Consider the following 85597-nt stretch of genomic DNA (forward strand, 5'->3'; position numbering starts at 1 on the left):
GGGACGCAACAGATTCTTAACATAACCCCCATCCAGGAACTTTTCAAGCTCAAAATCAAACTTTTTTACAACTTTTCAGAGATAATGACACCACGCTTCAACGTCCAATCCGAGTACAGTATGTGGAAACTTTCATCCGGATGTTTTCCGTGTTTTTCCATCACCAGAACCCGATCCGACGGATATTCCGAATATTTTCCGCCGCCGTAATACACGTAATCACAAGGGAATTTGCCCTCTTTTAAGGGAATTTGCCCTCTTTTTCCGAATGTGGCGGAAAAGTGGCGGAAAATGGGCAGATCAATCCGGAATCATCCGTCAGATATCCGGCAGACCGCAGAAAATCGAAGCCGTCCGCTCCGCGTGCCGGCGGCAGCCATCCGTCGTTTTCATCCGCATAATATGCGAGTAACAAGCCGAGCGATTTCATCCGGGCTGCGCATTCCATCATTCGCACATGATCCGGATCACAGAAAAAGAAAATTCTCATCATGCCCCACCCCAGAAGGACAAGCACTACCCATCCGGCAAACAATACCCACAGTCGTTTCTGCAAAAAAAGCATCGGCAGGGCAACCGCCATTCCTGCCGGAATCCCGAACACAAACCATTGCAGGCAATTCGCCTGAACCAGCATTCCGATCCATGTCAGTCCGAAACATGCACAGGAAAACCCCAGCGACACCGATAACAGCAGCAGCGTGTAACTCTTTTTGGACGCCATGGTTCATTCCTCCCTTCTTCTTTCCATAATATTCCATGAGCGGATATCAAATTCAAATATCTTCCGGAAAGAGAATTTTTTTAATTATTTTTGATAATCATTCTTGATTTTTATAAAAGCAGACGTATAGTAATGGAAAATGAAACAGGTAGGAGCCTGAATTCGAATCAACGCAAGGAGGAGTAATTATGTCACTCGTCACCAAAGCCGCCCCGGACTTCCGGGCCAATGCCGTCATGCCGGACAATACGATTGAGCCGTTCCAGCTCTCGAGTCTGCGCGGGAAATATGTCGTTCTCTTTTTCTACCCGATGGACTTCACTTTCGTCTGCCCGACTGAGCTCATCGCGTTCGACAATGCAATCAACCGTTTCAAGGAGCTGAACACCGAACTGGTTTCAGTCTCTGTCGACTCCGAGTACAGCCACTACGCATGGAAGCAGACCGAACGCAGCAAGGGCGGCGTCGGCAATCTGCGCTTCCCGATGGTCGCGGACTTCACGAAGCAGATTTCGCGTGATTACGGCGTCCTCGTCGACGAGGCGGTCGCTCTGCGCGGCCTCTTCCTGATCGACAAGGAGGGAATCGTCCGTCACGAGACGATCAACGATCTTCCGCTCGGCCGCAACGTCGAAGAGGCGCTCCGCATCGTCAAGGCGCTGCAGTTTACCGAGAAATACGGCGAGGTCTGCCCCGCCAACTGGAGCGACGGGGCTGAGGGGCTCAAGCCCACCGCGGAAGGGATCTCCGCTTATCTCTCGCGGCACGAAAAGTAGGAAACTCCCAGGGACGCTTCCGGCATCTTCGAGGTGTCGAAGGCGTTTTTTTTGCAGTAGGAACTCTGGAACGCTTGTAAATCCGGGCAAAATATGATACCGTATTTGAGGATTTTACCTGGAAAAACACAAGGAGTGATCTCATGCCAATGAATTTCATATCCTCCGGCCTGCAGGCGATCCGGAATTTGAAGCTGCAAAACGGGGAATTTCTCCTGATTAAGGAAATTCCCTCTTCCTCTCCCGGCCGGGCAGACGCTCCGCCCCGCCATATCCTCGTCAAAATCCGGCTGAATCCGGTGGCGCGATCCAATATTTTCATTGAAATCCGACTGCCGGAACCGGAACTGTGGAATGGGCGTTTCCTCGGGCTCGGAAACGGCGGCGCGGCCGGCAGCATCAATCCCGCCATCTTCACTCAACCGCTCTGGGACGGTTACGCAGCGGCATCGACCGATCTTGGAACTTCGCCCGACCCGGATTCCGGAATCGGCAATCCGGAAGTATGGCGGGATTTCGGTTATCGGGCGACTCATTTCATGACTGTGACGGCGAAAGAAATTATACAGGCCTATTATGGACGCGGCCCGGAGTTTTCCTATTTCAGCGGCTGCTCCACGGGCGGGCAGCAGGCGCTTCAGGAAGCACAACGCTATCCGGAGGATTATGATGGAATCCTCGCCCGGCTCCCCGCCCACTGCCGTACGCCGCTGCACGCCTATTTTCTCTGGAACTTCCAGATTCTTCAGAAATGTCCATTCTCCGCAGAACAGGAAGCGAACGTAATCGCCGCCGGAAATGAATACATGGCTCCCCGGGAAATTCCCATGGTCGCGGGAAAAATCATCTCCGATCCGCGCTGTACGCCGGCAGACATCGAGGCGGTCGTTGCGCTTGCGATGAAAAAGGATGCCTCTTTGACCCCCGAACACGCGGAGGCGCTGCGCCTTCTCTTCGGCGGCCCCGTCCATGCGGCGACCGGGGAGCGCATCTTCGACGGCATCCCGTTCGGAAGCTCGTTCGACATCGCCCGCGGAAACCTCTATTTGTTCCGCTGGGTATTCGGGAAAGAACGGGATTTGATGACCATCAACTTCGCAGGAGACATCGACACCTACACCGCCGAACTCGGCCCCCTGCTGAACGCCGAAAATCCCGACCTGAGCCGCTTTGAACAGCATGGCGGGAAACTCATCATCACTTCCGGCTCCGCAGACTCCTGCGTCCCCTATCATGCGACACTCGACTATTATGAACGGGCCGCGGAAGCCGTCGGCTCACTCGAACATTTGCGGGAATTCTGCCTTTTCTACCTCATTCCGGGTATGAGTCACGGCCCCGGACCGGGCGTCAACCAATTGCCGGACCTGCTGAATCTCCTGACTCGCTGGCGGGAAAATGCGGAATTTCCCGGCACACTGGCCGGAGAACGGCTCGAAGATGACCGACTGATTTTTCAGCTGCCCATCGCTCCCTACCCGGAAAAAATCGTGCTGGACGAAAAAAACGGAGAACCGAAAGCCATTTCCGGCCCGCGCGGCGGCGTGAACCGCATCGCCCAACGCTTCCTCCCCCCGGCCGGAGAGTAGCACGGCTCCCCCCCGGAAACGTTCTACTCCGGGGCCGTCAACCGGGGGACGTCCGCCGGTTTCCCGGCATGAAGCGGCTCATCGAGTTTAAACATCCAGCCGTCCGGACATTCAAATACCGGAACGTACCCGTACAGGTAGAGCCGCTGGGCCGCGATCTCCCCCTCGCGGGAAATCCAGAGCCAGCGGCTGCCGATCAGCCGTTGCAGTTTATCCGGCGAAGTGAATTTCACGCCGCGCCGCAGATCCTCGAGAACCAGCATCGGTTCCCGATACCTCCCCGCGGCAAACATCGGATCAAGCCCACATAAAAAACGATACTCCGGCAGCGTGTAGATCAGCTGCGGAAAATCTCCCCAGCTCAAGTGTCCAATCACACTGCCGGGCGGAATTCCCCGTGCATGCACCCACTCCGCGAGATCCCGGTAAGGATTCCAGACCTCTTTTGCCGCCTGCCGGAAATAACCGGCGCTCCACAATACCGCCGCAACCGCATAAGCCGTGCAGACGCGGCGTACCACTGTCCGCCGATCAAGCGGTCGCTCCCATGCCGCCAATGCCACAGTCAGCGCCAGCACCCCATACTCCGCCATCCGGAAATAGAGGCACAACCCGATCCCCGTCCCGATCCCGAGAATCGAAAGAAACAACAATTCACGGCCGATCCTGCGGCAACTCTTCAGCCGCATCGCCACAATCCACGCCGCCAACAGCGGCAGCGCCAGCAGAAACGGCGCACATTTGAGCGTATCCCATCCTCCGCTCGTGAGCTCACTGCCGCCAATCGGACCGGAGCCGGGCGAAAGCATCCCCCATACCACTTCCAATCCCTGAATCTTCCAGATCAGAAAACTGTTCGGAAACTGCGGATGCAGTGTAAGAGCCACAGCAACCCCGACCAGAGAAACCACGGGAAGCAGCAACGCACGCCACTCCCGATCCGCGATCACCGCTGCCAGCGCAAACGCACCCGCCGGCATCAGCACAAAATGCGGATTGCTGTAACAGTAGCCGAACGCCAGACCCGCGAGGAAAAATGTCAGCCATTTTCTCCAGCCGCGCATCAACGCCGGCGTGCAGAACGCAGCCGTCGTCAACGCAAACAACGTAATGGCAAGCACATGCGGACGGAGTGCCATAAGCCGTTCCGTCAGCGGCGGCGACAATACCGCAAAAAGCATCGTCCAACGCCAGACTCCCCGCACCCCCAGGCGCAACAGCAGGACCGCAACCGCCACCAACAGCAGAAGCATCAGAAATGCGCTCTGAAGATGAAAGGGGGGCACGTTGTCCACCCCCAAAAGCCCGCCGCACCGAAAAACACTCCACAACAGCAGATGAAATCCGAGCTCCTTATCGCTGAAATTCTCCTGCCACACCGACATCGTCGTTGACGGAAACTGTTTTGCCGCAAAAACTTCCGGTCCAGATTCCGCCATGATCGCATGATAGAACGAATCCCGGTCGGATTCGCCGCCGCAACAGACGGAATAAATCCGCACGGCCAACAGAAACGCCAGCGGCAGAAGAATTGCCGCAACCGCCTCCCGCAGCCGGAATCGTCGAAACTTCATCCTGTTCAACATGCGCCCTCCGGCATTGTCCTCAATCAGTATCCACCCGCGCGCGAGAGCAAATCGCTGACATGGCTGATATCGTTCCAGGTTCCGAGCTGCCAGCAGCCGTCCGTGTGCAGAATCCGACTCAACGAGACATTCCCGACCTGGGGCTGGCGCGGCAGCGGCGCTGTGATGCCGAGGATGTGTTTGAACATCCCGCGCATCACCCCGCAGTGCGTCACAACCAGAATCCTTTTCCCGCACTCCCGCACGACCAGTTCATCGAGAAAACGATTGACCCGCTCATAAGCCTCCTCTTTCGACTCTCCACCCGTGATCGGACAGGGCGAGTGGTCGTGCAGAAATGCGTCGACCTCACCCGGGTAGAGCCGCTTCACCTCATCGAACGGCCTGCCGACCCAATCCCCGAGATCCCACTCCCGAAGCTCTTTCGACGGAATCACCTCCGCATACGGTGCGGCAATCCGCGCCGTCCGCATCGCCCGGTCCAGATCGCTTGCGTAAACCGCGTCAAACCGCATCTCTTTCAGCCGCTCCGCGAGCCGTGCCGCCTGTGCCAACCCCTTTTCATTCAGGGGAACATTGCTCTGCCCCTGCACGATATTCCGACTGTTCGCCGCCGTCTCTCCATGACGGACCAGATAAATTTCCGTCGTAGCCATCCTGCCCCTCTCCAAAGAAAAAAGCACCCCCGGCGGGAAAAACCGCCCGGAGGGTGCTCACCGTTTACACCGGTATCGATTACATCGCCATGATCGAGAAGACCAGCGCGAAGATTGCACAGGTCTCAATCACACCGAGGATCATCAGGTCATTCGCAAATCCCTGGTTCGTTTCAGCGAATGAATTGCAGCCGCCCGCCGCCGCTTTCCCCTGGAAAGTCGCCGAGACCATCTGCGCAAGTCCACCGAAGATGCCGATCGTCAGGTAAAGCGGCCAGTTCTGCGGGTTGTCCGCCGCCGCACCGTTGATCAGAATCATCATGATCATGCCGTAAATCGTCTGCGAAAGCGGCGCACCCGCCATCGCAAGCAGCAGAAACGGGGCGGGCTTATCCTGCTGATAGCACTTCTTCCAGGCGCCGATCGCCGCGGCGCCGGCCATACCGGTTCCCATCGACGAACCGATCGCGGCAAGACCGACCGCCGCATATCCACCGGCCTTCGCCAGCGCCATCATCAATTCCTGTTCCATGCCTAATTTTCCTCCATTTTCTTGCTGTTACAAAAAGGTTTGAATTTTGATCCGGCCCAGGTCAGCCCCACGTGGTTGGAAAACTCCAGCGTATTCAACCGCACCCCGTGAACCATCACGCTCATCAGGCAGAGCGCAATGTTGAGGACATGACCGAAAAGTATCACAACCGCCGCGGCCCACACTGTCAACCATGCCGGCCCAAGCTCAAACACACTCTTCCCCATATCGTTGAAACTCGATGCGATGTAGTAACCCGCCAGACCCACCGCAAACAGACGGATGTACGACAAGACATCCACAAAACTGTTGATGATGCTGAACGGGAACTGAAACACCTGCGCGACATCTTTCCAGTTCACATCCGCAACGGCCACCATCACAAGACCGATCCCGTAGAACCAGAACATGATCTGCGGAAACGCCGCGGGAAATACCAGCAGCCGGATCGTCAGAATAAAATTGCCCAGCAGGAAAAACACCCAGCCGAGATTCCCGACCACACTGCGCACCGTCCCGTCGTGCAGCGCTTTCCAGATCCGCCCCAGTGAGAGCTGAACGAGCGCCAGCGTAAAACAGATCAGCTGCGTGTACTGATTCTTGACCGCCTCATCCGTCAGCTGCGGAACTTCCGCCCACTTCAGCCACGAGGGGTTCGCCATGCCGAAGATGTTCGAAGTCATCAATCCCCACACTATCGTCGCGACCGACAACAGCGTAAACAGCCGCACAGGCAGCACTGCCGCCGGATTGCCGCGGAACTTCCAGGCGGCAAACAGCGTCCCGAGCAGGAAAACCAGCCCGTAACCAGCGTCTCCGACGATCATCGCGTAGAAAATCGTAAAGAAAATCAACACCCCGGCCGATACGTCGATCTCGTCATATCCCGGTTCAATTCCGAGAAATCCAAACAGCGGCTCGATCGTCCGCACCCATTTCGGAGTTTTGATGAGCGTCGGCACCCGGTCACCCGGCTCCGGATCCTCAATGAGGAGTCCCCACCCATTCGTATCCGCCGCTTTCTCGAGCGCCGGAATCGACGGAGCCGGAACATAACCGAAGAGCGACACGATTTCGCCATGCTCCGCGAGCGAATCGCTCACGCGCGAAAACTCAAGCTCGCTCGAAAGCTGCGAAACCCGTTTCGATATCGACGGAATCGACGCGAACAGTTCGCTGATTTCCTCTTCCACCACCCGCAGCTCATCTCCGAGCTCGGTTTCGCGACGGCGCAACGACGGCGGATTGTCTTCGCCGCCGAGACGCACCTCCGGCAGAACCCCGTCCGCAATCGGTTCAGTTGAAAACACCACAAAATAGCAGCGCCCGTTCTCCTCGGCAATCAGCTGCGTATCGGCATTCTCCAACGCCTCGGCCGCCTCAAACGCCGTATCCCGCCCGCAGCAGAGATAGACGTAAATCCCTTTTGCACGCAGCGCGTCGATCTCAGTCCGGTCAAAATCTCCCCAGACGGCAAGACTCTTCAGCCGCTGCTGCACGGAAGCAAGTTCCGCAGAAATCTTCTCCCGCGAATCGAACAGCTGCGCAGTTTGCTCGACCGCTTCGGCTCCTGAACGCACTTTTGCGTTCGGGCTCTCCTCCGCACCGCTCTTCTCGCGCTCTTTCCGGTACTTCTCCAGCGCGGACAGAACCCGGCGGGCCGTGTCGTGGCACTCCGAAAGCTGCTGACTCCGACCCGATTCGCTCCCTTTCGTCACTTCAACCTGCATCACGCCGAGAGAACGCAGCGCGGTCAAGACCGAGCTCTCCTCGGAACTCAACGCCAGCAACGTGACCTTTTTCATCGGAACAATCATAATTACCCTCTCTCTCCGCCTCAGATCACGAGCGGATCTGCCCGTCACCGCGAACGAGATATTTGTAACTGGTCAGCTCGTCGGCCCCCATCGGACCGCGCGCATGCAGCTTGTCCGTGCTGATGCCGATCTCGGCACCCATTCCGAACTCGCCGCCATCTGTAAAACGTGTCGAAGCGTTGCTGTACAGCGTCGCCGAATCCACGTTTGCAAAGAAATAATCGATATCCGCCTGAATCGAACTTATGATTCCGTCGCTGTGACGGGACCCGTAATGGTTGATGTGCGCAACCGCCTCCTCAACCGAGCCGACCATCTTCACCGCCAGAATCAGATCCAGATACTCCGCGAACCAGTCCTCCTCCGTCGCCGGAACCGCCGACGGATCAAATTTGCGGAATTCCGCATCTCCGCGCAGTTCGACCCCGTGCTCTTTCATCGCCGCAAGAAACGGCGGGATGAACCTCTCCGCAATCCGGCGGTCGATCAGCAGCGTTTCAAGCGCATTGCAGGCACTCGGACGCTGGCACTTCGCGTTCACCACAATCGCGACCGCTTTCTCAACATCGCACTCGGCGTCGATGTACAAGTGACAGACCCCCTTGTAATGCTTGAGCACCGGCATCGTCGCCTCGGCGCAGACCAGCCGGATCAGACGCTCGCCGCCGCGCGGAATGATAAGATCGAGATATTTGTCCATCTTCAGCAGAATCGGCACCGCCGCGTGGTCGGTCCAAGGCACAAGCTGAACGGTGCCGTCCGGCAGACCGCAACCGACCGCGGCCTCGTCCAGCAGCCGGGCGAGCGCCATGTTCGAGTGAAACGCCTCGCTGCCGCCGCGCAGAATCACCGCGTTGCCCGCTTTCAGGCAGATTCCGGCCGCATCGACCGTCACATTCGGGCGCGACTCGTAGATGATGCCGATCACACCGAGCGGAACGCTGACCTTTTCGATGAACAGCCCGTTCGGGCGGGTCGTGCCGGAAAGCACCCGCCCGACCGGATCGGCCTGAGACGCGACCACCCGGAGTCCTTCTGCCATCTCCGCAATGCGCCGATCGGTCAGCGTAAGCCGATCGATCATCGCCGCGGAGAGCCCCGCGGCTTTCGCCGCTTTCAGATCCTCCTCATTGGCCGCCTTGATCGCCGGGACCGCCGCCTCAATCGTCTCGGCCATGCGCCGCAGACAGCGATTCTTCTCCTCGGCCGGGAGCACGGCAAGTGCGCGGGACGCAACAACCGCTTTCTCCCCCATCTCCCGCAGGACCTGCGTCATCATTCCGGTATCGATCGAATCGCCCACTTGAACACTTTCCCTGGTATTCGTCCCGTTTATCCACAAATCATGTATTAAAATACCCCGCTTTTCGTCAACTTGCAAATTCCCTCACCCGATTTTTTGGAGATCAGACGCAAGATTCCATGAAAAAACCGGATTTTTCCGTCATTTGCGGCCTGAAATCCGATCCGGCGGCAAAAATTGTCTTGCGAAAACAGCTCCCGCAATTTGAAATTCCGCTAAAAGGCGCTATGTTATTACCTTTGTTTCATAGAGTATCAACACCTTGAGTCAGGGGGGAAAATATGCCGGTTGACATTTTGGTCGGAACCCAGTGGGGCGATGAAGGAAAGGGCAAACTCATCGACGTGCTCACCCGCGACGTCGACATGGTCGTCCGTTTCCAGGGCGGCAACAATGCGGGTCACACCGTCGAGATCGGCGATGAACATTATGTGCTTCACCTCGTCCCCTCCGGCATCTTCCGGCCGAACGTGGTCAACGTCATCGGCAACGGTCTTGTCGTCGATGTCCTCGGACTCGTCGAGGAGATGAAAGGAATCGCGGCAAAAGGATTCTCGATCGACAACATCCGCCTGTCGAACCGCGCCCAGCTCATCTTCGAATACCACAAACGCGCCGACGCGCTCAAGGAATCCAATGCCGGGACCAGGAAGATCGGAACCACCAAACGCGGCATCGGTCCGGCTTATGCCGACAAGATGAACCGCACCGGAATCCGCGGCATCGACCTGAAGAATCCCATCCGGCTCGAGGAGCAGTTCCGCGCCGAGGCCGAGCGGTACAACAAAATGTTCGCGGAACACAACATCGCTCCGCTCAATATCGATGAGGAGTGGGCGCTCGTCCGCGAAGCGGCCGCGTTTCTCAGCCCCTACGTCTGCGACACGGTCTACCTTGTGAATGACGCGATCAAAGCCGGCAAGAACGTTCTCTGCGAAGGAGCCCAGGCCGCTCTGCTCGACATCGACCACGGCACCTATCCGTTTGTCACGAGCAGCAACACCGTCTCCGGCGGCGCCTGCACCGGCGCAGGCATCGCCCCGCAGAAGATCCGCGACACCTGGGGCGTCATCAAGGCGTACACGACCCGCGTCGGCGAGGGACCGTTCCCGACTGAACTCTTCGATGAAAACGGTGAAACGCTGCGCAAGATCGGCCATGAATTCGGCGCCACGACCGGTCGTCCGCGCCGCTGCGGCTGGTTCGATGCGGTCGCGAGCCGTTACGCCTGCATGGTCGACGGCGTCAATAAGCTCGCCGTCACGAAACTCGATGTGCTCGACCAGTTCGAGCAGATCGGCGTCTGTGTCGCCTACGAGATCAACGGCCGGGTCACGAAAGAGTTCCCCGCGTCCGCCGAAGAGCTCGCCGCCGTCAAGCCCGTACTCGAGTGGCTGCCCGGATGGAAAGAGGATATCAGCGCTGTCACGAGCTATGACAAGCTCCCCGAGAACGCGAAGAAGTACCTTGCGCGAATCGCCGAACTCGTCGACTCCGAACTCGCGATCATCTCCGTCGGCCCCCGCCGCGATCAGACGTTCGAGGTCTGACCCGAACACGTTGAACGGCAGCGGCCCGGGGCGGGGGGAGAAGAGAAGTTCACTTCTTTTCACCCCCCGTTTTCGTCAAAGCGGCAGGTGGTTTGAACAATGCGAAAGGCAAAAAAAAAGAGTGAAAGCTGGTGGCCGGTCCGGCTTCTGCGCTATCTCGGCGGATATGACTTCATCCAGATCACCGCGCTGCTGTTCCTGATCTGCACGGGACTGGTTTTCATCTACTCCACCGGCGTGCAAATCGGCACCGCACTTTCGCTCCAGGCGTTCGACCGTCAGCTTCTCTGGGCCGGCGGAGGGTTCGTCCTCTGGATCGCGGCATCGTCGATCAACCTGCGCCGCACCGAATACAAGGTTTTCTCACTGATCTTCTATCTGGCCACACTGGTTCTGCTGCTGCTTCTGCCGTTCGTCGGCCAGAAAGTCAACGGTGCGGTCAGCTGGCTGAACATCCCCGGCGTCGGCTTCCGTCTCCAGCCCTCGGAATTCGCGAAGCTCGCGCTCATCATGCTGCTTGCGGCGATGTTCTCCACCGCGATGTTCTCGGTGAATAAATTCTTCTGCCTGCTGCTCTCGGGTGTCACCGTCGCGATTCCGCTCGTGCTGATTCTGAAAGAGCCGGACTTCGGCAGCGCCCTGATCCTGATTCCGATCTATCTGGCGATCGTCTTCTGCGCCGGGCTCAAATGGCGGTTCATCATTACCGTAAGCATCACCTCCATTTGCGCGCTCGCCCTGGTCGTGGCCAACGAAGTTCTGCGCATTCATCCGTTTCTGAAAGGGTATCAGCTGAACCGCATTCTCGCGTTTCTCCACCCGGAGGATTTCCTCGCCTCGGCCGGATACCAGCCTTATCAGGCGGGACTCGCGGTCGCCTCAGGCGGTCTCTTCGGCAAAGGCATCGGCGCCGGAACCCAGAACTCCCTCGGATTCCTCCCCCAGATGGCCGCCAACAACGACTTCATCTTCGCGATCATCGCCGAAGAGACCGGATTCATTGGCTGTCTGCTGATCTTCCTCGCCTATCTGCTGCTGCTCTACTCGATCCTCCGAACCGCGTTCCTGACCGATGACCCGTTCGGCCGCTATCTCTGTATCGGCGTCGGATCGATCATCTTCGCCCACTGTTTCATCAACATCGGCATGAGCATCGGCATCACCCCTGTCACCGGACTCTCGCTGCCTTTCATCAGCTACGGCGGCTCTTTCTTCCTCATGCTCATGACCGCATGCGGCCTCATGCAGTCCGTCTACCGTCATCGCGACGACGGGAAAGTGTGACCGTTCCCCTTGTCGACCGGGCAAGAGAAAAATTTTTTAAAAAAAGTTAGATTTATCTAATTCCCGGGCTTGCATTCTTTTTTTCGGGTGATATAGTAATGGTGTTCTCCGGAAAAGAAGCGGGCACTCTTTTCCACCGGCCCTCCTGCGCGTGCTTTTTTCTGCATTTTCGGCATCCGCGGGAGGGCCACTCTTTTTGATGGGATCAGCGCTCGTCCGGCAGTTCGACGAACCGGACAGCAGGAGCGGCTTCGTAAGTTACGCCACGATATGGAAAAGAGATCGTCTCGTCGGAAGTGCTCCAGAACACAAGCACCCGCCCGCCATCCTCTCGATCGAACAGCAGCACCTGCACTGGGGACGGAACGTCGGCAACCCGTCCCGAGAACCGGGGGGCACGGCCGAGGGCGGCACTCATTTCCCGGTAGGCGAAATAAGCGGGTTTCGGTTCATAATTCCAGCGTACGATGCCGAAGTTGTCCTCTCGTTCAGACGGGTTGTCGCCATCGCTGTGGAAATCGTAGAAGTAGACTCTCTCAACTCCAGCGGCGAGGTAGGAGAGATAGAGCGTCTGCAGCAGATGTGCCTGCTCCGCCTCGGCAAATCCGCCCGCAAACTGGATGGTGCAGCCGAGGATCGCGCCGCGTCGTTCTCGAAACGTATAGAGTGCGATTCCGTCACCGACGGCTTTTCCGGTGTGATCGAGAACCTGAACCAGCGGGGTGTATTCATCCCCTTCCGCGACATTCGCGGCGTTGAGAAACCGGGTGACATAGACATTTTTGAGATCCCTGATTCCGGCCTCTTTCCCGGTGGCGGTCGTAAGGGTTCGACTGGCGGATTTCGGGATGTCGGGTTTCGTCCACCACGCCTGATAACCGATCCCGTAATAAGGGTGGAGTTCTCCGGCCGCACTGCGGCTTGACCAGTTCCCCTGCTCATTGCGATAGCGGACGTAATAGAACGGCACTTCGCCGAAGGCGAGCAGAATCCCGCCTTTTTTCACATATTCCAGCATCGGCTCTTTGTAAGACTCCTCGATGGCGGTGTGTTCGCAGCCGAGAAAAACCGGCAGTTTCTCCGGATCGGCTTCTGCCAGTTCCTCCGGTGTGACCGGAATAAGTTTCGCCCCCGGCAGCCAGTTGCGGGACGGCTCGAAATCGCGATCCGGATGCTCCCGGGAAACCGGCGCCCCGACGACCAGCTGCTGCGGCAGCTTCCGCCCGATCTTCCGCGCCGCCGCGCCGATCGCCCTGATGAGCACATCGGGCTGTTGCGCAATCAGATTGCTGCGGTTGGTTGCGCCGCCGCACTCCGTGATCCAGAGCGCACACGCCCCATCGCCATGGTCGGCCAGAACCGTCTTGAACTCCTCCATGCGTTTCCGCTGAAACGCGCTGCGGTCGACTCCCCATCCGTAGGGGTGAACCGCGATCGCATCGAAATACCCCTTTGCGCCGGCGGCATACATATCGCGCAGATATCCAACGTTCCACCCGCACAGGCCGCCGACCATCACGACGTTCTCAGGATCAGCCGCCTTGAGCTCCTCGTATGCGATTTTCAGCAGCGGTACGAACTGCGCGGCGTTCGGATCGGGTTTCCAGAATCCGCCGTCCGGTTCGTTCCAGATCTCCCAGACTTTCAACTTCCCTCTGTAATGCCGGGCGCAGGCGCGGACGAAAGCACGCCACTCTTCCGGATGCCGGTAAAGCGGAACCACATCCGGGCGGATTTTGTCGACTTCCCAGTCATACCCCTCGAGGATCGGCAGATATTCTATCCCATATTGATCGAGTTTTTCCAGAAGCTCATCGTAGCTGCTGAAATCGTACTGTCCCTTTTTCGCGGCAATTCGCGAAAATTTCATGTCGTGCCGCAGCGAAGTCATCCCTGCGTCCCGCATCATCCCGAGCTGGCGGTCGATGTTCTCCCACTCTTTCGCGGCATGCGGATGGGCGGCGATCCCCCACGGAGAATCCGTCCCGGCGCAAATCACAGCCGTGCCCAGCAAAACCGCAGCGGCTAATGTCTTCCATGTTTTCATTCGAAAATTTCTCCCGGAATTCTGCCGTCACAAACTGCGCAGCTCAAGCTGCTGCGTAACCACCTTCCGGACCTGCATGACGCTGTCGCGCAATTCCGTCGAATTCATCGATGCGGTATGTCCGTCCATGAACGAGAGGTTCGCCCGGTTACGGTGCCCGAGCCAGATTCCGGAATTCTGACCGCCGCTCGGCACCCCGACTCCATTGCTGGTGTGACTGTACTGATTGATCCCGCGCGGAACCTTGAACCAGTCCCCCGAACCGTACTGTGCGGTGTCGGCATACACATGCAGCTGGCTCGGGCAGCGCGCCTTGTTCAACATGTAAAACAGGTTTGAGGAATTGATGAAATTCATATAGACTCCTGTGCGGTCCGTATTGTTCGTATAACTCGAATCCCAGGTGCCCACGTACATGCCGTTGGTCTGCCATGCGTCAAAGTGGCCGCTGTCCGCTCCATTATGAAACGGACAGACGAAAATCTTCTTGCTGCCGGGTGAAATGTAACTCGCAAACTTGCTGTCCAGCGTATAATCCCAGTTCGGTGACGCATTCAACTTCACCCCCATGAGCGCCTCCGAGAAAGGACGTCCCATCGTATTGACCACCATCCGCCCGTTGTTGTCGTTCGAGTACATGAGCTGTGCGGCGATCACCTGCTTGTGATTGCCTACGCATTTCGCCTCTTTCGCCCGGTCACGCGCCTGGTTCAATGCTGGCAGCAGCATCGAGGCCAGAATCGCGATGATCGCAATCACCACGAGGAGCTCGATAAGCGTAAATGCCGCTTTTCTCGTCGCAGAGCCGTGGGCTTTGACCGTTGCATGGTCGTGGGAGGCAGGGGGCGTGTCCGCCGCCCCCCGCACCCCCGGCGTCCGGCAAGGTGCCGGTGCCGCGTACGGGTCGGAGTCGGACTCGGCTGCGGTCGGCCGGCACGGGGAGAAAGAGCCGCAAAAACACGAAGCAATCTTCCCGCTTTTCTGCGGAAAGATTGCTTCGCGTTTTTGCTCCACTTCGCCGCTTGCCGAGCGGAAACTCTGTTGCGGGGCGATGATCGGCCGATGAGAAGTTTGACAGGTGTTCGGTACGGGGCGAGACGCGGCTTCCCCGACCGCTTTCTCTCCCCCGAACCCCTCTCTTGACTGCCCGGTGCAAGCGTGGAAGGAACGGTACATTTGACAAGCTTTTACCATAAGAAATTCAATCAATGTGCAATAACGTCTCATTTCTCCTCCCTCGTTTTATTGTGGGAAGCCGATGTTTTTTACGGTATTGCCCTGGTGGATCTCTGTCGGAACAATATGGAACATCGGAGTGTTTTCTTTATGCTCAAAATAATCTTTCACCAGACGCACCGCATAAGAAACCACAAGATCGCGGCGGGTATTGATTCTGGTAATGTCCTCACCGGCTTTATGCCCCGCCCGACCGAGCGAAATCAAACTGAAATCACGGGGAATCTCAAGACCACACTCATTCGCTGCCCGGATGACCTCCCGTGCCGGAAACATCGACACCACGAACAATCCCGTAAAACCAGGCTTCGGATGTTCTGAGAGATATTGTTTGAAGAACTCGTAACTGCGCAATGGCGAGGACTCCCCGATCTCAATATGTGGATGCAGCACTTCCACTTCCACACCGCACGCCCGGGCACATTTCAGAAAACCATCGAGCCGCTGCCGGATCACCGTCACTTCCGGTTCAGACACCAGGATCCCCAACTTCCGGTGGCCGTTCATCAGCAGATACGTTGCGGCCAGTACCCCGCTGAACTCGTTGTCGCCATCCACGTAACGGCAACCTCCCACACTCACTGTCCCGTAAGTGATGATAACCGGCATCGGCTGCGCCATAATCCGGTTGAGCTGTTCCGGGGTAATCTTCTCGTGCGCGTAAGGAATGAACAATACCGCGTCGGCTTTGAGCTTCGGAAGCATTGCCACTCCCGACGCATTGTCCGGCATATCCACCAGCGACGATTCAAAACCGGCCTTCTCCGCCTCTTCTTTCAGAAGAGAAGAGAGCTCTTCCGAATAATCTGCAATATCGGACGGAGTCAGGCAGACTATTTTCCGGTAACGCGGCTCCCGCCGGACAAAATAACCGCGACGCTCCTGCGCTTCCAGCACCCCCGTCTCACAAAGCCGCTCCATCGCCTGCTTGACCGTGATCTGGCTGACATTGAATTCATCCATAATCTGACGGACGGAAAGAAATCTCTCCCCGGCACGAAATTGCAGGCAGCGTGCCGTCAAATGCTGCGTCAACTGATCCGCACGATTGAAGCGTATATTGTTCTGTACCATGATGTCTTTTCTGTATTCATTTTAAATACAGTATATATTATGACACAAATCGGTCACCATGTCAAGACTGTATTGAAAAAAAATGCATCTTTTTTTACCGGTCGTCATGGCGACGCGGCGACCGGAAATTCTTCACCGCAGTTTTTTCCAGATTTTTCCGGCTCCGGGATTGAATATTAATTTTATTGGAGTAAATTTATTAATGAACAGGAGGCATCGACATGAACCCGACGGATGTGATCGCGGATCTGAGGAAAAAGTTATTGTTCTTCAAGGAGTTGACCAGGGAAGAACTCTCTGCTCTGACCGGACTTTCGCCCGCGTCGATCACCAACTATTCCAGAATCATGCGCACGGCCGGAATGATCGCGGGGGAGAGTTTTCGCGCCCCCGGCGTAAAACGGCCGATCGAACGACTGCGGCTGCTGCCGGGAGAAGAGCGGGCGCTGGCCGTCATGGCTGCGTCCGACCGGGTCGAAGCGGAACTTCTCGGCTGTGACGGGAGGGTCCTCGAACGGCACAATTCTACCGTTCCGGAACGAAATCAGGCCGCCCTCCTGCAAACCATCGACCGGACGATCCGTGAGGGTATCACCGGAAAATCGGTTCAGGTGGCGACCCTCTGCATCGACGGACTCGTGGCGCCGGATCCCGGCATGATCTTTCACATCTCGGGAATCGAAACCTGGGAACCCTGCGAAACCGTCGGCCTGCTGGAGGCCTGGCGCGAGATCCCGATCCGGCGGGTATTCACGCAGATCGCCGCCGCCACCCGGGGATTCGCCGCCGCGGCGAAACAGCCGGACCACATCGGTCTCCTGGTCTGTCAGAACGCGCATCTGAAGATCGGCACACTGGAGCGGGGAGAGATCGCCCTCGGACATTGCGGAACGCCCGGTAACGCCGTACACCGCTCCTGCGGTGTCGCCGCCCCCCTCTGTTTCTGCGGTCGAGAGGACTGCTTTGCGGCTGCTCTTGCCGCCAGACAGAAGCGACTGCCCGCCACCGTCATTGCCGGGGTGCTCACCGGACTTTTCTCCGAGCTCGGGCTCCGGGTCGTCGGCCTCGACTGGCCGGAATGCGGAGAAGCAGTCATCCGCACACTCTCCGGCACGGGAATCGATCTCCGGCAGGTCGAGGATCCCGAACACTTCGCCCGGCAGGGCCTGCGCGAACTTACTGCGGAACTCATTCCCATTTCAGAAAGGATCATGGAAAAATGAATCACAACCATTATGACGTCGCAATCATCGGCGGCGGAATCGGCGGAGTAGCGGCAGCCGTCTCCGCCGCGGAATCGGGCGCACAAACTCTGCTGGTCGAATCGAGCTGGCGATTCGGCGGCGTTCCGGTCAATTCGCTCATCGCGAGCTTCTCCCAGCCGATTCCGCCCGGAAAAACGGCTCCGACGTTTCAGGACATCCTGATGAACCGCCTCGCCGCCCGCGGCGCTCTCAGCTGCGATGAATTCGATGACGTCGCCCTCTCGCTGATCCTCGACGAACTCCTCACGCAATCCGGTGCGGAACTGCTGCTCGGAACCGAGATGATCGAGGTGGAAGCCGATGCCGGAAACGTCTCATCCGTCACGCTGTACAACGCTTCCGGCCGCAGGAAAGTCTCCGCTGATATCTTCATCGATGGAACCGGAGACGGCAACCTCTGCGTCGCCGCCGGCGCCGAATTTGAGCTCGGCAACCGGAAAAACGGTCTGTGCCAGCCGATGACGCTGCCGTTTTTCATGAGCGGCGTCGATTTCGACCGCATACCTCCAATGAAAGAAATCAATCACCGCTACAACATCGCCAAAGCGCGGGGTCTGCTTCACAATCCGCGGGAGGATGTGCTCTTCTTCCGGCTTCCGGTTCCCGGCACGCTGCTCTTCAACAGCACCCGACTCAACGGATACGATCCGACCGATGCCGCCTCCCTGACCCGGGCCATGATCGAAGCCCGCCGCCAGGTCGCGGAAATGAGCCTCTTCCTGAAAACGCTGCCCGGATTCGAGCACGCTTTTCTCAGCCGGATCGGATCGAAAATCGGCGTCCGTGAGAGCCGCAGAATCCGTTGCGATTACATGTTCTCCGAGGAAGATATGAATCGCGCCGCGCACTTTGAGGACAGCATCCTGCGCAGCACCTCGCATGTCGACATTCACAGCCCCACCGGCAGCGGGACCCGGTTTGAGCCGCTTCCGCCCGGCGTGGAGGGTTATGAAGTTCCGTTCCGCTCGCTGCTGCCGGTCGGGTTGTCGAACGTCATCATCGGTTCGCGCTGCATCGGCGCGACCCACGAGGCATTCAGCGCCATCCGCATGATCGGCCACGTCGGAGAGTACGGACGGGCCGCCGGATTCGCCGCAGCCGAGTGCATCAGACAAAAGCGCAATCCGCGCGAAATCGATCTTACTCCGGTACGGAAAAAACTAGGCATGATCTGAACGGCTTTCCAGCGCGGCTAGTTCGCGCTGCAGCCGCCCGAGCGGCAGCCCGATCACATTGTCGAGATCTCCGTCGATCGAGGCGACAAGCAGTTCTCCATGCTCCTGAATCGCATAGGCTCCCGCCTTGTCCAGCACGGGAACAAGAGAGAGATAACGCTTCGCCGTCTCCACATCGAACGGCAGGAAAGTCACGCGCGTCGTTTCGCTCCAGACGCGACGCAACTCCGGTTCGGACCGCAACAGTGCCAGCCCGGTCACCACTTCATGAGTCCGGCCGGAGAGTTCCATTAAAATCGCAAGCGCATCGGCCGGATCGCGCGGCTTGCCGATCACCCGGCCCTCAAACAGAATCACCGTATCTGCTCCGAGTACCGGGTCGGCCGGATGATTCACTGCGACCGCCGCCGCCTTGAGCTCGGCATTGTACAACGGCACCTGCCGCGGATCAGGCAGGACCGCCACTTCACCCGCATCCGCGGGCTCTATCCGGAACGGAATTCCGAGCCGCAACAGAAGCTCCCGGCGACGCGGGGAACCGGAAGCGAGAATCAACATTCGCCCGACACCGGAGAGGCAGGCTTCGACACCGGAACGGCCGGGGGCTGAATCTCCGGAGCCGCCCCCGCCTCGAGCGCGTCAATCCGGAACTGCACCTTGCGCAGCGACCGGATTCCAAACATCTTCTCGAGCGTCTCAATCAACCGCGGGCGAATCTCTCCGGAGGTCTCCGGCAGCCCTTTGCCGCCCCCGACAAACGCACAATGCAACAGCAGCTGATAACTCTTACCCTGCCGGTAGAGCCGAATCCGATGCACTGCGAGCTCCGGGAAATCCTCAAGGACGGAGCGCGCCGCCGTCTCCACCGCCTCACTCGAGATAATCAACTCCCCTCCCGCATCCGGCACGACGATGGATCCGCAACGATGCCGGCGGAACAGAAGCCGCAACACGACCCGCACCACCAGCAGCAGAATCAGCAGTCCGATGACCAGACCCGCCCCCATCGCATAGCCGATGTTGAAATCGTTGTTGAACAACTCCCGGTAAAGCTCGGCCGAAAAAAGCTCTTCAAGCACCATCCCGGCACCTCCTCCAGAAAAAAACCGGGCGCGCCGCACTCCCGCACGCACCCGGTCGATGGTTAATTCATCGGGATCGAATCGATCTCCGCCTCTTCTTCCTCGCCGTTGCCCTCCTCCGAGGCCGTATCGTCGATGTCCTGGAAGAGTACGCTGACTTTCGTGACGGTCATACCGGTCACTTTCTCAACCTCCTCGATCACCGCTTTCTGCACCTGCGGCGCGACCTCCGGAATGTTGTAGCCGCTCTTTAAAACCAGCTTGATCTCGAGCATCACGCGATTGTTGTCATCCATCTCGATCGTGATCGCCCGCGCCATCCGGCGATTCCCGACAAACTCCGCGATGTTGTCCACCAGCGAACTGCCCGCCAGACGCGAAACCCCTTCAACCGAAAGTGCCGCCTTGCGCACAAGCGAAGCAATCACGTTCTCATGAACTTTCACCTCGCCGAGTTCGGAACTTTCCAACGCCGCCGCGCTGCCGGTTGCGGCCTGAGAAGCCGCCGCTTTCTTGTTGTTTGCTGCCGCCTTCATTTTCCGTCCTCCTTATGCTGCGAGCTCTCCTGCATGAAGCGCTCGACAAATCCCGTGTCGTACTTCCCCAGATTGAAACTCTTGTGGGAAACGATCTGCTTCTGAAACGGAATCGTGGTCTTGACCCCCTCGATCGTCATCTCGTCAAGCGCACGGCGCATGGTCGCAATCGCCTCTTCACGATTGTGCCCCCAGACAATCAACTTCCCGATCATGCTGTCATAGTAGGGGGGGATCAGATAACCGGTGTAGGCATGCGAATCAACCCGCACATTCGGACCGCCGGCCGGAATGAACAGCTCAAGCCGCCCCGGACTCGGCGTGAAGTTGTTGTACGGATCCTCCGCATTGATCCGGCACTCGATCGCATGCCCGCTGATCTGCACATCTTTCTGCCGGAAACTCAGCCGTTCGCCCGCAGCCACCCGGATCTGTTCCTTGATCAGATCGATCCGGGTCACCGCCTCCGTCACCGGATGCTCGACCTGAATGCGCGTATTCATCTCCATGAAGTAGAAGTTGCCGTCGTCCGTGTAGAGGAATTCGATCGTCCCGGCGCTCGTGTAGCCGGCCGCTTTCGCCGCCTTGACCGCCGCCGCGCCGATCCGCTCCCGCAACCGCGCCGAAAGCGCCGGCGAGGGCGCCTCCTCGATCAACTTCTGATTACGGCGCTGCACGCTGCAGTCACGTTCGCCCAGATGCACGACGTTCCCGTAGTTGTCGGCGATGATCTGAATCTCGATGTGGCGCGGATTCTCGAGATATTTTTCCATGTAGAGCGCCCCGTTGGCAAACGCGCTCTCCGCCTCGGTCCGGGCCGCATGATACCCCTGCACCAAGCTCGCATCGTTGCGCGCAATGCGCATGCCGCGGCCGCCGCCGCCAGCCACCGCCTTGATGATGACCGGATATTTGAGCTGGTGCGCCATCTTCAACGCCTCCTGCTCCGAGAGCAGTACCCCGTCACTGCCCGGCGTAGTCGGCACACCGGCTTTCTTCATCGTGTCACGCGCGACCGCCTTGTCGCCGAGCGCGCGCATCGCTTCGGGCGTCGGCCCGATGAAAGTGATGCCGTGCTTGCGGCACGCCTCCGCAAAATAGGCGTTCTCCGACAGAAATCCGTATCCCGGATGAATCGCATCCACGTCGCAGATCGCCGCCACCGAAAGAATCCGGTCGATCAGCAGATAACTCTGGTTCGAGCGGGCGGGCCCGATGCAGACCGCCTCATCCGCCATCCGCACCGGGAGGCTGTCGGCGTCCGCCTGAGAATAAACCGCAACGGTCCGGATGCCGAGTTCCCGGCACGCACGGATCACGCGAAGCGCAATCTCGCCGCGGTTGGCTATCAGGATTTTATTGAACATGATTGTATACCGTCACCTTGTTATCCGATTACGAACAGCGCTTCCCCGTACTCGACCGGCTGACCGTTCTCCACGACGATCTCCTTGATCACTCCGCTCTTTTCGGCCTTGATCTCATTCATGACTTTCATCGCTTCGATGATGCCGACGACCGTATCCGGCGTAACCTTGTCGCCGACTTTCACGAACGGCTGAGCCTCCGGGGAGGAGGCGCGGTAAAACGTTCCCACCAGAGGAGAGTCGATCGTCTCCACCGGCGCGGCAGCTTCCGCAGCCGCCGGAGCGGCCGGAGTCTGAGCAGCAGCCGCCGGAGCCGGCATCGCCGCAACGGCGGGCACTGCGGCCGGAGCAACTTGAGTCACAATCTGGGCAGGAGCATTCCCGCCGCGACGGATACAGAGGTTGTACTCCTCGGCTTCGATCTTGAACTCCGTCAGATCATGCTCGCTCATCAGTTTGACTATCGTCTTGATTTCTTCGATTTTCATTGCAGAAGATCTCCCTGGAATTTGGGTTTCATTTCTATTGATGTTAATTCCGCTTTTTCAAATGGGAACACAGGGCGCGAAGCGCAAGCTCATAAGAGTCGGCTCCGAATCCCGCGATTACGCCGATGCAGACCGGAGCGGTCAGAGAACGGTTGCGAAACTCCTCGCGGGCATGCACATTGCTCAAGTGCACTTCGACAGCCGGAAGTTTTACGGCCGCGATCGCATCGCGGATCGCCACCGAGGTGTGCGTATAAGCCGCCGGGTTCATCACAATCCCGGAAATCCCCTCCGTTACGCTCTCTCCAATCCGGTCGACAATCGCTCCCTCGTGGTTGGATTGAAAATCAATCAGCTCGCAGCCGAGTTCGGCGGCAAGCTCACGCAGATGTGACACAATCGACTCGAGTGTGTCGTGACCATAGATCCCCGGCTCCCGGAATCCCAGAAGCTGCAGGTTCGGTCCGTTGATCAGTAATATTTTCATAACCAATTACTATAACACCGTCTTCCGGCTTTTTCCAGTTTTCCGGAGATTTTCTCCGCAGAAAACGATCTTTTCACCTCAACTCCTGTAACTCGATCTGCGGCTCCGGCTGCAAATCGATCAGACGGCTCTCGTCGAACGGCATCCCCGAAACCTCCACCGAGGAACCGCCGCGAAGCCCGGCAAGCACCAGAATCCCCGCCACCAGCAACGCCACCACCAGCAGAACCAGAACTCCCACGATCAACAACAGAAGCTGCCGCTGTTTGCGCTCATCCTCTTCGCTGCCCTCGCGATCCACCACCGTCTTGGTGATATCCTCCGGCAGTTCGTACTGCAAGCGCTCACGCAGTCCCGCAGTCAGGGCATCGGCATCCTCCCGGCTGACCCCGTAGAGGTTGCAGAGTTTGCGGATATAGCCCATGACATAAACGAGCTGCGGCAGATTCTTGTAATCCTCCGCTTCCAGCGCCTCCAGATAGGTTTCTCGAATTTTGGTCTCCTCCGCCAGTTGCCGAATCGTAAGATTGTGGCGGTGACGCAGCTCCGCCAGACATTCTCCGAACGAACCGTCTCCGGCAATCCGGCAGACGGTTTTCGGACGAACCTGCGCGCCCGGAATTTCACGGATTTCCGAGTCGATCGGCCCGACCGGCTCTTCCAGCTCCTCCCGCGTCTCCGTACGCGATTCCTCGGGGAACAGACCGGGTTCTTCCTCGCTTTTCCGGCCGGGCAGCAGCCCGTGTTTCAACTCTTCCATATCATGACCCTTACCGTGTTGGGTTGTTTTTCCACTCTATCAATATAGCGCACATCCGCACATTCTGCAATGATTCCGGCGCTACTCTTCGTCCATTCCGTCGAAAATCAGAATCTCGCGCTTGTTGCCGCTGCCCGACGCCGGTCCGACGATGCCGCGCTCCTCGAAGAGATCCATGATCTCCGCCGCACGGTTGTAGCCGATCTTCAGCCGCCGCTGCAGGTAACTCGTACTCGCTTTGCGGTCGAGAACCACCACCTCGAGCGCGCGCCGGATGTTGTCGTCATCCCCCGGACGCATGTACTTTTTAATGACCGGGGCAATATCACGATAATCGTCGTCATCATAATCGGTCGCATTCTCGTCGATCTCCTCCTCCATCGCCTCCTCTTCGGCGACGACCTGCGCATTGAAGCTCTGCGGCACCTGGTCGGAGACGAACTTCACCACCTGCTTGATGTCCTCATCCTTGACCCAGGCGCCCTGCACGCGCTCGAGATCCATGCCGCCCGGCGCCAGGAAAAGCATGTCACCCGAACCGAGCAGTTTCTCCGCCCCGTTCTGATCGAGAATGACCCGGCTGTCGATCATCTGCCCGACCCGGAACGCGATCCGCGTCGGCAGATTCGCCTTGATGACACCCGTGATGATCTGCGTCGACGGCCGCTGCGTCGCAACCACGATGTGAACCCCCGCCGCACGTCCGAGCTGGGCGATCCGCGTGATGTACGCCTCGGAATCTTTCCGCGCATCGGTCATCATCAACTCCGCAAGCTCGTCGATGATCACGATCAGCACCGGCATCTTCGCAGGAGCTTCGACCCCGTTTTCGTCGATCACCGGCACCGGATTCGGGCGGTTGTTGTACTCCGCAAGCTTTTTGACGCCCGCTTTGGCGAGGATGTGGTAACGTTTTTCCATTTCAGTCACGGCCCAGCGCAGCGCGATCGGCACTTTCTTGGAGTCGTTGATGACCGGCGTAATCAGGTGCGGCAGCCGCTTGTAATCTTCAAATTCCACGATCTTCGGGTCGACCATGATGAGTCGCAACTCATCCGGCGAAAACTTGAAGAGCAAACTCATGATGAGCGTATTCATGCAGACCGATTTGCCCGATCCGGTCGAACCCGCAATCAGCAGGTGCGGCGCCTTGGCCAGATCGAGAATCACCGGATTTCCCGCCACGTCCTTGCCGAGCACGATCGGAATCGCCGCATGTCCTTTCTGCCACGCATCGGACTCCATCACCGCGCGCATGAACACCGCCTCGGTCTTTGTATTCGGAACTTCGACCCCGACCACCGGGCGCCCCGGAATCGGCGCAAGCACCCGAACCGTCTTAGCGGAGAGATTCATCGCGATGTTGTCGGCAATCGCCTCGACTTTCTTCACGTTGACCCCCTCGTCGAGGGAGATCTCGTAACGGGTGATCCGCGGACCGGAAATGTATCCCGACACCCGGCCGGAAACCTTGAAACTGTCGAGCGTCCGCTGCAGGATCTCGCGCGCCCGTGCGATCGCCTCCGGCGCTTCACCGACCAGATCGGAACCCTTGCTCAACATCGGAACCTGAGGCAGAATATATTCGCGCTCCCTGCCGCCGACGGTCGCTTTCGTTCCCTGTTCCACCACTCGCGTGCTGACCGCGGGAACCCCGGCGGCGGGGGACGCCTGCGGACGGGCGGCGGCAGGAACGGGAGAAGCGGAAAGACGCTGCCGTTCCGGCTCAGGAGCCGGATCCGCGGGAGCGACAGCGGCAAGCAGTTCCGGCTGAGAAACTTCCTCGTCCGTTTCTTCGAAAGTCGACTTCGTCGCGGCGGAACCGCGTTTTTCCCGCCGGGCATCCAGAACGCCGCGTATCCGGCTGAACACTTTATCGCCCCAGGAAAGGCGCTCGTCCGGTTCGCCCTCGTCCTCCTCATCGAGCTCATCTTCTCCGGCGGCTTCGGGTTCCGGTTCAGCTGGCGGCGCGGCGAGAGCGGCCGTCCGACGGCTGCGGGGCGTTTCAGCCGGATCCTCTTCCCATGAGCGCGGCGCAAAAACCCGGTCGCGCAGCAGCGCGTGCCAGTCGGAAAAATAGATGACGATCGCACCGCCCATCACGAGAGCCCATCCCAAAATCGTACTGCCGACCGCACCGATCAACTGCCGCAGAACGCCCTCCGGAAGATCCAGCGATTCGACCGCAGGAGCCGCAAGCACCTGACCGATCACCCCTCCGGTGAGCGCAAGTTCAGGGATGCCGCTGCGGCCGATCCCGAGCCGATCAGTCAACGATACGAACGGATAGGGCGAGAGCGCCAGCAGCAGAACCGCGCCGACGAGAATCATCGCCTCCCCGGCAAAAAAGAGTCCCGGCCGGCCCCTCCCTGGCAGAACCGCCCGCAGCAGCCGCAACAGCGTGACAAAGACCAGCACGTAGGTCGCCAGCCCGAAAAGATTGAAAAGCCAGAACGCAAAATAGGCTCCGGCGCTGCCGATCCAGTTCGACGGGGGAGCATCGATTCCCCCCGAAATCGACGCGCCGTCCGTCGGCGAGTACGAGAAGATCGCCAGCAAAGCCAGCAGCAGAAGCGCAACATAAAAAATAGATTGAACCCGGAATCCGGACCCCCCGTCCCCCCGGGATGGAACCGCTGAATCAGCCATCTTGCACCGTCACCTTGAAATCACACTACTCCAGACGGAGTAATATAGACCGCAGGTTTCGCAAATGCAACCGTTTAGAACTGAAAACCACGAAAAAACCTCCTCCCGTCCGGGAGGAAACCGGCTCAACCGAGGATCCGGTTCATCTCCTCGGCGGAGACGAAGCGGTGCGCATTCCAGCCGTGCCTGAGCGCCCCCTCGATCAGTTCGGCGCGATCGTCGAAGTAAAACGCCGGCACTCCGAACCGCGCTTCAAACGCCTCGAACATCGCTTTTTCCGGTTTTTTTGCGTGGACCTCGTAACTGTAGATCCCGTCCGGAACTGCCGGAGCAGCGGGAAACTTCCGCCGAACCTCGTCAAGATGCGTGACCGAGGTGTCTGAAAAGAACACCGGTCGGAAACCGCGGGCGTCCAGCCCCGCCACCAACTCCGCCATCCCCGGAACCGCCGGTCCGATAATCGAGCGGAACGCCCGCTCAAGCTCCGCATCGGAGAGCGATGTGCCGGTCAGACGCCGGAATCCCGAGAGAAATTCCGCAGGAGTCACTTCGCCGCGCTCAAACCGTTCGCTTGCGAGAAACAACGCCTCAGGCGGAATCTCCTGCGCACTCCGGTAGCCGAGCGCAGCAAAACAGCGCTCCGGATGAATCTCCAGACACACATTCCCGATATCCAGCGCAATGACTCTTTTCCGCATCCGCTCACCCTCCGCAAACGTCAATTCCCTCACCATCGATCCGACCATCCATAAAAAAAACGACGGAAAAATAACGGAACATCCCGTCATTTTCGCAAATTTCCCCCTCAGGGCTGGCAGAAAAACGCTCCGAAAATAGCGGAGAGCAACAGCAGCCAGAGAAATGGAAATTTCGTCTTCATCAGCACCGGAACCGTCACTGCCGCGAGAACCACGCATCCCCAGTTCAGCCCGAACCCGCCGAGCGAACCGCCCGCGCCCGTCACCATTTTCCAGAATTCGCCCCACGGAATCTCCGTGCGAAACACCGACAGCTCCGCGAAAACCAACGCCGCCGATAGAACCAGCCCGAACGACGCGGGACGCATCCCCGCCAGAAACCCCTGCACCGGAACGCTCTTTTCATACCGCTTCAGCAATTTGATCGCGAGAATCACCAGAAACAGCGCGGGCGTCACAATCCCGAGCGTACCGAGGCACGCCCCGAGAATCCCCTGCTGCGTAAAACCCACGTAAGTCGCCGTGTTGATCCCGATCGGCCCCGGCGTCACCTGCGCGATCGACACCAGATTCGCAAACGCCTCCGGCGTCAGCGGCGCACCCGGCGCACTCCCGACCAGATCCGCCGAAAGCAGCGGCACAAGCATGTACCCCCCGCCGAAACAGAGCAGCCCGAACTTGAAAAACGTGATGTAGAGCTCCCAGAGCGTCATTTCTTCGCCTCCGCCCCCTCACGCTTTTTCAGCCGCAGAACCGTCACCTGCGAGATCCCGAGCACGATCGCTCCGACGATCAGCCACGCCGGATTCACCCCGAATACGCTCATCCCGACGAGACAGCCCGCCGCAATCACCCAGCCGAACCATCCTTTCACCGCCTTTTTGCGCATTTTGAGCGCTGTCACAATCACCATGCCCACGATGCAGGCGATCACGCCGCGGAATGCCCCTTGAATATACGCATTCTGAATCACCTCCGCCACCGACGAAATCGCCGCCGCAATGCAGACGATGGTGACCAGCGACGGCAGAATCGAGCCGAGCAGCGCCGCGAGCGATCCCGGCAAACCGTTGATCCGCCAGCCGATGTAGATCGCCGAATTGCAGGCGAGAATCCCGGGGACGGTCTGCGTGATCGTGATCATCTCCAGCACATCGTCGTCCGTCAGCCAGCCGCGCCGGTGCACAAACTCCTCCTGCGCGGCCGCAATGATCGCATATCCACCGCCGATCACGAGACTCGTGATCTTGATGTACGACCAGAAGAGCACCCAGCTCCGCTCCCAGACGCCGATCTCCGAATAGTGGCGGGAATGGCCGCTCATCACGCCTCCTTGTCAAGCAGAAAACGCAACCCGTCCTGAATGTAGTGATCCCAGAACTCCCAGGTGTGGCTGCCGGCATCCTCGATGTAGCAGTAACCGGGGAAGTGAATCTTCTCCATGTGGTTGCGGAATCGATGATTCTCCTGCAGCAGCCCATCCTCCGTGCCGCAGATCTGCAAAATCCGCGGTTTCGGTTTTCCCGAACCAAGCAGATCGTCCGCGAGCGTGAAAAGATCGTCGCCATTCGCGACAATCCGCTCCTCCGAACCGAAGATCCGGGTCAGCTCCTCGCGCATTCCGGGACGTTCCCCGTTGGCAAACCAGCTGCGCGGATCGGTCACCGGAGAGAGCGCCACCGCTCCCGCAAACCGCTCCGGGCAGCGCAGCGCAAGCTTCAGCGCGCCGTAGCCGCCCATCGAAAGTCCCGCCGCAAACGTCTCCTCACGCTTCGTGCTGACCGGAAACAGATTCCGGACAATCTGCGGCAGCTCTTCCGACAGCATCGTCCAGTAACGATATCCCTCTGCCATGTCCGTGTAGAAACCGCGCTCTCCGGCCGGCATCACCACCACCAGTCCGTAAGCGGCCGCATACCGTTCAATCGAAGTCCGCCGCATCCAGATCGTGTGATTGTCGGAGAGCCCGTGCAGCAGGTAGAGCACCGGGTATTCCGCCCGTCCATCCTCCCCCGAGGAGACCATGCCGATCTGCGTCGCCGCTTTCTGCGGGACAAGTACGTTCATGCTGCAGGCGCGTCCGAGCACATCCGAATGAAATTCACATTGAAGAAAAGCCATTTGTCATCTCCTTGACCATCGTTGAAGATTTCTGCCGAACCTCAGAATCCAAATTCAGACTGCACCATTCCAAACTCGTCTTCCTCGTCGGGAGCGGGTTTTTCAGGAGCTTTCTCCACTTTCGCCGCCGGTTTCGGGCGCGGACGGGAACGCTTCGTCCTGGCCGGAGGAAGTCCGTCATCCTCCAGCACAAGCGTTTCGACAGCCTCCTCCGTCGCGGGGGAGGCCAACTCCGGTGCGGACTCCGCCTTTTTCCCCTCTTCCGCCGGATTCGCCTCCTCCGGAATCTCTTCCGCCGGGGATGTCGCCACCGGCTCCGGCACTGCTGTCTCCGGTTCCGTGATTTCCGGATCGGGCCGGGATTCCGCCGGCGACTCCTCCGGCTTTTTTCCCTCGGAAGCCGGATGTTCCGCCGCAGTTTCCACCGGTTTTTCCGCAGAAACGACGGACTGATCCGTCACTTCATCCGTCATCTGCCCGTCAGTTTCCGGAGTCTCCTCCTTGTCCGAGGCGGCAAGTTTCAGCGCTTCGAGTTCCTCTTCGGACAAATAGCGCTTGTGCGTGATCTTCGCAAGCTGCCGGGAGGAGATCAGGATTCCGCGCGCTTTCGGCGTGCGCATCGGCAGCTCCATCAGATTCAGTTCCCGCGCCGTGGTTTTCCCGCGGGCATTCATCTCCAGAAGCGTGTAAACCGCATCCGAACGTGGAGTCAGAAGTTCGAGCTTGCATTTCTCCGGGCAGATCATATACTCCTTGTCGAGGATGAATCCCCCGATCGATGTCCGCTTGCCGTAATATTTCCCCGAGGCAGTTTCCCGGTAGATCACCCCGAACTCCGTCGAGGCATCATATTTGCGGAAATCATAAAGTTTGCCGACGAACAGTTTTTCCGGCGGCAGCGCAATGACTTTGTAGCTGCCGTTCTTGCTCACGCAGACGAATCGATCGAACTCATTGCAGGCGATCGTGTCATCGCTCTTGATCGCAGTGCCGATGTAACCGTTCCGGCGATCCCAGCCGACTTTGATGTTGTTCAGCGCCGCCGCCGTCCGGTCGATCTTTTCGAGATGTTCGATCTCGGTCCGACGCGGATACTGATCCCCATATTTTTCCAGCAGTTTTTTCAGGTAGCGGATCGCGTACTGCTTGAGGCTGCCGAGATTTTTATTGATCTCATCCATCTTCGCAAGCACTTCGGCGATTTCGCGCTGGTTCTTCTCGATGTCGAACCGGGAGATCCGGCGCACAGGCAGCGCGAGCAGCTTGTCGACATCCTCATCGGTCACGTCCCGCCGCAGCAGATGGCGGAACGGGGCGAGTCCTGCATGGACCTCCGCGTACTCCTCCTCCTGGCTGCCGCACTCCTCGATCCGCTTGTAGATGCGGTTCTCGAAAAAGATCTGCGCCAGCGTCTTGGCATGAAACAGATCCTCCTGCTTGCCGAGCTCAATTTCGAGCTCCCGCTTCAAATATTCGAGCAGTTTACTCGTATTGCGCCGGATGACGTCCGTCACGCTCATCACCGCCGGTCGGCTCTCACAGATCACCGTCAAATTCACTGAAATCGACACCGAACAGTCGGTGTACATGTACAGCGCCTGGCGCGTCCGCTCCGGGTCATAACCGCGGGTCGGGACGATTTCGATCTCCACATGTTCGGTCGTGTAGTCGTTCACGCTCGCGATCTTGATCTTGTTCTTCTCGGCGGCCTTTTCGATCGATGCGATGAGGCTCTCGGTCGTGGTCGTCGCCGGAATTTCGCGGATGATGAGTTTCCTCCCCTCGATATCGATCTTCGCGCGCAGCGTGATCTTGCCGTTCCCATCCTGGTAGTCGCTCACGTCCATGAGCCCGCCCTGCTGAAAATCGGGATAGAGCTCGAACGATTCGCCACGCAGTTCGCTGATCTGCGCCTTGAGCAGCTCATTGAAGTTGTGCGGCATGACCTTCGTCGCCATGCCGACCGCAATCCCGTCGCTGCCGAGCATCAGAAGCGACGGGATCTTCACCGGCAGCACGACCGGCTCCTGGCTGCGCCCGTCGTAGGAGTCGACGAACTCCGTGATGTCGTTGTTGAACAGCACCTCACGCCCCATCGGCGAAAGACTGCACTCGATGTATCGCGGCGCCGCAGCGGGACTCCCGGTCAGAATGTTGCCGAAATTCCCCTGCTTCGTGATGAAATACTCCTTGTTTGCGAGCACCACGAGCGCATCCCCGATCGAGGCATCCCCGTGCGGATGGTAGTGCATCGTGTTGCCGATCACGTTCGCCGCCTTGTGCGTGCGGCCGTCATCGATCTTGTAGAGCGACCAGAGAATCCGCCGCTGCACGGGTTTCAAACCGTCGTCCACATCCGGAATCGCGCGGTCTTTCACGACATAGCTCGCGTACTCCAGGAAGTTCTGGTCCATCATCTGCCGGAAATACTCGTTGTTCCCGCGATGACGCACCGCCGTGACGGCCGACTCGTCAGGGACATCCAGTTCCACGGCTTCATTCACTTCCGGTTTTTCCGGCTCGATCTCCCCGGTCTCGGGCTTCTCCGGTTCGTCACTCATATTTCGACACTTCCAGATTGTTCATGATATATTCGCGCCGCTTCGGGGTGTTGTTGCCCATGAAGAATCCGAGCAGCTCCGGAATGTTCTTCATATTGTCAAGCGTTACGGGCTGAATGCGCATCTCCTCGCCGATGAACCGCCCGAACTCTTTCGGCGAAATCTCGCCGAGCCCCTTGAACCGGGTGATCTCCGCTTTTTTGCCGAGCTTCCGCGCCGCCGCGTCACGCTCGGCCTCATTGTAGCAGTAAACCGGCGGCTGCTTCGGCGCCTGCACCCGGAAGAGCGGCGTCTCAAGCACATACAAATGCCCCGACAGCACAAGCTGGTCGAAGAACATCAGAAAAAACGTGATCAGCAGATTCCGGATATGCAGTCCGTCCACATCCGCATCAGTCGCAAGCACGACCTTGTCGTACCGCAGATTGTCGACGGAGTCCTCGATCCCGAGCGCCTGCATGAGGAACGTCAGCTCCTCGTTCGTATAGATCTTCTCGAACTTCTCGCCGTAGCTGTTCATCGGCTTGCCGCGTAATGCGAAGATCGCCTGGCAGTTCACGTCGCGGCACACCTCGAGCGAACCGGCGGCAGAATCGCCCTCGGTCAGGAAAATCATCGTCTCGGAGGGAGTCACGCCGCGCGGCCATTTGTCGCCCGGATGGAATTTGCAATCCTTGAGTTTCGGAATCCGCAGCTTGCTCTTGACCGCCGCCGCCGCTCCTTTCTTCCTCAGCGCCTGAACCTGCCGGTGCATCTGCTCATTGCGCGAGACCTTGTCCAGAACGATCTCGGCGACCTCCTTGTTCTTGTGCAGGAAGTCGACGATCGCGTCGCGCACCGCCGAAACCACCGGTCCGCGCACGTCGGTGTTGCCGAGCTTGTTCTTGGTCTGCGACTCGAAGATCGGGTCGCGCAGCTTGATCGCGATCGCCCCGGCCATGCCGTCACGCACGTCATCGGCCTTGTAACTCTTGCCGGAAAACTCGTTGATCGCTTTGAGCACCCCCTCCTTGAATGCCGAAAGATGAGTGCCGCCGTCGTTCGTATACTGGCCGTTCACAAAACTGAACGCGGTCTCCCCGTAGTTGTCGCTGTGAGTGAGCGCAAATTCCAACGTCGGCGTCTTCAGCGCGATGATCGGATAGATCTTGTCCTCGCCGATCTCGACCTCGAGCAGATCCTCCAGACCGTGGCGCGACAGATAGAGCTGCCCATTCAGATAAATCGAGAGCCCGCTGTTCAAATAGGCGTACATCCAGAGCCGTTTTTCCAGATATTCCGGCTTGAATGCGTAACCGGGAAACAACTCCGGATCCGGCGTGAATGCCACAAACGTCCCATTGCGCTCAGTGGTTTCGCCCTCCTCCTCGCCCTGCAGGACGCCGCGCTCGAACCGCGCCTCGTGAAACTTCCCGTCCCGGTGCGACCGCACGGTGAATTTTTCCGACAGGGCGTTCACCGCCTTGGTTCCGACGCCGTTAAGTCCGATGGAGAAAGCGAACGCATCCCCCTCATACTTGCCGCCCGTGTTCATCTCGGAGACGCACGCCACAACTTTGTCGAGCGGAATCCCGCGCCCGTAATCGCGCACGGAAACGCTCCCCGCATCCAGCGTGATGTCGATCCTTTTGCCGACTCCCATCGTGAATTCATCGATGCAGTTGTCGATGATCTCCTTGACGAGAACGTAGATCCCGTCCTCGGGATGGGATCCGTCGCCGAGGCGGCCGATGTACATGCCCGGCCGGTGGCGGATGTGCATCAGCGGCGACAACGTCTTGATCGAATCGCTGTCATACTTCACCGCCGCTTCCGCCATCTCCTGTTTTCCTCCGTTTGTCCGTTCAACCATAACGGGATAATATACCATTTTTCCCTGAAAATGCAAGCGGAAACCCGAATTTTGCAGGCGGCGGGAAAGAGGAAAAACCGGCCCGGTCAGCGTGTTCCGGCAGCCACCGGAACGCTCTCCCGCCAGACCGTCGCCCCCGTGGTCGAATCGGTCAGCGAAAAGCGGAGAAGATTCTGTTCCATGCGGGCCCGGAGCAGATAACGCCCCTCCGGCGAAAAGCGGATCCCGCTGATCGCCCCGGTCCGTTCGATCACCCGGCGAGCGAGCGACCGGAGCGGTTCCTCCGCATCGACCGCCACCGCCGCCCCCGGGCAGTTCTGCAGCGTGTATGCAAAAAGCGAGGTGACCAGATCATTCTCGGCGCCGCGCAGATCGCGGAACGCGGGCGCCTCCTCCGTCACAATCGCCCCCTCCGGCGGCGTTCCGGGCGGCAGAATCCAGCATCCACCCGCCAGCAGCAGCGGAATCGACAGCAATACGGCAGCAGGTTTCATCATCCTCTCCCTCTTATTCCAGATCCCGCCGTTTCCGGCAGATGCAGATCGAATTGCAACGCGGACAGCGCGTGAGGTTCACCGACTCCTTGATGATGAACGAGTGATGACAGTTGTCGCAGTGAAACAGCGTGCTGTTGCTCAGATTCCAACTGTATCGCTTGACCCGATAGAGCTCACGACACCAGAGAATGCCGATGAAAATCAGCCAGAGCGCAAAAAATCCGAACAACGCATCGGCATAAGAGATTCCAATCACGGCGCCACCTCCTCCGACTCCATTTCCGGCCAGTAAACAACGATCGTCCCGTGCAACGCCTCCCGCTCCCCGGCAATCGCCTCAAGCGCGGCCTGGTCGAGCGCAGCGACCCCGCAGGATTGCGCCAGATGCTGCCGCATCATACCGCCCCCTCCTCGAACCGTGATGACTGTGGGGCATACAACCGCGTTCCGATCCACCTCCCCGGGCAGTCGCAGTCGCCTGAGCTCCAGCCGCTTTCCGTCGCCGTCCGTGATGAACGGCGCTCTCACCGCCGGAACCGGAACGGGCTTCCGTTCGTCGAAGAGCCCGCCGCAATACGGCTCCGGCTCTTCCGCCGGGATCAGCGCCAGTTTCGCATAACCGGGAAGCTCCGGCAGCTGCGGGGTCGGAATCCCGGCCTCATCGTCCGCTTCCCGCGCGACTGCACGCTCCCGGTGCTTCTCCAGCAACGCCGTATAACCCGAACCCGCATCCGAACGGGAAATCTGAGCCGGATCATGGACCAGCGTCCAGGCGAGCAGCTTGCGCCACTCCTCCTCCGGCAGTCCGGACTGCGTCAGAAGCGTCACTCCCGGACTCTTCCGCGCCGGCGGAGTCCGCTTCTCAGGCTGATAACCGGCGAGAAAAAACAGCGCCCCATGCACCAGCAGCGCCAGCACCAGGGCCTCGACCGTATACACCCAGCCGGGCGTAATCGGCCGCGTCAGCAGATAGTTTGGAATCTTCGCCATAGATCTCGTCTCGCCTCCTCCGCCGCAGCGGACTCACTGTCCGAATACCGTCTCCGGCCGCTCCCCGGGCGGAACCGTCACCAGAAAACTCGGCAATTCCGCGGCTTCCGCCAGCGCCATCACTTCGGCACTCTGTTCGAGAGAGACTCCCCGGTCCGCCAGAATGATGATCGTGGCGTTGCGACTGCGGCCGTGCACCTCGTTGAACTGCTGCTTGAGCATCTCCGGCGTCACCGGACGGTCGTTGAAATAGAGCAGCCGCCCGCCGTCCTCACCGCGCGTGATCGTCACCACAAACCGCTCCAGATCCGCAAAGCTCGAAGGACGCACCCGGGGCGGATTCACCCGGATTCCCGTCACCCGCACAAATGAGCTCGACAGAAACAGGAACAACAGCACGAGAAACAGCACATCGATCAGAGCGGTCAGCTCCGGCCAACCGCTCTTCGGCTTGAGCCCCGGCTTGTAACGCCGCGCTCCGATTGAGGGGGAATTATTCACGTCCCGCCTCCGTCTTCGCTTTCGACTCCCGACGGCGGCGCTCCATGAATCCGAGCATCTCAAGCGACGCCTTCTCCATATCCAGCGTGATGGAGTCCACCCGCGCCACCAGATAGTTGTAGGCCAGATAACACGGAATCGCCACCGCCAGCGCCGATGCCGTCGTCAACAACGCCATCTTCACCGCGCCGGCGATGTCCGTCGCCGTGAACGACTCACTCCCCTGCGCCGCGTCAAACACCTGCATCATCCCGAGCACCGTCCCGAGAAAACCGATCAACGGCAGCACAAACCCGAGCGTTCCGAGCAGATTGATGTGCCGTTCCAGTTTTGGAATCTCCTCCAGCGCCGCATCATCCACCGCCTTGCGGATATCCTCGTCACCGCGTTCATAGGCGCGAATCGCGGCCGCCAGCAGCCGCGCCGCCGGCCCCGGCGTGTGGTCGCAGAGCGTCAGCGCCTCGACAAATCCATCCCGCCGCAGCACGTTGAACAATCCCCGCAGCACCTCCCCGATGTTGATCTCCTCCCGGTGGAACTGAAACACTTTCTTCAGGAAAATGAACAGCGCCACCACGCTGCAGAAGAGAATCACCCACATGATCGGACCACCGTCCTCCATCAACTTCAAGACCAATGACATTTCACGGTTTCCTCTGTAAATTGTATTTTCGCCGAATCTCCTGCCGGATCCGGTCGAAATCCTCGCCGGTCGGCAGTTGCAGCTCCTCCAGTATCCCGATCACCCGGAGCGCGTCGCGCGCCCCCGCCGGCGTCCCACGCTTCAAACCCGCCAGCGCGGCCGAATATCCGGCCTTGCCGGTCCAGACCGGATCCGGCATCACCCCGCCGCGTTTCTGGTCGAGCGCCAGATAAAGAACCCGGCTGTACGCATCGAGCGCCCGGCCCGGCTCCCCCAGAAGTTCCCGGCATTTCCCGAGTTTGTAGAGACTCTGAAGCTGCAGCCGCGGATCGCCCGGCTCCTCCGCCAGCTTCCCGTAAAGTTCCGCAGCGGCTTTCAAATCGGCCGGGTCGAGCGTCTCGGCATAAATGCAGTAACGCGCATCGGCAATCCGCCCGGACGCAATCCGCCCGAACAACCCGTCGGGACGCAGTTCATGCGCCTGCCGGAAAAATTTCAACGCCCCGGCGTACCGCCCCGCATCCATCTCCAGATTCCCCGCCAGAAGTGCCGCATCCGCAGCAAACGAACTCTCCGCCCGGGTCGAAAGCAGCGTCTCAAGCAGCTCTTTCGCCCGCGACGGATTCTGCTGAGAACGGGCGATCTGCGCCCGACGGTAAAGCAGCTCGGCCGCCACTTCCGGCTCTTCTGCCGCCCCCCGCTTCTCGAGTTCAACAAGCTGCTGCTCCGCGCCCGCCGGATCACCGCCCGCAAGCAGATAATCCGCCAGCTGCAGCCGCGCTTCCACACTCCCGGCCGATCCGGGAAATCTCTCATCGAGCTCGTTCAAAGCGCGGGCGACATCTTCACTTCGCCCGCCGAAATATCCCGCCTGCATCGCCAGATAGAGCGCCCGCGCCGCATCAGGAGGCACTGGTTTCAGCCCGGCATAACGGAACAATCCCTCCGCCGCCGCCGGATAATCGCGCAACTCCAGCGCCAGCTCCGCCGCCGCCAGCTGCGCCGCCGGCACATAATCCGACTCGGGATGCAGGATCAGAAACCGTTCGTACTCGCTGCGCGCCGCTCCGGTCTGCCCCCGCTTCTCCAACAGAAACGCACGATAATATTCCGCAGCCACCCGGTATTCCGGATTCTTCGCGTCACGCAGCTTCTCCGCAACCGGCATCGCCTCAGCATAGGCCCCCAGCGGAATCAGCGACCGCAGCAGCCAGAAACGAGCGGCCTCCGCATGCGTACCGTTCACGTCCGCAACCGATTTCATCCGCTGCGCGGCCCGGGCAAAATCCCCGCACCGGAAATAGTGTTCCCCCAGCAGCAGCTCCCCCTCCTCTTTCTGTGCCGGGGTCTCCGCCTGCTCGACCAGGTAACGGAACATCGGTTCGGCCAGATCGTACAGTTTCGCATCCGAAGCCGCCACCGCCGCCTCCCGCGCCGCCGTCAGCCGGTCTCCCGCCGGAATCCGGTTGTCGCCCGTCACCCGGGAGTAGAGATCCAGCGCCTGTTTCACGTCGCCCGCACCGGCCAGCAGACGGGCTCCGCGCAGCAGCAGACCCGCACGGTCCGGCGAATCCGGATAAAACGTCAGATAGCGCCGCAGCGTCGCCGCCGCCTGCGCCGGATCGTGTCCCGCCTGCAGATTGATGAGTTCACGCAGCGCATTCTGCCGCTCGACATCGGTATCGGCCAGCTTGAACGCATCGGACCAGAGCGATTCCGCCGCCGCAGTCTGCTTCTTCTCCATCGCCAGACGGGCCCCGCCGACCGCGAGCTCATAGAGAATCGGAGCGGGCTGCTTCCCGGGATTCCCGCTCAAGCTCCCCCAATCCGTCAGAAAACGGTCAAATGCACCGCGCCGCAGAGCCACCAGCAGATCCAGCGTCCGCCAGTGCGCCGGATTCATCTTGCGAAACTTCCCCGCCGCCAGCAACTCTTCCGCAGTCTTGTAGTCGCCGGACTCGATCAGCGCGTAAATCCTCGCTTCGAGTGCGCGCTGCGCCCAGCGCGGCAAATCCGCATTTTCGTTTTCGATCTGTGCAAACTTTTCGACCGCGCCTTTGAAATTCTTCTGCCCGAGCCGGGCCTCCCCGACTCCGAGCGCCGCTTCGCAGGCCGTCTCCGGATCCGACGCTCCGGAGGCGAGTGCCGAAAAAAACTCTTCAGCCTCCGCATACCGCTTCTCCGCCATCAGGATCTGCCCGGGCAGCATCCCGGCACCGTGGGCCGGCAGGCGGGAGCGATATTCCGCCAGCAGACGTTTCGCCGCCTCGACATCGCCGTCCCTCAATTTCGCATCGGCCATCGAGAGCGTATTCGCCCCCCATTTCTCCACATCCTGTGCGGAAATCTGCCGGGCGTTGTCGAAGTATTGCGCCGCATTTTTGTAATCGCCCTGCGCACAGGCTTCTTCGCCGAGACGGCGTTCCGCCGCCTCGTCAGCGCAAAGCGGCAGCAGAAACGCCCCAAAAAGCGCCCCCGCCGCCGCAATGATTCGAGCTGTTTTCAAACCGTCACCACCCCGATCACTCCCCGGTTCCGGCGGCTTCCGCCTCCGGCTCGCCCGAGAGATTTTCGGGCACGGGATCGCCGCCCCGAACTTTCGCGTAAATCCTCTCCATGAGCTTCTGCTGCAGCTCCGGAGATCCCGCGATCAGCGCCTTGGTCTGATCGCGCCCCTGGCCGAGCTGTTCGCCGTCAAGGCTGAACCAGCTCCCGCGTTTCTCGAGAATCCCCATGTCGGCCGCGACGTCAAGCATCGAACCGGCTTTTGAAATTCCCTCGTTGTACATGATATCGAACTCGGCCTGCCGGAACGGAGGCGCCATCTTATTCTTGATGACTTTCACCCGCGCCCGGTTGCCGATGATGTTCCCCGCCGGATCCTTGATCCCCGTCGTCTTCCGGATGTCCATGCGGATCGACGCATAGAACTTCAACGCATTGCCTCCCGTCGTGGTCTCCGGATTCCCGAACATCACGCCGATCTTCTCGCGAATCTGGTTCGTGAAAATGATGCAGGTCCCGGTCCTCGCCACCACACCGGTCAGCTTCCGCAGCGCCTGCGACATCAGCCGCGCCTGCAGTCCGACGTGCGATTCGCCCATCTGCCCCTCGATCTCCGCTTTCGGCACCAGCGCCGCCACGGAATCGACTACGAGCACATCGATCGCTTCGCTGCGCACGAGCATGTCAGCGATATTCAGCGCATCCTCGCCGCAGTCCGGCTGCGAGATCAGCAGATTGTCGATGTCCACGCCGATCTTTTTCGCATAGCCAGGGTCGATCGCATGTTCCGCATCGATGATCGCGCACTTGCCCCCTTTCGCCTGCGCATTCGCGATCACGTGCAGGCAGACCGTGGTTTTGCCGCTCGATTCCGGCCCGAAAATCTCCACGATCCGCCCCGCCGGCACCCCGCCGATCCCGAGCGCCAGATCCAGCGCCAGAGATCCCGTGCTGATGACGGGAACATCCCGCTGCGCCGCCCCGGTGTCTCCGAGACGCATGATCGACCCCTTGCCGAAACTCTTCTCAATCTGCCCGATCGCGATCTGAAGATTCTTCTCTCTGCCGGTATCCTTATCGGCGGCTTTCGCCTTGTCGGCCGCCTTCGCCTCTTTCTCCGCCATTTTCCGTTCTCCCAGTGAAAATAGATTACTGTTCAGATATCGAGATCTTTCACGCCCGCGGCGTACTTCTCGATGTACTCCCGGCGCGGTTCGACCACATCGCCCATCAGCAGCGTGAACATCTGATCCGCCACAATGGCATCCTCCATCGTGACCCGGATCATCTTGCGCGTCTCGGGATCCATCGTGGTCTCCCAGAGCTGCTCGGCGTTCATTTCACCGAGACCTTTGTAACGCTGAATGCGCAACCCCGTCTGCCCGTTCGCCCGAACCTGGCTGAAAAGCTCCTCGAGCGACTCGGCCGGACTCTCCGGCGATCCCTCTCCCGCCGATACGAAAAAGAGCGCCCCGTCCTTGTCGAACACGTTCTTCGGTTTCAGGTTGTGTTCCGCCAGAGCGGATACGAGCTCCTCGCAGTTCGCCGCCTCGAAGATGTCGATGATATCGAAATGGCGCGCAAGTTCCGTCGCGCGCTCGGCCGCAGCCGCCTCCGACTCCGCATCTCCCGGAGCCGCCTCCGGAGCCGGACCGGCAAGCCGCTCTTCCGCATCATGCAGAAATGCGTGCTGCTCCTCGGGCGAATAGAGATATTTCTGCGTATTCGTCCCGTCCGCCTCGCGCACCGTAATGTGGCTGATCGGACACTTGCCGTCCTCGCGGATCGCGTCGAAATACTCGTGCGGATCGATGCCGCAGCGACGCAACCCCTGCGACACGTGCGAGGCGCGGGTGTAGAGCTCAATGAGCGCGGAGAGTTCCTCCCGCGCCAGCTGCGCCCCGGCGGCACTCTTCACGGTCAGATCCTCTTCGCCGAGCTGAACCAGATAGCGGTCGAGCTGCTCCTCGGTGTCGATGTACTGCTCTTTCTTCTTGCGCGTGACCTTGAAGAGCGGCGGCTTGGCGATATAAACATAGCCCGCTTCGATGAGCGGCTTCATCTGCCGGAAGAAGAACGTCAGCAGCAGCGTCCGGATGTGTGAACCGTCAACGTCGGCATCGGTCATGATGACCACGCGGTGATAACGCGCTTTCGAGACATCGAACTCCTCGCCGATCCCGCACCCGATCGCGTAGATCAGCGACTGGATCTCCTTGTTCGCAAACACTTTGTCGATCCGCACCTTTTCGACGTTCAGCAGTTTGCCGCGGATCGGCAGAATCGCCTGGATCTTGCTGTCGCGCCCCGATTTCGCCGAGCCGCCCGCCGAGTCACCCTCGACGATGTAGAGTTCACACTTCGAGGGATCGCGATTCGAGCAGTCCGCGAGTTTTCCGGGCAGCCCGAGCCCCTCGAGCGCCCCCTTGCGGCGGACGCTCTCACGCGCTTTCTTGGCCGCCTCACGCGCCCGGGCCGCAAGCATCGCGCTGTTGCCGATGTTCTGGGCGATCTGCGGATTCTCCTCAAGATAGTCGCCGAGCTCCTCGTTGATGACCGAGGTCACGATCCCCTGCACTTCGGAGTTGCCGAGCTTCGTCTTGGTCTGCCCCTCGAACTGCGGATCCGGAACTTTCACGCTCACGACCGCCGACAGCCCCTCGCGCACATCCGTGCCGGAGAGCGTCGTGTCGTTTTTCATGCGCTCTTTGGTGTAGTTGTTGATCGTGCGCGTCAGCGCCATCTGGAATCCGGTCAGATGGGTGCCGCCCTCGACCGTGTTGATGTTGTTCGCGTAGCTGTAGACATTCTCGGTGTTGCCGTCGTTGTACTGCATGGCGACTTCGACGTCGATACCGTTGCGTTCGCGATGGAAGTAGATCACCTCCGGATTGATGACCGTCTTGTTCGCGTTCAGCATCGCGACAAACTCCCGGATGCCGCCCTCGTAGTGAAACACCTCGCTGCGCTGCGGATTGTCGGGCTCGAGCCGCTCGTCGGTGAAGAGAATCCGGATTCCGCTGTTCAGAAACGCAAGTTCGCGCAGCCGCCGCGCGAGAATGTCGCGCACATAGACCGTGTCGGAGAAAATCGTCCCGTCCGGCTTGAACGAGACTTTCGTTCCGCGCTTCGCGGTCGGACCGAGCACCTTGAGCGGCATGGTCGTCACTCCGCGTTCAAACCGGATCTGATAGGCGACGCCGCCACGGTAAACCTCCACCTCCATCCAGTCCGACAGCGCGTTCACGCAGGAGACGCCGACACCGTGCAGACCGCCGGAAACCTTGTAGGAGTTGTGGTCGAACTTGCCGCCCGCATGCAGAATCGTCAGCACGACTTCCACCGCCGGTTTTCCCTCTTTCTCATGGAGATCCACCGGGATGCCGCGCCCGTCGTCCTCGACCGTGATCGAGTTGTCCGGGTGAATCGTCACGGCGATATGGCTCGCATATCCGGCCAGCGCCTCGTCGATCGAGTTGTCCACCACCTCGTACACCAGATGGTGCAGACCGCGCTGACCCGTGTCGCCGATGTACATCGATGGCCGCACCCGTACCGCTTCGAGCCCCTCCAGAACGGTGATCTTACTGGCACTGTAATCGGATGCGGAACTGTTTATGTCAACGGTATTTTCGCTCATGTCTCCCACTCTCTTTCCCTGGTTGCATCAACAGGGGAACAATATACAGCCAACCCCGCGCAATTTCAAGGAAAAAGCGGAGCGGCGGTTGCATATTTTCCATTCGCATGTTATTTTTACCGGAAAGAAGAAATCTCTGGAGGAGAATCGCGTTGTCCGCCGCTGAAATCACCTATGTTGAGGAGCTCAAACGCAAGCTCATTCACCTCTCGTCGCTCTGGATGGTGTTTGCAGTCGTGCTGATCCCGAGCCGCCCCGTCGCGGCGGGGCTTTTCGCGTTTCTGCTCGTCGCGACGCTCATCGCCGAACACGCCTACGCCTGCAACTGGCCGGTCCTGGCGCCGCTCTACGGTTTCTTCTTCGGCCGCATGCTGCGCAAAAAACCAGAACCCGGCGCCTGGATCGTCTCCGGCGGCAGCTACGTTCTCATGGCCGCGCTGCTCGTGACCGTGCTCTACGAGCGCGAAGCCGCCGGCGGCGCCATGACCGTCATGCTCACGGGCGATGCGGCCGCCGCGCTCATCGGCCGCCGTTTCGGACGGCACAAGGCACCGAACAACAAGAGCTGGGAGGGAGTCGCGGCTTTTCTCATCTTCGGCGGCGCCGCTCTCGGAATCTATCTCGCGCTGACCGGCGCCGGAGTCGCCCTCTATCTCGGCGGAGCGATCGCACTTCTGCCGGCGTGCGCGGCGGAACTCTTTGAAAAACAGCTCCATATCGACGACAACTTCTCGATCCCGGTCATCGTCGGCGCGGGATTGCAGCTCGCGCTGCTGCTTTCACGCGCAGACGGGATCACAGCTTGAGGTTGTCGAGGGCAGACCAGCGGTCATCGGCCTCGTCGTCGTCCGTGCAGGAGCAGCTCCCCCGATTTAGGTTTTTCCCGCAGTGCGGGCAGAGTCCCCGGCACTCTTCCGAGCAGAGCAGATTCATCGGCAGCTCGAGCAGCATCTCGCCCCGGACATCTTCGGTGATATCGAGCTCATCCTCCTGCGGCTGCTCGTAAAAGAGGCAGACGCCCGGATTTTCGATCGTCTCAGCCACGGGTTCGAGGCAGCGGCCGCAGAGCCCGGCGACGCCGGTCCGGACCTTTCCCTCGACGAGGACGCCGCCCGAGACCGCTTTCGCCAGCAGATCGTAATGGACCGGAGAGGTCACCCGCAACAAGTCGGATGGCTCGATCTCGAGCCACTCCGCCGGCTCATCGCCGACGAGTTCGACCGGTTCCTTTTCCACCCGTGCAACGGAAAAACGAATCATTTTCCGGCCTCCCTGAGCTCTTTGACTTTCGCGGCGATCACCGGGACCGCCGCCGGGGGGACGTAGGCGCTGAAATCCGCCCCGAGCATCGCGACCTCCTTGACCATGTGGGAACTTACAAACGAATTCTCCTGGGTCGGAGTCATGAAGATCGTCTCGCACGAATGACGCAGACTGCGGTTCATGAGCGCCATCTGAAGTTCGTACTCGAAGTCGGAGAACGCCCGCAGCCCGCGCAGCACCGCGTTCGCCCCGAACTCCTCGATCGCGTCGACGAGCAGCCCGCGGAACGCCACGACCTGAACATGCGGAATCTCCCGGCAGCAGAGCTCGATCAGCGCCTTGCGCTCCTCCATCGTGAACATCGGAGACTTCTGGGAGTTGACGGCGATCGCGACGATCACCCGATCGAACAGCCGCCCCGCACGGACCACCAGATCGAGATGGCCGTTCGTGAACGGATCGAAAGAACCGGGGTACAATACGGTTTTCATCGGAATTTCCTGTCGTAGAGTTGTTGACGAGCGGTTATAGTCAGTGTATCTTAATATACGCCGCAGTTTGACATTATGCAAGGGAAAACCGGATTTTACTTCCGGATTCGATTCAGTTTATGACGGACAATCTGTTGAAATTCACCGAGGTCGGACACCTCGGACTGCCCGGGGAAAGCCGGGAGAAACGAAAACTGTCCCTCGGGATCGGCGTCTTCGACGGCGTCCACCTCGGTCATCGCCTGATCCTGGCCGAAGTGCTGGCCGCCGCCGGCGAAACCGGGTCGATCCCGGCAGCCATGACGTTCGACCCGCACCCGCGGGCCGTGCTCCGCCCCGACGAGTCCCCGATGCTGCTCGTGCCGCTCAAGGAGCGCGTCCGGCTGCTGCGCGAGGCGGGCGCGGAACTGGTCTGGGTCGTGCCGTTCACGCCGGAGTTCGCCCGGCTTGAACCGCGGCAGTTCCTCGACCGGCTGCTCGGCTGCCCCGAAGTGGAAGTCTCGGGGATCTGCGTGGGGCGGCACTGGCGCTTCGGCCGCAACGGAACGGGCGACAGCACGTTTCTCGAACACTACGCCGTCGAACGGGGCATCCGTTTCCGCGGCTGCCCGGAACTCGAACTCGCCGGAGAGACCGTCAGCTCAAGTGCAATCCGCCGCGCCGTAGCGGCCGGCAAACTCGACCGGGCCGCCGAGATGCTCGGACGTTCCTACCGACTCATCGGCACGGTTGAGCGCGGATACCACGCCGCGAGTGACCGGCTCGACTGCCCGACCGCGAATCTCGCGTTCACCGCGGGAGTTCTGCCGCCGGACGGGGTCTATGCCGCCGCCGCCTGGCGCGACGGGGTGCCGTATGCGGCCGCGGTCAACATCGGATTTGCTCCGACTTTCGGCTGGGAAAACTCCGTCCGGCGCGTCGAAGTCCATCTGCTCGGATTCTCCGGCAACCTTTACGGCTGCGAACTCGGCGTGGAGTTTCTGAGCTATCTGCGTGAAGAGCGCACGTTTCCGGACCCGGAGGCCCTGAAACAGCAGATCGATCAGGATATGGCGCAGATCCGCCATTACTTTGAACAACATTCATCCAACCCAAAAAGGTGATTTTCGATATGGAGAGCAGAACCTATCTGGCCAGCGACCTGGCGGGAGAACTCGGGCTGCCGCGCAGCACCATCAACGACTGGCTCGTGCGCTACGCCGATTATCTCGAAGTCGAAACGCGGGGAAAACGCAAAGTTTATTCGGAAAAATCGCTGCGGATTCTCAAAGAGATCTCCGGCATGCGCAACGAGGGAAAAAGTTCGTTTGAAATCGAGCAGCTTCTCGCCTCGCGTTACGGCATCCGCCCCGAACTTACTGCGCACCCTCCGGCCTCTTCCGGCTTACCCGCCGCCCCCGAGGGGGGCGAGACGCTCCCCGCCCCGGCCTCTTCCGCCGGAGAAAACGGCGAGACGCTCCCCGCCCTGCGCCCTGCGTTCGAGCAGATGAGCGTACAGATCAACACCGAGTTTCTGAAACTCGCGGATCGGCTTGAGGAGGCGGAACACCAGCGCCGCCGTCTGGTGCAGCGCATGCGGATCATCATGACCGTGCTGCTGCTCGGGCTGGTCGCATTCGTCCTCGTGCTCGCATTCGTGATGTATCAGGCGTTCAGCCGCATCGAACAGCGCAACCGCGAAGCCGCCCTGGAGGCGACCCGCGAATCGGGGGCGAAACTCAACGAGATGACCGTCATCCTCGACAAGTCGCGGGAGGATTTCTCCGCGAATCTCGCCCGGCTCCGGGAGGAGATGGGCAGGCAGCGCGAAAGCTTTGAAGCGAGAATCCGCGAGATGGAGAAAGACGCCGCCACCCGCACCGAGGCGCAGATCATCAAACTCAAGGAGGAGTTCGCCCGCAAACAGCAGCAGGAACTCCAGAAACTCGTCGACGCCCACGAAAAGAAACTCAAAGAGGCGCAGGCCGCCACCGCCAGATCCGACTCCCTCCGGCAGCAGGCCGAAAGCGAAGCGAAAAACGCCCGAGAAAAACTCTCTCAGGGCGAACGCGAACTAGAAGAGCTCCGCCGCGTCCTGAAAGAGTTTGAGGCAAAACGGCTCGAAGCGGAAAAAGCGCGGCAGTCACAGCAGCAGCAATCACCGGAGTCGAAGTCGGAGTCGGCGCCGGAAACCGCCGCTCCCGCGCAGGAGACGGAAAAATGATCGCCGGAGTCGGAACCGATATCGTCGAAATCGCGCGCATCGAAACAATGCTCACGAAATTCGGCGAAGCGTTCCGGCAGCGGATCTGCGCCCCGGCGGAATTGACCGAGGGAGCCCGCCGGAAACACGCCGCGACCTACTACGCCGGCCGCTGGGCCGCCAAGGAAGCCGCGGCCAAGGCGCTCGGGTGCGGAATCGGAGAACACTGCGCGTTCACCGAACTGGTCATCGAGAACACCCCCTCGGGCGCTCCGCGCCTGAAACTCGAGGGGAAAGCCGCCGAATTCGCCGCGCGGCGCGGCGGCGGCACATTTCATCTGTCGCTCAGCCACGAAACCGCCTATGCCACGGCGGTCGTCATCTGGGAAATCAGCTGAAGAGGCAGTGCGCATGAGGGAGGAGTTCATCTTTTCCGGAACGCCTCAGGCCGATTCCCCGGTGACGGTGCAGCTGGCCGGGAGCAGCTGGTGCGACGGCTCCTATGTCATCGAACGGAACGGGGCGGACCTCTGGGTTGCCGAGTTCATCGAGTCCGGCACCGGCACCCTGACCATCGAGGGGGTCACCTGCCATCCCGCAGCTGGGGATCTCTACCTCGTCCCGCCGATGAGCCGCCACCGCTACTCCTCCAGCGCGGAAACCCCGTGGATCAAGCACTGGATCAACTTCTCCGGCCCGTTGATGGCGGAACTCGTGCGACTCTATGGACTTGAGGGGGTCTTTTATGTCCCGGCGTTTTCGCGGCCAGAACTCTTCAAAAACGCCCTTCACCAGCTCCGGCTTCATCCGCAGGAGGCGCATACCCGGATCGGTCCGGAATTTCTGATGGGGCTGATCGTGACCATGGCGGCCGATCTGCACGCCGCCGCCCGCAAACACCAGCCGTCGCCCGAGGCTGCGGCATTGCGGGAGTGGCTCGATACGCTGATCTTCGCCCCAGCCCCCTCCCTCCTCGAAATGGCCGCAAAAATCTCGCGGTCACGCGGCCAGACGATCCGCATCTTCAAAAACGAATACGGAGAAACGCCCACGCAGTACCTGATCGAGCGCAAACTCGAAACCGCGCGCATGCTGCTGCGCGGTTCCCCCATGGCGATCAAGAAGATCGCCGAACAGCTCTGTTTCTCGGACGAATACTATTTCGCCGCGATGTTCAAACGGAAAACCGGCATCGCGCCCGGACGATACCGGGCGGCACATATGAAGTAAATTCCGCCGGAATGACGGAAAAATCACGGGAGAACCCGCCGTTCCACCTCAAAAAGCGGCGGAAAAACGACGGAGAAACGGCGAAAAAAATACGGAATATCAGGCGTTCCCGCCCGAATTCCCCTCCTGTTCAAGCTGCCGGAGCAGCATCTCGGCGGGGGTGAGAAACTTCTTCGCCTGGTTGCAGGCTCGGCAGCAGACCACAAGATTGCCCCGGGTGCTTCTCCCGCCGCGCGCCACCGGAACGATATGATCGAGCGTCAGCTCTTCCGGAGGGAATTTCTTCCGGCAGTAGTGACAGATTCCCTGTTGGAACAGATTCCGGAAATAGGGGGTGTTCCGCAGTTCGCGTGCTTTTGCGCGCTCGCGTTTGATGTGCCGCTCATCGCGGTTGATTTCGACCCAGTCGTCCATGCAAACCCCACACTCCGGAAAGGTTGTCCGTCATCCCGCGATCCGGCCCGTGTCGAGGACCTCGCGGATCGCTTTCGCCACGGTCGGCAGCCGGTGCGGCTTCGGCAGAAATCCGCATGCGCCCTGGTTGAGAAGATCATGCACCTCCGCCTCCGAAACGAATCCGCTCGACAGCAGGATTTTCGCATTCGGATCGATCGCGCGGATCCGGAAGAACGTCTGATGTCCTCCCTGCTTCGGCATGATCATGTCGAGCAGCACCAGGTCGATCTCCGATGGATTCGCCTCATAAATCTCCACGGCATCCAGGCCGTTTTCCGCCAGGAGCACGGAGTAGCCGAGTTTCTGGAGCGCTTCGATCAGGAAATCCCAGATCGTCTCGTGGTCGTCGACGATCAGGATCGTCTCGGTTCCACCCGGCAGGGCATTCGTCTTCTTATCCATAAATTCCATCGTCTCCTCATCCTCTGCATACCGCTCCGGGCTTCAGGAACAGATCCACGCCTTTCTCCCATGCGTGCAGACCCGGAAAAATCTTCTTTCTTTCCGGTTCCCGTTGGCGATACGACAAATTCATGTATATATTATACTCGATTTCCCGATGAATGGCAAGCACTGGAACCATAATTTGATCGAAAATGGCATTGACGTACTACCAGATTCTCGGCGTCGACAGCCGGGCCGGTTTCGCCGAACTCAGGCGGGCCTACTACCGCCAGGCGAAGCGGTGTCATCCGGACCTCTTCCGGAATGCGCCGGACAAGACCCGGGAGTTCCAGGCGCTCGCACTCGCGTTCGATACGCTTTCCGACGCGGAAAAACGACGCAGATATGACCGTTCGCTGCTCACCGACACCGAGCTGATCCGCCGCGATCGCACCCGGCCCGAAGAGCCGATGATGGATTCCGAGGCGGACGACATCCTCGAGGAACTGATCGTCGGCAACCGCACGCCGCCGGAGAGCTCGCTCGCGACGCTGCTGGCCGATCTGCGTAAAACCGAGATCTTCATGACCTACCGCGAGGGACGCGACCACTTCCGTCACAACCGGTTCGAGAACGCGGAAACATGTTTTGCGCAGGTCGTTGCCGCGGCGCCGCAGAATATCGTATTCCGGATCAATCTTGCGCGCACGCTCGCCGCACGGAAGAAATTCGGCGCGGCCGCCCGCCACTACCGAGCCGCGATCGGAATCGGAAAACGACGCGTGCCGTGCCAGCGGCTTCTCCGCGTCCGCCGCGAACTCGAGGAGATCGAGCGCAGGCGACTTTCGCTCTTCGGATTCTTCCGGAGACTGTTTCATGAAACACCGGCACAGCTCGGCCCCGACGAAGCCGACTTGATGATCGATGAGCTGAACCGCTCCCTCACGCGCGCGGCTCGAAATCTGCAACTGGAGAACCGCGATGAAAAATGATCCCGACCGCACTCCCGCTTTCCGGGAACTCTGCCGCCTCGCCGGACAGGCCGTCGCCCGCTACCGCATGATCGGGGAGGGCGACCGGATTCTCGTCGGACTCTCGGGCGGCAAAGACAGTTTTCTGCTGCTGCATGTGCTGCATGCGCTGCGACGCCGGGCGCCGATCCGTTTTGAGATCGTTGCTGCGACGTTCGACCCCGGCTTCCCGGAATTCAATACGGCCGCCATCGCGCGATATTGCCGGGAACGGGAATGGGAACACCGTGTTGTCCGGCTCGACATCGCCGCCCTGCTTGAAGAGAAGCAGTTCAAGGCGACGCCCTGTATCCTCTGTTCCCGACTCCGGCGCGGGAAACTCTACGGCCTCGCCGGAGAAGAGCATTGCGGGAAACTCGCGCTCGGTCAGCACTTCGACGATATCGCCGTCTCGTTTCTGATGAGTCTCTGCCGCGGGCAGGGACTCACCACGATGGGGCCGAACGTCGCAACCGGAACCGGAGAGCAGATCCGGGTTATCCGGCCGCTCGCACTCGCACCCGAGTCGCTGATTATCCGCTGCCGCGATGAACGCACCCTGCCCGACGCCGGAAAGTGCCGCTATGAGGAAGAGCTCGCCGACGGCGACCGCGCCTATTTCCGCCGGCTCCTCGACGAACTCGCCGAAAGAATCCCGAATCTGCGCAGCCAGATGTTGCGTTCCCTCGGCAACGTCCGGGCAGAGCATCTGCTCGACCCCGCATTTCTCAACCTCGAAAAAACAGAAAAAAGGAAGCCGGATGCAGGGAAAACATCCGGCTCGGGAAAAAGGGAATAGGGAAAGAAGTTTCCGGAAGTTCCGGACTTCTGTTATTCAACATAATTCGCCGGAATCAGAAATCAAGCCACTTTGATAAAAAAACATCTATATTTTTATACTTTTTTTCGTTTTTGCGAAAAAACCGGTTGTCCGCGGACTCTTTCGGGCTATATTAACCGGAAAAGAGGAGGTTGGAAATGGCGGGAGAAAAAGGTGGAATGATCTTTCTCGGTTCGCGGCTCGTGAAAGTGCTCGATCTGGGCATAGGCGGGAATCTCTACGGGGGGCGGCTGCTCGAGATGGCGGCGGAACAGGGGGCGATTCACGCGGCGCGGAGCACGGGGGAGGCGCATCTGGTCGGCTACCGTTTTTCGGAGTTTTACCTCACGCGCCCGGTCGTGGCGGGGGAGGTTCTCGACTTCTACGCGGAGGAGGTTCGCCGCGGAACATGCAGCGTGACGTTCTGGCTCGAGGCGCGGGTCGGAGACGAACGGGCGCTGCGGGGAGAATGTACGTTCGTCGCGGTCGACGGGGAGGGGAAAAAGAAACCGCTCCGGAAAAGAGGAATATAACCACCGGAGAAAGAACTGGATTTTTCCCGGAAAAGCGTTATATTGTAGAAGAACGAAAGGAGTTTTCCCAGATGACCGATGAAACGAACAACAATCCGGCGCTGCTGCTCGGGTTGGGGCTGGACGGCAAAGACGGCCACCGCCGCATCACGAAAGGGGATAACTTCTGTCTGGTCGGCGGCTCCGAGGAGACGCACGAAAAGATGACTGAAACCGTCGTCAAATTCAACGAAAAGCTCTCGCGGCGCGGCAAGACGCTCGGCGAACTCTCCGGCGACGAATTCACCGACATGATCCGCGAAGCCTCCGGCAAGTGACCCATACGGACTCCGCCCCCTCAATTCTCTTCACTGCGCGGCATGAATGAGAGCGTGGAACGCCAGTAAATTCCTCCCCGGGCGGCGGCGGAGTCGTCCGCCGTTGCCGCGCGCGCCTGAATCCGGGACGTTTTGCACGTTTCCTGATATTCGATCCACGCCACGGACACCGGATGAATCCGCCCGTCACCCCCCGAAAACAGAGACGAATTCGGAGCGCGGCACCCCGCGGAATCCGAGCGCGGTAATGAATGCGGAGGTGGTTCCATCCGCGTGAAACTCCTGCCACTGCGCCTTGAGGATGCCCTCTATGACGCAATCAGAGGCCCGGTAAAAGGCGCTGCCGTGATGATTGGCGATGCTCTCCACCTCCCAGATTGAAATCCATCCGGCTCCGCACGCCTCCGGATCGGACGAAACAGGACGGGGCTTCTGGTAAGCGGGGATCGCAAACAGCGGAGCCGGAGAAAAGTGAACGGAACGGAAAAACTCCTTACCGGCGAATTTCGCAAACGAAAATTCCGGAGCACGAAAGCCCCGGAGTCCCGGCGCACCATCGAGTCCGGAGAGCGAAAACCGGGGGAGGCAGCCGCATGGACAAGCGGTCCGCCCCCCTTCGCATCCGGAAATCCGTTTCACCGCGGACGCAATGCCTGTCACTGAAGAAAGTTCCGAATAAAGAGCTTCATCCCCTCCTTTGAGACGCAGCCCTTGTGGAGCACGGGCAGATCTTTCAGCCCGGCCAACGGTTTCGGAACGGGGACTCCGGTCACTTCCGAGAGTTTCGCGACCATGCCAAATTCGTCCGCAGGCAGTTCGCCGGGCTGAATTGCGGGCAGCACCGCCGCCGCGAATTTGAACGGCGAAGCGGTCGAGGCGAGCACGCACGGGGTCGCATCTCCGGTTTCACGGCGATACTGCTTGTAAACGTTCAGCGCCACGGCGGTGTGCGGGTCGCAGAGATAGTGGTATTTCCGGTAAATTTCACCGATGGTTGCGGCAGTTCCGGCATCGTCGCAGAAGCCGCCGAAGAACTCCGACTGAAGTTTTTCACGCGCCGCGTCGGAGATGGAGTAACGTCCGTTCCGCGCGAGCTCCTCCATCAATCCGGCGACGGCGGAAGTGTCTCCGCCGTAGAGCAGAGAAAGCATCCGTTCGAGGTTCGACGAGATGAGGATGTCCATCGACGGGCTGGTCGTCGTGTAGAACGGCCGGTTGCGGTCGTAGACGCCGGTGCGGATGAAATCCGTGAGGATGTTGTTCCGGTTCGAGGCGCAGATCAGCCGCGCGATCGGGATGCCCATTTCGCGCGCGTAGACCGCCGCGAGGATGTTGCCGAAGTTGCCGGTCGGAACTGCGACATTGAAAGCCTCTCCCTTGCGCAGTTTCCCCTGCCGGATCAGGTCGCAGTAAGCCGACACGTAGTAGACGATCTGCGGCACGAGCCGCCCGAAGTTGATGGAGTTCGCCGAGGAGAACTCCATATTGTGCGCGTTCAGATACTCTTTCATCTCACGGTCGGCGAAGATTTTCTTGACGCCGTTCTGGGCGTCATCGAAATTCCCCTCGATCGCGCAGACGGCGACGTTGCCGCCCTGTTGCGTGACCATCTGGAGTTTTTGCATGGCGCTCACGCCGTTCTGCGGGTAAAAGACGATGATCTTCGTGCCGGGCACGTCGGCGAATCCGTCGAGCGCGGCCTTGCCGGTGTCGCCGGAGGTGGCAGTGAGGATCACCATCGTGCGGCCGGGGGCGGCTTTCCGGGCGGAGATCGTCAGGAGATGCGGCAGAAGCTGCAGCGCCATGTCCTTGAAAGCGCAGGTTGGTCCGTGCCAGAGTTCGAGGACGTTCAACCCCGGGGCGACTTCGACGATCGGCGCGGGATTTTCCGAATCGAACGTGCCGGTGTAGGCGGCCTCGACGCCGCGGGCGATCTCGTCGGCGGAGAAGTCGGTCAGATAAAGTGCGAGCACTTCGCGGGCGCGCGCCTTGTAATCCATATCGATCATCCGGTCGATGAGTTCGCCGGAGATCTTCGGGAACTCGGACGGGATGAAGAGCCCGCCGTCCTCGGCGAGCCCTCTGGCGATGGCCTGGGCGGAAGTGACGTTCCGCGGGCTTCTGGTGCTGGTGAAATACATGATAGGATGCTCCATCCGTTCTAAATGGTTTTCAATTAGTTCCACTCAGAGTATAATGTACACCGGAACGTCCGTTTTTTCCAGTGGCTTCGGCGTTTTGCCGAAGAACGAGCTTGATGGAGCGGTGTTGCACTCAGACGATGTCAAACATCAGTCTGCCGAGTTCGAGAGCGTACTTCAACTTCAGCTTCCGGATTGCGGGAGTCGGACAGTTGCGCTCCCCGGGAACTTCAAAGTTGAAGAGACCGCGATAGGAGGAACTTTTGAGTTTTCTCATGAACGCGATCCAGTTCACGCTGCCGCGGCCGCAGGGGAACATGTGGTGATCGGCATTGCCGAGGTTGTCGGCGATATGGAGGGCGATGAGTTTGTCGCCCGCCTGGTCGATAAAGGCGGCGGGATCCCCCTGAACCAGATTCAGATGGCCGGTATCGAGGCAAATGCCCAGCTCCGGACGGTCCACTTTCGCGATGATTCGCAGGAGATCTGCGGCAGACTGCGTCAGACGGGAGAGATTTTCGATGGCGATCCGGATTCTGCTTCCGGCGATAGAGCGACACAGCGTGGAGAGGGATTCCACATTCAGCGTCTCTGCCGCCTCCGGGGTCATCTCCCCCGTAAAAACGGCCTTGCCGCCGCAATGGAGGACCGCCGCCCGGACGCCGATGCGTTCGTAGACTTCGAGTTCTTTTTTCAGGAAGTCGAGGAAAGCGCGCCGCGTGGCCGGGTCGGGATGGGCGATGTCGGCGGTCAAATGGAGATGGCCCTGCTCCAGTGCAATGCCGTGATCGGCGGTGAATCTCGCGAATTCGTCCGCGGCGTAGAGCGGATCGGGCTGATCCATCAAAATCTTGCCGTGTTCATCGGAAAACTCCGCATACCGGTAGCCGCACTCGGCCAGCGTTGCAATCGCATTTTCGGGGGTCTCCTCCACAAGGAAAGCGGTCCACATCGAGATTTTCATAGTCGCACCTTTCGGAAAGCCGCGGAGAAGCAGTCGCGGCTTGCTGTTTTTCCGGGATAAATCTACCTTTTTGATTACGGTATCGCCGTTCCCGGAATTTTCAAGAAAACCGGCGACGATTTTCCGGAATTCCCCCGGTTGCGCTCCCCTCTATCGGATTTTACACGGCGGGGAACGCGGCGGGATCACTGCTCGGCTGCGCTTTCCGATATACGCCCTTTGCCGGTGGTGAAGGTGTAGTGATAGGCCTTCAGCACGCCCCCCGCCTCGGAAGTGAATCCCCAATATGGCGGGGAGTTCAAATAGAGATTATAAGTACACTCCGGGCGCAGGCGAACCGGTACGGTGATGACGGTCTGTTCCTTGTTGTACGAGGGCCTGCCGACGAATTCCGGGAAATCAACATCGCTTTTCTGGCAGAAAGACCAGCTGGTCGGATTCATCCGGCGGTCGAAAGTCACTTTGATCTCCTTGAGATTCGGATCGACATTCGTCGCGCCGTTGGCGGGTTCGACCGAGACGACGTGCGGGGCATTCGCGGCTTGCTTCTCATCGCGGAGCTGACGCAGAAGCTCTCCTGTCAATTCCAACATTTTTTCCGAAATCGGGCACTCCAGCAAAAAAGCATTTACGCCATCCACCTTGACGATCGAGGTGTTCAGCGTCTGCGAGATGAACTCGCTTGTCGCCGTCCTTCTCCGGAGAGACGGAGACGGCGGACGCCGTTCCGGACGGCGCAGTTTGCACGTCAGGCGCCTCCGCCGCCGGGGCCGCCTCTTCCGGTTCGGGAGGCGGCAATGCGACACTCCACACCGGCAGCTCGACATGACGAACCGGAAGCGGCGTCGAGGCGCGGAGCACGGCGAGCTGCTCGAACGGCAGCAGAATCAGCAGCAGCGCCGCCAGATACAACCACCGCCCGCCCGCAAAGATGAGCCGCCGGCGGCAGCAGAGTTCAATCAGCCACAGCAGCCCGACGACGACCGCGCCGCGCAGAATCGAGTTTGCGAGATAGCCGAAGAGGAGTTCACTCATGTTTCAGCTCCTCGATCGTCCGTTCGAGTTCCTCGATCTCCTCCGGCGAAAGTTCTCCGCTGCGAACGAAGAACGACAGCATCGCCCCCGGCGCCCCGTCGAACATCGTATCCATGAAACGGCGGACGGAGGATTTCAACACGGCAGCACGCTCGATCAGCGGCTCGTACAGATAGCTGCGGCGGCTGCCGCTCCGGCGGACGAACTGCTTTTTGACCAGCCGCCCGAGCAACGTCTTGACCGTCACCGCCTCCCACGGCATGACGCGCCGCACGTTGCCGACGATCTCCGGGAGCGTCTGCGGCGAACGCTCCCACAGCACCTTCATAATCTCAAGTTCACTCTCCGGAATCCGTATCTCTTCCATCGCGGAACACCTCCCTCTGATTCTATAAGTTACACGAGTAATCTATAAAATCACCCCCCTCCGCCAGAAAAAACGGAATTTTTGCCGGCGGAGGGGACAAGAGATGCGTCAGGATTCAGTTACCGGGACATCCGGGACCAGTGTAGATGAGCGTTCTGCAACGATGTCCGGGATCGTTCAGGCGGTTGTCCGGACATTCGATCGCCTCGCTGCTGAGAAACAAAATCGCGCTGTGCATTTCGCGCAGCCGGGAACTCTCCTCTTCGGAAAGCGGCCGCCCGAAAAAGTCCAGTCGGCGGCTGATGTCCAGATTTCCAAACGCAGCCGGATTCGAAAAAGGGCGGTTGATCCGGTTGTTTGAAACCCGGGGATTGCGGCTGTTGAAAACCGCAATGGCCGGACCAGCGTTGCAGTTGCTGATTTCATTGTCGGCAATCGTGATCTTTTCAGTGTTGATGGTCGGCGTAATCCGGTCGGACGGCGGAGCACAGCAGCCGCACATGACCAGAATCGCCGCAATCGCGGTGTGACCGAAAGCACAGTCATTCAGACGGTTTCCCCGGATGACGATGTTTCGCGGCATCGGCCCCTCCAGCCAGAAAAATTCCGGTTTGAGGATGATTCCGTTGAGGGCAATGCGCTCAATGCAGTTTCCTTCGATCCGGCAGTCGGCGGCTTTGAGCAGAATGCCCCGCACATGACAGTCGTGCAGATGGTTGTTCCGGAGTATCGCTCCGGAGCCGCAGCTGCCGTAACTGCAGGCGAAGTCGCCGGATTCGATGTCTACCGGACGGTCGAGCCGGATGCGGCAGAACGATCCGCCGGGAAAACTCTGCAGTTCGATCCCGAACTTCCGCTTGTAAAGCTCCTTGATGCAACGCAACCCCTCCTCTTCGCTCCCGACCGTCTCCCGGCTGGAAACAACCACGGCCCGGCACTTCTCCACCCCCCGTGGCGCAGAGAAGAAAAAGAGCTCCGTTCCATCCGGCAGATCGGTTCCGAACGGCGTGACGATCAGAAGTTCGTCTTTTGCGAGCGGTTCCACCACGACGTGAAAATAGCCGTGTATATTGACGAGATCATCCATCGCCCAGGAGAATTCGCACGCCTCAATCAACGGCCCGCGGTGCTGATTCATCGAGTGGAAGCAGTCCGCGGCCGAGGCCAGAAGCCGATCTGTTCCGGGACGCCGGATCAACCGGCAGCGACGATAGGTGTTCCCCCCGCCGCCATGGCCGGTCTCATAAAAAGCAAAACCCGGCGACGCATAGATCGTGATCGCTTCAAACTCCATGTTTTCGCAACTGTCGACCAGCAGCATACCGCCTTCATGGCGCATTCCCAGCACGATACGGTCGCCGGGACGGGGCGTCCGAAGCTGGTAGCGCCAGTGGCGGGCGACCGGTTCCGATACCGGAACCAGCAGATTGCCCGCCGCGTCGAAAGAGAGTGTTTCCCGAGGAACAATGAAGTCGAGATTGTCGATCTCATGCTCGCCCGCCGCATCGAGAAACATCAGCCGGAAGTGATCCTGATCCCGCTGTCCGTGAAAACGGCGGACAAAGTACTCTTCCAGCCGGATCACCAGCCGAACATCTCCGACGTCAAGCAGAGTTCCCTGCAGAAACGGCAACTCCTCCATGTCGAGGGCGAGGCCGGAAAGCCGGACGTTGCGGCAGTTGCGGAAATGTACGCCCGCCGTGACTTCGGAGGAAAACCAGAAGGTCGCGCCCTCCGCTTCCAGAGAGATGTCCCGCAGGTTTTCCAGCAATATTCCCTCCCGGCCCGGAAAACGGTAGTCGCCGGGCGGAATGCGGACCATGCCGGAGCCGTTCCGCCCGGCGCGCCTGATCCGTTCCAGCACTTCGCGCCCGGCGGCGGCCCGGCGCTCTTTTTCGCCTTCATCCCACGCGGAAACCTCCGCAGGAAACAATTGTGATATGGTGATCGTTTTCTTCATGGATCGGTGATGCTTTTCCCGGCATATTTTCCTGCTGCCGTATTATCGTACAGATTCGTATTGGGCGGAACCGGCCGCTTACAAGGAGTCCACGTATTCGAGGACGCTCCCCATCGGACTCCAGAAGGGATACCACGCTTCGCCCTTCCAGACCTCCCTACGGGCGTATTTGGCCGCGGAACCGTCTGCCCGGACCATGGTGCTGAAGTCGGAATGGTGATCCGGATCGTAGTTCATGATCGTCCCGGAACAACATCCGTGTAAAGAGAGTTCTTTTCATGCTTTTCCTTGTTTTATTCACCAGAGAATATGTTTTCCGGTGAAATTCAGTAATCCTTGCGGCTTTTCCAGTCACAGCCGGAAACAAATCTGAAATTCGCGACATGGCCATCCAGAAATCCCACGTTATAGGACAGATAGTGTCCCAGGGCAGAAAGAGCCTTGCCGGGATTCGCCTGCTCTGCTCCACGGTCTGCCATCAGAAAATATTTGGACGGCACCCGAACCGAAGTGATCTTCACGACCGTCGGGAATTGCGACATCCCGCTCCCGTTCCATTTCCAATCGGCTTTTCCCCATACGTAGCTCGTTGCAAGCAGGCCATTAAAATTGTCTTTTAAGGATTTCCAGTATTCATTATCGGCGGGACAGTGAAAAAGAACCGGTTGGTGATCCTGTCCCCCTGCGACAAGCAGTTGATAACTGACCTCATAGCCGAGATAAATGTTGTCCACATTCTGTTTATAACCGGCACAATAATCATCATTGGAGTTAGCATAAAGAATATTCGCGGTCATCAGCTGCTTCAACTGCGAGATGCAGGAGGTTATATTCGCTTTTCCCCGGGCTTTGTTGAGCGCTGGCAGCAGCATGGAGGCCAGAATGGCGATGATCGCTAACACGACGAGCAATTCAATAAGGGTGAAATTTCTTTTCATATTGTCCTTCCTTTCCTGGTGGATGTGAATTTTGAATTAATGGAATTCCGAATATTATGGTCTGTTTCCTGTTCCAGCCTCCTCTGTTTCTCCGTCCGGTGCCCGCAGCGACCAGAATTCCCGCATCATGATTTTCCCATTTTTCCTGAGTTCTGCAATCGGAGAATGAAACTCCAGTTCGGTAAACTGCCGCGCTACATAAACATGGCTCGGGAACTCCGCTTCCGGCCCGCCCGGCGGAACCTCCATCGTGAGTAGTTCGCCTGAAGCCAGGCGGGCCCGGATGGTCTGCCGCGGTCCCGGACTTTTGCGTTCCACGCTCTCCAACCGGTCAAACGGGATATCGGCAACCCGCAGAAAAGCGGAGTTTCCGTCGTTTATCCAATACTGCGCCGCTTCCGCCGGAGCGTCGGAGTGCCGGGTGGAACCGGGCAGCTCCAGTTTATCGATGCTTTCCGTCGGCAGGACCGCAACGCTCCAGATGCCGCACGGCCGGGAGAAATCCCCGAGGTTGTGCAGAATGGTCGTCACTTCCAGCCGGTCGCCGCCCGGCCGCAGATGGAACCGGTATTCCGTTTGCAGCAGGAGGAAAAGGCTCGGGCGCGAGATCAGGATGCACTCGCCCTCCTCGCCGAAGCGGAGTTCATACGGCCCGAACAGATGCAGGTCTTCGCCGGGCAGGAAGTACCACGCCGGTTCCGAACGGGCGAAGCGGGTGTGCTGCCGGTAATAGCTGCGTCCGCGCCGCAGATCCGCCGGCAGCGGATGCCGGGGCTGCTCGAGAACATTCTCCCCGCCGGCCCGCCGGAAACCGACCAGCCTGCCGCCGAACGAGGGCACGATCTCGTATTCAAGCACCCCGTTGCCGATCCGGAGAGCAGGACGCTCCCGCCAGACGAACGGTTCGACTTTGACCTCTTTCCAAGCCGGAAGCGGCGGCAACGGCCCCGGCGGCAGCTCGCGCACCATATCGGCCCGGTTGCGGCAGCGGACCAGATGCTCCTGAAACGCCGCCCGGTCACGCACCCGGAAATACGCATCGGCGAAACACAGCGTCTGCGCCCTGTAGTCCGGCCCGTACTGCACGGAAAGCTCCAATTGCCGCGCCCCGGCCAGCGGAACGGAAATCCGCCGGCGCGGCGCTTCACGGGTGAAGCGGATGCTCTCTTTCAGCTTCCGGTCCACGATGATATCCAGCCGGACTTCATCCCGGTATGCTTCTTCATCGATCCCCGCTTCGGCGGAAAAGGAGTCCGCCATACCGCCGAGATCGTAGACCAGGCTTCCGTAGGAATCGACGCAGACCGCGTCCGCGACCTCCCTTCCCGCCGCGCCCAGCGTCACGCCGCTGCGGAAACTGCCGTTGCGGATTTCGCCGTCGCAATACGGCACTCCCGCCATCGGAACGCACTCCCCTGCCGCGCAGCCGGAAAGGCCGCAGCAGACTGCCGTCATCACCGTTAGAAGAAAGAGGTTCCGTTTAATCGACATTTTCACTCTGCCGTGTTCTGGGAGCCGTTTTCCGCAATAACCGCCCGCCACGCGCCGATGCCGTTCGTGCCGACATAAAGCCGGTTGCCGTCGTGCGGATCGAGCGTCAGGCGCCATGCCATGCCCTCGCCCGGCATGTCGCTGAGTCTCCGGTAGCTTTTTCCGGCGTCCTCGGTCAGGTAGATACCGGGAACGTTGGTGTGGCTTGTCCACCATGGAGCTGCGACCGCGACGAACCAGCGGTCGGGATTTTTCGGGTCGATCGCGATTCCCTGGCACATCTCCATGCCGGGCAGCGAAGCCTTCGAAAAACTCTTTCCCGCATCGCGGCTGACGAGAAGCCCCTTGTTGGTTCCCACCCAGAAGACGCCGGGAGCCTCGGGAAGGGCCTCAATGGTCCGGACGGCGTATTCTTTGAGCGCCTCCCCGCCGATTTTCCGCCACTGCCTCTCCTTGCGGTCGCAGTGATACAGCCCCTGATCCGTTGCGGCATAGATGTTCGTGCCGTCGGTGACGAGATTCGGAAGAATCGTCCAGTTGTCGCCGAAGAGCTTGCCTTGCGGCAGGCCGGGAGCAAAAACCTCCCATTTTTCGCCGCCATTGCGGGTATAATAGACATTTCCAGACATTTTCGCATTGCCGCCGCACGCGACAAGCAGTTCCGAATGATCGCCGGAGAGTGTGACCAGTCCGGTCAGGAAACTGCCCAGCCGGGGGATTCCCTCGGAGCGGTTCTCCCAGTGCAGACCGCCGTCGGTACTGGTGTAAAAGCCGTTGACGGTCGGATTCTGCCAGTCGATGGTCATGGTCAGCGCCAGTTTGCGATGATCGTTTTCGGCGATGAGCAGACGACTGGTCTCGTTGATGAGCATGTCGCCGGTTTTCTTGTCATCCCGGAAGGGCCAGAAGAAATTTTTGCCGCCGTCGGTGCTTTTGAACAGCCCGAGATCCGCGGTGTTTACGTAAATGGTCTGCGGATCGACGGGATCCACGGCGACCTGATAGACGCAGAGCGTATTGATCCCTTTCGGACAGGCGGTGAAGTGTTCTCCTCCGTCATCGCTGCGCCAAACCGTGAAGAAGTCGCCCAGATAGATCCGGTCCGGATTCACCGGGTCGAACGTGATTTCATAAACGCCATTGAGCGAACTGAATTTCGTCCATTTCCGGGCATCCATGTACCAGTCCGCCGGGTAGCGGAGCGCCTGCCGGAAATTCACCGCGGGCTGTACCCAGTTCTTTCCGAAATCATCCGTGTAAAAGAGATGCGCGCCTTCGCCCGGCACGGTCGCCCAGATGCGCGGTTCGCGGCCCGGCTGGAATTTCACCTGATGAAAACGGGTCATCTCCTGCCGCACGGGAAGAGCGCGCCAGTTTCTGCCGCGGTCTTCGGAAAAGAGGATTCCTTCCTTTCCGCAGTTGGCCAGCAGCCAATCCGCCCGATAGACGGCACGATCCAGGCTGGTCACACTCTGTTCCAGCAGGCGGTTCCAGCTCTTTCCGCCGTCGCGGCTCTCGTAAAGACCGCCGCTGCGGTTGGAGTCCAGCGGCAGTTCCCGTGCCGAAACGAGAAGGCGATTCGCATCGTCCGGGTCGGTCAGCACGTTGGTCAGGAATTTGTCTCCCAATCCCACGAACTCCCAGTTGTCGCCCGCATCGGAGCTTTTCCAAAGCCCCTGATGGAAGGTCGCCGCATAGAGCGTGCCGTCCGGCGCGAAATTGAGCCGGTTGCCCCAGTCTTTGCCGGGTGTACCTTCGCCGGGAAAGCCCAGAATTTTCCGTTCTTTCCAGCTTTCGCCGCCGTCGCTGCTGACCATCACGGCGCCGGGATACCAGAATTTCCACGCCCAGGGAGCATTGCCGACCGCCGCCACGAGCCGGTCCGGATTTTTCGGGTCGATCACCAGGTCGGAGACACCGTAGTGGGTCTCCCGGAAAAAGCCGCGATTCTTCATAACCCAGCTTTTCCCGCCGTCGTCGCTGCGGTGAATGCCGCCCTTGTCGGAAAGGCAGTAAACCCGGCCCGCACGGTTCGGATCGGTCACGATCCTGCCGATATAGCCGCCGCCGTCGAGATTGAGACGCTCCCAGCGGCAGGGAAGCTCCGGCGCCGGGGCGGCTGCATTGACCGCCAGACCGCACATCAGGCCGGCACCGACAAGGAGGAGAGTGTTTTTCATCTGGTTGGAATCCTTTCGTTATTTCGTATAGGTGTGGCGGGAAGCCGTGTCGTGGTTGTAGCCGGGATACCAAGCGTGGTCCAGCCCCTGATACATGGTCATGGAGGCCTTGCCTTTCAGGTTGTTGAAAAGTACCCAGACACCCGAGGGAGGACAAATCCAGTCCGAGAGGCCCGCATGTGTGATCGTGACCGGACAACTGACCCGCGACGCGAAATTCACCGTATCGTAGTAGCCGAGGCCGGGAGCGTAATCCGGCCGCCAGCCGCGCAGCCGCCCGACTTCGACGCCGCCGAGGTCGCAGAGCCACGGAATACCGATTTCACAGCCGGTGATCCCGTCGGAAAGTGCCGCCACCGCCATCGTCTGGAAGGCGCCGTGGCTGCCTCCCTGAAGGTAAGTTTCCTTCCCGTTCCATTCCGGCAGGGAGCGGGCGAACTCCAGCCCCCGCAGATTGCGCAGGATCATGTTCTTGAAATAGCAGGTATCCGGCTGCCGGTTTTCATCGTTTCTGAAACCATAACCGTTGAGTTCGCCCTTTGCCAGATCGCGGTAATACTCCGGTTCGCGGCCGTTTTCGATGCCGTGGGCGTTGATGAAAAAGTGAATCGCATCTTTCGATTCGATGACTTCCGCGCTTTGCACGCCATAACCGTGGAAATGAAGATACAGCGGCAGAGAACCCGGCTTCGCATCTTTCGGAACTGTCAGGTAGCCGGAGACCGGACGCGTGCCGACGGCGGCAACCTTGATGTCATAAACCCGGGAGATTTCAGTTTCCCTGACGAGCTTCTTTTCCTGCACCCGCATCGGAACAGCGGCCAGCTCCGCCTTCGCCTTCAGCCAGAACGCATCGAAGTCGGCCGGTTCTGGGACGCCCTGCTTGAGCGCTTCCGGAGCGACGCAGGCGCCGAGGCCGAACTCCACCGGGCAGGAGCGGTTCGCCCAGAAGCGGTTGACGGTTTTCCCGTCCCGGTCGAGCAGCACCGCCTTGACCATCACGAAGCCGGGTTGATCGAGCGAGGTGCGGCAGACAGCCGGAACGCCCGGCTTCGTCTCCATATCGAACGTCTCCGTTCTGCCGTCGTCTCCGTACCGGGTGATGCGGAGCTTTCCCGCCGCCGGCCTGCCGTCTTCCTGAAGCAGAAAGAAGAAACGCATCTCCTCGCCGGGCCGGTACCGGACATCGGTACGGTCGGCGTAACCGGTGACCGTGCAGGCGGCATAATCCGGCAACACTTCTTCGGTGACGGCGATATTGCGGAAACGGGCGGTTCCGACAACCCAGTCGAGCCCGAGCACGATCGCCGCCGACTTCAGGTTTTCCGGGACCTTGACTGAAACCCGGCGCGTCGTCCAGTCCGCCGAACCGGCCGAGGTGGAGACCTGCGGCATATCCCGTCTGCCGTTTTCATCGACCAGCTTCAGCGCCAGCCGGACGCCGTTCCACGGGTGCGGTCCGGGAGAAACGTTCACTTGGGAGATTTCACCGGAGAGCGTCACCGTCTTCCCCGCCAGCAGCGCGGGATCGACCGGAATGTCCACGGTATTTTCGCCGATGTCAGACGCCGAAAAATTCAAAACTGCCGTGTCCCCCTCTCCGGTGAAATACCGGCCGGCCCCCGGCTGAACCTGCTGCGTCAATTCCGGCTGATAAAGTTTCTCACCGGCCGAAAGTCCCGCCGCGGTCAGCAATACAGCCAGAGGAAATGAAAGAAAGGATTTCTTCATGTCTCAACTTTCCTGTTTATTTTATGGCAAATGATTCCGAAAAAACAACGCTCGATATCAATCCATCGTTTTTTGCTTTATTTTACGTCTTTTGAATTTTTATTCAACAAGTGCTACTTTAATATTATGACCTGATATCGAGCAAAAAACAAGGGAAAAGGATTGTGTAATATGGTAAATGAAAATACGTTTTCTGGCATTGACATTCCGACCCGGATCGTTTTTCGCTCCAACCGGAACTGCAATGACAGAATCGGAATGGGAATACAGAATAAACCGGAACCGGGTGACCGGATTACGACTCCGACCAGCTTTTCTTTTTTCTCCGTTTCCTGGCTGGCCCGCGGAAGCGGCTGTTATGAAAACAGCATCGCGGGACAGCGTTATCCGCTGTGCGCCGGTTCCGTTTTCCTGCGCCGGCCGGAGCTGGAGCACCTGATCCGGGTGGACGCCGAAAGCGGCTGGCTGGAATATTGGCTCCATCTCGGAAACTTCGCATGGCCGTTCTTCCGGAACTATCTTTCGCTCCGCGACGATAACCTGACCGGATATTTCGATCCGTCCCCGGAATGGTTTGCCCGTTTCGACATGCTGATGAACCGGCTCGAAACCGCGCCGGAAGATGCGCTGCTGGAGTGCGCCATGGAGCTCTGCACGTTCGCGGCCGACTGCGTCCGGCAGACCCGCGGCGGCGGCGAGGAGGAGGATATGATTCATCGCGGCTGCGAATTCCTCGGCACGAACTTTGCGGAAAACCGCGATCTGCACGCTTTCTGCCTCAAAAACGGCTGGGGCTATGAACGGTTCCGCAAGCTTTTCACGGACCGGATCGGCATCTCCCCGAACCGTTACCGGATTCAGCGGCGGACGGCGGCCGCCAGATCGCTGCTGGCTCAGACCTACCGTTCGATCGAGAGCATCTCCCGTGAACTCGGCTACTGCTCCGTATTCGATTTCTCCGCCAAATTCAAATCCTACACGGGGCTCTCTCCTTCGGAATTCCGCCGGAAAGCCCAGGCGCCATACCGGGATTTCTTCCACACCCCCCTGAACCTGATCAGATAAACGGTGGGCTGATCACTTCGGTGGCGGGCCGGTTCGGACGAGTTTGCGGCGGCAGCTGGCGCAGTGGCCGGTCAGGAGAAGAAAACGCCAGGCGGCAGGAGAATTCCACCGGCTGTTGCGGCTGCCGCAGAACGGACAGCGCGTCACGATACGCCACCTCCGGCGCAATGCAAACAACGCGAGAGGGTAGCCTGCGCCAAGAGCAATCGCGCCGAGCCCCCATGCCGCCGCCCAATCCCAATTCGCTTCTTCAGCGCAGATCCAGGCAAACACGACAGCCGCAGGAAGTAATAAATAAAAAACATTATCAAGCCTCCGGATCGCGGTGTAACGGTGGAGGAGTTTTTCCTCCATGAGTTCTGGCTGTTCCGGTTCAACCGCGGTTTCCCGGATCGGACCGCCGCAGTGCGAACAGTTCCCCGTGACCGCCGCCAGCGCGTGATCGGGTTCCCGACCGCAGTGCGGGCAGCGATGAGCCGGATCGGGATCGATTCCGCGATAGTCGTCGTCGAGATGCCGGTTCAGACGGTCACACTTCCGATCGATCCACTCCACCAGTTCCGGCGCCGCCCGCTGGAATGCAACTGCGGCAAAATAGAGCGCAAAAACCAGAACTCCGCCCGCGGTGATAATCCACGTGCCCGCTTCCACGGATCCCGTCTCCGGAAAAGAAGAACCGAAATAAAACGATCCAACCCATACAATCGGAATTGCGCACAACAGGAAGCTGCCGACCCGGACGGCCACTGTTCCGACGGAAATCGCTTCTTCCGGGTCGCGCACCCGCAGCGATTTTTCGTCCGTCGGCAGCTGATAGCCCGGAAGAAGACTCCGCGAATCGCGGGCAACGACCCGGCAGCACTTCGGGCAGCGCCGCAGCGCCGGGGAGAGACTCTCCATCCTCGCACCGCATTCCGGGCAGCGCGGAACCGGCAACGCCAGGCGGAAAATCCACAGGAAGAGACGCGGCAGCACCAGCGCCGCACACAGGATGACGGGAGGAAACATCAGCCTCGAGAGCGGTCCCAGCGTCGACGCCAGAAACGGCCAGGCGATAAGCCCGAAAAGGGAGAGAACGATTCCGAGCCCGAGAGTGAAATACAACCACACTTTCACGAGCAGTTGATTGCGCTTGTTCAGAATCCGGAGCAGTTCGGTGATCTCACAGGTCTCGGAAGCCATTTCACCCTCCTTTCCGCATCATCGCAAATGCACATGGCAGAATATACACCCATCGGTATGCGGTTGTCAAGCTTTCTTTCTTTTTCGACTGGAAATCTCGACGAACGTGATCTATATTCTTCAAGAAGAATCCGCAGGATCACGCTTGGCTCGAGGTCATCCCGGAGAAGCGGTGATGGATTGTCATTTCTGCCGCGCCGAACCGGAAATGTGTCTGCGACACGGAGCGTGTTCCGGCACGCGAAATACAATTCCCACTCACGCGATATTCGGATTTTTCAGGCGGTTTTCTATCAGAAAAAAGTGGAAAATTTGTTTGGAAGTGGACACCAGCAGTAAGGCCTTTTGAATCGAATCCATAAATCAAAGGAGAAAGGACAGATTCTCATGGCGACGTTTGAATTCAAATGCAAACATTGTTCCCAGAAGATGGAAGCCGACGAAAGCATGATCGGCCAGACGGCGGAATGTCCGGCGTGCGGCCAGTCATTGCAGATCGAAAAACCGGCATCGCCCGAATCACCGAACCGGAAATTTCTCCCCGTTGAGGACAAAAATCCGCTTCCGCCCCCTCCCGCCAGCCGGAACTCCGCATCTCCCGGAAAAAGCGTGCTCCTGCTTCTGGTCGGCGGTATTCTTCTGGTCAATCTCCTGCTGCTGATCGTGACGGTCTGGCCGAACTCCTGGGAGTACAAGGCTGTCAAAGTGCGGGGAAACCTGACCAAATATGAAAAACTCGAAAACTTCTTTCCCAAAGAGTTGGAAGAAGAGAGCTTGACGGGAACGATCAATCTGTATTTCGGGAAATGGGAACTGGTCGGAACCGTGACAGAGATCGAAACCGTCCACCCCAACTTCGGCAAAGAGGATTATGTCACGGGAATTCAGCCGAACACCCGTTCATCCGGAACGATTCTGATTTTCCGCCGCCGGAAATTGTTCTGATCCGGAAAACCCTCTCCACGTCCGGCCGGAAATCCCGGCCGGATGGCGGGAGCGGAACTCATTCCGCGTAGAGAATTCTGACGTTCCGGACCAGAAGATCGATCTCCCGCCGCGTCGTGTTGAGTCCGAACCGCAGCATACGGATCGAAGCGGGGTCGAAATCGTGCTGTCCGAACGAAACGGTGCGGGTCTCCCACTCCGCCCCCGGACTCGCCGCCTTGAGGAAATAGGCGGTGCCGACCTCCTTTTCCGTCCCCGGAACTGCCATCACGAGCATCTGGCGGATATCGTATGGAGGAACGGCTTTCGTTTCAAACGAGATCCCGATCGCTCCGGCAAGTGACTCCTCCGGGAGGTGCAGCACGTATTCCGGATAGAACCAGCGGTCGTTGACGGTGGGAGCGAAACGGGCCGAAAAACGGATCGCCTTTTCGGCCTGATCGAACGAAATCTCCATTTCTCCAGAAGCATTCTTCCGCCAGTTTTCCGGACGGAGCGCGCCGGAGAGTTCGACACGGCGGGTCGTCCGGTCGAGATTTGTGTAGCAGGTGAGCGGAATCAGCAGCGGAGAAACCGGCTGCCCGGAAAACGTTCCCTCCGCCCGGAACGCCCCTTTGCGTCCGGAATCGATCTCCGGAGTGAATTTGAGGAGGTACTCGGCCCGGCCGGATGCGGGAATGGCGCACTCCGCGGGCAGTCCGATGAATCGCCCTCCGGAAAGTTCGATCGTGCCGGACTGCTCTCGCCCGGAGAGATTCCAGACGATGAGTTTCAGAAAAACGTTCTCGCGGCAGATATCGGCGGATTCCCGGTCGATCGAGAGCGTGAAATCATTCGAGAGTTCGGTCTGAAAGACGATGGAACGGTTGTAACGGCTCCCGTCGGCGTTTTTGCGTTCCGGCGAACGCGGCGGACGGCGGGTCGGCTCAAGTCCGGAGAGCCCGGAGAGAAACGCGGGCATCCGCGTTGAAACCAGCTTCAGTACGCCGTTCTCCGGCCGGACCTCAAACGGCGTGCCGAAAACGTTGCGTCCGCGATAGAGCTGCTCCCCCGCGGCCGGAAGTGAAAACGACTCGTCCCGTTCGCCGGTCCGCCTGAATTCTTCGCTTGACGGTTCGGTGTCGAGCTCCGACTTCGTCCAGTAGACAAGCGTCCGGGTCCCGTCCGGCTGGCGGTAGAGAAATCCGCGCACATCGGGATTGCCGAGATCGATCTCCCCCTCAAGCTCGGCGTTTTCAAGTTCGGCAGTGAGGTTCGAGTATGCGATCAGGGCGGGCTTGGCGGTGAAATCCCCCCGCATGAGTCCCCAGTCTTTGCTGCCGCCGTTCTCGGTGTAGGGAGACAAAACGAAGAAGAAGTCGCGGTCGAATCCCTCGAACTGAAGCTGAATCATCGCTTTCGGCAGAAACTCCGCTACGAGCATCTCCTGTTCCGGGCTGTGCGCTTTCGCCCCAGCAATGCAGCTTTCGAGCCGGGCGGGTCCCTCGGCGCGGCAGCCGTTCTCCGTCATCCAGACCCGGCGCGCCTCGAGACCGTACCGGCGCAGAAATGCAAACATGTTCCGGGAGAGTTCCGGATACTCCGTCAGCGACCGGTAGGAGTGGATCGCGTAGATGTCGAAATACTCTCCGGCCGCGTTTTTCATGAGGGTTTCGCTGTATGGACTCAATTCAGTCTTGGCGATTCCGGCGATGGAGACGGGCAGTTTCGCGTTTCCGGCCTTGTAGCCGAGATAGGCGGCTTTCAGCGCGGAAGCGTAGTCCCAGGCTCCCTCGACGGTGTAATAGATGTCCGGTTCGTTCCAGAACTCAAACGCACCGGCCGTCCCGCGAAACTCCACGGCGAGTCTCTTCGCGTAGTTGTAGACCGCGGCGAGATCGCGCGGAAGCGCGGAAACCGTCGTCGCCGATTTCGCCCAGCCCGGAGCATTGTGATACATGCCGAGAATCGGGATTCCCCGTTTGTGCAGCAGTTCGGCATTGGTCTTGTACTGTCCGAAGCGGAAGTCACCGCGGCGCGGTTCCGTTTCGCTCCAGCTCAGGCGGTAGCGGACCATCGCGGCGCCGGAACGGTACGCGAGTTCGGAGACGGTTTCAAACCCCTCCTGCGGGTGACGGCTGTTCCGGCTGTCGGCACGGGCGAGCCAGCTCTGCGCGGAGTCGAGCGCAAAAAAACTGTCGGGATTGCGTTTCCGGTTTGCGGGATTCGCAACGACACCGAAACTGCGCTCCCCGGAAAAAGAGACCCCTCCTTTCCCCTCAAATTCCAGCGTGTAGTAACCGCGCGGAAGCCGGTTGAGCCGCAAACCGCCCCGCGCCGGCCACTTTCCGGTTCTGATCAGATTGCCCTGACTGTCCCGCAACGTCCAGGAAGCGGGTGCCGGAATACCGTCGAGCAGTGAGAACGACAGCGGTTCCGTCTCAAAGAACATGGTTCCGGGGGCTGCGGCGACGACGACGGCGGCGGCATCGAATTCTGGCCTCCACGGCCGGCTGCTGAGCACCTCGATGTTGCGGAGGCGGTAGGAGAGGCGGTTTCCGCCCGGATTGGCCCCGATCTGAATGGTTGAGACCCCGGCGGGATCGATCTTCGCCTCTTTGAAGTTGACCGCGACCTTCTGCCACGAGCCGTCCGGTTTCGGCAGCGCGTAATTCGGGTGCCCGTCCATCATGAGAAAAACATGGCGGAATCCCTTTGGATCAGGATCGAATTTGATCTCGAAACGCAACTCTTCCGCATCCTCGAAATTCTCGACGGGTTTCCGGAATGTGAGTTTCTGGTAACACCAGCGGTCGACTCCGGCGGGGAATTCGGCCTCGATCCGGACCACGCCCTTTCCGCCGGACGTGATCCGGCTCTCCCCGGAGCTGTGCGCCTGAAACCGGGCCGGATCGTTCAACCCGGCCGACCACGGCAGCGGGCGAAGCCCATCCGCCGCCGCCGCCAGAATTTCCGCTGCAACAACCGCAGCCAGAATGCAGATTCTCTTCATGATGTTTCAAACACCGATTTCCGCAGGAACTGTTACAATCCAACCCGGCTTCCGCCATCGATCACCGACGTGAAGCCGAGTACCTTCAAATCCGCTTTCGCCTGAGAAGCGGCATGCCCGTCGAAGAAACTCATATTGCAGCGTCCGGCATGGTGAATCGAAATGCCGCTGCTGGCATTTCCGGACCCGTTCCAGGTCGGGCTGTAAGTCCATAAGCCCTTGCCGGAATACGTCGACTCGGCCGTGCACATTGTGTCTGCGAACATGAAGATTTTCGTCGGGGTTCTCATGCGCCCGATCGCATAGTAGAGGCTGTCTTCACTGCCGTTTCTCACGGCAAAATTGCCCCATTCTTCTTTCTTGTTGTTATACCACGAATCGACGAGAGAGCTGCGATACATTCCATAGGTGCGAAAATAATCTCCGTCATCCACTTCCAGCGACGGGCAGTTCCGGATCTTCTCATCCAGGTAATTCAGCAAAATCAGTCTGGTACCCCAGGGTTTCGGCCCCGGCATGACGTGAGTGAACATCAGCCCATTATAATCATCGGCATAGAACGAAAAGGACTTGAACAACTGGGAATAGCGGCTCAGACAATTGGCGGCCCGCCCCCGTTTCCGTGCCTGATTCAGCGCCGGCAGCAGCATGCTTGCCAGAATCGCAATGATCGCAATCACCACGAGGAGCTCTATGAGCGTAAATGCCGTTTTTTTCGTTACCAGGTCGTGGGCTTTGACCGTTGCAGGGTCGTGGGAGGCTGGGGGCGTGTCCGCCGCCCCCCGCACCCCCTGCGGCCGGCAAGGTGCCGGTGCCGCGTACGGGTCGGAGCCGGACTCGGCTGCGGTCGGCCGGTGCGGGGAGAAAGAGCCGCAAAAACGCGAACGGCTCTTCCCGCTTTTCTGCGGAAAGACCCATTCGCGTTTTTGCTCCACTTCGCCGCTTGCCGAGCGGAGACTCTGTTGCGCGGCGATGATCGGCTGATGGAGTATTTGAGGGACGGTTGGTACGGGGAGAGACGCGCTCTTGCGAGCCGCTTTCTCTCCCCCGAACCCCTCTCTTGTTCTGCCGGGCACGAAAATGGGTTGCGGGGCGGGAACAAGGCGGGGCGTTTGAGAGTGAATCGCTTTCTCTCCCCCGAACCCCTCTCTTGACTGCAGAGCGGAAACGGAGGAATGTTTGCATGTCCGGCAACCATTCACCATTAAAAATTCGATCGATGTAGAATCTTTGCGGAAGAGGAGTTCTACTAAACGAGCAGATGATTTGCGCATGTTCACATTCTTTCTTTTATACGTGCAGGTCCTGATAATATGCATTCAGCCCCGGCAGAGTTCCGGCGGCGAAGGAGACGGGAATGGGACGGGTACTCGCGCGCTCCGTCACTTTCGGGACGGAGAAGAGCGCAATGCGCTCGCCCGTGTCGAACCGGTCCCACATGCGGTGGATTTCCCGGGCGAGAGCGGCGATGCTCGCGTGCAGATCGACTCCGAGCGTCGTGAGCGGCGGCTCCGTATAATTCGCACAGAGCGCGGACCGGAACCGACCACGCTGATCTCCTCGGGGACCCGGTAACCATGTGCTTTCAGCGCGCGAATCGCCCCCTGAGCGGCGTAGTCGCTGATGACGAAGAGCGCGGTGAAATCAGGCCGGTTCGCCTCGAGATAGGCGTGAAGCGTGTCATGCGCCATCGTCGGCGAATAATTTCCCACTTCCGGCGCACAGGGCAGCACCGTGACCCGGCAGCCACGACGCCGGGCGAATTCCGGAAAAGCGTCCATCTCGATGCGGTTTCCACCGACGGGCGGCTCGGCGACGAGCATTGTGAGGCTGCGATGACCGAGGCAGACCAGGTAATCGACCAGTTCCATGATGTCGTACTCGAATTTGCGGAATGTGCAGTGCAATCCGGCGTCGGTCAGATTGCGATCCATGAAGATGATCGGACGGGGGCTCTGCGAAGCGTAGATGATCTCCTCGCGTGTCAGCGGCCGGGCGGGAGGACAGACGATGAGGACGTCGGCCGGCGACTCTTTCAGCAGCGGAACAAAGTCGCTGCGGTAATCATAGGCGAGAGATCCGACCTCGTAGTAGTCGGCCAGACTCTGAAACTCCTCCTGAAGCCAGCGCGAAGCTTCGCGCAGCTCCTCATTGACCCACTGATTGTGGAAGAACACGACATTGCGGCGCTTATGAAGATTCCGGACGTAATAGCCGTATTGATGGCGATGCTCAAGCAAACCGTCCCCGGTCAGCGTCTGAAGTGCCAGATCCGCAACGCGGCGGCTCACATGATAACGCGCGATTATCTCGCGGATTCCGTAAAATTTACCGCCGGTCCGAAAGAGTTTCAGCTCTTTGAGCAGTTGCGCATATAAAGTATTGGCCCGTTCCTGCAACAGCATGCGTCCCTCACCCGTTTGATTTTCCAACAGATATTATGTAGAATGTGCACATGGAACACAAAAAATGTACACATAAAAACATGATTTTTTTATTTTAAGCACATTTTCCTCCTGTTTCAACCCGATTTTGTGCCCATGAGACGGGAAAACAAGACAAATCGGAGCATTTTGGAAAAAAGCGCCGCTTTTTCGGCAGAGGGCTTGATTTTTCGGGAACGCGCGGCTATTTTAATAACCATGATATGCCGGGGTGGCGGAATGGCAGACGCAGTTGACTCAAAATCAACCGGTTTCGACCATGCGGGTTCAAGTCCCGCCCTCGGTACCACTTTCTCTGTCGTTTTCCCGGAATCTTTCCTCCACGGGAAATGTTCACCGTTTTCCCGGAATCACTCTGCGCGAGGGAGAATATGGGGATTTTCGACCGTCGTTCCCGGGATCAGCCGGTGAATCCGGCTGTTCTCGCCGGAGATCAGATCCAGCAATGAGGAAACCGCAACCTTTCCGACTGTGGAATCCTCCATCTTTCCCATCGCGATTTCCTGCGGCAGCAGCGCAGCACGCGCCGGAGCATCGAGCGTGGCAAGCTGAAACGGCAGTTCACATCCGCCTCCGGCCGGGTGAGCCGCTTCCAGCACGCCCGGAACCATCTCGCGGGAAGCGCACAATACTCCATCGAATCTGAAACTCCTCTTCCCGGCAGCGAACAGAGCCTCGCGCGCATCCTCCGGCATATACCGGGAGTAATGCACAAAAAGTTCCGCCCCGCTCTGCGCAAGCGCCTCATCGACCCCCTGACGCATCGCGGTCGTGACCGAACTCTGTTCCGGTCCGGCAAGATAAAGCAGCTTTCTGCATCCCGCCCGCAACAGCGCCCCGGCCACATCGTGCGCAACCGCGCGGTAATCGCTCGCCACAAAATTCACCCCGTCGGCGGAAACGTCGAGCGGCCGGTTCGTGATGAACACATAAGGGGCTTTGTTCTCTTCCAGCTCGCGAAAACATCCGAACTCCGGAGAAGCACCCCAGATCAGCAGTCCATCGATGGTTCCGGCCCGGAAAAGTTTCCAGTACCGCTCTTCCGGCCGCCGTTCCCCGTTGCGGAACAGCAGCATCAGATGGTAGCCGTTCTCCTCGAGCAGCGGCTCCATCCCGCCGAGAATATCGACGAAATGGGCATCCCCGAAGACGTTCCCCGGCGTAAGCGGATTAGCCGGAACGAGCAACCCGATCACGCCGCTGCGGCGCTGAAAAAGCCGCTGCGCATTCACGTTCGGGACGTAATCCAGCTCCCGCGCGGCCGCAAGCACCCGCTGCTGGGTCGCCTGCGGAATCTTTTTACCGGCACAGTTGTTCAGTACCTTTGAAACGGTGCAGGTCGACAACCCCACATATTTTGCGAGTTCGCGGATGCTGCAGCTGCTCCGGGGCGGAGGATTTTTTTCATTTTTCATCGCACAGTCTCTCCGTGTTCCCACCTCTGTGCCGTGATGAAACGCTCCCGGTGCGTGTAATCTTTCAGGACGGCGATTCGACAATACGCGCCACTGTCGGCCAGCAGTTGCGCGAGCCGCGGCGCCTGAGCGGGGGCCAGTTCAAAGATGACACTGCCGCCGGGCTTCAGAAACCGCGGAGCGGCAAGCGCCGCCCGTCGGATCAACTCAAAACCCGCATCGGCCGCGGTCAACGCAAGCCGCGGTTCATGACAGCGGACTTCCGGTTCAAGCGTCGCAAACTCCTCATCGGTCACATAAGGAAGATTCGCGGCAATGAGGTCGAATCGCTCTTTTTCCAGAGCATCGAAGAGATTCGATTCAACAAAGCGGACGCGCTGCGATAAACCGAGTTGTCCGGCATTGTGCATCGCAATGGCGAGCGCATCGGCACTTACATCGACGGCAGTGACATTGATGTCAGGACGCTCGTAAGCCGCTGCAAGCGCAATCGCGCCGGATCCCGTGCCGAGGTCGAGCAACGTCCCGTTCCGGGGGAGCTGTTCGACGACCCATTCCACCAGTCGCTCAGTTTCTGGCCGCGGAATCAGCACTTCCGGAGAAACATCGAGCCGGATCTCCATGAAATACGCATAACCGAGCAGATATTGCAGCGGTTCGCGCTGCGCCCGCCGGGCGGCAAGAGAGCGGATCTGCCGCTCAACATCCGACGGAACTTCCTCATCGGAACGGAGGAAGAGCTCTCCACGGCCGATTCCGGCAAGTTCGGAAATCAGAATGTCGGCATCCACGCCCGCCGACTCGATCCCCGCTGCGGTGAATTCCTCCCGCAATTCGCGGCGCAGTTCAAAAAAACGGCTCATTCCGGCTGCTAAACTCCTCGTTTCGTCGTAGATATCTGCTGTAACTGATCTGCGTAATATAGCCCCCCTGCCGAATATTGCAAATGGGCGGACGTACGATTTATTCCATGCGGGCGAGAAGCGCAGTGACGGCGAATTCGGTCCGCATGATGCGCCTCCCGAAACTGACGGGTCTGACGCCGTTCTGTTCGAGCAAGCCGATCTCGTAATCGGTGAATCCTCCCTCGGGGCCGACGAGAAGCGTGATCTTTCCGGAGAGATGGTGCGGCATTGACTCTGTCGCAGTCGGATGACCGGCGAGGGCGAGCGTTCCGGCGGCGATGCCGGGGAGTTCATCTTCGACAAACGGTTTGAAACGGCGGCGGAATTCGACGCGCGGCAGAACCGTGTCCCCCGCCTGTTCGAGTGCGAGCAACAGATGTTCCCGGATGCTGCCGGGTTCGATGAGCGGCGTCGACCAGTAGCTTTTGTCGACTTTCCAGCATTCAAGGAAAATCATCCGCTCGACACCCATGACCGTCGCAGTATGCAGCACCTTGAGAAACGTCTTGGGCCTCGGCAGTGCGGCAATCAAAGTGACGGACAGTTTTGGCGGAGGTTCTCCGCTCAAAGTGACGGATAATTCCGTCATTTCCGGAGTAATGACGGATATTTTCGCCGTTCCTGTTTTGCCGTTGAGGAGGCCGGCCCGGCACTCTTTTCCGGGGGTGGCGCGGATCACGTCGAGAAGCTGGCGATGACGGCGGCCGGAGATCCGGGCGGTTGATTCCGAAACGAAATCGGCAAGTTCGAGCAGCAGCAGATTCACAGTAGATTCTCCGAAGCAGGGAATGGATCTCCCGCCGGAAAGCACGCATTGCCCGCCGGCTTGCGGTTTAATATACCGGCAGACAAACCCGAATACAAGCCGGAAAATGCCGGAACATCGGCACAGCAACGGAAAAAAACGGTAAATCTTTCCGATTTCAGGCGGAGTGATTTGAAAAAAACGATTTTCAGAACTACATTACCAAGCGAATATTTACAAACAAAAAACAAAGCCTGACGGCACAGGGGGATAAAATGGCGGAAAAATTCCAGAGCCTGCTCGATAAGATCCAGGAGAAAGGCGTGAAAGAGGCGGAGGCTACCGCGGCGGGAATCATCGCCGACGCGGAAAAGGAGGCGAAAGCAATCCGGGAGAAAGCCAGAACCGAGGCCGAAGCGACCAGAAAAGAGGCCGCCGAACAGGCCGAATCCCTCGAAAAACGGGCGGAAGCGGCGGTCCGCCAGGCTGCACGCGACATCATCCTTGAACTGCAGCAGGAACTCGAGCGCCGCATGACCCGCGCCGTCTCCGCGGCGGCGGAACAGGCGCTGACCCCGGCTTTCATGGCGGCGCTCGTGAAAGAACTCGCCGCGAAATTCGCGGCCGATCCGAACAGCCAGTTGACGATTCTCACCGCGGTGAAAGACGTTCCGGCGCTTGAAGCGGCACTGAAAGGTTCACTCAGCGCGAGCTTCCGCACCGAACCGAAAGTGTTCGGCGACTCCGGAATCAAGGGTGGACTCGAAGTGAATTTCAAGAACGGCGAAGTCTACTTCGACTTCACGAGCGAAGCGGTCACGGAACTGGTCGCCGCCTACATCGGCCCGCGGCTGGCGGGAATCCTCGCGGAAAAGTAATGAAAATTCAGGCGAAACGGAACGGCGGAACATGTATTATTATTTCTCAGCTTCACTGCCGAGCCTGAGCTTCGGCCAGAATCCGGGCATGAGCGTCGCGGATTTCGACGAGCTTGCTTCCGGGCAGATGTCGCCGGAATCTCTTGCAAAACTGAAAACCGGCACGCTCGCCGTGAGCCGTGAACCCGGTTCCGCCGCGGGACTCCCCCGCGTTTATGCCGATTACACGAGATTTGAACAGTATCTGCATACCCGCATCGCCGAACGGCGCGCGGGAAGAGACGAGGATCGCGCCGTGAAACTTCCGGATCCGGAACTCTATTTCGGCGAAGTAGACTCGGCACTTGCAACCGCGGCCGCGGCACCAGATCCGCTCGAACGGGAGAAACTGATCGACCGCATTCGCTGGCGGATGCTTGACGACCTTGAGGCAGGGCATGATTTCGATTTCGACGGACTCTGCGTCTACCGACTGAGGCTCGAAATTTTGAACAAATACCGCAACCGCAGCACCGAAACCGGGCGGGAAAACTTCAATGCGGCGGTCGATCGCATCACCGGTTCGGCGGAAAAAGGCATATAACATCCACTTGAGTCAGGAGTTTCAATAATGGCAGAGGGAAAGAAGAATACTGAAAAAGTGGTCGCGGTCAACGGCAACATGATCACGATTGAATTCAGCGACCGCGTCATGCAGAACGAAGTTGCGTTCGCCCGAGTCGGCGACAGCGATGTCAAGCTCAAAAGCGAAGTCATCCGCGTCCGCGGCAACCGGGCGGACCTGCAGGTTTTCGAGAGCACGAACGGGCTGAAAGTGGGCGATGAAGTGGAATTCACCGGGGAGCTGCTCTCGGTGGAACTCGGTCCCGGCCTCCTGACCCAGGTCTATGACGGACTGCAGAATCCGCTGCCGCTGCTCGCGGAAAAGTCGGGATTCTTTCTGCAGCGCGGCGTCTATCTGCGCGCTCTCGATCGCGAAAAGAAATGGGCGTTCACTCCGATCGCGAAGGCGGGCGACAAAGTCCGTCCCGGCGACCGGATCGGATCTGTTCCGGAGGGCGTGGTCAAGCATTACATTATGGTGCCGTTCGCATGGAAAGGGGAGTGGACGCTCGAATCGGTCGCTCCCGCCGGAGAGTACACGGTTGACGAGGTCATGGCCGTCGCGGTGAGCGATCAGGGCGAAAAGCGCAATATCACAATGACGCAGCAGTGGCCGGTCAAGATTCCGATCTCCGACTACGCCGAAAAACTTCTGCCGGAAAAGACGCTCGTGACCCAGCAGCGTACGATCGACACTTTCTTCCCGGTCGCAGTCGGCGGAACGTTCTGTACACCGGGACCGTTCGGCGCGGGGAAAACTGTGCTTCAGCACGCGATCAGCCGTTATGCGGAAGCGGACGTGGTCATCATCGCGGCCTGCGGCGAGCGCGCGGGCGAAGTGGTGGAGATTTTGCGTGAGTTCCCGGAACTCGAAGACCCGCGCACGGGTCAGCCGCTCATCAACCGTTCGATCATCATCTGCAACACGAGCTCGATGCCGGTGGCTGCGCGTGAGGCGTCGGTCTACACGGCAGTGACACTCGCGGAGTACTACCGCCAGATGGGACTCAATACGCTGCTTCTGGCCGACTCCACCTCACGCTGGGCGCAGGCACTGCGCGAGATGTCGGGCCGACTTGAGGAGATCCCGGGCGAGGAGGCGTTCCCGGCCTATCTCGAATCGCTGATCGCGGGATTTTACGAACGCGCGGGTCTCGTGAAGCTTCGCACGGGTGAAATCGGTTCCGTCACGATCGGCGGCGCGGTCTCCCCGGCGGGCGGCAACTTTGAGGAGCCGGTTACGCAGGCGACGCTGAAAGTGGTCGGCGCATTTCTCGGCCTTTCGCGCGAGCGGTCCGACGCGCGGCGCTATCCGGCGATCCATCCGCTCGACAGCTGGAGCAAATACAAGAGTGTGGTCGATGCGAAAGAGGTCGAATTCGCCCGCGGCATTCTGCGCCAGGGCGCTGAAGTCAATCAGATGATGAAAGTCATCGGTGAAGAGGGAACGAGCCTCGCGGACTTCATCATCTATTTGAAGAGCGAATTTCTCGATTATGTCTATCTGCAGCAGAATACGTTCGACAATATCGACGGCGCGACCAGCGCGGAGCGTCAGCGTTATATGTTCGACCGGATCTACAAGGTTCTCACCGGCAGCTTCACTCTGCCGGACAAGGATACCGCCCGCAGCTACTTCCTGAATCTGCGTCAGATGTTCATGGACCTCAACTATCTGGCCATGGACAGCGAAGAATTCAAGAGCCAGGAGGCTGCCATCGAAGCAAAAATCGCGGAACGGAGCACGGTAAATGCGTAAAGTCTATCACAAAATCATTCATATCGCCGGCAACGTGATTACGGTTGAGGCCGACGATGTCAGCTACAACGAACTGGCCGAGGTGACGAGCGCGCGTGGTGTTTCGCTCGCGCAGGTGATCCGGCTGGCGGACGGCAAGGTGTCGTTGCAGGTGTTCGCGGGCAGCCGCGGAATCAGCACGGGAGATCAGGTGCGCTTCCTCGGACGCGAAATGCAGGTTTCGAGTTCGGAAGCGCTGCTCGGGCGCGTGTTCACGGGGCGCGGCACGCCGCGTGACGGCCGTCCGGAGGTGACTTCGGATATGGTCGACATCGGCGGACCGTCGGTGAATCCGTCCAAACGTATTATTCCGCGCAACATGATCCGCACAAACATTCCGATGATCGACGTCTTCAACACGCTGGTCGAGTCGCAGAAGCTGCCGATCTTCTCGATCGCGGGCGAACCTTACAACGAACTGCTCGCGCGCATTGCGCTGCAGGCGGAAGTCGACGTGATCGTCCTGGGCGGAATGGGACTCAAATATGACGATTATCTGAAGTTCAAGAACACGCTGGATGAACAGGGCGCTCTGTCGCGCACGGTGATGTTCATCCACACCGCAGCCGATCCGACTGTGGAATGTCTGATGGTTCCGGATATGTCGCTGGCCGTGGCGGAACAGTTTGCGCTCGAGGGCAAGCGGGTTCTCGCACTGCTGACCGATATGACGAACTTCGCGGACGCGCTCAAGGAAATCGCAATCACGATGGAACAGATCCCGGCGACGCGCGGATATCCCGGCGACCTTTACAGCCAGCTCGCGAGCCGTTACGAAAAGGCGGTCGACTTCGATTCGGCCGGTTCGATCACGATTCTGGCGGTCACGACGATGCCGGGCGATGACGTCACCCACCCGGTGCCGGACAACACCGGATACATCACCGAGGGGCAGTTCTATCTGCGTCACGGTCGTATCGAGCCGTTTGGTTCGCTGTCGCGACTGAAGCAGCAGGTCAACGGGAAAACCCGTCCGGACCATCGCGCGATTATGGACTCGATGATCCGCCTCTATTCGGATTACCGCAGCACGCTGGAAAAACAGTCGATGGGTTTCCAGATGTCCGCCTGGGACAAGAAACTCCTGAAATACGGCAAGCTCTTCGAGAAAAATATGATGGATCTTTCCGTCAACATCTCTCTTGAGGATGCGCTCGACCTGGGTTGGAAGATTCTGGCCGACTGCTTCGACCGGAACGAAGTCGGCATCAAGACCGACCTCGTGGAACAGTACTGGCCCGAGGCGAAGAAGTAAGCCTGCGGAGGGCGACCGATGGCCAAGATCAAATTTACGAAAACCGAACTCAAGGCGCAACAGGACTCGCTCAAGCAGTTCACCCGCTTTCTGCCGACACTGCAGCTCAAGAAGCAGCAGCTCCAGATGGAGGTGCGTCTCAGCACAGAGCAGCTCGAAAAGAATCTGGAGGAGCAGAAAGCGCTGGTTCAGCGCATGGCCGGATTTCTCGAGTTGTTCAGCCGGGCGGAGGATGTGGAATTTCTCGAGGGACTGGTGCGGATCAGGAACGTCGTGACCGGAGAAGCGAACATCGCCGGAATCGCGATTCCGACTTTCGACCGGGTCGAATTCGAGCCGGCCAGCTGGGATCTGTTCGATACGGATTGGTATGTGGATGATGCGGTTCAGGCGTTGAAAGACGCTGTCTCTCTGCGCGAGGCGCACAAGGTGCTCGAGGAGCAGCATCGGCTGCTTTCCGCGGAGCTGCGCAGCACGTCACAGCGTGTTAATCTCTTTGAAAAAGTGAAGATTCCGGAATGCCGGGAAAATATCCGCCGGATCCGGATCATGCTCGGCGACCTCGAAACCAGCGCGGTTGCGCGGTCCAAGATCGCCAAGAAGAAATCGCAGGAGGCTGCGGAACAGGCCGCATCCTGAAAAATGGTATTGGATAGACCGGGGAGGCGGCACTGCCGCCTTTCCGCTTTTTTACAGGATGGCTGGCGGGAAGATCGGTGAGATTTTCGCGAGCCGCTTGTAAAAAATGCGGGAGGATTGTATATTATCCTCTCTTTAAAGGAACTTTATTATTCATGATCAGCAGTAACAATCTGAATATCGCCAGCCGCAGCGTGCTTTCGAGCCCGGGTGCGGTTCGCTCGGAACTGCCGTTGTCGCTGGACGCTGTCATGCGGGTCAACGATGCGCGGCAGGAACTCTGCGACATTCTCGACGGAAAGTCGAAGAAACTCATCATGATCGTCGGTCCGTGTTCAATTCACAATCCCGATGCCGCGCTTGAATATGCGCGGCGGCTTCAGGCACTCAGTGACGAAGTCCGGGACCGGATCATGGTCATCATGCGCGTCTATTTTGAGAAACCGCGCACGACCATCGGTTGGAAAGGATTGATTTACGATCCGGATCTGAATGAGAGTTACAACATCGAAAAGGGAATTTTCATCGCACGCAAGCTCATGCTCCGGATCGTTGACCTCGGATTGCCGGTTGCAACCGAAATGCTCGATCCGATTATTGCGCAATATATCGCTGATGCGGTCACCTGGGCGGCAATCGGAGCGCGCACGACTGAAGCGCAGACTCATCGCCAGCTCGGCAGCGGGTTGTCGATGCCGGTCGGATTCAAGAACGCGACGGATGGTTCGTTCCAGATTGCAATCGACGCGATTTCCACTGCGCGCAGCGAACACAGCTTCATCGGCGTACTTGAGGATGGTCACGTCGGTGTTTTCCGTACCCGGGGCAATCCGTATGCGCACATTGTGCTGCGCGGCGGCGGCGGACCGAACTACGGCGCGGAACACATCGCTTTTTTGAAAGTCGCGATGAAAAAGGCGAAACTTCCGCCGGTCATCATCGTCGATTGCAGTCACGCCAATTCCGGAAAGGATTACCGCAAACAGAACGTCGTGCTGCGTGATGTGCTCAACCAGATCAAAGAGGGGGAGACCGCGATTGCCGGTGTGATGCTCGAGAGCAATCTGCTGCCCGGTTCCCAGAAGATCAAACCCGGCGAAAAACCGGATCCATGCATCTCGATCACGGACGGCTGCATCGGCTGGGATGAAACCGAAGAGCTGATCCGGATGAGCTATGACCGGCTCGGTGAAATTTACGGCGAAGATGCTTTCAGAAAAAACACTGTAGAATAAGGGGGGAGTTTATGAGCAGCTTTCTTGCGTTCGACCTCGGCGCTTCCAGCGGTCGTGCCATAATCGGAAAACTCGAAAAAGGCAGATTGTCGTTGACGGAAGTGCACCGCTTTGCAAACGGGCCGACCGAAAAGGATGGAGCGATCTACTGGAATTATCCCCAGTTGTGCTCCGAGCTTAAAGAGGGACTTCGCAAAGCTCTTGCAGTTGAACCGCAACTTCGGGGCATCGGAATCGACACCTGGGGCGTCGACTACGTTTTTTTCGACAAAAAGAGCGGCACAATGCGCCGCTGGCCCTATCATTACCGCGACACCCGGACGAACTCCCCTGAAAACGACGTCTGGTGCAAAATTTCCAAAAAAGAGCTTTATGAGCGGACCGGCATCCAGTGCATGCTGCTCAACACGGTCTATCAGCTTGCGGCACACCATCGGATGCATCCGGAGGATTTCAAGGAGAGTTTTTTCCTGACCATGCCGGATGCGCTCGCATATGCGCTCGGCGGCGCCCGTACGAGCGAATACACGGAGTGTTCGACCACGAATCTGCTTGATCCCGAGAAGAAAGAGTGGGATTGGGAGATCATCGACCGCCTCGGTCTGCCGCGCGATGTGTTTCCGGAAATCGTAAAACCGTGCACTTTCTCCGGAACGCTGTCGGAAAAACTGCAGAAAGAACTCGGATGCGGTCCGATTCCAATCATCAAAGTGGGTTCTCATGACACGGCCAGTGCAGTCGCGGCGGTCCCGGCACCCGAACAGGGAAGCTGGGCCTACATCAGCGCCGGAACCTGGGCGCTGCTCGGAGCAGAGATCGACAAGCCGTTCCGCAGTGAGGAATCGGAAAAATACAGTTTTACGAACGAGGGCGGGCTCGACGGCAAGATCCGCTTCCTTTCAAACATCATGGGCAGCTGGCTCTTCCAGGAGACGCGCCGCATCTGGAATGAGACGAAATCTCCCATCTCATTTGCGGAAATGGAGGATATGGCACGCAGCGCCGAACCTTGTAAATTCCTGATCAATCCGAACGATCCTTCGTTCGTAACCCCCGGCGACATGCCGCAGCGGATCGTCGACTTCTGCAAACGGACCGGACAGGGAACGATCACGAATGACGGCGAAATCGTGCGGGCGATCTACGACTCGCTGGCGCTCTATTTCCGCAGCAAACTCAACATTCTGGCGAAGTTGCTCGGCGTACACTATCAGTGTTTGAACGTTGTCGGCGGCGGAACCAAGGACGGGCTGCTCATGCAGTTAACGGCCGACGCGCTGAACTTCCCCGTTGTAGCCGGACCGGTCGAAGCGACTGCGATCGGAAATTTGCTCGCGCAGGCGATGGCTTCCGGCGAAATCACCTCCCTGTCCGAGGCGCGCAAAGTGGTCAATGGTTCGTTTGAAGTCAAAACGTACGTTCCGGATGCCAATCGTCACGCTTTTTATCAAAAGCAGTTTGAACGGTTTGAAAAACTCGCAAAGTAAGTGGAGAAAATCGGATTCAACATCAATGGAGTGCTCCGCCTGACGGCGGCGGTGCTCCTTATTTTTTTCTGCTGCGCAACTGCGAAAGCGGAAGAGCCGGAGCGAACACTCTACACTTCCGGCGGCAGCCGGGTTAAAACGCTCGATCCGGCTCAGGCGGACGACCTCGCGAGCCGAAACATGGTCGCCGCCGTCTACGATACGCTGCTCGAATACGATTATACTGCGAAACCTTACCGCCTCATTCCGTCGATGCTCGCTGAAATGCCGACGGTAAATCAGACTCTCGACATTTACACGTTCCGCCTGCGCGATGACCTGAAATTTGCCGAAGACCGCTGTTTCGACGGAATGCCGGAATCCGCGCGCCGGATCACGGCTGAAGATGTGCTCTATTCGATCCTGCGCATTGCGGACCGGCGGAATCACAGCCCGGTATACTGGCTCTATCGCGGCAAGATTCAGGGACTCGACGCTTTCTACGAGTCGGAAAACCCTGATTACGAGGCCGGCATTGCGGGATTCCGCATTCTGGATGATTTGAATTTCGAGATCCACCTGACGAAACCCGATCCGCGTTTTCTTTATATGCTTGCGATTCCGAATTCCGCTGTTGTTTCGCGCCGCGCAGTGGAGTTTTACAAAGATGAATTTGCGCGGCATCCGGTCGGGTCCGGCCCGTTCCGGCTCACTCTCTGGATCAACGACTACAAACTCCAGCTCGACCGCAATCCCGACTATCGGGTGCAATATTTCGCCGAAGCGGAAAATCCCGCCGACCGCTCCCGTCCGCTGCCGCTGGCGGACCGGGTGGTATTCTACCTCGTGAAGCAGCCGATGTCCTCCTATCTGATGTTTCTGCAGGGCAGACTTGACCTGAATGCACTGGATAAGGATAATCTCGATCTTGTTGCCGGCGGCGGGAAAACTCTCGCTCCGGCTCTCGCGGCGCGCGGAATCAAACTGTTGCGAGTTCCGGAATTTGAAGTGCGTTATGTCGGCTTCAACTTTTCCGATCCGCTGCTCGGGAAAAACCTTGAACTCAGACGCGCAATCAGTCTTGCCTACAACATCCAGCGTCGAGTCGAACATACGAATTATCAGCTGATCCCCGCTCAGGGGCCGATTCCGCCGGGCGTAGCCGGTTTCGACGAATCGTTCCGGAATCCCTGGTGTGAGGACAACCTCGAAAAAGCGCGATTTCACCTCCAAAAAGCCGGATTCAAGGACGGAATCAACCCCGCTACCGGCGAAAAACTGCAATTTACTTTCGACCAGACCGGAAATAACTCCGTCTATCGGCAGCTCGGAGAACTGACCGTTTCCGACCTCGCGGAAATCGGCATCGATATCACCTCGGTGTTGAACAACAACGCCCGTTTTTACGAAAAACTCCGTCAGGGGAAATTACAGCTCTTCCGTCTCTCCTGGATCGGAGATTATCCGGACGCCGAGAATTTCCTCCAGCTCTTTTACAGCAAAAACATCGGCGGCTGCAACCGAATCGGCTTTTCCGACCCCGAATATGACCGGATGTTTGAAGAAATCCTCCCGATGCCCGACTCCCCGCAACGAACCGAAAAATACAAGGCGATGGTACGATATCTCTCCGAACAGGTCCCCTGGGTGTTCGAGGGATTCCCGATCGCATACCAGCTGAACCACGGATGGCTCGAAAATTACATTCCGAATGACTTTGTATTCGCCAAATGGAAATATCTGAACGTCGACCCGCAAAAACGCGAAGCGATGCGCAGGACGTTCAAACCGCTCAGTTTCGCCGAACTGAACGGTCAGTAAAAAATAGGAGATCTTTATTATGAACATACTTCCCAGAAAATGGTTTTACCTGATTTTGATTCCAATCCTCGCCCTCGGCGGCCTCTCCCTCTGGTATCTGCTCCGGGACAGCGACGAAGTCCAGATCCGGAAAACCCTCCGTTCCCTCTGTGATCTCGCCTCCAAGCGCGAAAATGAGAAAAATGCCATAGCCATGCTCAAACTTAACAGCACCGACAAAGTGTTCGCTCCGGAGTGCCGAATCGATTTCCGTCACGAAATGTTCGCGGGAACCTACACCCCCGCGGAACTGACCAGCCTCCTCGCCCGCAGCCGCGGCATCCTGAAAAATTGCGAAATCGGAATTCGTGACCTCTCTATCACCGTAGAACCTCCCGACAAAGCCTCCGCCGTCTTTACCGGACTCCTCAACGCAACCATGAATGACGGCAGCCGCGTCGATGAAGTCAGAGAACTCTTCTGCACTTTCGTCAAAATTGAAGATCATTGGCTTATCGACAGCATGTCTGTCCGCGATATCCTGGAAAAATAGTTTTCTATCCCCCTCACCTCTCCCCCGGCGTCCTTGTGGGAGACCGTTGCAGGATCGTGGGTGGCTGGGAGCGTTTCCTTTGTTTTTCAGGCGTCGCAGGGTCGTGGGAGGCGGGTGGCGTGTCCGCCGCCCCCCGCACCCCCTGCGTCCGGCAAGGTGCCGGTGCCGCGTACGGGTCGGAGTCGGACTCGGC

Annotated in this window: 81 protein-coding genes and 1 tRNA gene; 27 read left to right on the forward strand and 55 right to left on the reverse strand. The window is 59.1% G+C overall.

Annotated features, from left to right (window positions below):
- Window positions 1-241 precede the first annotated feature (241 nt).
- Window positions 242-583 (reverse strand): hypothetical protein, encoded by a 342-nt coding sequence (locus Q0J85_RS03600; protein WP_294478316.1) that lies wholly within the window; start codon window positions 581-583, stop codon window positions 242-244.
- 326 nt (window positions 584-909) lie between these two features.
- Between Q0J85_RS03600 and Q0J85_RS03605 the strand changes: the two genes are divergently transcribed.
- Window positions 910-1500, forward strand: coding sequence for a peroxiredoxin (locus tag Q0J85_RS03605; protein WP_367274593.1), 591 nt, complete (start codon window positions 910-912; stop codon window positions 1498-1500).
- Between the two features lie 149 nt (window positions 1501-1649).
- On the forward strand, window positions 1650-3089 hold the full coding sequence (locus tag Q0J85_RS03610) for a tannase/feruloyl esterase family alpha/beta hydrolase (protein ID WP_294478318.1): 1440 nt from the start codon (window positions 1650-1652) through the stop codon (window positions 3087-3089).
- A gap of 23 nt (window positions 3090-3112) precedes the next feature.
- Here Q0J85_RS03610 and Q0J85_RS03615 read toward each other — a convergent pair whose 3' ends face one another.
- The 5 genes from Q0J85_RS03615 to Q0J85_RS03635 all read right to left on the reverse strand — a co-directional run bounded on the left by Q0J85_RS03615 (window position 3113) and on the right by Q0J85_RS03635 (window position 8983).
- Entirely contained in the window at window positions 3113-4675 is a 1563-nt protein-coding gene (locus Q0J85_RS03615) for a hypothetical protein (RefSeq protein WP_294478319.1), read from the reverse strand.
- A gap of 23 nt (window positions 4676-4698) precedes the next feature.
- Entirely contained in the window at window positions 4699-5331 is a 633-nt protein-coding gene (locus tag Q0J85_RS03620) for a histidine phosphatase family protein (protein ID WP_294478321.1), read from the reverse strand.
- 79 nt (window positions 5332-5410) lie between these two features.
- On the reverse strand, window positions 5411-5863 hold the full coding sequence (locus Q0J85_RS03625) for a hypothetical protein (protein ID WP_294478322.1): 453 nt from the start codon (window positions 5861-5863) through the stop codon (window positions 5411-5413).
- A gap of 2 nt (window positions 5864-5865) precedes the next feature.
- Complete coding sequence (locus tag Q0J85_RS03630) at window positions 5866-7680, reverse strand: hypothetical protein (RefSeq protein WP_294478324.1); 1815 nt, start codon at window positions 7678-7680, stop codon at window positions 5866-5868.
- A 25-nt stretch (window positions 7681-7705) separates the two neighbouring features.
- A complete protein-coding gene (locus Q0J85_RS03635; protein WP_294478326.1) occupies window positions 7706-8983 on the reverse strand; it encodes a glutamate-5-semialdehyde dehydrogenase in 1278 nt (425 codons plus the stop codon).
- 281 nt (window positions 8984-9264) lie between these two features.
- Here Q0J85_RS03635 and Q0J85_RS03640 point away from each other — a divergent pair, with 281 nt between their 5' ends.
- On the forward strand, window positions 9265-10533 hold the full coding sequence (locus Q0J85_RS03640) for an adenylosuccinate synthase (RefSeq protein ID WP_294478329.1): 1269 nt from the start codon (window positions 9265-9267) through the stop codon (window positions 10531-10533).
- A 99-nt stretch (window positions 10534-10632) separates the two neighbouring features.
- Window positions 10633-11817 (forward strand): FtsW/RodA/SpoVE family cell cycle protein, encoded by a 1185-nt coding sequence (locus Q0J85_RS03645; RefSeq protein ID WP_294478331.1) that lies wholly within the window; start codon window positions 10633-10635, stop codon window positions 11815-11817.
- Between the two features lie 205 nt (window positions 11818-12022).
- On the opposite strand, the gene Q0J85_RS03650 is transcribed toward Q0J85_RS03645, so the two are convergent.
- The 3 genes from Q0J85_RS03650 to Q0J85_RS03660 form a co-directional block, all read right to left on the reverse strand.
- Window positions 12023-13864 (reverse strand): hypothetical protein, encoded by a 1842-nt coding sequence (locus Q0J85_RS03650; RefSeq protein ID WP_294478333.1) that lies wholly within the window; start codon window positions 13862-13864, stop codon window positions 12023-12025.
- Between the two features lie 27 nt (window positions 13865-13891).
- Entirely contained in the window at window positions 13892-15040 is a 1149-nt protein-coding gene (locus Q0J85_RS03655) for a type II secretion system protein (RefSeq protein ID WP_294478335.1), read from the reverse strand.
- A gap of 66 nt (window positions 15041-15106) precedes the next feature.
- On the reverse strand, window positions 15107-16174 hold the full coding sequence (locus Q0J85_RS03660; protein ID WP_294478336.1) for a GntR family transcriptional regulator: 1068 nt from the start codon (window positions 16172-16174) through the stop codon (window positions 15107-15109).
- 221 nt (window positions 16175-16395) lie between these two features.
- On the opposite strand from Q0J85_RS03660, the gene Q0J85_RS03665 reads away from it, so the two are divergent.
- Both Q0J85_RS03665 and Q0J85_RS03670 read left to right on the forward strand, forming a co-directional pair.
- Window positions 16396-17397: an ROK family protein gene (locus Q0J85_RS03665; RefSeq protein ID WP_294478337.1), complete on the forward strand. Its 1002-nt coding sequence runs from the start codon at window positions 16396-16398 to the stop codon at window positions 17395-17397.
- Window positions 17394-18614, forward strand: coding sequence for an FAD-dependent oxidoreductase (locus Q0J85_RS03670; protein ID WP_294478338.1), 1221 nt, complete (start codon window positions 17394-17396; stop codon window positions 18612-18614). Before Q0J85_RS03665 ends, Q0J85_RS03670 begins: the two co-directional genes overlap by 4 nt.
- On the opposite strand, the gene Q0J85_RS03675 is transcribed toward Q0J85_RS03670, so the two are convergent.
- From Q0J85_RS03675 to gyrB, 22 genes are all read right to left on the reverse strand, one after another.
- Entirely contained in the window at window positions 18600-19172 is a 573-nt protein-coding gene (locus Q0J85_RS03675; RefSeq protein ID WP_294478340.1) for a nucleoside triphosphate pyrophosphatase, read from the reverse strand. The genes Q0J85_RS03670 and Q0J85_RS03675 overlap by 15 nt on opposite strands.
- Complete coding sequence (locus tag Q0J85_RS03680) at window positions 19166-19696, reverse strand: hypothetical protein (protein WP_294478341.1); 531 nt, start codon at window positions 19694-19696, stop codon at window positions 19166-19168. The genes Q0J85_RS03675 and Q0J85_RS03680 overlap by 7 nt, the downstream gene beginning before the upstream one ends.
- A gap of 62 nt (window positions 19697-19758) precedes the next feature.
- Entirely contained in the window at window positions 19759-20232 is a 474-nt protein-coding gene (locus Q0J85_RS03685) for an Asp23/Gls24 family envelope stress response protein (RefSeq protein ID WP_294478342.1), read from the reverse strand.
- A complete protein-coding gene (gene accC, locus Q0J85_RS03690) occupies window positions 20229-21599 on the reverse strand; it encodes an acetyl-CoA carboxylase biotin carboxylase subunit (RefSeq protein WP_294478343.1) in 1371 nt (456 codons plus the stop codon). Before accC ends, Q0J85_RS03685 begins: the two co-directional genes overlap by 4 nt.
- A 20-nt stretch (window positions 21600-21619) precedes the next feature.
- Entirely contained in the window at window positions 21620-22087 is a 468-nt protein-coding gene (gene accB, locus Q0J85_RS03695; RefSeq protein WP_294478344.1) for an acetyl-CoA carboxylase biotin carboxyl carrier protein, read from the reverse strand.
- A gap of 43 nt (window positions 22088-22130) precedes the next feature.
- Window positions 22131-22574, reverse strand: a complete 444-nt coding sequence (gene aroQ / locus Q0J85_RS03700) for a type II 3-dehydroquinate dehydratase (protein ID WP_294478346.1) — start codon at window positions 22572-22574, stop codon at window positions 22131-22133.
- Window positions 22575-22647: 73 nt separating this feature from the next.
- Window positions 22648-23334, reverse strand: a complete 687-nt coding sequence (locus tag Q0J85_RS03705; RefSeq protein WP_294478347.1) for a helix-turn-helix transcriptional regulator — start codon at window positions 23332-23334, stop codon at window positions 22648-22650.
- Window positions 23335-23415: 81 nt separating this feature from the next.
- Entirely contained in the window at window positions 23416-25983 is a 2568-nt protein-coding gene (locus Q0J85_RS03710; RefSeq protein ID WP_294478348.1) for a DNA translocase FtsK 4TM domain-containing protein, read from the reverse strand.
- Window positions 25984-26108: 125 nt separating this feature from the next.
- Entirely contained in the window at window positions 26109-26681 is a 573-nt protein-coding gene (locus Q0J85_RS03715; RefSeq protein WP_294478350.1) for a hypothetical protein, read from the reverse strand.
- Between the two features lie 107 nt (window positions 26682-26788).
- Window positions 26789-27394: a chromate transporter gene (locus tag Q0J85_RS03720; protein ID WP_294478352.1), complete on the reverse strand. Its 606-nt coding sequence runs from the start codon at window positions 27392-27394 to the stop codon at window positions 26789-26791.
- Complete coding sequence (locus Q0J85_RS03725) at window positions 27391-28005, reverse strand: chromate transporter (protein ID WP_294478354.1); 615 nt, start codon at window positions 28003-28005, stop codon at window positions 27391-27393. The genes Q0J85_RS03720 and Q0J85_RS03725 overlap by 4 nt, the downstream gene beginning before the upstream one ends.
- Complete coding sequence (locus tag Q0J85_RS03730) at window positions 28005-28802, reverse strand: alpha/beta hydrolase family protein (protein ID WP_294478356.1); 798 nt, start codon at window positions 28800-28802, stop codon at window positions 28005-28007. The genes Q0J85_RS03725 and Q0J85_RS03730 overlap by 1 nt, the downstream gene beginning before the upstream one ends.
- Before the next feature lie 41 nt (window positions 28803-28843).
- Window positions 28844-31363 carry a DNA topoisomerase IV subunit A gene (locus tag Q0J85_RS03735; RefSeq protein ID WP_294478358.1) on the reverse strand — a complete coding sequence of 840 codons (2520 nt, stop codon included), beginning with the start codon at window positions 31361-31363 and terminating at the stop codon, window positions 28844-28846.
- Window positions 31356-33182 carry a DNA topoisomerase IV subunit B gene (locus Q0J85_RS03740; RefSeq protein ID WP_294478360.1) on the reverse strand — a complete coding sequence of 609 codons (1827 nt, stop codon included), beginning with the start codon at window positions 33180-33182 and terminating at the stop codon, window positions 31356-31358. Before Q0J85_RS03740 ends, Q0J85_RS03735 begins: the two co-directional genes overlap by 8 nt.
- 119 nt (window positions 33183-33301) lie before the next feature.
- The gene (locus Q0J85_RS03745) at window positions 33302-33712 is read right to left on the reverse strand and encodes a hypothetical protein (protein WP_294478362.1); all 411 of its coding nucleotides are present in this window, start codon (window positions 33710-33712) and stop codon (window positions 33302-33304) included.
- A gap of 10 nt (window positions 33713-33722) precedes the next feature.
- On the reverse strand, window positions 33723-33968 hold the full coding sequence (locus Q0J85_RS03750) for a hypothetical protein (RefSeq protein WP_294478363.1): 246 nt from the start codon (window positions 33966-33968) through the stop codon (window positions 33723-33725).
- Window positions 33965-34702, reverse strand: a complete 738-nt coding sequence (locus tag Q0J85_RS03755; protein ID WP_294478364.1) for a hypothetical protein — start codon at window positions 34700-34702, stop codon at window positions 33965-33967. Before Q0J85_RS03755 ends, Q0J85_RS03750 begins: the two co-directional genes overlap by 4 nt.
- Window positions 34703-34735: 33 nt before the next feature.
- Window positions 34736-35203, reverse strand: coding sequence for a biopolymer transporter ExbD (locus Q0J85_RS03760; RefSeq protein ID WP_294478366.1), 468 nt, complete (start codon window positions 35201-35203; stop codon window positions 34736-34738).
- Complete coding sequence (locus Q0J85_RS03765; RefSeq protein ID WP_294478367.1) at window positions 35196-35846, reverse strand: MotA/TolQ/ExbB proton channel family protein; 651 nt, start codon at window positions 35844-35846, stop codon at window positions 35196-35198. Before Q0J85_RS03765 ends, Q0J85_RS03760 begins: the two co-directional genes overlap by 8 nt.
- 1 nt (window position 35847) lies before the next feature.
- Window positions 35848-38352 carry a tetratricopeptide repeat protein gene (locus tag Q0J85_RS03770; RefSeq protein ID WP_294478368.1) on the reverse strand — a complete coding sequence of 835 codons (2505 nt, stop codon included), beginning with the start codon at window positions 38350-38352 and terminating at the stop codon, window positions 35848-35850.
- 16 nt (window positions 38353-38368) lie between these two features.
- Window positions 38369-39475 carry a recombinase RecA gene (recA, locus tag Q0J85_RS03775; RefSeq protein ID WP_294478370.1) on the reverse strand — a complete coding sequence of 369 codons (1107 nt, stop codon included), beginning with the start codon at window positions 39473-39475 and terminating at the stop codon, window positions 38369-38371.
- A 32-nt stretch (window positions 39476-39507) separates the two neighbouring features.
- The gene (gene gyrB / locus Q0J85_RS03780) at window positions 39508-41991 is read right to left on the reverse strand and encodes a DNA topoisomerase (ATP-hydrolyzing) subunit B (protein ID WP_294478372.1); all 2484 of its coding nucleotides are present in this window, start codon (window positions 41989-41991) and stop codon (window positions 39508-39510) included.
- A 152-nt stretch (window positions 41992-42143) separates the two neighbouring features.
- On the opposite strand from gyrB, the gene Q0J85_RS03785 reads away from it, so the two are divergent.
- On the forward strand, window positions 42144-42797 hold the full coding sequence (locus Q0J85_RS03785; protein ID WP_294478373.1) for a diacylglycerol/polyprenol kinase family protein: 654 nt from the start codon (window positions 42144-42146) through the stop codon (window positions 42795-42797).
- On the opposite strand, the gene Q0J85_RS03790 is transcribed toward Q0J85_RS03785, so the two are convergent.
- Both Q0J85_RS03790 and coaD read right to left on the reverse strand, forming a co-directional pair.
- The gene (locus tag Q0J85_RS03790) at window positions 42787-43251 is read right to left on the reverse strand and encodes a DUF177 domain-containing protein (RefSeq protein ID WP_294478375.1); all 465 of its coding nucleotides are present in this window, start codon (window positions 43249-43251) and stop codon (window positions 42787-42789) included. The genes Q0J85_RS03785 and Q0J85_RS03790 overlap by 11 nt on opposite strands.
- Window positions 43248-43745, reverse strand: coding sequence for a pantetheine-phosphate adenylyltransferase (gene coaD / locus Q0J85_RS03795; protein WP_294478377.1), 498 nt, complete (start codon window positions 43743-43745; stop codon window positions 43248-43250). The genes Q0J85_RS03790 and coaD overlap by 4 nt, the downstream gene beginning before the upstream one ends.
- 119 nt (window positions 43746-43864) lie before the next feature.
- On the opposite strand from coaD, the gene ribF reads away from it, so the two are divergent.
- Genes ribF through Q0J85_RS03815 form a run of 4 tightly spaced genes read left to right on the forward strand, consistent with a single transcriptional unit; the run spans window position 43865 to window position 47157 of the window.
- A complete protein-coding gene (ribF, locus tag Q0J85_RS03800) occupies window positions 43865-44848 on the forward strand; it encodes a riboflavin biosynthesis protein RibF (RefSeq protein WP_294478378.1) in 984 nt (327 codons plus the stop codon).
- Window positions 44849-44856: 8 nt separating this feature from the next.
- The gene (locus Q0J85_RS03805; RefSeq protein WP_294478380.1) at window positions 44857-45948 is read left to right on the forward strand and encodes a MerR family transcriptional regulator; all 1092 of its coding nucleotides are present in this window, start codon (window positions 44857-44859) and stop codon (window positions 45946-45948) included.
- The gene (gene acpS, locus Q0J85_RS03810) at window positions 45945-46325 is read left to right on the forward strand and encodes a holo-ACP synthase (protein WP_294478381.1); all 381 of its coding nucleotides are present in this window, start codon (window positions 45945-45947) and stop codon (window positions 46323-46325) included. Before Q0J85_RS03805 ends, acpS begins: the two co-directional genes overlap by 4 nt.
- A 13-nt stretch (window positions 46326-46338) precedes the next feature.
- Window positions 46339-47157, forward strand: coding sequence for a helix-turn-helix domain-containing protein (locus Q0J85_RS03815; protein ID WP_294478382.1), 819 nt, complete (start codon window positions 46339-46341; stop codon window positions 47155-47157).
- A 99-nt stretch (window positions 47158-47256) separates the two neighbouring features.
- Here the strand turns inward: Q0J85_RS03815 and Q0J85_RS03820 are convergent, their stop codons facing one another.
- Window positions 47257-47571: an HNH endonuclease gene (locus Q0J85_RS03820; protein ID WP_294478384.1), complete on the reverse strand. Its 315-nt coding sequence runs from the start codon at window positions 47569-47571 to the stop codon at window positions 47257-47259.
- 30 nt (window positions 47572-47601) lie between these two features.
- Complete coding sequence (locus tag Q0J85_RS03825; RefSeq protein ID WP_294478386.1) at window positions 47602-48015, reverse strand: response regulator; 414 nt, start codon at window positions 48013-48015, stop codon at window positions 47602-47604.
- 194 nt (window positions 48016-48209) lie between these two features.
- On the opposite strand from Q0J85_RS03825, the gene Q0J85_RS03830 reads away from it, so the two are divergent.
- The 4 genes from Q0J85_RS03830 to Q0J85_RS03845 all read left to right on the forward strand — a co-directional run bounded on the left by Q0J85_RS03830 (window position 48210) and on the right by Q0J85_RS03845 (window position 50677).
- Window positions 48210-48989, forward strand: a complete 780-nt coding sequence (locus Q0J85_RS03830; RefSeq protein WP_294478387.1) for a J domain-containing protein — start codon at window positions 48210-48212, stop codon at window positions 48987-48989.
- Entirely contained in the window at window positions 48979-49806 is an 828-nt protein-coding gene (locus tag Q0J85_RS03835) for an ATP-binding protein (RefSeq protein ID WP_294478388.1), read from the forward strand. Before Q0J85_RS03830 ends, Q0J85_RS03835 begins: the two co-directional genes overlap by 11 nt.
- Before the next feature lie 179 nt (window positions 49807-49985).
- Window positions 49986-50360, forward strand: a complete 375-nt coding sequence (locus tag Q0J85_RS03840) for a hotdog domain-containing protein (RefSeq protein ID WP_294478389.1) — start codon at window positions 49986-49988, stop codon at window positions 50358-50360.
- Window positions 50361-50431: 71 nt separating this feature from the next.
- The gene (locus tag Q0J85_RS03845; protein ID WP_294478391.1) at window positions 50432-50677 is read left to right on the forward strand and encodes a hypothetical protein; all 246 of its coding nucleotides are present in this window, start codon (window positions 50432-50434) and stop codon (window positions 50675-50677) included.
- Window positions 50678-50697: 20 nt separating this feature from the next.
- On the opposite strand, the gene Q0J85_RS03850 is transcribed toward Q0J85_RS03845, so the two are convergent.
- From Q0J85_RS03850 to Q0J85_RS03910, 13 genes are all read right to left on the reverse strand, one after another.
- Complete coding sequence (locus Q0J85_RS03850) at window positions 50698-50847, reverse strand: hypothetical protein (RefSeq protein ID WP_294478392.1); 150 nt, start codon at window positions 50845-50847, stop codon at window positions 50698-50700.
- A 16-nt stretch (window positions 50848-50863) separates the two neighbouring features.
- Window positions 50864-51337: a hypothetical protein gene (locus tag Q0J85_RS03855; RefSeq protein WP_294478393.1), complete on the reverse strand. Its 474-nt coding sequence runs from the start codon at window positions 51335-51337 to the stop codon at window positions 50864-50866.
- Window positions 51334-52818, reverse strand: coding sequence for a threonine synthase (gene thrC / locus Q0J85_RS03860; RefSeq protein WP_294478394.1), 1485 nt, complete (start codon window positions 52816-52818; stop codon window positions 51334-51336). The genes Q0J85_RS03855 and thrC overlap by 4 nt, the downstream gene beginning before the upstream one ends.
- A gap of 133 nt (window positions 52819-52951) precedes the next feature.
- Window positions 52952-53782, reverse strand: a complete 831-nt coding sequence (locus Q0J85_RS03865) for a sugar phosphate isomerase/epimerase (protein WP_294478395.1) — start codon at window positions 53780-53782, stop codon at window positions 52952-52954.
- Between the two features lie 185 nt (window positions 53783-53967).
- Complete coding sequence (locus Q0J85_RS03870; protein ID WP_294478396.1) at window positions 53968-54375, reverse strand: Ig-like domain-containing protein; 408 nt, start codon at window positions 54373-54375, stop codon at window positions 53968-53970.
- Window positions 54332-54817 (reverse strand): hypothetical protein, encoded by a 486-nt coding sequence (locus Q0J85_RS03875; protein ID WP_294478397.1) that lies wholly within the window; start codon window positions 54815-54817, stop codon window positions 54332-54334. The genes Q0J85_RS03870 and Q0J85_RS03875 overlap by 44 nt, the downstream gene beginning before the upstream one ends.
- Entirely contained in the window at window positions 54810-55184 is a 375-nt protein-coding gene (locus tag Q0J85_RS03880; RefSeq protein ID WP_294478398.1) for a BlaI/MecI/CopY family transcriptional regulator, read from the reverse strand. Before Q0J85_RS03880 ends, Q0J85_RS03875 begins: the two co-directional genes overlap by 8 nt.
- A gap of 115 nt (window positions 55185-55299) precedes the next feature.
- Window positions 55300-57144, reverse strand: a complete 1845-nt coding sequence (locus tag Q0J85_RS03885) for a right-handed parallel beta-helix repeat-containing protein (RefSeq protein ID WP_294478399.1) — start codon at window positions 57142-57144, stop codon at window positions 55300-55302.
- Between the two features lie 78 nt (window positions 57145-57222).
- Complete coding sequence (locus tag Q0J85_RS03890) at window positions 57223-57381, reverse strand: hypothetical protein (RefSeq protein WP_294478400.1); 159 nt, start codon at window positions 57379-57381, stop codon at window positions 57223-57225.
- Between the two features lie 89 nt (window positions 57382-57470).
- The gene (locus Q0J85_RS03895; RefSeq protein ID WP_294478402.1) at window positions 57471-58082 is read right to left on the reverse strand and encodes a type II secretion system protein; all 612 of its coding nucleotides are present in this window, start codon (window positions 58080-58082) and stop codon (window positions 57471-57473) included.
- Window positions 58083-58136: 54 nt separating this feature from the next.
- Entirely contained in the window at window positions 58137-59573 is a 1437-nt protein-coding gene (locus Q0J85_RS03900) for an NPCBM/NEW2 domain-containing protein (RefSeq protein WP_294478403.1), read from the reverse strand.
- Window positions 59574-59575: 2 nt separating this feature from the next.
- Window positions 59576-61753 (reverse strand): hypothetical protein, encoded by a 2178-nt coding sequence (locus Q0J85_RS03905; protein WP_294478405.1) that lies wholly within the window; start codon window positions 61751-61753, stop codon window positions 59576-59578.
- A gap of 18 nt (window positions 61754-61771) precedes the next feature.
- A complete protein-coding gene (locus tag Q0J85_RS03910; protein ID WP_294478406.1) occupies window positions 61772-63484 on the reverse strand; it encodes an acetylxylan esterase in 1713 nt (570 codons plus the stop codon).
- 258 nt (window positions 63485-63742) lie between these two features.
- On the opposite strand from Q0J85_RS03910, the gene Q0J85_RS03915 reads away from it, so the two are divergent.
- Window positions 63743-64549: an AraC family transcriptional regulator gene (locus Q0J85_RS03915; protein ID WP_294478407.1), complete on the forward strand. Its 807-nt coding sequence runs from the start codon at window positions 63743-63745 to the stop codon at window positions 64547-64549.
- A 12-nt stretch (window positions 64550-64561) separates the two neighbouring features.
- Here Q0J85_RS03915 and Q0J85_RS03920 read toward each other — a convergent pair whose 3' ends face one another.
- A complete protein-coding gene (locus Q0J85_RS03920) occupies window positions 64562-65731 on the reverse strand; it encodes a hypothetical protein (protein ID WP_294478408.1) in 1170 nt (389 codons plus the stop codon).
- A 387-nt stretch (window positions 65732-66118) separates the two neighbouring features.
- Here Q0J85_RS03920 and Q0J85_RS03925 point away from each other — a divergent pair, with 387 nt between their 5' ends.
- Window positions 66119-66676: a zinc ribbon domain-containing protein gene (locus Q0J85_RS03925; protein ID WP_294478409.1), complete on the forward strand. Its 558-nt coding sequence runs from the start codon at window positions 66119-66121 to the stop codon at window positions 66674-66676.
- 58 nt (window positions 66677-66734) lie between these two features.
- Here the strand turns inward: Q0J85_RS03925 and Q0J85_RS03930 are convergent, their stop codons facing one another.
- The 3 genes from Q0J85_RS03930 to Q0J85_RS03940 form a co-directional block, all read right to left on the reverse strand.
- On the reverse strand, window positions 66735-69668 hold the full coding sequence (locus Q0J85_RS03930; RefSeq protein ID WP_294478410.1) for a hypothetical protein: 2934 nt from the start codon (window positions 69666-69668) through the stop codon (window positions 66735-66737).
- 32 nt (window positions 69669-69700) lie between these two features.
- Complete coding sequence (locus Q0J85_RS03935) at window positions 69701-70744, reverse strand: prepilin-type N-terminal cleavage/methylation domain-containing protein (RefSeq protein WP_294478411.1); 1044 nt, start codon at window positions 70742-70744, stop codon at window positions 69701-69703.
- Window positions 70745-71050: 306 nt separating this feature from the next.
- A complete protein-coding gene (locus Q0J85_RS03940) occupies window positions 71051-72073 on the reverse strand; it encodes a substrate-binding domain-containing protein (RefSeq protein WP_294478412.1) in 1023 nt (340 codons plus the stop codon).
- A gap of 244 nt (window positions 72074-72317) precedes the next feature.
- Between Q0J85_RS03940 and Q0J85_RS03945 the strand changes: the two genes are divergently transcribed.
- A tRNA-Leu gene (locus tag Q0J85_RS03945) sits at window positions 72318-72401 on the forward strand.
- A gap of 61 nt (window positions 72402-72462) precedes the next feature.
- Here the strand turns inward: Q0J85_RS03945 and Q0J85_RS03950 are convergent.
- From Q0J85_RS03950 to Q0J85_RS03960, 3 genes are all read right to left on the reverse strand, one after another.
- Entirely contained in the window at window positions 72463-73527 is a 1065-nt protein-coding gene (locus Q0J85_RS03950) for a LacI family DNA-binding transcriptional regulator (protein ID WP_294478413.1), read from the reverse strand.
- Window positions 73524-74390, reverse strand: a complete 867-nt coding sequence (gene prmC, locus Q0J85_RS03955) for a peptide chain release factor N(5)-glutamine methyltransferase (RefSeq protein ID WP_294478414.1) — start codon at window positions 74388-74390, stop codon at window positions 73524-73526. The genes Q0J85_RS03950 and prmC overlap by 4 nt, the downstream gene beginning before the upstream one ends.
- A gap of 100 nt (window positions 74391-74490) precedes the next feature.
- Window positions 74491-75198 carry a 16S rRNA (uracil(1498)-N(3))-methyltransferase gene (locus Q0J85_RS03960; protein WP_294478416.1) on the reverse strand — a complete coding sequence of 236 codons (708 nt, stop codon included), beginning with the start codon at window positions 75196-75198 and terminating at the stop codon, window positions 74491-74493.
- A 254-nt stretch (window positions 75199-75452) separates the two neighbouring features.
- On the opposite strand from Q0J85_RS03960, the gene Q0J85_RS03965 reads away from it, so the two are divergent.
- The 9 genes from Q0J85_RS03965 (at window position 75453) to Q0J85_RS04005 (ending at window position 85404) form a co-directional block, all read left to right on the forward strand.
- A complete protein-coding gene (locus Q0J85_RS03965; protein WP_294478417.1) occupies window positions 75453-76055 on the forward strand; it encodes a V-type ATP synthase subunit E family protein in 603 nt (200 codons plus the stop codon).
- Between the two features lie 31 nt (window positions 76056-76086).
- Window positions 76087-76638 carry a DUF2764 family protein gene (locus Q0J85_RS03970; RefSeq protein WP_294478419.1) on the forward strand — a complete coding sequence of 184 codons (552 nt, stop codon included), beginning with the start codon at window positions 76087-76089 and terminating at the stop codon, window positions 76636-76638.
- Window positions 76639-76665: 27 nt separating this feature from the next.
- Window positions 76666-78417 carry a V-type ATP synthase subunit A gene (locus Q0J85_RS03975; RefSeq protein ID WP_294478421.1) on the forward strand — a complete coding sequence of 584 codons (1752 nt, stop codon included), beginning with the start codon at window positions 76666-76668 and terminating at the stop codon, window positions 78415-78417.
- The gene (locus Q0J85_RS03980) at window positions 78410-79711 is read left to right on the forward strand and encodes a V-type ATP synthase subunit B (protein ID WP_294478422.1); all 1302 of its coding nucleotides are present in this window, start codon (window positions 78410-78412) and stop codon (window positions 79709-79711) included. The genes Q0J85_RS03975 and Q0J85_RS03980 overlap by 8 nt, the downstream gene beginning before the upstream one ends.
- A gap of 18 nt (window positions 79712-79729) precedes the next feature.
- Complete coding sequence (locus Q0J85_RS03985) at window positions 79730-80350, forward strand: V-type ATP synthase subunit D (RefSeq protein ID WP_294478423.1); 621 nt, start codon at window positions 79730-79732, stop codon at window positions 80348-80350.
- 155 nt (window positions 80351-80505) lie between these two features.
- Window positions 80506-81585, forward strand: a complete 1080-nt coding sequence (locus Q0J85_RS03990) for a 3-deoxy-7-phosphoheptulonate synthase (RefSeq protein WP_294478425.1) — start codon at window positions 80506-80508, stop codon at window positions 81583-81585.
- Window positions 81586-81596: 11 nt separating this feature from the next.
- The gene (locus tag Q0J85_RS03995; RefSeq protein ID WP_294478426.1) at window positions 81597-83072 is read left to right on the forward strand and encodes a rhamnulokinase family protein; all 1476 of its coding nucleotides are present in this window, start codon (window positions 81597-81599) and stop codon (window positions 83070-83072) included.
- Window positions 83073-84872 (forward strand): ABC transporter substrate-binding protein, encoded by a 1800-nt coding sequence (locus tag Q0J85_RS04000; protein ID WP_294478427.1) that lies wholly within the window; start codon window positions 83073-83075, stop codon window positions 84870-84872.
- Between the two features lie 19 nt (window positions 84873-84891).
- Window positions 84892-85404, forward strand: a complete 513-nt coding sequence (locus tag Q0J85_RS04005; protein ID WP_294478428.1) for a hypothetical protein — start codon at window positions 84892-84894, stop codon at window positions 85402-85404.
- Window positions 85405-85597 lie beyond the last annotated feature (193 nt).

The organism is uncultured Victivallis sp. (genome assembly GCA_944389935.1).
Lineage (GTDB): Bacteria > Verrucomicrobiota > Lentisphaeria > Victivallales > Victivallaceae > Victivallis.

What these genes read in the sequence shown, in the direction of transcription:
- Q0J85_RS03610 (WP_294478318.1), top strand. Translation starts at nt 1,650, where the DNA reads ATGAATTTCATATCCTCCGGCCTGCAGGCGATCCGGAATTTGAAGCTG.
- Q0J85_RS03920 (WP_294478408.1), bottom strand. Translation starts at nt 65,731, where the DNA reads ATGGCTTCCGAGACCTGTGAGATCACCGAACTGCTCCGGATTCTGAAC.
- Q0J85_RS03830 (WP_294478387.1), top strand. Translation starts at nt 48,210, where the DNA reads ATGGCATTGACGTACTACCAGATTCTCGGCGTCGACAGCCGGGCCGGT.
- gyrB (WP_294478372.1), bottom strand. Translation starts at nt 41,991, where the DNA reads ATGAGCGAAAATACCGTTGACATAAACAGTTCCGCATCCGATTACAGT.
- Q0J85_RS03905 (WP_294478405.1), bottom strand. Translation starts at nt 61,753, where the DNA reads ATGAAAAACACTCTCCTCCTTGTCGGTGCCGGCCTGATGTGCGGTCTG.
- Q0J85_RS03645 (WP_294478331.1), top strand. Translation starts at nt 10,633, where the DNA reads ATGCGAAAGGCAAAAAAAAAGAGTGAAAGCTGGTGGCCGGTCCGGCTT.
- Q0J85_RS03995 (WP_294478426.1), top strand. Translation starts at nt 81,597, where the DNA reads ATGAGCAGCTTTCTTGCGTTCGACCTCGGCGCTTCCAGCGGTCGTGCC.
- Q0J85_RS03930 (WP_294478410.1), bottom strand. Translation starts at nt 69,668, where the DNA reads ATGAAGAGAATCTGCATTCTGGCTGCGGTTGTTGCAGCGGAAATTCTG.
- Q0J85_RS03805 (WP_294478380.1), top strand. Translation starts at nt 44,857, where the DNA reads ATGGAGAGCAGAACCTATCTGGCCAGCGACCTGGCGGGAGAACTCGGG.
- Q0J85_RS03675 (WP_294478340.1), bottom strand. Translation starts at nt 19,172, where the DNA reads ATGTTGATTCTCGCTTCCGGTTCCCCGCGTCGCCGGGAGCTTCTGTTG.
- Q0J85_RS03715 (WP_294478350.1), bottom strand. Translation starts at nt 26,681, where the DNA reads ATGCGGAAAAGAGTCATTGCGCTGGATATCGGGAATGTGTGTCTGGAG.
- Q0J85_RS03650 (WP_294478333.1), bottom strand. Translation starts at nt 13,864, where the DNA reads ATGAAAACATGGAAGACATTAGCCGCTGCGGTTTTGCTGGGCACGGCT.
- Q0J85_RS03680 (WP_294478341.1), bottom strand. Translation starts at nt 19,696, where the DNA reads ATGGTGCTTGAAGAGCTTTTTTCGGCCGAGCTTTACCGGGAGTTGTTC.
- Q0J85_RS03835 (WP_294478388.1), top strand. Translation starts at nt 48,979, where the DNA reads ATGAAAAATGATCCCGACCGCACTCCCGCTTTCCGGGAACTCTGCCGC.
- Q0J85_RS03615 (WP_294478319.1), bottom strand. Translation starts at nt 4,675, where the DNA reads ATGTTGAACAGGATGAAGTTTCGACGATTCCGGCTGCGGGAGGCGGTT.
- Q0J85_RS03895 (WP_294478402.1), bottom strand. Translation starts at nt 58,082, where the DNA reads ATGAAAAGAAATTTCACCCTTATTGAATTGCTCGTCGTGTTAGCGATC.
- Q0J85_RS03985 (WP_294478423.1), top strand. Translation starts at nt 79,730, where the DNA reads ATGGCCAAGATCAAATTTACGAAAACCGAACTCAAGGCGCAACAGGAC.
- Q0J85_RS03915 (WP_294478407.1), top strand. Translation starts at nt 63,743, where the DNA reads ATGGGAATACAGAATAAACCGGAACCGGGTGACCGGATTACGACTCCG.
- Q0J85_RS03765 (WP_294478367.1), bottom strand. Translation starts at nt 35,846, where the DNA reads ATGTCATTGGTCTTGAAGTTGATGGAGGACGGTGGTCCGATCATGTGG.
- Q0J85_RS04005 (WP_294478428.1), top strand. Translation starts at nt 84,892, where the DNA reads ATGAACATACTTCCCAGAAAATGGTTTTACCTGATTTTGATTCCAATC.
- Q0J85_RS03815 (WP_294478382.1), top strand. Translation starts at nt 46,339, where the DNA reads ATGAGGGAGGAGTTCATCTTTTCCGGAACGCCTCAGGCCGATTCCCCG.
- Q0J85_RS03720 (WP_294478352.1), bottom strand. Translation starts at nt 27,394, where the DNA reads ATGACGCTCTGGGAGCTCTACATCACGTTTTTCAAGTTCGGGCTGCTC.
- ribF (WP_294478378.1), top strand. Translation starts at nt 43,865, where the DNA reads ATGACGGACAATCTGTTGAAATTCACCGAGGTCGGACACCTCGGACTG.
- Q0J85_RS03900 (WP_294478403.1), bottom strand. Translation starts at nt 59,573, where the DNA reads ATGTCGATTAAACGGAACCTCTTTCTTCTAACGGTGATGACGGCAGTC.
- Q0J85_RS03925 (WP_294478409.1), top strand. Translation starts at nt 66,119, where the DNA reads ATGGCGACGTTTGAATTCAAATGCAAACATTGTTCCCAGAAGATGGAA.
- Q0J85_RS03655 (WP_294478335.1), bottom strand. Translation starts at nt 15,040, where the DNA reads ATGTACCGTTCCTTCCACGCTTGCACCGGGCAGTCAAGAGAGGGGTTC.
- Q0J85_RS03710 (WP_294478348.1), bottom strand. Translation starts at nt 25,983, where the DNA reads ATGGCTGATTCAGCGGTTCCATCCCGGGGGGACGGGGGGTCCGGATTC.
- Q0J85_RS03630 (WP_294478324.1), bottom strand. Translation starts at nt 7,680, where the DNA reads ATGATTGTTCCGATGAAAAAGGTCACGTTGCTGGCGTTGAGTTCCGAG.
- Q0J85_RS03975 (WP_294478421.1), top strand. Translation starts at nt 76,666, where the DNA reads ATGGCAGAGGGAAAGAAGAATACTGAAAAAGTGGTCGCGGTCAACGGC.
- Q0J85_RS03825 (WP_294478386.1), bottom strand. Translation starts at nt 48,015, where the DNA reads ATGGATAAGAAGACGAATGCCCTGCCGGGTGGAACCGAGACGATCCTG.
- prmC (WP_294478414.1), bottom strand. Translation starts at nt 74,390, where the DNA reads ATGAGCCGTTTTTTTGAACTGCGCCGCGAATTGCGGGAGGAATTCACC.
- Q0J85_RS03740 (WP_294478360.1), bottom strand. Translation starts at nt 33,182, where the DNA reads ATGGCGGAAGCGGCGGTGAAGTATGACAGCGATTCGATCAAGACGTTG.
- Q0J85_RS03890 (WP_294478400.1), bottom strand. Translation starts at nt 57,381, where the DNA reads ATGAACTACGATCCGGATCACCATTCCGACTTCAGCACCATGGTCCGG.
- Q0J85_RS03950 (WP_294478413.1), bottom strand. Translation starts at nt 73,527, where the DNA reads ATGAAAAATGAAAAAAATCCTCCGCCCCGGAGCAGCTGCAGCATCCGC.
- aroQ (WP_294478346.1), bottom strand. Translation starts at nt 22,574, where the DNA reads ATGAAAATATTACTGATCAACGGACCGAACCTGCAGCTTCTGGGATTC.
- Q0J85_RS03980 (WP_294478422.1), top strand. Translation starts at nt 78,410, where the DNA reads ATGCGTAAAGTCTATCACAAAATCATTCATATCGCCGGCAACGTGATT.
- Q0J85_RS03875 (WP_294478397.1), bottom strand. Translation starts at nt 54,817, where the DNA reads ATGAGTGAACTCCTCTTCGGCTATCTCGCAAACTCGATTCTGCGCGGC.
- Q0J85_RS03665 (WP_294478337.1), top strand. Translation starts at nt 16,396, where the DNA reads ATGAACCCGACGGATGTGATCGCGGATCTGAGGAAAAAGTTATTGTTC.
- Q0J85_RS03790 (WP_294478375.1), bottom strand. Translation starts at nt 43,251, where the DNA reads ATGATTCGTTTTTCCGTTGCACGGGTGGAAAAGGAACCGGTCGAACTC.
- Q0J85_RS03885 (WP_294478399.1), bottom strand. Translation starts at nt 57,144, where the DNA reads ATGAAGAAAACGATCACCATATCACAATTGTTTCCTGCGGAGGTTTCC.
- Q0J85_RS03990 (WP_294478425.1), top strand. Translation starts at nt 80,506, where the DNA reads ATGATCAGCAGTAACAATCTGAATATCGCCAGCCGCAGCGTGCTTTCG.
- Q0J85_RS03965 (WP_294478417.1), top strand. Translation starts at nt 75,453, where the DNA reads ATGGCGGAAAAATTCCAGAGCCTGCTCGATAAGATCCAGGAGAAAGGC.
- Q0J85_RS03730 (WP_294478356.1), bottom strand. Translation starts at nt 28,802, where the DNA reads ATGGCTTTTCTTCAATGTGAATTTCATTCGGATGTGCTCGGACGCGCC.
- Q0J85_RS03705 (WP_294478347.1), bottom strand. Translation starts at nt 23,334, where the DNA reads ATGGAAGAGTTGAAACACGGGCTGCTGCCCGGCCGGAAAAGCGAGGAA.
- Q0J85_RS03685 (WP_294478342.1), bottom strand. Translation starts at nt 20,232, where the DNA reads ATGAAGGCGGCAGCAAACAACAAGAAAGCGGCGGCTTCTCAGGCCGCA.
- thrC (WP_294478394.1), bottom strand. Translation starts at nt 52,818, where the DNA reads ATGTATTTCACCAGCACCAGAAGCCCGCGGAACGTCACTTCCGCCCAG.
- Q0J85_RS03865 (WP_294478395.1), bottom strand. Translation starts at nt 53,782, where the DNA reads ATGAAAATCTCGATGTGGACCGCTTTCCTTGTGGAGGAGACCCCCGAA.
- Q0J85_RS03880 (WP_294478398.1), bottom strand. Translation starts at nt 55,184, where the DNA reads ATGGAAGAGATACGGATTCCGGAGAGTGAACTTGAGATTATGAAGGTG.
- Q0J85_RS03970 (WP_294478419.1), top strand. Translation starts at nt 76,087, where the DNA reads ATGTATTATTATTTCTCAGCTTCACTGCCGAGCCTGAGCTTCGGCCAG.
- Q0J85_RS03725 (WP_294478354.1), bottom strand. Translation starts at nt 28,005, where the DNA reads ATGAGCGGCCATTCCCGCCACTATTCGGAGATCGGCGTCTGGGAGCGG.
- Q0J85_RS03745 (WP_294478362.1), bottom strand. Translation starts at nt 33,712, where the DNA reads ATGATGAAACCTGCTGCCGTATTGCTGTCGATTCCGCTGCTGCTGGCG.
- Q0J85_RS03640 (WP_294478329.1), top strand. Translation starts at nt 9,265, where the DNA reads ATGCCGGTTGACATTTTGGTCGGAACCCAGTGGGGCGATGAAGGAAAG.
- Q0J85_RS03845 (WP_294478391.1), top strand. Translation starts at nt 50,432, where the DNA reads ATGACCGATGAAACGAACAACAATCCGGCGCTGCTGCTCGGGTTGGGG.
- Q0J85_RS03625 (WP_294478322.1), bottom strand. Translation starts at nt 5,863, where the DNA reads ATGGAACAGGAATTGATGATGGCGCTGGCGAAGGCCGGTGGATATGCG.
- Q0J85_RS03670 (WP_294478338.1), top strand. Translation starts at nt 17,394, where the DNA reads ATGAATCACAACCATTATGACGTCGCAATCATCGGCGGCGGAATCGGC.
- Q0J85_RS03600 (WP_294478316.1), bottom strand. Translation starts at nt 583, where the DNA reads ATGGCGGTTGCCCTGCCGATGCTTTTTTTGCAGAAACGACTGTGGGTA.
- recA (WP_294478370.1), bottom strand. Translation starts at nt 39,475, where the DNA reads ATGGCGGAGAAAGAGGCGAAGGCGGCCGACAAGGCGAAAGCCGCCGAT.
- Q0J85_RS03735 (WP_294478358.1), bottom strand. Translation starts at nt 31,363, where the DNA reads ATGAGTGACGAACCGGAGAAGCCCGAGACCGGGGAGATCGAGCCGGAA.
- accB (WP_294478344.1), bottom strand. Translation starts at nt 22,087, where the DNA reads ATGAAAATCGAAGAAATCAAGACGATAGTCAAACTGATGAGCGAGCAT.
- Q0J85_RS03620 (WP_294478321.1), bottom strand. Translation starts at nt 5,331, where the DNA reads ATGGCTACGACGGAAATTTATCTGGTCCGTCATGGAGAGACGGCGGCG.
- Q0J85_RS03840 (WP_294478389.1), top strand. Translation starts at nt 49,986, where the DNA reads ATGGCGGGAGAAAAAGGTGGAATGATCTTTCTCGGTTCGCGGCTCGTG.
- accC (WP_294478343.1), bottom strand. Translation starts at nt 21,599, where the DNA reads ATGTTCAATAAAATCCTGATAGCCAACCGCGGCGAGATTGCGCTTCGC.
- Q0J85_RS03940 (WP_294478412.1), bottom strand. Translation starts at nt 72,073, where the DNA reads ATGCTGTTGCAGGAACGGGCCAATACTTTATATGCGCAACTGCTCAAA.
- coaD (WP_294478377.1), bottom strand. Translation starts at nt 43,745, where the DNA reads ATGAAAACCGTATTGTACCCCGGTTCTTTCGATCCGTTCACGAACGGC.
- acpS (WP_294478381.1), top strand. Translation starts at nt 45,945, where the DNA reads ATGATCGCCGGAGTCGGAACCGATATCGTCGAAATCGCGCGCATCGAA.
- Q0J85_RS03870 (WP_294478396.1), bottom strand. Translation starts at nt 54,375, where the DNA reads ATGTTGGAATTGACAGGAGAGCTTCTGCGTCAGCTCCGCGATGAGAAG.
- Q0J85_RS03660 (WP_294478336.1), bottom strand. Translation starts at nt 16,174, where the DNA reads ATGGTACAGAACAATATACGCTTCAATCGTGCGGATCAGTTGACGCAG.
- Q0J85_RS03820 (WP_294478384.1), bottom strand. Translation starts at nt 47,571, where the DNA reads ATGGACGACTGGGTCGAAATCAACCGCGATGAGCGGCACATCAAACGC.
- Q0J85_RS03755 (WP_294478364.1), bottom strand. Translation starts at nt 34,702, where the DNA reads ATGGCGAAGATTCCAAACTATCTGCTGACGCGGCCGATTACGCCCGGC.
- Q0J85_RS03910 (WP_294478406.1), bottom strand. Translation starts at nt 63,484, where the DNA reads ATGAAGAAATCCTTTCTTTCATTTCCTCTGGCTGTATTGCTGACCGCG.